Source organism: Streptomyces sp. NPDC046909 (genome assembly GCF_040644695.1).
GTDB lineage: Bacteria > Actinomycetota > Actinomycetes > Streptomycetales > Streptomycetaceae > Streptomyces.
Genome location: NZ_JBEYXC010000002.1, coordinates 113,738 through 203,967, shown reverse-complemented (window position 1 = coordinate 203,967; position 90,230 = coordinate 113,738). Strand labels below are relative to the sequence as shown.

Annotated in this window: 87 protein-coding genes and 1 pseudogene (1 of these 88 cut by a window edge); 52 read left to right on the top strand and 36 right to left on the bottom strand. The window is 71.3% G+C overall.

The window, feature by feature from the left end:
* Positions 1–235: 235 nt before the first annotated feature.
* Positions 236–1,270: a LacI family DNA-binding transcriptional regulator gene (locus ABZ928_RS05065; RefSeq protein ID WP_361515109.1), complete on the top strand. Its 1,035-nt coding sequence runs from the start codon at positions 236–238 to the stop codon at positions 1,268–1,270.
* A gap of 40 nt (positions 1,271–1,310) precedes the next feature.
* The gene (locus ABZ928_RS05060; RefSeq protein ID WP_361515108.1) at positions 1,311–2,489 is read left to right on the top strand and encodes a 4-hydroxybenzoate 3-monooxygenase; all 1,179 of its coding nucleotides are present in this window, start codon (positions 1,311–1,313) and stop codon (positions 2,487–2,489) included.
* 37 nt (positions 2,490–2,526) lie between these two features.
* On the opposite strand, the gene trxA is transcribed toward ABZ928_RS05060, so the two are convergent.
* Entirely contained in the window at positions 2,527–2,913 is a 387-nt protein-coding gene (gene trxA / locus ABZ928_RS05055) for a thioredoxin (protein ID WP_361515107.1), read from the bottom strand.
* Between the two features lie 121 nt (positions 2,914–3,034).
* Between trxA and ABZ928_RS05050 the strand changes: the two genes are divergently transcribed.
* Complete coding sequence (locus ABZ928_RS05050) at positions 3,035–4,462, top strand: NAD(P)/FAD-dependent oxidoreductase (RefSeq protein ID WP_361515106.1); 1,428 nt, start codon at positions 3,035–3,037, stop codon at positions 4,460–4,462.
* Here the strand turns inward: ABZ928_RS05050 and ABZ928_RS05045 are convergent.
* Both ABZ928_RS05045 and ABZ928_RS05040 read right to left on the bottom strand, forming a co-directional pair.
* Entirely contained in the window at positions 4,447–6,000 is a 1,554-nt protein-coding gene (locus tag ABZ928_RS05045) for an ABC-F family ATP-binding cassette domain-containing protein (protein ID WP_361515105.1), read from the bottom strand. The two genes, ABZ928_RS05050 and ABZ928_RS05045, sit on opposite strands and share 16 nt — an antisense overlap.
* A gap of 155 nt (positions 6,001–6,155) precedes the next feature.
* The gene (locus tag ABZ928_RS05040; RefSeq protein WP_361515104.1) at positions 6,156–6,800 is read right to left on the bottom strand and encodes a peptide deformylase; all 645 of its coding nucleotides are present in this window, start codon (positions 6,798–6,800) and stop codon (positions 6,156–6,158) included.
* 140 nt (positions 6,801–6,940) lie between these two features.
* On the opposite strand from ABZ928_RS05040, the gene ABZ928_RS05035 reads away from it, so the two are divergent.
* Positions 6,941–8,326, top strand: a complete 1,386-nt coding sequence (locus ABZ928_RS05035) for a PepSY domain-containing protein (protein ID WP_361515103.1) — start codon at positions 6,941–6,943, stop codon at positions 8,324–8,326.
* Positions 8,327–8,397: 71 nt separating this feature from the next.
* On the opposite strand, the gene ABZ928_RS05030 is transcribed toward ABZ928_RS05035, so the two are convergent.
* From ABZ928_RS05030 to ABZ928_RS05020, 3 genes are read right to left on the bottom strand one after another with little or no spacing between them, the layout of a single operon-like run.
* Positions 8,398–8,751: a tetratricopeptide repeat protein gene (locus ABZ928_RS05030; protein WP_361515102.1), complete on the bottom strand. Its 354-nt coding sequence runs from the start codon at positions 8,749–8,751 to the stop codon at positions 8,398–8,400.
* A 50-nt stretch (positions 8,752–8,801) separates the two neighbouring features.
* Positions 8,802–9,248 carry a MarR family transcriptional regulator gene (locus tag ABZ928_RS05025; protein WP_361515101.1) on the bottom strand — a complete coding sequence of 149 codons (447 nt, stop codon included), beginning with the start codon at positions 9,246–9,248 and terminating at the stop codon, positions 8,802–8,804.
* On the bottom strand, positions 9,245–9,736 hold the full coding sequence (locus tag ABZ928_RS05020; protein ID WP_361515100.1) for a MarR family transcriptional regulator: 492 nt from the start codon (positions 9,734–9,736) through the stop codon (positions 9,245–9,247). The genes ABZ928_RS05025 and ABZ928_RS05020 overlap by 4 nt, the downstream gene beginning before the upstream one ends.
* 144 nt (positions 9,737–9,880) lie before the next feature.
* Here ABZ928_RS05020 and ABZ928_RS05015 point away from each other — a divergent pair, with 144 nt between their 5' ends.
* The 3 genes from ABZ928_RS05015 to ABZ928_RS05005 all read left to right on the top strand — a co-directional run bounded on the left by ABZ928_RS05015 (position 9,881) and on the right by ABZ928_RS05005 (position 12,455).
* On the top strand, positions 9,881–10,846 hold the full coding sequence (locus tag ABZ928_RS05015; RefSeq protein WP_361515099.1) for a pirin family protein: 966 nt from the start codon (positions 9,881–9,883) through the stop codon (positions 10,844–10,846).
* Between the two features lie 99 nt (positions 10,847–10,945).
* Positions 10,946–11,659 (top strand): SDR family NAD(P)-dependent oxidoreductase, encoded by a 714-nt coding sequence (locus tag ABZ928_RS05010; protein ID WP_361515098.1) that lies wholly within the window; start codon positions 10,946–10,948, stop codon positions 11,657–11,659.
* Between the two features lie 73 nt (positions 11,660–11,732).
* Positions 11,733–12,455: a helix-turn-helix domain-containing protein gene (locus tag ABZ928_RS05005; protein WP_361515097.1), complete on the top strand. Its 723-nt coding sequence runs from the start codon at positions 11,733–11,735 to the stop codon at positions 12,453–12,455.
* 49 nt (positions 12,456–12,504) lie between these two features.
* Here the strand turns inward: ABZ928_RS05005 and ABZ928_RS05000 are convergent, their stop codons facing one another.
* The gene (locus tag ABZ928_RS05000) at positions 12,505–13,674 is read right to left on the bottom strand and encodes an FAD-dependent oxidoreductase (protein ID WP_361515096.1); all 1,170 of its coding nucleotides are present in this window, start codon (positions 13,672–13,674) and stop codon (positions 12,505–12,507) included.
* A 98-nt stretch (positions 13,675–13,772) separates the two neighbouring features.
* Between ABZ928_RS05000 and ABZ928_RS04995 the strand changes: the two genes are divergently transcribed.
* A complete protein-coding gene (locus tag ABZ928_RS04995) occupies positions 13,773–17,450 on the top strand; it encodes a family 78 glycoside hydrolase catalytic domain (RefSeq protein ID WP_361515095.1) in 3,678 nt (1,225 codons plus the stop codon).
* 48 nt (positions 17,451–17,498) lie between these two features.
* Here ABZ928_RS04995 and ABZ928_RS04990 read toward each other — a convergent pair whose 3' ends face one another.
* The gene (locus tag ABZ928_RS04990) at positions 17,499–18,707 is read right to left on the bottom strand and encodes a cytochrome P450 (protein WP_361515094.1); all 1,209 of its coding nucleotides are present in this window, start codon (positions 18,705–18,707) and stop codon (positions 17,499–17,501) included.
* A 284-nt stretch (positions 18,708–18,991) separates the two neighbouring features.
* On the opposite strand from ABZ928_RS04990, the gene ABZ928_RS04985 reads away from it, so the two are divergent.
* Both ABZ928_RS04985 and ABZ928_RS04980 read left to right on the top strand, forming a co-directional pair.
* Positions 18,992–20,380 (top strand): glycoside hydrolase family 43 protein, encoded by a 1,389-nt coding sequence (locus ABZ928_RS04985; RefSeq protein ID WP_361515093.1) that lies wholly within the window; start codon positions 18,992–18,994, stop codon positions 20,378–20,380.
* Between the two features lie 146 nt (positions 20,381–20,526).
* Positions 20,527–20,892, top strand: a complete 366-nt coding sequence (locus tag ABZ928_RS04980) for a cupin domain-containing protein (RefSeq protein WP_361515092.1) — start codon at positions 20,527–20,529, stop codon at positions 20,890–20,892.
* A 48-nt stretch (positions 20,893–20,940) separates the two neighbouring features.
* Here the strand turns inward: ABZ928_RS04980 and ABZ928_RS04975 are convergent, their stop codons facing one another.
* Genes ABZ928_RS04975 through ABZ928_RS04965 form a run of 3 tightly spaced genes read right to left on the bottom strand, consistent with a single transcriptional unit; the run spans position 20,941 to position 23,934 of the window.
* Entirely contained in the window at positions 20,941–21,711 is a 771-nt protein-coding gene (locus ABZ928_RS04975; protein WP_361515091.1) for a hypothetical protein, read from the bottom strand.
* 16 nt (positions 21,712–21,727) lie between these two features.
* Entirely contained in the window at positions 21,728–23,080 is a 1,353-nt protein-coding gene (locus tag ABZ928_RS04970; RefSeq protein ID WP_361515090.1) for a VWA domain-containing protein, read from the bottom strand.
* Positions 23,077–23,934, bottom strand: a complete 858-nt coding sequence (locus ABZ928_RS04965) for a MoxR family ATPase (RefSeq protein ID WP_361515089.1) — start codon at positions 23,932–23,934, stop codon at positions 23,077–23,079. Before ABZ928_RS04965 ends, ABZ928_RS04970 begins: the two co-directional genes overlap by 4 nt.
* A 159-nt stretch (positions 23,935–24,093) precedes the next feature.
* On the opposite strand from ABZ928_RS04965, the gene ABZ928_RS04960 reads away from it, so the two are divergent.
* Positions 24,094–24,648, top strand: coding sequence for a TetR/AcrR family transcriptional regulator (locus ABZ928_RS04960; RefSeq protein ID WP_361515088.1), 555 nt, complete (start codon positions 24,094–24,096; stop codon positions 24,646–24,648).
* A gap of 112 nt (positions 24,649–24,760) precedes the next feature.
* Here ABZ928_RS04960 and ABZ928_RS04955 read toward each other — a convergent pair whose 3' ends face one another.
* Positions 24,761–26,074: an FtsX-like permease family protein gene (locus ABZ928_RS04955; protein ID WP_361515087.1), complete on the bottom strand. Its 1,314-nt coding sequence runs from the start codon at positions 26,072–26,074 to the stop codon at positions 24,761–24,763.
* A 3-nt stretch (positions 26,075–26,077) separates the two neighbouring features.
* The gene (locus ABZ928_RS04950; RefSeq protein WP_361515086.1) at positions 26,078–26,863 is read right to left on the bottom strand and encodes an ABC transporter ATP-binding protein; all 786 of its coding nucleotides are present in this window, start codon (positions 26,861–26,863) and stop codon (positions 26,078–26,080) included.
* Positions 26,864–27,030: 167 nt separating this feature from the next.
* Here ABZ928_RS04950 and ABZ928_RS04945 point away from each other — a divergent pair, with 167 nt between their 5' ends.
* The 5 genes from ABZ928_RS04945 (at position 27,031) to ABZ928_RS04925 (ending at position 30,931) form a co-directional block, all read left to right on the top strand.
* Positions 27,031–27,711: an ABC transporter permease gene (locus ABZ928_RS04945; RefSeq protein WP_361515085.1), complete on the top strand. Its 681-nt coding sequence runs from the start codon at positions 27,031–27,033 to the stop codon at positions 27,709–27,711.
* Entirely contained in the window at positions 27,708–28,379 is a 672-nt protein-coding gene (locus tag ABZ928_RS04940) for an ABC transporter permease (RefSeq protein ID WP_361515084.1), read from the top strand. Before ABZ928_RS04945 ends, ABZ928_RS04940 begins: the two co-directional genes overlap by 4 nt.
* Positions 28,376–29,314 carry an ABC transporter substrate-binding protein gene (locus ABZ928_RS04935; protein ID WP_361515083.1) on the top strand — a complete coding sequence of 313 codons (939 nt, stop codon included), beginning with the start codon at positions 28,376–28,378 and terminating at the stop codon, positions 29,312–29,314. Before ABZ928_RS04940 ends, ABZ928_RS04935 begins: the two co-directional genes overlap by 4 nt.
* Before the next feature lie 31 nt (positions 29,315–29,345).
* Positions 29,346–29,918, top strand: a complete 573-nt coding sequence (locus tag ABZ928_RS04930) for a hypothetical protein (protein WP_361515082.1) — start codon at positions 29,346–29,348, stop codon at positions 29,916–29,918.
* Positions 29,919–30,043: 125 nt separating this feature from the next.
* On the top strand, positions 30,044–30,931 hold the full coding sequence (locus ABZ928_RS04925; RefSeq protein ID WP_361515081.1) for a hypothetical protein: 888 nt from the start codon (positions 30,044–30,046) through the stop codon (positions 30,929–30,931).
* A 1-nt stretch (position 30,932) separates the two neighbouring features.
* On the opposite strand, the gene ABZ928_RS04920 is transcribed toward ABZ928_RS04925, so the two are convergent.
* Positions 30,933–31,346 carry a DUF3224 domain-containing protein gene (locus ABZ928_RS04920; protein ID WP_361515080.1) on the bottom strand — a complete coding sequence of 138 codons (414 nt, stop codon included), beginning with the start codon at positions 31,344–31,346 and terminating at the stop codon, positions 30,933–30,935.
* A 117-nt stretch (positions 31,347–31,463) separates the two neighbouring features.
* Positions 31,464–32,618, bottom strand: coding sequence for a betaine/proline/choline family ABC transporter ATP-binding protein (locus ABZ928_RS04915; RefSeq protein WP_361515079.1), 1,155 nt, complete (start codon positions 32,616–32,618; stop codon positions 31,464–31,466).
* 218 nt (positions 32,619–32,836) lie between these two features.
* Here ABZ928_RS04915 and ABZ928_RS04910 point away from each other — a divergent pair, with 218 nt between their 5' ends.
* Entirely contained in the window at positions 32,837–35,893 is a 3,057-nt protein-coding gene (locus ABZ928_RS04910; protein ID WP_361515078.1) for a family 78 glycoside hydrolase catalytic domain, read from the top strand.
* On the opposite strand, the gene ABZ928_RS04905 is transcribed toward ABZ928_RS04910, so the two are convergent.
* The 6 genes from ABZ928_RS04905 to rhaI form a co-directional block, all read right to left on the bottom strand.
* Complete coding sequence (locus tag ABZ928_RS04905) at positions 35,866–36,534, bottom strand: LUD domain-containing protein (protein WP_361515077.1); 669 nt, start codon at positions 36,532–36,534, stop codon at positions 35,866–35,868. The genes ABZ928_RS04910 and ABZ928_RS04905 overlap by 28 nt on opposite strands.
* Positions 36,531–38,009, bottom strand: a complete 1,479-nt coding sequence (locus ABZ928_RS04900; protein ID WP_361515076.1) for a LutB/LldF family L-lactate oxidation iron-sulfur protein — start codon at positions 38,007–38,009, stop codon at positions 36,531–36,533. Before ABZ928_RS04900 ends, ABZ928_RS04905 begins: the two co-directional genes overlap by 4 nt.
* On the bottom strand, positions 38,006–38,761 hold the full coding sequence (locus ABZ928_RS04895) for a (Fe-S)-binding protein (protein WP_361515075.1): 756 nt from the start codon (positions 38,759–38,761) through the stop codon (positions 38,006–38,008). The genes ABZ928_RS04900 and ABZ928_RS04895 overlap by 4 nt, the downstream gene beginning before the upstream one ends.
* Positions 38,762–38,833: 72 nt before the next feature.
* Positions 38,834–40,282, bottom strand: coding sequence for a rhamnulokinase family protein (locus ABZ928_RS04890; RefSeq protein ID WP_361516125.1), 1,449 nt, complete (start codon positions 40,280–40,282; stop codon positions 38,834–38,836).
* 8 nt (positions 40,283–40,290) lie between these two features.
* A complete protein-coding gene (locus ABZ928_RS04885) occupies positions 40,291–42,330 on the bottom strand; it encodes a bifunctional aldolase/short-chain dehydrogenase (protein WP_361515074.1) in 2,040 nt (679 codons plus the stop codon).
* A gap of 118 nt (positions 42,331–42,448) precedes the next feature.
* Positions 42,449–43,609 carry an L-rhamnose isomerase gene (rhaI, locus tag ABZ928_RS04880; protein ID WP_361515073.1) on the bottom strand — a complete coding sequence of 387 codons (1,161 nt, stop codon included), beginning with the start codon at positions 43,607–43,609 and terminating at the stop codon, positions 42,449–42,451.
* A 272-nt stretch (positions 43,610–43,881) separates the two neighbouring features.
* Here rhaI and ABZ928_RS04875 point away from each other — a divergent pair, with 272 nt between their 5' ends.
* The 10 genes from ABZ928_RS04875 to sigJ all read left to right on the top strand — a co-directional run bounded on the left by ABZ928_RS04875 (position 43,882) and on the right by sigJ (position 54,597).
* The gene (locus tag ABZ928_RS04875) at positions 43,882–45,399 is read left to right on the top strand and encodes a sugar ABC transporter ATP-binding protein (protein WP_361515072.1); all 1,518 of its coding nucleotides are present in this window, start codon (positions 43,882–43,884) and stop codon (positions 45,397–45,399) included.
* Positions 45,396–46,436: an ABC transporter permease gene (locus ABZ928_RS04870; protein ID WP_361515071.1), complete on the top strand. Its 1,041-nt coding sequence runs from the start codon at positions 45,396–45,398 to the stop codon at positions 46,434–46,436. The genes ABZ928_RS04875 and ABZ928_RS04870 overlap by 4 nt, the downstream gene beginning before the upstream one ends.
* The gene (locus ABZ928_RS04865; RefSeq protein ID WP_361515070.1) at positions 46,429–47,403 is read left to right on the top strand and encodes an ABC transporter permease; all 975 of its coding nucleotides are present in this window, start codon (positions 46,429–46,431) and stop codon (positions 47,401–47,403) included. Before ABZ928_RS04870 ends, ABZ928_RS04865 begins: the two co-directional genes overlap by 8 nt.
* 95 nt (positions 47,404–47,498) lie before the next feature.
* Positions 47,499–48,578 carry a rhamnose ABC transporter substrate-binding protein gene (gene rhaS, locus ABZ928_RS04860; RefSeq protein ID WP_361515069.1) on the top strand — a complete coding sequence of 360 codons (1,080 nt, stop codon included), beginning with the start codon at positions 47,499–47,501 and terminating at the stop codon, positions 48,576–48,578.
* 17 nt (positions 48,579–48,595) lie between these two features.
* Positions 48,596–48,916, top strand: coding sequence for an L-rhamnose mutarotase (locus ABZ928_RS04855; RefSeq protein ID WP_361515068.1), 321 nt, complete (start codon positions 48,596–48,598; stop codon positions 48,914–48,916).
* Between the two features lie 32 nt (positions 48,917–48,948).
* Complete coding sequence (locus tag ABZ928_RS04850; RefSeq protein ID WP_361515067.1) at positions 48,949–50,361, top strand: BNR repeat-containing protein; 1,413 nt, start codon at positions 48,949–48,951, stop codon at positions 50,359–50,361.
* A gap of 82 nt (positions 50,362–50,443) precedes the next feature.
* Positions 50,444–51,469, top strand: coding sequence for a LacI family DNA-binding transcriptional regulator (locus tag ABZ928_RS04845; RefSeq protein ID WP_361515066.1), 1,026 nt, complete (start codon positions 50,444–50,446; stop codon positions 51,467–51,469).
* Positions 51,470–51,572: 103 nt separating this feature from the next.
* Positions 51,573–52,874 carry an alpha/beta fold hydrolase gene (locus tag ABZ928_RS04840; protein ID WP_361515065.1) on the top strand — a complete coding sequence of 434 codons (1,302 nt, stop codon included), beginning with the start codon at positions 51,573–51,575 and terminating at the stop codon, positions 52,872–52,874.
* Between the two features lie 40 nt (positions 52,875–52,914).
* The gene (locus tag ABZ928_RS04835) at positions 52,915–53,658 is read left to right on the top strand and encodes a PIG-L deacetylase family protein (protein WP_361515064.1); all 744 of its coding nucleotides are present in this window, start codon (positions 52,915–52,917) and stop codon (positions 53,656–53,658) included.
* Between the two features lie 45 nt (positions 53,659–53,703).
* A complete protein-coding gene (gene sigJ, locus ABZ928_RS04830) occupies positions 53,704–54,597 on the top strand; it encodes an RNA polymerase sigma factor SigJ (protein WP_361515063.1) in 894 nt (297 codons plus the stop codon).
* 1 nt (position 54,598) lies between these two features.
* On the opposite strand, the gene ABZ928_RS04825 is transcribed toward sigJ, so the two are convergent.
* A complete protein-coding gene (locus ABZ928_RS04825) occupies positions 54,599–54,799 on the bottom strand; it encodes a DUF5999 family protein (RefSeq protein ID WP_361515062.1) in 201 nt (66 codons plus the stop codon).
* Between the two features lie 147 nt (positions 54,800–54,946).
* On the opposite strand from ABZ928_RS04825, the gene ABZ928_RS04820 reads away from it, so the two are divergent.
* Positions 54,947–55,762: a pentapeptide repeat-containing protein gene (locus tag ABZ928_RS04820; protein ID WP_361515061.1), complete on the top strand. Its 816-nt coding sequence runs from the start codon at positions 54,947–54,949 to the stop codon at positions 55,760–55,762.
* Positions 55,763–55,774: 12 nt separating this feature from the next.
* Here the strand turns inward: ABZ928_RS04820 and ABZ928_RS04815 are convergent, their stop codons facing one another.
* The gene (locus ABZ928_RS04815) at positions 55,775–57,289 is read right to left on the bottom strand and encodes a cytochrome P450 (protein ID WP_361515060.1); all 1,515 of its coding nucleotides are present in this window, start codon (positions 57,287–57,289) and stop codon (positions 55,775–55,777) included.
* Positions 57,290–57,397: 108 nt separating this feature from the next.
* Between ABZ928_RS04815 and ABZ928_RS04810 the strand changes: the two genes are divergently transcribed.
* Both ABZ928_RS04810 and ABZ928_RS04805 read left to right on the top strand, forming a co-directional pair.
* Positions 57,398–58,006, top strand: a complete 609-nt coding sequence (locus ABZ928_RS04810; protein WP_361515059.1) for a TetR/AcrR family transcriptional regulator — start codon at positions 57,398–57,400, stop codon at positions 58,004–58,006.
* A gap of 119 nt (positions 58,007–58,125) precedes the next feature.
* Entirely contained in the window at positions 58,126–58,851 is a 726-nt protein-coding gene (locus tag ABZ928_RS04805; RefSeq protein ID WP_361516124.1) for a DUF2470 domain-containing protein, read from the top strand.
* On the opposite strand, the gene ABZ928_RS04800 is transcribed toward ABZ928_RS04805, so the two are convergent.
* Together ABZ928_RS04800 and ABZ928_RS04795 are read right to left on the bottom strand one after the other, a co-directional pair.
* Positions 58,819–60,042, bottom strand: coding sequence for a lactonase family protein (locus ABZ928_RS04800; RefSeq protein ID WP_361515058.1), 1,224 nt, complete (start codon positions 60,040–60,042; stop codon positions 58,819–58,821). The two genes, ABZ928_RS04805 and ABZ928_RS04800, sit on opposite strands and share 33 nt — an antisense overlap.
* A gap of 96 nt (positions 60,043–60,138) precedes the next feature.
* Positions 60,139–61,374 (bottom strand): aromatic acid exporter family protein, encoded by a 1,236-nt coding sequence (locus tag ABZ928_RS04795; protein WP_361515057.1) that lies wholly within the window; start codon positions 61,372–61,374, stop codon positions 60,139–60,141.
* Between the two features lie 117 nt (positions 61,375–61,491).
* On the opposite strand from ABZ928_RS04795, the gene ABZ928_RS04790 reads away from it, so the two are divergent.
* Complete coding sequence (locus ABZ928_RS04790; protein ID WP_361515056.1) at positions 61,492–62,094, top strand: TIGR03086 family metal-binding protein; 603 nt, start codon at positions 61,492–61,494, stop codon at positions 62,092–62,094.
* A 60-nt stretch (positions 62,095–62,154) separates the two neighbouring features.
* The gene (locus tag ABZ928_RS04785) at positions 62,155–63,438 is read left to right on the top strand and encodes an erythromycin esterase family protein (RefSeq protein ID WP_361515055.1); all 1,284 of its coding nucleotides are present in this window, start codon (positions 62,155–62,157) and stop codon (positions 63,436–63,438) included.
* Here the strand turns inward: ABZ928_RS04785 and ABZ928_RS04780 are convergent.
* Positions 63,402–63,977 (bottom strand): ABATE domain-containing protein, encoded by a 576-nt coding sequence (locus tag ABZ928_RS04780; protein WP_361515054.1) that lies wholly within the window; start codon positions 63,975–63,977, stop codon positions 63,402–63,404. The two genes, ABZ928_RS04785 and ABZ928_RS04780, sit on opposite strands and share 37 nt — an antisense overlap.
* A 106-nt stretch (positions 63,978–64,083) precedes the next feature.
* On the opposite strand from ABZ928_RS04780, the gene ABZ928_RS04775 reads away from it, so the two are divergent.
* Positions 64,084–65,076 carry a zinc-binding dehydrogenase gene (locus tag ABZ928_RS04775; protein ID WP_361515053.1) on the top strand — a complete coding sequence of 331 codons (993 nt, stop codon included), beginning with the start codon at positions 64,084–64,086 and terminating at the stop codon, positions 65,074–65,076.
* Between the two features lie 41 nt (positions 65,077–65,117).
* Here the strand turns inward: ABZ928_RS04775 and ABZ928_RS04770 are convergent, their stop codons facing one another.
* On the bottom strand, positions 65,118–65,612 hold the full coding sequence (locus tag ABZ928_RS04770) for an FBP domain-containing protein (RefSeq protein WP_361515052.1): 495 nt from the start codon (positions 65,610–65,612) through the stop codon (positions 65,118–65,120).
* Positions 65,613–65,717: 105 nt separating this feature from the next.
* Between ABZ928_RS04770 and ABZ928_RS04765 the strand changes: the two genes are divergently transcribed.
* The 4 genes from ABZ928_RS04765 to ABZ928_RS04750 all read left to right on the top strand — a co-directional run bounded on the left by ABZ928_RS04765 (position 65,718) and on the right by ABZ928_RS04750 (position 69,592).
* A complete protein-coding gene (locus tag ABZ928_RS04765; RefSeq protein ID WP_361515051.1) occupies positions 65,718–66,734 on the top strand; it encodes a DUF3626 domain-containing protein in 1,017 nt (338 codons plus the stop codon).
* Between the two features lie 200 nt (positions 66,735–66,934).
* Positions 66,935–67,894: an aminoglycoside phosphotransferase family protein gene (locus ABZ928_RS04760; protein ID WP_361515050.1), complete on the top strand. Its 960-nt coding sequence runs from the start codon at positions 66,935–66,937 to the stop codon at positions 67,892–67,894.
* A 110-nt stretch (positions 67,895–68,004) separates the two neighbouring features.
* Positions 68,005–69,297, top strand: a complete 1,293-nt coding sequence (locus ABZ928_RS04755; RefSeq protein WP_361515049.1) for an ROK family transcriptional regulator — start codon at positions 68,005–68,007, stop codon at positions 69,295–69,297.
* A 61-nt stretch (positions 69,298–69,358) separates the two neighbouring features.
* The gene (locus ABZ928_RS04750) at positions 69,359–69,592 is read left to right on the top strand and encodes a hypothetical protein (RefSeq protein WP_361515048.1); all 234 of its coding nucleotides are present in this window, start codon (positions 69,359–69,361) and stop codon (positions 69,590–69,592) included.
* Positions 69,593–69,622: 30 nt separating this feature from the next.
* Here the strand turns inward: ABZ928_RS04750 and ABZ928_RS04745 are convergent.
* Positions 69,623–70,092: pseudogene (locus tag ABZ928_RS04745) on the bottom strand (NAD-dependent epimerase/dehydratase family protein); the annotation flags it as partial.
* Positions 70,093–70,220: 128 nt separating this feature from the next.
* Between ABZ928_RS04745 and ABZ928_RS04740 the strand changes: the two are divergent.
* Entirely contained in the window at positions 70,221–70,502 is a 282-nt protein-coding gene (locus ABZ928_RS04740; RefSeq protein ID WP_361515047.1) for a helix-turn-helix transcriptional regulator, read from the top strand.
* The gene (locus ABZ928_RS04735; protein WP_361515046.1) at positions 70,499–72,082 is read left to right on the top strand and encodes a helix-turn-helix transcriptional regulator; all 1,584 of its coding nucleotides are present in this window, start codon (positions 70,499–70,501) and stop codon (positions 72,080–72,082) included. Before ABZ928_RS04740 ends, ABZ928_RS04735 begins: the two co-directional genes overlap by 4 nt.
* A gap of 51 nt (positions 72,083–72,133) precedes the next feature.
* Here ABZ928_RS04735 and ABZ928_RS04730 read toward each other — a convergent pair whose 3' ends face one another.
* The 3 genes from ABZ928_RS04730 to ABZ928_RS04720 form a co-directional block, all read right to left on the bottom strand.
* The gene (locus tag ABZ928_RS04730; RefSeq protein WP_361515045.1) at positions 72,134–73,090 is read right to left on the bottom strand and encodes an SDR family NAD(P)-dependent oxidoreductase; all 957 of its coding nucleotides are present in this window, start codon (positions 73,088–73,090) and stop codon (positions 72,134–72,136) included.
* A 313-nt stretch (positions 73,091–73,403) separates the two neighbouring features.
* Complete coding sequence (locus tag ABZ928_RS04725; RefSeq protein WP_361515044.1) at positions 73,404–74,078, bottom strand: HAD family hydrolase; 675 nt, start codon at positions 74,076–74,078, stop codon at positions 73,404–73,406.
* Between the two features lie 81 nt (positions 74,079–74,159).
* The gene (locus ABZ928_RS04720; protein ID WP_361515043.1) at positions 74,160–75,200 is read right to left on the bottom strand and encodes a PHP domain-containing protein; all 1,041 of its coding nucleotides are present in this window, start codon (positions 75,198–75,200) and stop codon (positions 74,160–74,162) included.
* Positions 75,201–75,276: 76 nt separating this feature from the next.
* On the opposite strand from ABZ928_RS04720, the gene ABZ928_RS04715 reads away from it, so the two are divergent.
* Together ABZ928_RS04715 and ABZ928_RS04710 are read left to right on the top strand one after the other, a co-directional pair.
* Positions 75,277–75,513, top strand: a complete 237-nt coding sequence (locus tag ABZ928_RS04715) for a hypothetical protein (RefSeq protein ID WP_289925100.1) — start codon at positions 75,277–75,279, stop codon at positions 75,511–75,513.
* 64 nt (positions 75,514–75,577) lie between these two features.
* The gene (locus ABZ928_RS04710; protein ID WP_361515042.1) at positions 75,578–76,351 is read left to right on the top strand and encodes a sulfite exporter TauE/SafE family protein; all 774 of its coding nucleotides are present in this window, start codon (positions 75,578–75,580) and stop codon (positions 76,349–76,351) included.
* Positions 76,352–76,353: 2 nt separating this feature from the next.
* Here ABZ928_RS04710 and ABZ928_RS04705 read toward each other — a convergent pair whose 3' ends face one another.
* A complete protein-coding gene (locus ABZ928_RS04705; protein ID WP_361515041.1) occupies positions 76,354–76,944 on the bottom strand; it encodes a VanZ family protein in 591 nt (196 codons plus the stop codon).
* A gap of 227 nt (positions 76,945–77,171) precedes the next feature.
* On the opposite strand from ABZ928_RS04705, the gene ABZ928_RS04700 reads away from it, so the two are divergent.
* From ABZ928_RS04700 to ABZ928_RS04675, 6 genes are read left to right on the top strand one after another with little or no spacing between them, the layout of a single operon-like run.
* The gene (locus ABZ928_RS04700) at positions 77,172–77,354 is read left to right on the top strand and encodes a hypothetical protein (RefSeq protein WP_361515040.1); all 183 of its coding nucleotides are present in this window, start codon (positions 77,172–77,174) and stop codon (positions 77,352–77,354) included.
* Entirely contained in the window at positions 77,351–77,803 is a 453-nt protein-coding gene (locus ABZ928_RS04695; RefSeq protein WP_361515039.1) for a monovalent cation/H+ antiporter complex subunit F, read from the top strand. Before ABZ928_RS04700 ends, ABZ928_RS04695 begins: the two co-directional genes overlap by 4 nt.
* Positions 77,796–78,056 (top strand): hydrogenase subunit MbhD domain-containing protein, encoded by a 261-nt coding sequence (locus tag ABZ928_RS04690; protein ID WP_361515038.1) that lies wholly within the window; start codon positions 77,796–77,798, stop codon positions 78,054–78,056. Before ABZ928_RS04695 ends, ABZ928_RS04690 begins: the two co-directional genes overlap by 8 nt.
* Entirely contained in the window at positions 78,053–78,793 is a 741-nt protein-coding gene (gene mbhE / locus ABZ928_RS04685; protein ID WP_361515037.1) for a hydrogen gas-evolving membrane-bound hydrogenase subunit E, read from the top strand. The genes ABZ928_RS04690 and mbhE overlap by 4 nt, the downstream gene beginning before the upstream one ends.
* Positions 78,790–79,140, top strand: coding sequence for a cation:proton antiporter subunit C (locus tag ABZ928_RS04680; RefSeq protein ID WP_361515036.1), 351 nt, complete (start codon positions 78,790–78,792; stop codon positions 79,138–79,140). Before mbhE ends, ABZ928_RS04680 begins: the two co-directional genes overlap by 4 nt.
* The gene (locus ABZ928_RS04675) at positions 79,140–80,903 is read left to right on the top strand and encodes a complex I subunit 5 family protein (protein ID WP_361515035.1); all 1,764 of its coding nucleotides are present in this window, start codon (positions 79,140–79,142) and stop codon (positions 80,901–80,903) included. Before ABZ928_RS04680 ends, ABZ928_RS04675 begins: the two co-directional genes overlap by 1 nt.
* Positions 80,904–80,921: 18 nt before the next feature.
* Here the strand turns inward: ABZ928_RS04675 and ABZ928_RS04670 are convergent, their stop codons facing one another.
* Positions 80,922–81,584 (bottom strand): DUF4230 domain-containing protein, encoded by a 663-nt coding sequence (locus tag ABZ928_RS04670; RefSeq protein WP_361515034.1) that lies wholly within the window; start codon positions 81,582–81,584, stop codon positions 80,922–80,924.
* A 144-nt stretch (positions 81,585–81,728) separates the two neighbouring features.
* Here ABZ928_RS04670 and ABZ928_RS04665 point away from each other — a divergent pair, with 144 nt between their 5' ends.
* Entirely contained in the window at positions 81,729–82,919 is a 1,191-nt protein-coding gene (locus ABZ928_RS04665; RefSeq protein WP_361515033.1) for a cytochrome P450, read from the top strand.
* A 27-nt stretch (positions 82,920–82,946) separates the two neighbouring features.
* Here the strand turns inward: ABZ928_RS04665 and otr(A) are convergent, their stop codons facing one another.
* Positions 82,947–84,803: a tetracycline resistance ribosomal protection protein Otr(A) gene (gene otr(A) / locus ABZ928_RS04660; RefSeq protein ID WP_361515032.1), complete on the bottom strand. Its 1,857-nt coding sequence runs from the start codon at positions 84,801–84,803 to the stop codon at positions 82,947–82,949.
* Between the two features lie 196 nt (positions 84,804–84,999).
* On the opposite strand from otr(A), the gene ABZ928_RS04655 reads away from it, so the two are divergent.
* Both ABZ928_RS04655 and tuf read left to right on the top strand, forming a co-directional pair.
* A complete protein-coding gene (locus tag ABZ928_RS04655) occupies positions 85,000–85,953 on the top strand; it encodes a ribose-phosphate pyrophosphokinase (protein ID WP_361515031.1) in 954 nt (317 codons plus the stop codon).
* Between the two features lie 60 nt (positions 85,954–86,013).
* Positions 86,014–87,207: an elongation factor Tu gene (tuf, locus tag ABZ928_RS04650; RefSeq protein ID WP_361515030.1), complete on the top strand. Its 1,194-nt coding sequence runs from the start codon at positions 86,014–86,016 to the stop codon at positions 87,205–87,207.
* A 30-nt stretch (positions 87,208–87,237) separates the two neighbouring features.
* Here tuf and ABZ928_RS04645 read toward each other — a convergent pair whose 3' ends face one another.
* Positions 87,238–87,618 carry an anti-sigma factor antagonist gene (locus ABZ928_RS04645; RefSeq protein ID WP_361515029.1) on the bottom strand — a complete coding sequence of 127 codons (381 nt, stop codon included), beginning with the start codon at positions 87,616–87,618 and terminating at the stop codon, positions 87,238–87,240.
* 206 nt (positions 87,619–87,824) lie between these two features.
* Entirely contained in the window at positions 87,825–88,262 is a 438-nt protein-coding gene (locus tag ABZ928_RS04640; protein WP_361515028.1) for a MarR family transcriptional regulator, read from the bottom strand.
* 103 nt (positions 88,263–88,365) lie between these two features.
* On the opposite strand from ABZ928_RS04640, the gene ABZ928_RS04635 reads away from it, so the two are divergent.
* The gene (locus ABZ928_RS04635) at positions 88,366–89,820 is read left to right on the top strand and encodes an aldehyde dehydrogenase family protein (protein WP_361515027.1); all 1,455 of its coding nucleotides are present in this window, start codon (positions 88,366–88,368) and stop codon (positions 89,818–89,820) included.
* A 57-nt stretch (positions 89,821–89,877) separates the two neighbouring features.
* On the top strand, positions 89,878–90,230 hold the start of the coding sequence (locus ABZ928_RS04630) for an NAD(P)-dependent alcohol dehydrogenase (RefSeq protein WP_361515026.1). 754 nt of this gene lie beyond the right edge of the window; the window shows 353 of its 1,107 coding nt (coding positions 1–353); its start codon is at positions 89,878–89,880; its stop codon lies beyond the right edge, outside the window.

Here is a 90,230-nt window from a genome sequence, read left to right as displayed (position 1 = left end):
AGACGTCGCCCCGCTTGCCGTGGCAGCCTCGACCTCGCCCGCGTGAGAGGCGTCGTCCCGGGCTGCGTGACAGACGTCGCCCCGCTGCCGTGACAGCCTCGGCCCCGCCCGTGTGAGAGGCGCTGGCCGGGCCGCCTGGCGCATACCGCCCCGCCCACGTCACAGGCCCTGCTCCGTCCGCCTGAGCGCCCCGCCGGGAGCCGTCTGCACAGGTTCTGCAAAGATGCGTCACGTCATGGTGCAGATACCGAAAACGCCCGCCCCCGTGTCGCCCGCACCGCGCTCCGTGCCCACGAGCGCCGATGTGGCCCGGCTGGCCGGCGTCTCGCGCGCGACCGTCTCCTACGTCCTCAACAACACCAGCGCCGTCCGGATCAGCGAGCCCACCCGCCGCCGCGTCCACGAGGCCGCCAAAGAGCTCGGGTACGTGCCGCACGCGGCCGCCCGCAGCCTGCGCGCCGGACACAGCCGCCTGGTCCTGATGCCCGCCCCGACCATCCCCGTCGGCCAGCTCTACGGCCAGTTCATCAACGAACTCCAGTGGGCGCTGAGCCGCCTCGACTACACCGTCGTCCAGCACGGCAGCGTCGGCCTCCACGGCGACGAGGCCGCCCGCGCCTGGGCCGAGCTGCGCCCGGTCGCCGTCCTCGTGCCCGGCGCCGGGCTCGGCCCCAAGGGCGTCGCCGTCCTCAAGCGCTCCGGCGCCCGAGCCGTCGTCACCCTCGGCCCCGAGTCCGTCGAGGGCGCCCACGCCCTGCTCATGGACCACGAGGCGGTCGGCCACTGCGCGGGCCGCCACCTGTACGAGCGCGGCCGGCGCCGGATCGGCGTCGTCGTCCCAGAGGAGGCGGGCCTGGAGGCCTTCTCCCTGCCCCGCCTCGCGGGCGTCCGGCGCGCCCTGGCCGACACCGACGCCGAGGTCACCCACCTGCCCCTCGCCTACACCGAGGAGGCCGCCGCCCGGCTCGCCGCCCGCTGGCGCGACCTCGGCCTCGACGCGGTGTTCGCGTACAACGACGAGTACGCGATGCTCCTGATGCGCGCCCTCCAGGACGCGGGCGTCGACGTACCCGGCGAGACCGCGCTGATCGGCGCCGACGACCTCATGCTCGGCCGGCTCCTGCGGCCCAGGCTCAGCACGGTCCACCTCGAACTGCCCTCCGGCCGTGACCTCGCCGAACTGGTCGACCGCGCGGTGCGCGACCCCGGCGCCGCGCCCGAGACGCACAAAGTGCTGGCAGCGACGGTGGTGCACCGCGAGTCCAGCTGAGAGGCTGATGCTCAGGTTGTCATCCAGGGGGAGGCGTGCCATGCGCACGACGGTCGGCATCATCGGCGGCGGCCCCGCCGGACTGCTCCTCGCCCGTCTGCTGCACCGCGCGGGCATCGACTGCGTGGTCCTGGAGGCCAGGACCAGGGAGTACGTCGAACAGCGCCAGCGCGCCGGAATGCTGGAGCAGGGCACGGTCGACGCCCTGCGGGAGTGCGGCGCGGCCGGACGCCTCGATGCGGAGGGCCTGGTCCACCAGGGCATCGAGCTGCGTTTCGACCGGGAACGCCACCACATCGACTTCCCCGTCCTCACCGGCGGCCGCACGGTCACGATCTACGCCCAGACCGAGATCGTGAAGGACCTCGTCGCCCTCCAACTCGCCGACGGACCACCGCTGTTGTTCGAGGCGGAGGCCCTCGCCATCGAGAAGCCGGAGACCGAGAGCCCCGTCGTCCGGTTCGTGCACGAGGGCCGCGAGCAGACCCTGAGCTGCGACTGGGTGGTGGGCTGCGACGGCTTCCACGGCATCGCCCGCGACACCGTCCCGGCCGAGGTCAGCCGGACGTACGCGCACGACTACCCGTACTCCTGGCTGGGGATCCTCGCCGATGTCGCCCCGTCCTGCGACGAGTTGATCTACGCCCGCGGCGAGCGCGGATTCGCCCTGCACAGCATGCGCTCACCGCATGTGTCCCGCCTGTACCTACAGGTCCCCAACGGCACCGACCCCGAGGACTGGCCCGACGACCGTATCTGGGACGAACTCGCCGCCCGCTTCGCCATCGACGCCGACTGGACCCTCGGCCGCGGCCCGATCACCGCCAAGTCGGTGACACCGATGCGCAGTTACGTCCACGAACCGATGCGCCACGGACGGCTCCTGCTGGCCGGCGACGCCGCCCACATCGTCCCGCCGACCGGCGCGAAAGGCCTCAACCTCGCCGTCTCCGACGTACGCGTCCTCGCCCGCGCCCTCACCGAACTGCACCGCACCGGATCCGGGCAACTCCTCGACCGCTACTCGCAGTCGTGCCTCGCGCGCGTCTGGCAGGCGACCCGCTTCTCGTACGACATGACGACGATGCTGCACACCCGGCCCGACGCGGACCCCTTCGAACACCGGCTGCAACTGGCGCGGTTGCGCCGGATCACCGCATCCCGGCACGCGGCGGCCGAACTGGCCGCGAACTACACGGGACTTCCCCTGGAGTGGTGAGCCCCGACCGGGATGCGATGCCGCGACCGCCCTGGAACTACTGGCCGTTCTGCTCGGAGTTGGCCTGCTGCTCGGCGACCGCCTTGCGGACCTCGTCCATGTCCAGCTTGCGGGCCTGACCGATGACATCCGTCAACGCGGCCTCGGGGAGCGCGCCGGGCTGCGCGAACACGGCCACCCGGTCACGGACGATCATCAGCGTCGGGATCGACTGGATCCCGAAGGCGGCCGCCAGCTCCGGCTGCGCCTCGGTGTCGACCTTTCCGAACACCAGGTCCGGGTTCTCCTCGGCGGCCTTGTCGTAGACGGGCGCGAACTGACGGCACGGCCCGCACCAGGACGCCCAGAAGTCGATCAGGACGAAATCGTTGTCCGTGACCGTCTGGTCGAAGTTCTCCTTGGTGAGCTCCACGGTCTTGCTCATGGCGTGAATCCCTCTTCCTGATGTCGGGGCGAAGCCGTCGGCACAAACGCGGCGGGCCGAGTAGGTATTCCGCGCGCGTACCCATGTGGCCTGAGCGCACACCACCCACCAGACTGACCCCATGACGGAAACGGAATCCATCGCGCACACCACCTACGACGTCGTGGTGCTCGGTGCCGGGCCCGTGGGGGAGAACGTCGCCGACCGCACCCGTGCGGCCGGCCTCTCCACCGCGGTCGTGGAGAGCGAACTGGTCGGCGGCGAGTGTTCGTACTGGGCGTGCATGCCCAGCAAAGCCCTCCTGCGCCCGGTCATCGCCCAGGCCGACGCCCGCCGCCTGCCCGGCCTCGCGCCCTCGGTACAGGGTCCCCTCGACGCGAGCGCGGTCCTCGCCCGCCGCGACGAGTACACCTCCCACTGGAAGGACGACGGCCAGGTCCGCTGGATCGAGGGCATCGGCGCCGACCTCTACCGCGGCCACGGCCGCCTCACCGGCCCCCGCACGGTCACCGTCGGCGACAAGGTCCTCACCGCCCGGCACGCCGTCGCCGTCTGCACCGGCACCCGCGCGGTCCTGCCCGACCTGCCCGGACTCGACGAGGTCAAGCCCTGGACCAGCAGGGAGGCCACCAGCGCGAAAGCCGCGCCCGGCCGCCTGATCGTGGTCGGCGGCGGGGTCGTCGCCACCGAGATGGCCACCGCCTGGCAGGCCCTCGGCTCGCGGGTCACCCTCCTGGTCCGCGGCAAGGGCCTGCTCAACCGCATGGAACCCTTCGCCGGCGAACTCGTCCACGAGGCGCTCACCGAGGCGGGCGCCGACGTCCGCACCGGCACCTCCGTCGAGTCGGTGACCCGCGAGAACGGCACCGTCGTGGTCGTCACCGGCACTGGCGACCGCATCGAGGCCGACGAGATCCTCTTCGCCACCGGCCGCGCCCCGCGCACCGACGACATCGGCCTCGACAGCATCGGCATCGACCCCGGCACCTGGCTGGAGGTCGACGACAGCCTCCGTGTCACCGGCAGCGACTGGCTCTACGCCGTCGGCGACGTCAACCACCGCGCCCTCCTCACCCACCAGGGCAAGTACCAGGCGAGGATCGCGGGCGCCGCCATCGCCGCCCGCGCCTCCGGAGTCCCCCTCCTGGAGACCGACCCCTGGGGCGCGCACGCCGCGACCGCCGACCACTCCGCCGTACCCCAGGTCGTCTTCACCGACCCGGAGGCCGCCGCCGTCGGCCTCTCCCTGGCGGAGGCCGAGCAGACCGGCCGCCGGGTCCGCGCCGTCGACTACGACCTCGCCAACGTCTCCGGCGCGGGCCTGTACGGCGACGGCTACCGGGGCCGCGCCCGCATGGTCGTCGACCTGGAGCGCGAGATCCTCCTCGGCGTCACGTTCGTCGGCCCCGGCGTCGGCGAGCTCATCCACTCCGCGACCATCGCCGTCGCCGGAGAGGTCCCGATCAGCAGGCTCTGGCACGCCGTGCCGTCCTATCCGACGATCAGCGAGGTGTGGCTGCGGCTCCTGGAGACCTACCGCGACAACTGAGCGGACTCCGCCAGCGGCAGCACCTGATCCGGGCGCAGCGCCTCCACGGCCTCGTCGTCATGGGTGACCATGACGATCGCGCCCGGATACATGCCCACCGCGGCCAGCACCTCGGCGCGGGAGGCCGGGTCCAGGTTGTTGGTCGGCTCGTCCAGGAGGAGGACGTTCGCGCCGGAGTGTACGAGACCCGCCAGGGCGAGGCGGGTCTTCTCGCCGCCGGACAGGACCTCGACCGGCTTGTGGAAGTCGTCTCCGGTGAACAGGAACAGGCCCAGTACACGGCGGAGTTCACCCTCCGTCAGATGCGGTACGGCCGAGGCCAGTTGGGCGCCCACGGTCGACTCCCGGTCCAGGGTGTCGTGTTCCTGCGCGAGGTAGCCCAGCCGCAGCCCGTGCCCGTGGACCACACGGCCGCCGGTCGGCGTCTCCCGCCCCGCCAGCAGTCGCAAGAGGGTCGTCTTTCCCGCCCCGTTGGGACCGAGCACGACCAGCCGGCGGCCCCGCTCGACGGCGAGATCGACGCTCCGAAGGACGCGGTGACCGCCGTACGACTTCGTCAGACCGATCGCGGCCAGCGGGATCCGGCCGCACGGTTCCGGCCTGGGCAGCCTGATCCTGGCCACCTTCTCGGCCCGCCGCACCGGTTCGAGGTCGCCGAGCAGCCGGTCGGCGCGCCGGGCCATGTTCTTCGCGGCCGTCGCCGTCGACGCCCGGGCGTGCATCCGGGCGGCCTGCGCGTGCAGGGATGCCGCCTTCCGTTCGGCGTTGGCCCGCTCCCGGGTCCGGCGCCGCTCGTCGGCCTCCCGCTGCGCGAGATACGCGGCCCAGCCGGTGTTGTGGATGTCGATCGTGGCGCGCTGCGGATCCAGGTGGAAGACCCGGTTGACGGCGTCGGCCAGCAGGGTCGTGTCATGGCTGATGAGGACGAGGCCCGAGCGCAGGGTCGCCAGGAAGGCGCGCAGCCAGCCGACCGAGTCCGCGTCCAGATGGTTCGTCGGCTCGTCCAGCAGCAGCGTGCCGTGGTCCGCGAACAGGATCCGGGCCAGTTCGACCCGGCGGCGCTGCCCGCCCGACAGCGCGCCGAGCGGCCGCTCCAGGAGCGCGGTCCCCAGACCCACCCCCGCCGCGATCCGGGCCGCCTCGGCCTCGGCGGCATACCCGCCACGGGCCTGGAACTGCGCCTCGGCCCGCACATAGGCGGTCATGGCGCGCTCCGACCCGTCGGCCATCGCCGTCTCGGCCCGGCGCAGGGCGTGCACCGCCCGGTCGAGGCCGCGCGCGGACAGGACGCGGTCGATGACGGTGACCGTCGGATCTCCCGCACGGGAGTCCTGCGGGAGATGCCCCACCTCGCCGGTGCGGGTCACGGTCCCGGCGGCGGGGTGCAGCGTGCCCGCCAGGATGCTCAACAGGGTGGTCTTTCCGGCCCCGTTGCGGCCCACCAGGCCGATGCGGTCGCCGGGGGAGACATGGAAGGAGAGGTCGGACAGCAGCAGACGCGCGCCGACGCGCACGTCGACACCACGAACGGTGATCATGGGAGAACGCTCCGAATCAAGCGAAAAGGACACACGGGTGGCGTGGGAACGGGTCCTGAGCTAAGAGATTCGGGGCGTAGACATACGGCCAAGGTAGTGGAGGCGCCGCGGCGGGCGCCTCCGAATTTTCGCGACGAGCAGCCTGACCGGATCGGCTAAGGCAGCTCGAAACCAAGGGACTTGGCGGCCTGCGCCGGCGTCGGCTGCGCCCACCGCTCGGCCATCGCCTGGTTCGACGACAGCGACCGCAACTCCGCCCGGTCGAGATAGAGCATCCCGTCGAGGTGGTCGGTCTCGTGCTGCACGATCCGCGCCGGCCACCCGGAGAACACCTCGTCCACCGCACGCCCGTGCTCGTCCTCGCCCGTCAGCCGCACCTCGGCATGCCGGGCCACCACGGCCTGCCAGCCCGGCACACTCAGACAGCCCTCGAAGAACGCGGCACGCGCGGCGCCGACGGGCTCGTACGACGGATTGACCAGTACCCGGAACGGCTGCGGGACCCGTCCCCGCGCCACCCGGATCTCCTCCGGGACCGGCGCCGGGTCCTCGATCACCGCGATCCGCAGCGGTACGCCGACCTGCGGTGCCGCGAGGCCCACGCCGGGTGCCGCGTGCATGGTGACGCGCAGCGCCTCGACGAACCGGGCCAGCAGCGCGGGGTCCAGCTGTCCCTCGAACCGCTCGGTGCCGCGCCGCAACACCGGGTCACCGGCGGCGACGATCGGCAGCGGACCGTCGGTGTGGAGCAGCCCTTCGACGAGCTCGGCAAGGGGCGGGTGGGGAGGGGGAGTTGCCATCGCGCCAGGATGCCACGGCCCCCCACACACCCCCGTGTGACGCAGGGCACAGAAATCTCCGGGAACTCGACCGCCACTTCCCCCGACTACTGGACCGGTACAGCCGAGAAAACGTCCCCTGCCTCCGGAGATAGCCGCCGATGACCTCCGCTCCCTCGACGACCACCGACGAGGCCCCGAAAGCCGCCGACCCGACGCCGAAACCCGGCACCTGGGCACCGCTGCGCCCGCTGGTGCTGCGCCTGCACTTCTACGCCGGACTGCTCGTCGCGCCGTTCCTGCTGGTGGCCGCCGTCACCGGACTCCTGTACGCCGGCTCCTTCCAGGCCGAGAAGATCATCTACGCCGACGAGTTGACCGTCTCGAAGGTCGGCGACACCGAACTGCCCATCTCCCAGCAGGTCGCCGCCGCCCGCGAGGCCCACCCCGAGGGCACCGTCTCGGCCGTACGGCCCGCCCCGGAGGACGACGCGACCACCCGCGTGCTGCTGTCCGGCGTCAAGGGCATCGACCCCGACCACACCCTCGCCGTGTTCGTCGACCCGTACACCGCGAAGGTGGAGGGCGCCCTCGAACAGTACGGCTCGACCGGCGCGCTGCCGCTGCGCACCTGGATCTCCGAGTTCCACCGCAATCTGCACCTCGGCGAGACCGGCCGGCTCTACAGCGAGCTCGCCGCGAGCTGGCTGTGGGTGATAGCCGGCGGCGGTCTGGTGCTGTGGTTCGCGCGCCGCCGGACCCAGCGCAAGGTGCGCGGCACGACCGGTCGGCGCCGCACGCTCGGCCTGCACGGCAGCGTCGGCGTCTGGGCGGCCGCCGGATTCATCTTCCTGTCGGCGACCGGACTGACCTGGTCGACGTACGCGGGCGCCAACATCGACGAACTGCGCACCCAGCTCGGCCAGTCCACCCCCTCCGTCACCTCGACCACGGGCGGCGACCACGCGGGCCACGGGGCCTCCGCCTCGGCCGGGGACGCCGAGCACGGCGTCGGCCTCGACAAGGTCCTCGCGGCGGCGCGGGCCGAGGGGCTCGGCGACCCCGTCGAGATCGTCCCGCCGGCCGACGAGACCTCGGCGTACGTCGTCAAGCAGGTCGGACGCAGCTTCCCCACGAAGCAGGGCGCGGTCGCCGTCGACCCGACGTCAGGGCAGGTCATCGACGTACTGCGGTTCGCCGACTACCCGGTCCTCGCCAAGCTGACCCGCTGGGGCATCGACCTGCACACCGGCATCCTGTTCGGGCTGGTCAACCAGATCGCCCTGATGCTCCTCGCGCTCTCCCTGATCCTGCTGATCGTGTGGGGCTACCGCATGTGGTGGCAGCGCGGCCGCGGCTCCGCCTTCGGCCGTCCGATCCCGCGCGGCGCCTGGCAGAAGGTGCCCCCGCAGATCCTGCTGCCGTGCGTGGTGGTCATCGCCGTCCTCGGCTACTTCGTCCCGCTGCTCGGCATTCCGCTGGCCGCGTTCCTCGTCGTGGACGTGGTGCTCGGGGAGATCGCCCACCGAAGGGCGAGCCGCGCCTGACCCGGACGGCACAGGGGCCCGGTTCCGTCATGGAACCGGGCCCCTGCCGTATCGCTCGTGTCGCTCGTCGTTCACCGCTCGTCGAAGTCGAAGTCCCCGGCGAGAGCGGAGGCCAGGCGCAGATGCGGTTCGGCCTCGTCCTGCCGGCCCTGCCGTTCCAGCGTGCGGCCCAGCATCAGACGGGCGTAGTGCTCCACCGGGTCGCGCTCCACGATGACGCGCAACTCGGTCTCCGCGCGCCGCAGCTGGGCCGAGTGGTAGTAGGAGCGGGCCAGCAGCAGCCGCGGTCCGGTCTGCTCCGGCACCTCCTCGACCAGCCCGCCCAGGACGCGCGCCGCGGCGGCGTAGTCCTTGGCGTCGAAGAACATCAGCGCGCGCTCCCAGCGCTCCGCCGGCGTTCCGTGGTCGTAGTACGTCGTCTCCACTGTCGACCTCCTTCGACGCGGTCAACGGAGCCGGTTGGTTCAATATTCCACTAACTGTTCAGGGCGGCGAGCTCGGCGTTCGCCCGCTCGGTGATCAGGGTCAGCACCCGTCCGGCGACGGCCAGATCCTCCTCGGGGATGTCGGCGTAGACCCGGGCGGTGAGGGGGGCGGTCGCGGCGGACGTCGTGTCGTACAGCTCCCGACCGGCGTCCGTGATCCGCACCTGGGACGGCTCCTGGGGGACCAGCAGCTGCGCGGCGATCAGCCCGTCGACGACGGAGCCGGCCTCCTCGGCGCCGATCTTCAGCGAGTCGACGACCCCGCCGACGATGAGGTCCCGCTCGACCGGCCCGTCGGCGACGGCGGCGAGGCGAAGGGTGACGGACTGCTGGAACGTCACGTCGTGACGGGCCAGCACCCGCTCCAGCACCGCCCGGGCCGCGTAGTGGGCCAGGGCTATGGTGCGCGGGTTCAGCAGGGGAGTGGTGGTGGTCATGACTGCTCCTTTTCGGACTCACTGTCGAGGGCGAGCGGATCGAGAGGTGCGTCGAGCAGGGTCGCGAGTTCGGCGCTGAACTCCCGGGTGCGCGGGCTGTCGAGCCCGCCGAGCGGCGCGAGGAGCTGCTCCAGCAGTCCCTGGACGACCTTGATGGCCCGCCGGGTGGTGTCGCGGCCCTCCTCGGTGAGGGCCAGCTGCACGGCACGCGGGTCGCGCGGGTCGCGGGTGCGCTCGATCAGGCCCGCGGACTCCAGGGAGCGCGCCAGCTTGGAGACGTAGAGCGGCTCAAGGCCGGTCTGGTCGGCGAGCCGCCGCTGGCTCGGGCGCTCGCCGTCGCGCTGCATGCCGTACAGGGACGCCACCAGCGAGTACTGCGCGTGCGTCAGCCCCAGCGGGGCCGTCGCGCGGTCCACCGCGGTCCGCCACTTCATCGACAGCCGCCACACCAGGAAGCCGGGTGTCGCCTTCTCGTAACCCTTGCTCATGGCGAATACAGTACATGGCTACTATGTCCATGGCTACTATTTTTCGGAAGGCTCCCTGGCGCTCCCCGGCACTCCCCGCAACTCCCCGGCACAGCCCGGATGACGGACTGACGGGACACCGCCCACGGGGCTAGGTTGGGCGTCATGAGCAATCTTGATCGCGACGCGGCTCCCGCCCTGTGCGGCGGCCGCGGCTTCGTGGTGGCGGAGCCCGTTCGTGAACTCCTCAGCCCCCGCACCGTCAAGCTCGGCGAGTCCACCGAGGTCCGTCGGCTGCTCCCCAACCTGGGGCGGCGCATGGTCGGAGCCTGGTGCTTCGTCGACCACTACGGCCCCGACGACATCGCCGACGAGCCCGGCATGCAGGTGCCGCCGCACCCGCACATGGGCCTTCAGACGGTGAGCTGGCTGCACGAGGGCGAGGTGCTGCACCGCGACTCGACCGGCAGCCTCCAGACGATCCGCCCGCGCGAGCTGGGCCTCATGACCTCCGGACGGGCCATCAGCCACTCCGAGGAGAGCCCCAAGTCGCACGCCCGCTTCCTGCACGGGGCCCAGCTGTGGGTCGCCCTCCCCGACAGTCACCGCCACACCGACCCGCGCTTCGAGCACCACGCCGAACTCCCGGTCGTCACGGCACCCGGCGTCAAGGCCACCCTGATCCTCGGCGCTCTCGACGGCGCGGCCTCGCCCGGTACGACGTACACCCCCATCGTCGGCGCCGACCTGAGCCTCGCCCGGGGCGCCGACGTACGCCTCCCGCTGGAGCCGGACTTCGAGTACGCCGTGCTGTCCATGTCCGGCGAGGCCCATGTGGACGGCGTCCCGGTCCTGCCGGGCTCCATGCTCTACCTCGGCTGCGGCCGCACCGAACTCCCGCTGCGCGCCGAGTCGGACGCCTCGCTGATGCTCCTGGGCGGTGAGCCGTTCGAGGAGGAGCTGATCATGTTCTGGAACTTCATCGGCCGCACCCAGCAGGAGATCGAACAGGCCCGCGAGGACTGGACGACGGGTTCCCGCTTCGGCGAGGTCAAGGGGTACGACGGTGCTCCACTGCCGGCTCCTGCGCTGCCGCCCGTCCCGCTGAAGCCGCGGGGCAGGGTGCGCTGACCGGCGCGATCAGAGGGTGAGGAGGGCCTTGGTCGCGTGGCACCCGGGGCCTCGTCCTCGCCTCCTTCTCCTCCTTCTCCGGAACGGAAGACGACCGACATGGCACTGATCCTGGTGACCGGAGCGTCCAGCGGGCTCGGGCGCCACACCGCGGACGCGCTGGCCGAGGACGGCCATGACGTGGTCGTCCATGTGCGCAACCGGGACCGTGTCGCCGATACGGCGGACACGGCCCGCTGGAAAGGCGTCATCACCGGGGACCTCGCCGAGCCGGACGAGATCCCCGAAGTGGCCCGGCAGGCCGCCGAGTTCGGCCGCTTCGACGCCGTGATCCACAACGCCGGCACCATGCACGTCCCGGACGCGGTCACCGTCAACACCCTCGCGCCGTACATGCTCACGGCCCTGATGGACAAGCCGGCCAGGCTCGTCCACCTCAGCAGCTCCATGCACCGCACCGGCACCACCGACCTGCGGGAACTGGCCACCGGGACCGCCTCCTACAGCGACAGCAAGCTGTGGGTCACCACCCTCGCGCTCGCCCTCGCGGCACGCTGGGAGGGAACCGTCAGCCACGCCGTCGACCCCGGCTGGGTCCCCACCCGCATGGGCGGCGCGGGCGCCCCGGACGATCTGACCGCCGGACATCGCACCCAGGAGTGGCTCGCCACCCACGACGACGTGACCCCGCGCACCGGCGGCTACTGGTACCACCGGCGGACACAGACGCCCCATCCCGCGTCCCGGGACCCGGAGTTCCAGGCCCGGCTGCTCCAGGCCCTGGAGAGGCGCACGGGCATCGCGCTCGACTGAGCGCCGCGCCGCCGGGCTCGGCGGGCTCGGCGGGGGAAATGGATAGGTTGATCCGATTGCTAGGGTGGCCGCCATGACCCCAGGCGCCCGGCCCTCCGACGGCACAGCCCAGCCCCCGCGCAGCGACACCGCCCAGCCCCTGCGCAGCGACGCCGAGCGCAACCGGGAGCGGATCATCGCCGCCGCGCGCACGGTGTTCGCCCGGGACGGACTCGGCGCGTCCATGGCCTCCGTGGCGCGTGAGGCGGGCGTCGGGATCGCGACCATGTTCCGGCGCTTCCCCACGAAGGAGGAACTGGTCGACGCCGTCTTCTTCGACCGCATGGACGCCTACGCCCGGACGGTCGCCGCCGCGCTCGACGACCCCGACCCCTGGCACGGGTTCGTCGGCTACATCGAGACCGCCTGCGCCATGCAGGCCGCCGACTTCGGCTTCGCCGACGTGCTCATCACGACCTTCCCCACCGCCAAGGCCATGGAGGAGCGGCGCAACGCGGCCTACGAGGGCATGGTCGAACTCATCGGCCGGGCGAAGGCGACCGGCCGGCTGCGCGAGGACTTCGACCCCTCGGACCTGGTGCTGCTGCACATGGCCAACGCCGGCGTCGTCAACGCCACCGGCGCCGCCGCCCCCGACGCCTGGCGACGCGTGGCCGCCCTGTTCATCCAGTCCTTCGCGGCCCCGGCCCGCGGCCCCCTGCCCGCCTCACCCGCGCACGAGGCCCTCTACAAGGCGATGCTCCGCGGCGCCCCGACGGGCGACAGCACGGCACCGACGCCGGACAAGAGCGACTGAGGCTCCCACCTCACCCTGAGGCGGGAGCGGTCCTTTCCTCGCGTGCGTGTCACAGAGGGAACCGCTCCGGCCGGAACTCCGCCAGCAGCTCGTCCCTCTCCCCGCGGACGATCTCGGAGGCGAGCAGCCGTCCGATCACCGGCCCCAACGTGATGCCGCTGTGGGAGACCGCCTCGTAGTAGCCCGGAACAGTCGGCACCGCCCCCACCGAGGGGAACCCGTCGGCCGGGATGGGCCGTTGGGACACCCGTGCCTCCATGACGGGGGAGTCGCCCAGCTCCGGGACGACGTGCCCCGCCAACTCCCGGAGCAGCTGCGCGAGTCGCGCCGGTTCCTCGCCGGTGTCGATGAGCGCGTCGATCTCACGGCTGTGGAGGACCATCGAACCGACCCCGTCGGGCCGCATCTCGATGCGAGGCGCGTGCATGGCCCGACCCACCGGGACCCGATCGCAGCCGATCCGGGCGACGACGCCGGGTTCCCGGCGCATCGGCAGCCGGCGCCCGACGAGCCCGGCGACCCCGGAGGCGCCGGGGCCCGCCGCGTTCACGACGGCGTCGACGTCGAGACGGCTCCCGTCGGACAGGGCGACCGTCCGGACGCTCCCGTCGCCCCCGGTGCCGATGTCCCGGACCGCGACGCCGGACCGGAGTTCGGCCCCGGCCGCCACCGCCAGGCCCACCAGCCGGTCCACGAGACGCCGACCGTGCACCCAGGCCTCGTCGGGGTAGAACACGACGGGTGCCTCGCCGGGAATCGTGAGCGCGGGTTCGAGGCGGCGGCGCACCTCGGCCCCGGTGTGCACCTCGACCCCGTAGCCCCAGTCGGCCAGCAGCTCGACCGTCTCCAGGAGCTTCGCCCGCGCCGCGGGACCGTCCGTCCAGCGCAGATGACCGCTGGGATGCCACCACGAGTCCGGCCCGATCGTGTCGGCGAGTTCGCGGTGCGCCGCCATCCCCGCGACGTTCAGATCGAAGTAGGACCTGCGCACCGTCTTGTTGCTGGCGTTGACCCACGAGAACGACCAGTTGGTCACGCCTTCCCCCGGCCGGGCCGCGTCGATCAGGACCACCCCGACGCCGCGCCGTGACAGGTTCCAGCCGACGGCGGCTCCCAGGACGCCCACTCCGATGACCGCGACACGCCCCGGCCGTTCCACGGACCCGATCCCCACGAGCGCCCCCTTCTCGTTGTCGACCGAACCATTGTGCTCCGGCACAAGCGGCCATAAGCTAACCGCTTGGAAGGGATTGAAACGTTTCAGTACGTTCGAGCCGCCCCCTCCGCCCTCTGTGCGTGAGCGAAAGGAACCGAGCCGTGGCCGAGGACAACAGAAGCGCGCTGAGTCGCAGACACATGCTCGCCATCATCACGGCGACCGCGGCAGGGGCCTCGCTCCCGCTCGCCGCAGCGCCCGACGCCGTGGCGGCGCCCGACGAGCGCCGCTCCGCTCCCGCCGGTCTCCAGGTCAACTCCCGGGTCGCCCCGCTGGGCACGGAGACCGCCCCGGCGTTCAGCTGGATCCCGCCCGTGGCACGGCAGACCGCGTACGAGATCCATGTCGGCACCGCCCCCGGCGCGGCGGACGTCTGGCGCAGCGGCAAGGTCACGAGCTCGAACAGCACCGGGGTGGCGTACGGGGGCGACGCGCTGCGGTCCGAGCGGGTGTACTACTGGCGGGTGCGGGCCTGGGACGAGGACGGCCGCCCCGGCCCCTGGAGCGAGCCCGCGACCTGGGAGACCGGGCTGCTCAAGGGCGAGAAGGACTGGGCGGGGGCGCGCTGGATCGGCGGCCGTGAGGCCCAGGACCACGACTGGACGGACCTGACCGCGACCGTCGTCTTCCGCGGCGGCGCCGACCCCACGACCGGGCTCTCCCTGCTGCTGCGCGCCGAACCCATCGGCAAGACCTGGGGCGAGGGCCTCAACTGGACCGTCAAGCAGGCGGGCGACACCTTGCAGTTGGTCATGCGGACCAGCCACTACGCCGGCAACACCTGGGTGGACGACGGCACTTCGGAGCCGAACTGGGGCGTCGACCACTACGACCCGCAGAGCGAGACCAACCCCACCACCTCCGGCACCCGCAACGTCCCGGTCGGCACGGTCTCCCTGCCCGCCACGGCCGGTCTGACGAAGGACACCTGGGCCACCCGCGACCACACACTGGAAGTCGCCGTCCGCGGCCTCACCGTCACCACCACCCTCAACGGCGTCGAGGTCGACAGCCGCACCCTCACCGGCGACCAGATCCGCCGCCACGGCAGCTTCGGCTTCGGCGCCTCCTCGGCCACTGTCCGCAGCGTGCGGGTCACCGGCATCGGCGCCCCCGACTTCGCCGCCGACCTCACCACCGGGGCCAACCCCTTCGAGAACGGCATCCCCACCCCCGGCGGCCTGACCTTCCCGCCCAAGAACCCGTACATCCCCGCCAAGAACACCGTGCTCCCCATCGCCAACCCGGCCCCGGTGCTGCGCCGCGCGTTCACCCTCCCCAGGGGCCGCCGAGTCGCCCGCGCCCGTCTGCACCTGAGCGCGGCGGGCAACGTCACCCTCACCGTCAACGGCGCCCCGATCACCGTCGACGGCAGACGCGCCGACGCGGGCCGCACCAACGTGCCCCGACTGCTCACCGACCAGAGCACCTACGACCGCACGATCCTGTACGACACCTTCGACGTCACCGCGCTGCTTGAGGCGGGCCGGGAGAACGTCGTCGCCGCCGAACTCGGGCGCGGCTGGTACGGGGTGACGACCCCTCAGGAGTGGTACTGGCAGCTCGCCCCCTACTCCGGCCAGCCCCGCCTGCGCGCGAAGCTCGTCGTGACCTACACCGACGGCTCGGCCACCACGCTCGTCACGGACCGGGACTGGCTCGCCGCCGACGGGCCCACCACCTTCGACTCCGTGTACTCAGGGGAGAAGTACGACGCCCGGCGCGCCGAGGAGTTGGGGGAGTGGCGCTCGACCGGCTACCGCGCGGGGCGGGCCTGGCGTCCGGCAACGGTGCTGATCCCGCCGGGCAGTTGCGTGAGCCCCACGCCGAAGTACCACGGCGCGCTGCCCGCCACGAGGATCCCCGACGGCTTCAAGGCGGCCTTTGTACGGGCGCACGAGGCCGAACCGGTGCTGGTCAGCCGGACGTTGCGCCCGGTCGCGCTCACCGAGACCGCGCCCGGCTCGGGCGTCTGGATCCTGGACTACGGCCAGATCCTGACGGGCCTCGTCCGTGTGACGCTCACCGATGTCCACCCCGACAAGGCGGGCCTCACCCTGCGGATCCGCGGCGGCAACCGGGTCAGCGGCGGTGACGGCACGGCCGCGAGCCCGTACTCGGTGGAGGAGGAGAACTTCCAGCACGACGCCGACCTCCAGACGCACTACTACACTCTCGGCGGCCGGTCCTCGCAGAGCTGGGAGCAGCAGTTCAGCCACTTCGGCTTCCGCTACCTGGAGGTCATGAACCTCGAAGCCGTCCTCGGCCGCACCCCCGACCTGACCCGGGACGCCGATGTGCTCACCGTCGGCGTCGCCCGCTCCGGCTTCGCCCGCACCGGCACCTTCAGCACCGACAACGCCCTGCTCAACCGCCTTCAGAGCAACCTGGAGTGGGCCGAGCGGAACAACCTGGTCCAGAAGCCCACCGACACCCCCTCCCGCGAGAAGAACGGCTGGACCGGCGACGCCATGGCCAGCTCCGAGTCGCAGTCGCTCACCTGGGACGTCAACGCCCTCTTCACCAACTGGCTGCGGCACTTCCCCGACAACCAGATCTCCACCGGCCAGCTCCCCATGATCGTCCCCGTCGCCAAGGGCGGCTACGGCTACGACCGCACCCCCGGCTGGAACGCCGCGTGGAAGGCCGTACCGGCCTGGGACTCCGCGTACTTCGTGATTCCGCGGGAGCTGTACACGTACTACGGCAACAGCACCCTGTTCGCCGAGCTCTACGACCATCAGGACACGCTCCTGACGCACTACGCGACCCTGTTCACCCCTGAGAACGACTACAAGTTCGAAGCCTCCCTCGGCGCCTACTCCGGCGCGGAGAGCCCCGGCAGCAACGCCGTCATCAGCCTCGCCTTCTACATCCACTTCTGCGACTACATGGACGAGGTGGGACGGATCCTCGGCCGCACCGAACGCGCCGCGCACTACGCGCAGTTGGCGCGCATCCTGCGCAAGGCGTTCATCGCCAACTACTGGGACGCGGAACAAGGCCACTTCACCCAGGGCAGCGTCTCCAGCGAGAACGCCATGGCCATCGCGTTCGACCTCGTGCCCGGCTCGGACCTGCCCCCGGACGACCCCCGGCACCTCGCCGGGGCGAAGACCATGGACGAGAACAAGAAGGTCCTCGCGCAGCTCCTCGCCGACCGGATCACCGCCGCCGACCACCACATCCAGAACGACATGTACGGCTCGCGCTACGAGTTCGGCATCCTCAGCGAATACGGCTGCACGGACGCCGCGTTGAAGGCCGTCACCCAGACCGGCACCCCCGGCTACGTGTACCAGATCGCCAAGGGCGCCACCTCGCTGTGGGAGCAGTGGACCGACCGGCTCTCGGTCAACCACCACTACCGCTCCAATGTGGCCACCTGGTTCTACCAGGGCCTGGCCGGCATCCGACCGACCTCGACCGCCTACGAGACGCTGCGCATCCGCCCGTACATCCCCGCGGCCGCGGTCAACAGCAGGGTCCCGAAGAACACCGAGGACACCGATCTGGCGCCCGTGCCGCTCGGTCGCGTGAGCGCCTCGATCGACACCGTGCGCGGCAGGGTCTCCTCGGAGTGGCGGCGCCGGGAGGACGGCCGGATCGACCTCGCGGTGACCGTCCCGCACAACACGGAGGCCGAGATCTGGGTTCCCACTCAGGGGAAGTCCGTCGTCGCGCCCAGGGGAGCCGCCTTTGTCCGGGACGACACGTCGGGAGGCGCGGAGTACGAGGTCTACCGGGTCCGGGCGGGGGCGTACCGCTTCAACCCCTGACCGGGCGACCGGCCCGCACCGGAGCCCGGCGCCTCGCGTCGGGCTCCGCTACCAGGTCACCGGCAGTTCGTAGACGCCGTACACCACCCCGTCGTCCTTGAACGGGATCTTCTCCAGGTCGACGGCCCGGCGCAGGGTCGGCACCCGGCGGAAGAGGGTGCCGTAGACGACCTGGAGTTCCAGGCGGGCCAGCGGCTGGCCCAGGCACTGGTGGATGCCGAAGCCGAAGGCCATGTGGCGGCGGGCGTCGCGGGAGATGTCGAGGCGGTCCGGGTCGGGGAAGCGGTCGGGCTGCCAGTTTCCCGTGGCGCCGGGGATGATGACACCGTCCCCGGCGCGGATGGTCTCGCCGCCGAGTTCGATGTCCGCGAGGGCCACCCGCCGCTGGCCGTTGTGGACCACCGTGAGATAGCGCAGCATCTCCTCGACGGTGCCCGCGAGGACCTTGGGGTCGTCGGTGTCCCGGACGAGCGCCAGCTGGTCGGGGTGTTCGAGGAGGGCGAGGACGCCGAGCGCGATCATGTTGGCCGTCGTCTCGTGCCCCGCGCCCAGCAGCAACAGGCCCAGCATCGCGGCGTCGAGGCGGCCGAGCTCGCCGTCCCGCGTCCGGGCGGCCAGGTCGGAGAGCATGTCGTCGCCCGGGGTGGCGAGTTTCGCCTGGAGCTGCTCGTCCAGGTAGCGCAGCAACTCCCCGCTCGCGGCCCGGGATTCCTCGACGGAGGCGTCCCGGCGGACGCCGACCTGGCTTCTGCTCTGGAAGAACTCGTGGTCGTCGTACGGGACTCCGAGCAGTTCGCAGATCACCAACGACGGGAGCGGCAGGGCCAGCGACTCGACCAGGTCGGCGGGGTTGGGGCCGTCGAGCATCGCGTCGATGAACGTGTCGGTCATCCGCTGCACGGCGGGGCGCATGGCCTCGATGCGCTTGATGGTGAACGGGCCCGTGACCATCCGCCGGATGCGCGCGTGTTCGGGGTCGTCCATGTTGAGGAAGGACGGCGGCATCTGCGAGTAGGCCTCCTGGAAGGCCGCGCTGAAGTGGGGGAAGCCCGGCCGCCGGGGATCGACGCTGAGCCGCGGATCGCCGTACAGCGCCCGCTGGTCCTCGTAGCGGGTGACGAGCCACGGTGTGCTGCCGTCCCACAACCGCACCCGGGAGACGGGCTGTTCGGCCTGGAGGCGCAGCATCTCCGGCGGGGGGTCGAACGGACACCCGGCGGCACGTGGCATCGGGTACGCGGGCACGGTCTCGGTCATCTCACTCCTCGGCGTGGGGGGAAGGGAGTCGCCGTCATGGAAGCCCGCGAAGCTGACAACTCCCAGCCATCGGGCTGACAGAAGACGGATCTGGCCGGATCGCGTGCCTGGAGCGGGGCGATCCCGCCACCGGCTCCGGCCGCTCGCTGCCGTCCCCTGTTCCCCACAGGAATCACCCAGCTCTGTCAGAACAATTGACGCGCCCCCGACACACTTCTACCTTCTGATCGATTCACCGAACCACGTTCGATATATCGGCAATCGGTGTCCCCTTGGAGAAGCGAATGAGCGCAAACCCCCACCTTTCGCGTCGGCGGTTCCTGGGCACGGCCGCGGCCGTCCCGCTGGCCGCGACCGGAGCGCTGGCCCTCGGTGCCGGCACCGCCCACGCCGCCGACTCGGCGTACGTGATGTGCTACTTCACCGAGTCCCCGGACATGCTGGCCGCCAACTACGGCCTGCACCTGGCCGTCAGCCTCGACGGCCTCCAGTGGACCCCGCTCAACCAGAACGACCCGGTCGCCACCCCGACCGCGGGCTCCACGGGTCTGCGCGACCCCTTCATCCTGCGCAAGCAGGACGGCACGTTCGTGGTGCTCGCCACCGACCTCAAGGGCACCGACTGGACGTACGTCAGCCAGTACATCCACGTCTGGGACTCCGCCGACCTGCGCACCTTCACCGGGTATCGGCGCATGAAGGTGCACAGCATGGACACCCACGCCTGGGCGCCCGAGGCGTACTGGGACGCGAGCCGCGGGCAGTACGGCGTGATCTACTCGGCCGTGAACTCCAGCGGCCACAACGTCATCATGGTGAACTACACCAGCGACTTCGTGACCGCCGGCGATCCCCAGGTCTTCTTCGACCCCGGCTACGACGTCATCGACGGCGACCTGGCCGTGGGCGTGAACGGGGTCAACTACCTCTACTTCAAGAAGAACTCGACCCTGGTCGGCGCCAAGTCCACCTCGCTCGACCCCGGCAGCTTCACCGAGTTCAGCACGGCCGTCTCGCACAACGGCACCGAGGCCCCGACACTCGTCAAGTCCCTGACGTCGAGCTCCACTTGGTACCTGTGGGGCGACACCTGGTCACCGAACGGCGTCTTCTACGCCTGGCAGACCAGCAGCCTCGCCGCCGGCACCTGGACGGCGCTGGACCAGAAGATCTACACCCAGCCGCTGAACTCCAAGCACTGCGGCATCCAGCCGATCACCTCGACCGAGTACAACAACCTGATCGCCAAGTGGGGCACCCCCGCCTGGAACCGGCTGAAGTCCTACAACTACCCGGCCCGCTACGTCCGCCACGCCAACTACGTCGGCCGGATCGACGAGTACGCCTTCGACCCGTACACCGACTCCCAGTGGAAGCTGGTGCCCGGCCTCGCGGACTCCTCGGGCGTCTCGTTCCAGTCGGTGAACTACCCGACCCGGTATCTGCGGCACTACAACTACGCGCTCCAGCTGGACGTGAACGACGGCACGTCGACGTTCGCCGCGGACGCCACCTTCTACCGGACCGCGGGCCTCGCGAACTCCTCCTGGTCGTCGTTCCGCTCGTACAACAACCCGACCCGCTACATCCGGCACTCGAACTACGTGCTGCGGATCGACCCGATCTCCACGAGCACCGAGCAGCAGGACGCCACGTTCTACGTCGGGTACTGAGTCGGTCACCGACACCCGAATGGCGCCCTCCGCTGGACAGGCGGACGATGGAGTGGTGGGGCTCGGCCCCCGCCGGTGCCGCGTGTCGCGGCCGGGAGACGGAGACCGGCCCGGCCGAGGCGTGCGGTACGGAAGGGAGAGCCGACATGCTGGAGATGAAGATCCTCGACAAACCCGACGAGCGGCGGGACTTCCCCAAGGGGCACCTGGAAGCCGTCCATCTCACCGGCCTCGACTTCGCCGTGGGCACTTTCGAGCCCGGCTGGCGCTGGTCCGAGTCGGTGGCGCCGATCGCGGGGACGAAGAGCTGCGAGGTGCACCACAACGGCTATGTCGTCCAGGGGCGCATGCATCTGCTGATGGATGACGGCGCGGAGGGCGAGCTCGGCCCCGGCGACGTCTTCGTGGTCTCTCCCGGGCATGACGCCTGGGTGGTGGGCGACGAGCAGTGCGTAGTCTACGACTTCGCGGGCGGTATGGCCAAGGACTACGCGAAGAAGGGCGACGGCTGAGGAAGGGCGACGACTGAGAGAGGGCGTGCCGTACTCGCGGCTCGCGGCTCAGGCCTCCGGAAGGCCTGGGCTCTGCCGGGCCTCGGCCCAGGCGCGCGGGCTCCGGTGGTGGTTCCGGTGCCCGGCGGCGAGTACGGCACGCAGCTCCGCGAGGTGTTCCGTGTCCGCCGGGAGGCGCAGCCGCGCGAGGAGGTCCGACGCGGCCGACGGTTCGAGGTCGCCGTAGACATCGCGGTAACCGCCGAGCAGGCCCTTGAAGAGCGCGGGGTGCAGGGCCGGGACGCGGGCGGCGAGGCCGTAGGCGGTCTCCTTTTCCGGCCAGGGGACCGGGCCCGAGCACTCCAGGACCCGGCGGGCCCGTCGGAGCAGCGGCTCCGGGGCGGGGTCCGTCAGCAGGTGGCCGTCATGGCCGAGGACTTCGGCGAAGGCGGTCGCCGAGGTGGCGCGGTCCTCGAACCAGTCGACCCAGAGCGAATACGTCACGGCGTCGGCCGTCTCGGGGGCCTCCAGTCGGCGCCGGTAGCCGTCCCAGAGCACGTCGGACGGCAGCGGGCCGCTCGGACCCCGGTCGGCGAGGCGGATCTCGCAGGTCACCCAGTAGTCGTCGAGGAGATCGAGCAGCCCGAACGCGAGCCTCAACTGACCCGCCGCGTCGAGGCTTTCGTCGGTGAAGACCTGTCCGGCCCAGGACTGGGCGACATCGTTGGCGGTGAGCCGCTTCTCGGGGGCGTCGGCATCGGCCCACGCGTCGTCGCCGACTTGTGTGACGCCGGCCTCCGCGAGCCAACGCCGGGCGTCCTCCCTGGCCTGCATGTCCATCCGCCCAGTATGGCGGTCAGATCGGCAGCAGCTGCCCCACCAGCTCGCCCAGCTGCCGGACGTTACGGCACTCGTGCATCTCGACCAGCTCGGCGTACTCCGGCGCGGCCGAGTCGCCGGTGCCCCACTGCGCGTGCTGCTCGGGATTCAACCAGTAGACGCGGCGGGCCCGTTCGGAGATCTGCCGGACGGCCGCGAGGTTCGGGTCGCTCATGTTCGTACGGGCGTCCCCGAGCACGAAGACGGTGGTGCGCGGGCCGACCGCGTCGCCGTACCGCTCCGCGAACTCGCCCAGCGCCATGCCGTAGTCGCTGCTGCCGTGATAGCCGGTGAGCGCCGCCTCCGACTGGATCCGGGCGCCGAGTCCCGCCGCGTCGGCCGCGCCGTGCTCAAGGAGGCCGGTCACCTCGTCGATGCGGTTGACGAAGGCGAACACCCGCACCTTGCTGAACTGGTCGTGCAGGGCCTGCACCAGCAGCATCGTGAAGTCCGAGAAACCGGAGACCGAGCCCGACACATCGCACAGCAGGACCAGTTCGGGGCGCGCGGGACGACGTCTGCGCAGCACCGGCTTCATCGGCACCCCGCCCGTCGACAGCGAGCCGCGCAGGGTCCGCCGCAGATCGATCGTGCCCCGGGACGCCCGGCGCCGACGGGCCGCAAGGCGCGTGGCCAGCTTGCGGGCCAGCGGCTGGACCGTCCTGCGCAGTTCGGCCAGTTGGTCCCTCCCGGCGAACAGGAAGTCGACCCGGTCGGCCGTGGGCCGCACCGCCCGCCGCGCGAGCTCGTCCCGGTCGCGCCGCTCGGCCACCCGCCGCCGCGCCTCCGTCGCGGCGAGCGCCCGGAAGACCGCGATACGGCGCCGGATCTCGTCGTCCAGCAACCGGTCCGCGAACCCCGAACTCCCCTCCCGCGCCCGGACATCGGCGCGCACACGCGCGAGCAGCGTCTGCGGACGGATCCGTTCGAGCGCCTGGTACGACGACCAGCCCTGCGACGCGGGGGAGGAGCCGTATCCGCCGAAGCCGTCGACGGCCTCCCGCGCCAACCGGGCCATCATGGCCTCGTCGCCCGCGGCGAGGGCCGCCGCGAGCCGGTCGCGCAGATCGTCCCGGCTCGCTGGGCCGGACCCGGGCGCGCCGATCCCGCTCGGGAAGTACAGGTCGAAGACCGGGTCGAACACCGGCCGTTGGGCCGTGCCGTGCAGCAGCGTCGCCGCCAGCCCCTCGCGCAGCAGCTCCCGGTCCATGAGGCCGAGCTCCTCCATCGCGCGGGCCGCGTCCACTGTCTCGCCGGTGCCGACGCGGATGCCGTGGGCGCGCAGGGCGGCGACGAGAGACGTGAGCCGCTCGGCGACCGGCGTGCTCACAGGGCGTCCAGGTCGAGTTTCGCGGCGGCCTTCTGGATGTCGTCCTGGTGCTTGAGGAGAACGCCCAGGGTGTCGCGTACGACGGTCTCGTCGAGCGTGCCGGCGCCGAGCGCCAGGAGGGTGTGGGCCCAGTCGATGGTCTCCGCGACCGAGGGCACCTTGCGCAGGTCCATCGCGCGCAGCGCGCCCACCACCCGGACCACCGACTCGGCCAGCGCCGCGTCGAGGCCCGGCACCTTCAGCCGTACGATCCGACGCTCCAACTCCTCCTCGGGGAAGCCGATGTGGAGGAACAGACAGCGGCGGCGCAGCGCCTCGGACAGCTCGCGGCTGGCGTTGGAGGTGAGGACGACGAAGGGACGGCGGGTCGCGGTGATCGTGCCCAGCTCGGGGACCGTGACCTGGAAGTCGCTCAGCACCTCCAGGAGCAGCCCCTCGACCTCGACGTCCGCCTTGTCGGTCTCGTCGATCAGCAGGACCTTCGGGTCGTCGCCGCGGATCGCCGTCAGCAGCGGGCGGGTGAGCAGGAACTCCTCGCTGAAGATGTCGGTGCGGGTCTCGTCCCACGTCTCGTCGCGGCCCGCGCTGATCCGCAGGAGCTGCTTGGCGTGGTTCCACTCGTACAGGGCGCGGGACTCGTCCACACCCTCGTAGCACTGCAACCGCACCAGCTCCGCCCCCGCCACCTGGGCGACGGCCTTGGCGAGCTCCGTCTTGCCGACCCCGGCCGGGCCTTCCACCAGGAGCGGCTTGCCGAGGCGGTCGGCGAGGAAGACGGTCGTGGCGACCGAGGGCGAGGCGAGGTAACCGGTCTCGGCGAGGCGTGCGGAGACGTCGTCGACGGAAGTGAACAACGGGGCCTCCAGGTCGGCGTCGAGGTCAGGGCGGGCGCGTGCGGACAGTCCACCTATCTAAGCGCTTGTTCAGGGGTCGTGTCACCCCCGGATCCGGTGACCTCCCCGCGGGCAAACCGATCGGTTTGCCCCGCCGCGGGGGCGAGGTAGCCTCGCCGTATGACCACCACCAGGGACCGTCTCCTCGACGCCGCGACCGAGCTCTTCTACCGCGACGGCGTCCACATCGGCGTCGAGGCGCTGTGCCGGACGGCCGGAGTCTCGAAGCGGTCGATGTACCAGCTCTTCAGCAGCAAGGACGAGGTGCTCGCGGTCGCCCTGGAGCGGCGCGCCCCCGACTACGCGAACGCGTTCTTCCCCGCCTCGCAGGACGCCGGCAGCGCGCGCGAGCGCATCCTGTACGTCTTCGAGCGGCTGGAGAAGCTCTCGGCCGAGCCCGAGTACCACGGGTGCCCCTATCTGGCCGTACAGGTCGAACTGAAGGACCCCGAACACCCGGCGAGCGAGGTCGCCCGGGTGGTGAAGGGGCGGCTGACCGAGGGGTTCCGTGCGCTGGCCGAGGAGGGCGGCGCCCGTGACCCGCAGCTGCTCGCGCGTCAGCTGACGCTGGTCTTCGACGGGGCGAGCGCCCGCGCCGGCGCCCGGGTGGAGACGCTGGACGGGCTGGTCACGCCGACGGTGTCGGCACTGCTGGACGCGGCGGGCGTGGCGTAGCGACCGGGTGCGACGGAGGGGCGGCCGCCGAAGCAGCCGCCCCTCATCGCGCTCGCCCTGTTCAAGCGCCCTCCCTGTTCACGCGCCCTATTCGGTCAGGCGGCCTTCCCGCTCACGCGGCCAGCCCCACCGCCTCCGTCGCCGGAGTGCGCAGCACCTTCCGGGCCGTCGCCAGACTCGTCCCCAGCGTCACCGCCGAGGCGACCGCCACCACCGCGAGCCAGATGCCGAAGGCCTGCCCCGGCAGCACCGCATCGGTGCGGACGACGGTGAACGGGACGATCCCCGCCAGTGCGGCGACCGTGCCGAAGAAGACACCGGTGGCCGTCAGGACCAGCGTCTCGACCCCCACCACACCGAGCACCTGACCCGGCGTCGCCCCCGCCAGCCGCTGCTGACCGAACTCCCGGGCGCGGTAAGTGGTCGCCGCGTACAGCGAGTTGACCAGCATCACGCAGACGAACACCACGATGATCCCGACGACCGTGAGGTTCAGCGTCTCCAGGTTCTTGGCGTCCACGGACTTCACCAGCCCCGACGCCTCGACCGCGTCGCTCTCCACCGACTGCATGGTGAGCGTCGCCGTGGCCACCGCCGTGAACAGGATCAGCGACATCAGGATCCCGGCGAGATGCCCGGCCCGCTCCCGCAGATTGCGCACGGCGAGCCAGCCCGCCGCCCCCGACAGCCGCAGCCGGTCAAGGACGCCCTCCAGCAGCCGCGGCGCCGACAGCGCGAGCCCCACCGACAGCAGGATCGCCCCGTATGCCGACGGCGCCATCAACGCCTCGTCCGTGGACGAGAAGAGGAAGGTCGAGGAGGCCGAGACCACGCCGGCCACGAGAGCGCCGTACGTGAGGAACCTCCGTGCCCGGCCGTGCCGTTGCCGCTGCCCGCGCGTCACCCGCCGGACGGCGAGGAAGGCCGCGCCCGCCGCCGCGAGCAGGGTGATGTCGACGCCCGTCATCAGCGCGACCGGACCGAACGAGTAGTCGACCGAACCCGCCACCTGGCCGCTGTCCTGGAACATGTCCAGCAGCGCCCGCCCGCCGAGCATCGCCGGGCCGATCGCCAGCACGGCGCCCACCAGGGCGACCGCCACCGCCTCACCGACCACCATCCGCTTGAGCTGCGCCGGGGTCGCCCCCGAGCAGCGCAGCAGCTCCAGCTCGGCGGACCGCTGCCGGACGTTCACCGTGAGCGTGGAGGCGACGGCGAAGAACACCAGCAGGGAGCCGTAGCCGCCCACCACGCTCGCCGCCGTCGTCAGCGTGTTCGCGCTGACCGAGTCGACACCGCCCTGCGCCGCCGTGTCGTGCATCGAGTTGAACGTCATGATGACCGCCGCGCCCAGGAAGGCGGACAGCAGCGTCGCGAGGAACCGTCCGGGACGCTGCCGGATCGACCGCATGGCCAGTACGAACATGGCTCACACCCCCACCGTCACGTCGTCGCCCAGGTGTGCGAGCCGTTCGGCGACCGCGTCCGGCGTGGGGCCGTCCATGCGCCCGGCCAGCCGGCCGTCGGCGAGGAACAGCACCGAGTCGGCGTACGAGGCGGCGACCGGGTCGTGCGTCACCATCACCACGGTCCGCCCGTGCACCCGCACCGCCTGCTGGAGCAGCCGCAGCACATCCCGCGCGCTGCGAGTGTCCAGGGCGCCCGTCGGCTCGTCCGCGAAGATCACCTGCGGCTCGCTCACCAGCGCCCGGGCGATCGCGACCCGCTGGCGCTGACCACCGGACAGCTGGTCCGGACGATGCCCGAGCCGGTCACCGAGACCGACCTGGGCGAGGATCTCCCGGGCCCGCCTCCGGTCGACGCGCCGCCGGGCGAGCTTGAGCGGCAGGACCGTGTTCTGCGCGACGGTGAGCGTCTCCAGCAGGTTGTACTGCTGGAACACGAACCCGATCCGGCCCCGCCGGAACCTCGTCAGCTCGGCCTCGGTGCCACCCGTCAGCTCGGTGCCGTCCACGACCACGATCCCGTGATCGGGCCGGTCGAGACCGGCCGCGCACTGCAACAACGTGGACTTGCCGGAACCCGAGGGCCCCATCACCGCGGTGAACGTGCCCCGCCCCAGGCTGAGGGTGACCCCGTCCAGGGCGGTCACGGCACTGTCCTCGCTGCCGTACGTCTTGCTGACCTTGACCAGGCGCAGCGCCTCGGCGGCGGGTCCCTTGTCGTGCGTACGTCCCGAGCGTGTGCGAAACATCGCCTTCACCTCTCCGTCCGGCACTCCCTGTGCCCTGACAGAGAAATTACGGAGCCGAAGGGCCGCGCACATGGGGCGCAGAACCCGTATCCGGGGGTGTACCCAGCACCACCCCGTACGGGTCACCCCAACGAGCCGACCCCCGGGCCCGCCGGTGCAATGGAGGGGTGACCGCGCCCCCGGACGACTGCCTCGCGCGCAACGAGTGGATCTGCGGCGAGTATCTGAGCACCCGTCGGCAGATCCTGATCGACGCGGTCGTCCAGCACCTGCAACTCACCGCCGTCTCGGTCCTCATCGGCCTCGTCATCGCCCTGCCGCTCGCCGTACTGGCCCGCCGCTGGGGCTGGGCCTCGGGACCCGTCCTCGCCGTCACCACGATCCTCTACACGATCCCGTCCCTGGCGATGTTCTCCCTGCTCCTGCCCCTGTACGGACTCTCGGCGGGCCTGGTCGTCGCCGGACTCGTCCTCTACTCGCTCACCCTCCTCGTACGGAACATCCTCGCCGGGCTGCGCGCCGTCCCCGAGGAGACCCGGCAGGCCGCCCGCGGCATGGGCTACGGCCCGATCCGCCTCCTGCTCACCGTCGAACTGCCCCTCGCCCTGCCCGCCGCGATGGCCGGACTGCGCATCGCCATGGTCTCCGCCGTGTCGCTGGTGACGGTGGGCGCGATCGTCGGCTTCGGCGGGCTCGGGAACCTCATCTACGCGGGCATGAACACCTATTTCAAGGCACAGGTCCTGACGGCCTCCGTGCTGTGCGTGGTGATCGCCGTGGCGGCCGACGTCCTGCTCCTGGGCGTGCAGTGGCTGATCACCCCGTGGACGAGGGCGGCCCGCGGATGAACACCCTCACCGACGCCTGGGACTGGCTCACCGACTCCGCCCACTGGGCCGGCGACGACGGCATCTGGCACCGCCTGCTCCAGCACCTCGTCCTGACCGTCGTCTGCCTCGTCCTCAGCTGTCTGATCGCCCTCCCGATCGCCCTGGTCCTCGGCCATCTCGGCAAGGGCGGCGCCCTGGCGGTCAACATCTCCAACATCGGCCGTGCGGTACCGACCTTCGCCGTCCTGGTCCTGCTGCTCCTGACGCCGATCGGCGACTGGGGCGAGGGCCCCACGGTCGTCGCCCTGGTCCTGTTCGCCATCCCGCCCCTGCTCACCAACGCCTATGTGGGGATGCGCGAGGTGGACCGGAGCGTGGTCCAGGTGGCCCGGGGGATGGGCATGACGGGACGGCAGATGCTGTTTCACGTGGAACTGCCCCTTTCGCTCCCGATGGTCCTGAACGGCGTCCGTATCGCCGCCGTCCAACTGGTCGCGACCGCCACCATCGCCGCGCTCGCGGGCGGCGGAGGACTGGGCCGGATCATCACGGCCGGCTTCAACCTCGCCAGTACGCCCCAGGTGGTGGCCGGAGCGGTCCTCGTGGCCGTCTTCGCGCTGATCGTGGAGGGCGTCTTCGAACTCGCCGAACGGCTGGCACCCCGGTGGGCTCGGGGGACCCGATGAGGCGGCGCCTGGGGGTGGGGATCCTCGTCCTGCTGCTCACCGGCTGCTCCACGGGCCCGTCCCTGGAGACCCAGGGCGCGGTCACCGCCGTACCCGGCGACAGCCACCACCTGACCATCGGATCCGCCGGTTTCACCGAGAGCGACCTGCTCGCCCAGATGTACGCCCTGCTGCTGAACCAGTCCGGATACAAGACCTCGCTGCTCACGGTCGCCAACCGCGAGCTCTACGAACCCGCCCTGGAATCCGGCCAGATCGACGTCGTCCCCGAGTACGCCGCCACCTTCGCCGACTGGCTCAACGCCAAGACCAACGGCGCCGACGCGGCCCCGGTCGGCTCACCCGACCTCGACGCCACCATGACGGCCCTGCGCCGACTGGCCGGCCCGCGCGGACTCACCGTCCTCGACCCGGGCAAGGCCGTCGACCAGAACGCCTTCGCGGTGACCACGTCGTACGCCCGTGCACACCACCTGAAGACCTTGAGCGACCTCGGCGCCTCCGGTCTGAAGGTACGGCTCGCCGCGGGTGACGAGTGCGTCCAACGCCCTTACTGCGAACCCGGGTTGAAGAAGACCTACGGCATCGACATCACCGGCGTCGACCCCAAGGGCGTCGGCACGACCCAGGCCAAGCGGGCCGTGCAGAGCGGCCAGGACCAGCTGGTGCTCACCACCACGACCGACGCCACCCTGAGCGACTTCGGGCTGGTACTCCTGGCCGACGACAAGCATCTCCAGAACGCCGACTACATCGTCCCGGTCGTCAACCGCTCCCGCGCGGGCAGCGAGGGCGTCACCAAGGCACTGGGCGAACTCAACCGCGTCCTGACGACGGCCGACCTCGCGTCCATGAACCAACAGGTCGACAGCTGGCGGCGGTTGGCGAAGGACGTGGCCCGGACGTATCTGGAGGACAAGGGCCTGCTGAAGTGAATTGTCAGTGGGGCCTCGTAGATTGCCGGCCATGGGAATCTATCTGGTCGACGTCGACGCCCAGGACTGGCGTGGTGAGCACGAGGGCGGGTACGGCGCTATCGCGGCGGGACTCGACGAGGCGCTGAGCGGACGCGGTCTGCCTCCGTACGAAGGCCCGGTCGAGAAGAGCGGGGAGCCGGAGTTCGGGGAGAAGCTCAGCCCCTCCATGGACGGTTTCGTCGCACTGTGCCGTGCGCACCTCACCCGCGAGGAGGAAGAGCTGCTGTGCGGCTGGTCGGTGCTGGTGCCGGTCCCGCTCGACGAGCCGGTGGAACTGCCGGTCGGCTCCGCCTACACCGACCTCACCGTGGTGGCGGGCGCACCCCGAGTACTCGCCCTCGCCCAGCGACTGGCCTCCGCGATCGGGCTGCCGCCCATGCTGCCCGTGGCGACCACGAGCCTCGGGCTGACCAACTGGTTCCTGGACGGCGCGGCGAAGGAGACGGCCGCCGCCCGCCCCGGAGCCTGGGCCGACGACCTCGACGCGGCCTTCTACGTGGCCCTCTACCTCCGCGCCGCCGAGCACTCCCTCCGCCGTGGCTGCCCCATCGTCTACAGCTGACGTGACGGCTCCGTGACGTCGGTGACCGTACTGGTGCGGTGGGGAGGCTTCCCGGGGAACGGCGGCGCCGGTACACCCAGTTCATGGGGGACAACGGGGGAAACCGTCACCCTTGGTGGCGAGGAATGCTCGAGGCACTCGACGGCGCGGACATCGAACTGCGGCCCGAGGGACTCGTGGACGTGGTGCCGGCCGGATTCGACACCGCCTACGTACGGTTCGGGGACCTGTACCCCGACCAGCAACTCCAACTGCAACTGCTCTACGGCGGCTCACAGCGCGCCTTCGAACAGCGGACGCGGGTGTCCGCGCGGATCACCGTCCTGCGGGTGCTCGGCAACGCGCTGACCGACCCGCGCCTGGGCGACCAGAAGCCCAACGAGCACCTGGCGGAGTATCTCGACCAGGAGATCGCCGACCTGCGGGAGCGCCTCGCCCAGGACAGCGCGACGGCCGTCAGCCGGGGCCTCAACATCGGACTCGGCCTGGGCTCGGCCGTCAGCCTGGTCCTGCTCGCCGTACCGCTCCTGTGGGGCGTGGGCCTGCTCCAGGCGCTCGGCGTGACGCTGAACTGCACCAACCGCTGGAGCCTGCTCGGCGCCTTCGTCTGCGGCGGCGTCGGCGCGTTCGGCGCGGTGCTCAGCGTCCTCGTACGGCTGCGCGGCAGCGCGGACCAGCTGGCCCGCCGACGCACCGACGGCCGCGAGGGCGTGGTCGTACCCGGCCAGATGGCCCGCAGCATGCGCCACGAGGGCGTCTACCGCGTCTTCGTCGGCTGGGTCCTCGCCCTCGCCGTCTACTTCCTCCTCAGCGGCGGCATAGTCCCCGTCTTCCAGGTCCCCGCCACGGCCACCGACATCTGCCCCACCCCGACCACCCCCGGCTCACCCACCAAGGGCACCGACTTCTGGGGCTTCTGGTGCGCCATCGGCTTCCTCGCCGGCTTCAACGAACGCTGGGCCTTCGGCATCCTCGGCCGCGACTCGACCCGCCGCCCGAGCAAAACTCCATGACCTAGGCATCCAACTCGTACTCGAACCACACCCGATGCGTGCCTTCCGCGTCGACAGCCATCCCGCCGGATCCGGTGATCCCGGCCAGCGCGCCTGTACCACTGCCCGGGACGACCACGAAGAACTCGTTCTGTCTGTCCTCACCCGAGGTCGCCGCGGAGTGCACGAAGTTGAACGCCCCCGACCGCCCGTTCAACGATCCCGCGAAGGACTCCATCGCGACATAGGTCCCGACCCCGGAGGCCTGATCGAACGCGGCGGTGAACAGCGTCTCCGATCGCCCGACGACCTCCCCCTCATACTGCTTCTCCATCGTGGCGACCCCAACGGGCAGAGCCGTCTCGATCGCCGGCGCCGGCGCCGGCACGGGCGCGGGAGTGAAGCCCGCGACTTTGAACGTTCCCGAAGCTCTCATACCGCGAGCGTAGGCCGCACCACTGACAACGGCCCTTGGTGGAGCGCCCTGAAGGGGCGCGGGGAACTGCGCGACCAGCCCCCACGCACCCACCTCAACCGCTCACCCCGCGGAGCGCTACGCGTCGGCGACCGAAGAGAACCGCACCTCCCCCCGCCCCACCCCCAACGCATCCGCGTCCACCGACCGCCGCAACGCCTCATGCAGCTTCGCCGGAGTCAGCACCCCCAGGAACCGCGCCCCGTCCAGCACCGCCACCCACCCGGCGTCATGCTGCAACATCACCCCGAACGCCTGCTTGAGCGGCGCCCCCACCGGCACCCACGCGTTCATCCGGTGAGCGCGCTCACCGACCGTGCCACCCGCGCCCAGATCGTCCACCCCGACCCAGCCGTGCAGTTCACCCCGGTCGTCCAGGACGACGGCCCAGCGCGCCCCCTCCGCCCCCAGCCGCTCCGCCGCGGTCACCGCCGACTCGTCGAGGCGGGCCAGCGGCGGCTGCTCCAGGTCGTCGACCTCGACGTCGGTCACCGACAGCCGCTTCAGCCCCCGGTCGGCGCCCACGAACTCGGCCACGTACGGCGTGGCCGGCGACCCCAGCACCGTCCCCGGTGTGTCGAACTGCTCGATGCGTCCCTGCCCGTACACGGCGATGCGGTCGCCGAGCCGCACCGCCTCCTCGATGTCGTGCGTGACCAGCAGCACCGTCTTGCGCACGGCGGCCTGCATCCGCAGGAACTCGTCCTGCAACTGCTCCCGCACCACGGGGTCGACCGCGCCGAACGGCTCGTCCATCAGCAGCACCGGCGGATCGGCGGCCAACGCCCGCGCCACGCCGACCCGCTGCCGCTGTCCGCCGGACAACTGGTCGGGGTAGCGGGGTCCGTACCGCTTCGGATCGAGGCCGACGAGATCGAGCAGCTCGGCGGCGCGCGCCCGGGCCTTGGCCCGTTTCCAGCCGATCAGCGCCGGTACGGTCGCCGTGTTGTCGAGGATCGTGCGGTGCGGGAAGAGCCCGACCTGCTGGATGACGTACCCGATCCGGCGCCGCAGCCGCACCGGGTCGACGCCGGCGATGTCGTCGCCGTTGACGAGGATCCGCCCGGAGGTCGGCTCGATCAGCCGGTTGACCATCATCATGGTCGTCGTCTTGCCGCAGCCGGAGGGGCCCACGAGGGTGACGAGTTCGCCCTCGGACACCTCGAAACTGAGGTCGTCCACGGCCGTCGTACCGTCCGGATACCGCTTGCTGACCTGCTCGAACCGGATCATGACCTCACGCTAACGGCGTGTGTCGCGCAGCGCCCTTCAGCGGGGTCCCACCGGCTGGTGAAGGGCGTGCTCCACTTTTGAACGGTTTCAATCAAAGGATGAGAACTCTCCCGGGAACTCTCCCTGTCACGGCTGTGGACAGGCCTGCCGATCGCCACTAGCTTCAACCGCCGACGGGCTGAATCGATACAACTCCGAGCAGCCGAAGGGACTACGGCATGACCGACGGAGTCGACAGCACGAACGGCAGGACAGTGCGCCGCAGAACGGTTCTCGGGACGGCGCTGAGTGCCGTGCCGATGGCCATGACGGGCGGCAGTGGCGGCGCGGGATCCGCCGCTGCCGCCCCCGCCCCCGACCGCGCCGCCGTCGAGGGCCTCACGGTCGAGCACCGCACGAACCCCCTCGGCGTGGACGCGGAACGCCCCCGGTTCGGCTGGCGCACGGCGTCCTCGACCCGGGGGCGGCGGCAGACGGCGTACCGGATCCTGGTGGCCTCCTCGCCCGAGCGGCTGGCCCAGGGTCGCGCGGATGTGTGGGACAGCGGCCGCGTCGCCTCGGCGGACTCCGTGGCGGTGCCCTACGACGGTGACGGACTGCGCCCCTCGACCCGCTACCACTGGACCGTGCGGGTCTGGGACGAACACGGCCGCGCCCTCCCCGGCACCCCGACCGCCTTCTTCGAGACCGGCCTGCTCAGCACCGACGGCGTCACCGGCTGGGACGGCGCCCGGTGGATCACCATGACGGGCAAGGCACCGAACAGCGCCGGTTCCCCGCTCCTGCGCGGCCAGTCGGCACTCCGGGCCGGACGGGTCCGCGAGGCCAGGCTCTACATCTCCGCGCTCGGTGTGTACGACGCCTACGTCAACGGCCGCCGCGTCGAGGTGTCGCAGGGCAGGGGCACCACCCTCGAACTGCTCACCCCGGGCTGGACGAACTACGACGCCCGCGTCAGCTACATGGCCTACGACGTCACCGAACTCGTCGCGGGGCAGCGGCAGGTCACGCTCGCCGCGGTGCTGGGCAACGGCTGGTACAACGGCCGTGTTTCCGAGAACAGTTCGTACTGGTCCGAGGGCGGCAACCGCCTCGCCCTCAAGGCCCGACTCCTCATCCGCTACGCCGACGGCTCCACCCAGTCCGTCGTGACCGCACCCGGCGACGGCTGGAAGGCCACCGACACCGGCCCCTACCGCGCCGACGACATCTACGACGGCCAGACCTACGACGCCCGCCAGGAGATACCGGGCTGGACGGCGAACGGCTTCGACGCCTCCGCCTGGTCCGGGGTCGAGGAGCACGACTTCACCACGAGGTTCCCGGACTCCCGACTGGTCGCCTACCCGGGCGAGACCGCCCGGCTGATGCCCGAGTGGGACCGCGAGCCGCAGTCGATCACCGTGCACGACGCCGCGTTCCGCGAGAGCCGCGCGGCCACCCTCCCCGTCACCCTCCACCCCGGCGAGACCGCCGTGATCGACCTCGGCCAGAACCTGGTCGGCGTCCCCCGCTACACCCTCCGCGGCCCCGAAGGCGCCCAAGTCGCCTTCAAACCAGGGGAGATGCTCAACGACACCAGCGAGGGCGCCGACGGCCCGGAGGGCTCCGTCTACCGGGCCAACCTCCGCACGGCCAAGGCCACCAGCACCTACATCCTCAGGGGCGACCCGCACGGCGAGACCCACCAGGACTCCCTGACCTTCTACGGCTTCCGCCACGTCTCCGTCACCACCACCGACACCGTCACCCTGACCGCGTTCACCGGCCGCGTGGCCACCTCCGCGATCCACGACATCGGCACCGTCACCACCGACGACGCCGACATCAACCAGCTGATCAGCAACGTCCGTTGGGGGCAGCGCGGCAACTACCTGTGGGTGCCCACCGACTGCCCGCAGCGCGACGAACGCTGTGGCTGGACCGGCGACACCCAGCTCTTCTCGGGCGCCGGGCTTTATAACGCCGACGCGGTCAATTTCCTCAGCCACTTCCAGGAAACCCTGATCGACTCACAGCGCATCTACGGCGCGGACGGCGCCCAGTTCACCTGGATCGCCCCCGGCGCCCGCTACAACCAGCCCATCCCGGCGAGCGGGTGGGCCGACTGCGGAGTGGTCGTGCCGTGGACGGTGTGGCAGATGTCCGGCGACACCACCGTCATCGACCGGAGCTGGACGGCGATGACCGAGTACCTCGACTGGATCCACAAGCGCACCGGCGACACCTACGCCGGACAGGGCGCCGTCTTCGGCGACTGGCTGGCCTTCCAGGACACCAGCACCCAGCTGATGAGCGACGTCTACTACGGCTACAGCGCCCACCTCATGGCGGACATGGCCCGGGCCACCGGCCGCGCCGCCGAGGCCCGCACGTACGACGAGCTCTTCTCCCACATCAAGCGCGCCTTCGTCACCAAGTACCTCAGCACCACCAACGGCACCCTCACCCTGCGCTCCAGCCTGGGCGACCCGCCCCCGACCCCCGGCGACAGCCCGCGCAGGACCGAGGACGACAGCCAGACCGCCCTCCTGTGGGTCCTCAAACTCGGCTTCCACGACACCGAGGCCCAGCGCCGCCAACTCGTCGCGCTGCTCGCCGAGAACATCGGCAACGACGCCGCCTACAAGGCCGCCCACCCCGACAGCACCCGCGTGCACTACGCCGAGAACACCCTCGCCGTCGGCTTCCTCGGTGTGAACGTCCTCGCCCCGGTGCTCACCGACGCGGGCCGCGCCGACCTGGCGTACGCGCTGCTCCACCAGGACGCGATGCCGTCCTGGCTGTACTCGGTGAAGAACGGCGCGACGACGATCTGGGAGCGCTGGAACTCGTACTCGAAGGAGGACGGCTTCGGGCCGGTCGCGATGAACTCGTTCAACCACTACTCCTACGGCGCGATCATGGAGTGGATGTACGAGAGCATGGCCGGCATCGCCAAGGACCCCGCCCACCCGGGCTTCAAGCACTTCTTCCTCGCCCCGCACCTCGACCCGACCGGGCGGATCACCCGGGTGTCCGGCGCGCACCGGTCGCCGTACGGCGAGATCGTCAGCGCGTGGAGCGCGCGGGACGGTGAACTGGCCTACCGGGCCACGGTCCCCGCCAACAGCACCGCGACCCTGCGCATCCCCACCGGCGACCCCGACACCGTCCGTGAGGGCCGGACGCCCCTGTCACGCGTCGAGGGCGTGGACTTCCTGGGCTTCGCGGACGGCATCGCCACCTACCGACTCCCCTCCGGACGCTACGAGTTGACCTCCACGCTCGCCTGATCCGCCACCAGCACGACCTCCAGGGTGCGCGGACCGTGCACCCCCTCGACCCGGTCCAGCTCGATGTCACTGGTCGCCGAAGGACCGGAGATCCACGTCAACGGGCGGGCCGGGTCGAGGCGTTCGAGGGCCTGCGGCACGGAGGAGACGACCTGGTCCGGAACGCGTACGACACAGATGTGGTGGTCGGGGACGAGGGTGATACGGCGGCGGCCCTGGTCGGGGGAGCCGTCGAGGACGATGGTGCCGGTCTCGGCGACGGCCACCGCGCACGCGGTGACCACACTGTCGACGCGGTCCAGCTCGTGCGGGGTGCTCTCGGCCCGGTCCGGGACCTGGCCGGCCTCGGCCTCCGCGAGCCACGACGGCTCCAGACCCGGCGGCACGAGGACCGTCTTCGAGCCCCGGGCGGCCAGCATCCCGGCGATGGTCACGGCCAGGTCGCCGACGGTGCAGCGGTGCACGATCGCCCGGTAGTCGGCGAGGTTCTCGGCGAGCAGATCGACGGTCTGCTCGACACTCCGGCCCCCGTGCTCGCGCAGATAGTCCCGCGCGACGGCCTGCTCGTACGGCGTGGTGTCCGGCGGTACGTCCGCCAGCGCGCGCCGCACCCGCCCCAGAATCCGTTCCCTGCTGCTCACTTGGCCCCGTCCTTCCCGCCGTTCGTCCGCTGCCACCAGTCCCGGAACGGCTCCGCCGGCACCGCCGGCAGCTCCCGGGTACCGCTCCACGCCTTGCCGGGTCCTGGCAGCGTGCGCGGGTGGAGGCGACGGGTGCGCGAGGCGAGCCGCTGGCCGGTGCGCAGGGCGCCGGGGTGGGCGAAGGCCCAGCGCGCCGCGCGCATCGCCGCCCGCTCGGCCGCGTGCCCCTTGGCCGGCTTCAGCACGACCTTGTTGCCCTCGCGGATCACCGGACCGCCCTCCACGACCCGCTCCCGCAGATGCACCAGCACCTCGGGGATGTCGATGGCGACCGGACACACCTCGTAGCAGGCCCCGCAGAGCGAGGACGCGTACGGCAGCGAGGCGTCGATCTCGCTCGCGGTGCCCCGGAGTTGGGGGCTGAGGATGGCGCCGATCGGGCCGGGGTACACCGAGCCGTAGGCATGCCCGCCGGCCCGCTCGTACACCGGGCAGACGTTGAGACAGGCCGAGCACCGGATGCAGCGCAGAGCCTGCCGCCCGACCTCGTCCGCGAGGGTGTCGGTGCGGCCGTTGTCGATCAGCACGAGGTGGAAGGTCCGCGGCCCGTCCTCGTCGGTCGTGCCGGTCCACATCGACGTGTACGGGTTCATGCGCTCGGCGGTCGACGAGCGGGGAAGCGTCTGGAGGAAGACCTCCAGGTCCTGCCAGGTCGGCAGGATCTTCTCGATGCCGACGACCGAGATCAGCGTCTCGGGCAGCGTCAGACACATCCGCCCGTTGCCCTCGGACTCCACGACCACCAGCGTGCCCGTCTCGGCGATCATGAAGTTGGCGCCGGAGACACCGACCTTGGCGCGCAGGAACTTCTCCCGCAGGTGCAGCCGCGCGGCCTCGGCGAGCTCGGCGGGCGTGTCGGTGAGGCCCTCGGGGGCCGGACGCCCCCACTCGCTCATCTCCCGCTCGAAGATGTCCCGGATCTCGCCCCGGTTGCGGTGGATCGCCGGGACGAGGATGTGCGAGGGCCGGTCCTTGCCCAACTGCACGATGAGCTCAGCGAGATCGGTCTCGTAGGCGCGGATGCCCGCCTCCTCCAGCGCCTCGTTGAGCCCGATCTCCTGCGTGGCCATCGACTTGACCTTGACGACCTCCGACTCCCCGGTCATCTTGACCAGTTGGGTCACGATCTCGTTGGCCTCGTCGGCATCGGCGGCCCAGTGCACGGTGCCGCCCGCCGCCGTCACCGACTCCTCCAACTGCACGAGATACCGGTCGAGATGACGGAGCGTGTGGTCCTTGATCCGCTTGCCCGCCTCGCGCAGCGCAGCCCAGTCGGAGACCTCGGTGACGGCCTTCTCCCGCTTGGCGCGGATCGTGTGCGTCGCGTGCCGCAGATTCCCGCGCAGGGTCTCGTTGTTGACGGCCTCGTGCGCGGCCTCGGGAAAGGCCGGCATCCCTACGAACGTCCCGCTCATACGGCCGGTTCCTCCTCCGTGCTCGCCAGGATCTCCGCGATGTGCACCGGCCGCATGCCGGTGCTGAGCCGGGCCATGGTCCCCCCGATGTGCATGAGGCAGGAGTTGTCGGCCGCGCACAGCACCTCGGCCCCGGTCGACTCGGCGTTGCGCACCTTGTCCGCACCCATCGCCGCCGAGACATCGGAGTTCTTCAGCGCGAAGGTGCCGCCGAACCCGCAGCACTCCTCCGCTCCCGGCAGCTCCACCAGCTCAAGCCCCTTCACGGCCTGCAACAGCCGCCGGGGCCGCTCCCCGAGCCCCAGCCCGCGCAACCCGTGACAGGTCGGGTGGTAGGTCACCTTGTGCGGGTAGTAGGCCCCCACGTCGGTGACCCCGAGGACGTCCACCAGGAACTCGGTCAGCTCGTACGTCTTCGGCACCACGGGAGCCAGGGTGGCCGCGAGCGAGTCCCCGCGCCCCTCGGCCCGGGCCCGCTCACCCATCCGCGGATACAGCTCCCGCACCATCGCCCCGCACGACCCGGACGGCGTGACGATCGCCTCGTACTCCCCGAAGACATCGGAGAAATGCCGGGCCAGCGGTTCCGCCTCATGGCGGTAGCCGGTGTTGTAGTGCGCCTGCCCGCAGCAGGTCTGGGCCATCGGGAAGTCGACCTCGACGCCCAGCCTGGTCAGCAGTTTCACCACGGCGCGCCCGGTGTCCGGATAGAGCGTGTCGTTGACACAGGTCAGGAACAGGGCGACACGCATCGCGGCTCCTTGTGATCGATCATCGGATGAGTGCAGGGTAGTGCGGACTCGCGGCCGGGGGGAGACCCCCGCTCACCGTGTGGCGAGCCGGGCCTCCGCCGCGCGCCACGGCGCCGTGTCCCCCTGGGGCTCGTACCGGGTCAACGGCTGGGTACGGGTGAGCAGTCGGCGTCCGTCCGCGAGGTCGCCGACGAGCCCGTGGGCCCGCGCCTGGACCAGCACGTTCCCCAGGGCCGCGGCCTCCGTCGGACCCGCCACCACCGGCAGCCCGCAGGCGTCGGCGGTCAGCTGGCACAGCAGCGCGTTACGGGTGCCGCCGCCGACGACGTGCACGACGTCGACCTCCTGCCCCGCGAGCCGCCGCGCGTCGGCGACGGCCTTGCGGTGGGCGAGCGCCAGCGAGTCGAGGATGCAGCGCGTGATCTCGCCGGGCGTCTCCGGTACCGGCTGCCCCGAGGCCCGGCAGGCCTCGGCGATCCGCTCCGGCATGCGCCCCGGCGCGAGAAACACCGGGTCGGAGGCTTCCACCACCGACCGCAGCGCCGGCGCCTTCGCCGCGTCGAGGAGCAGCGCCCCCAACTCCGGCTCACCCCAGGCCCGTACACACTCCTGGAGCAGCCACAGCCCCATGATGTTGCGCAGATACCGGACCGTACCGTCGAGCCCCAGCTCATTGGTGAAGTTGGCGGCCCGGCTCTCCTCGGTCAGCACCGGCGTGTCCAGCTCAAGCCCCGCCAGCGACCAGGTGCCGGTGCAGATGTACGCGAACCGCTCCCCGGCCGCGGCCGGCACGGCGGCCACCGCGGACGCGGTGTCGTGCGACCCGACCGTCGTCACCGGAACGGGCCCGCGCAGCCCGGTCTCCTCCAGCACCTCGGGCCGCAGCGCCCCCGCCGGATCACCGGGCTGCCGCAGCGGTGCGAACAGCCCCAGGTCGATCCCCAGCCGGGAGGCGATGTCGTACGACCACGCGCGCGTCCGGGGATCGATCAGCTGGGTCGTCGAGGCGTTGGTGAGCTCGGTGCCCTGCTCGCCGGTGAGCCAGTAGGTCAGCAGATCAGGGATGAGCAACAGCCGCTGAGCGGCGGCGAGTTGCTCCTTCGCGGCGGTCAACTGGTAGAGGGTGTTGAAGGGCGCGTACTGCAACCCCGTGGCGGCGTACAGCTCCTCCGCCGGGACAGTCGCCCACACCTTCTCCGCCACGCCCTCGGTCCGGGAGTCCCGGTAGTGCACCGGATTGCCGAGCAGCGCCCCGTCGGCGTCCAGGAGACCGTAGTCCACGGCCCAGCTGTCGATGCCGACCGAGTCGAGTCCTCCACCGCAGTGGGCACCGGCCGTCTTCAGCCCGTCCAACACCCCGGCGTACAGCGAGAGAACGTCCCACCGCAGCCCCTCCGGCACCCGCACCGGCCGGTTCACGAACCGGTGCGCCTCGGCCAGCTCCAGGCTGTCGGGGCCGACGCGGCCGACCATGACACGTCCGCTGGACGCGCCGAGGTCGACCGCGGCGTACGACTTCACGAGCGCGCTCACCGCAGGAAGGCGGCCGCGACGCCGGCGTCGACGGGGACATGCAGGCCGGTGGTGTGGGTCAACTCCCCACCGGTCAGCGCGAAGACGGCGTTGGCGACGTGCTCGGGCAGCACCTCGCGCTTGAGGATGGTCCGCTGCGCGTAGAACTCGCCCAGCTTCTCCTCCTCCACGCCGTACACGGCGGCCCGCTGGGCACCCCAGCCGGCGGCGAAGATCCCGGAGCCGCGCACCACGCCGTCCGGGTTGACCCCGTTGACGCGGATGCCGTGCTCACCCAACTCGGCGGCCAGCAGCCGCACTTGGTGGGCCTGGTCGGCCTTGGTGGCGGAGTAGGCGATGTTGTTGGGCCCGGCGAAGACGGCGTTCTTGGAGGCGATGTAGACGATGTCGCCGCCCAGCCCCTGCGCGATCATCACCCGGGCGGCCTCGCGCGACACCAGGAACGACCCGCGGGCCATGATGTCGTGCTGAAGGTCCCAGTCCTTGGCGGAGGTCTCGAGCAGCGGCTTGGAGATGGAGATCCCGGCGTTGTTGACGACGAGGTCCACCCCGCCGAAGGCGAGCGCGGCGGCCTTGAACGCCTCCGCGATCTGCTCCTCGGAGGTCACGTCCACGGTCACGGCGACGGCCTTGTCGGGCCCACCGAGCTCCTCGGCGACGGCGGAGGCGTTGTCACCGTTGAGGTCCGCGACCACGACACACGCGCCCTCGGCGACCAGCCGGTGCGCGATGGCCTTGCCGATCCCGCTGCCCGCACCCGTCACCAGCGCCACCCGGGTCGCGAGCGGCTTCGGCTTCGGCATCCGCTGAAGCTTGGCCTCCTCCAGCGCCCAGTACTCGATCCGGAACTTCTCGGACTCCTCGATGGGCGCGTACGTGGAGACGGCCTCCGCGCCCCGCATCACGTTGATCGCGTTGACGTAGAACTCGCCGGCCACCCGGGCGGTCTGCTTGTCCTTGCCGAAGGAGAACATGCCCACGCCGGGGATCAGCACGATCGCCGGGTCCGCGCCGCGCATCGCGGGGGAGTCGGGCAGGGCGTGCCGCTGGTAGTAGGCGGCGTACTCCTCGCGGTACGCGGCGTGCAGCTCCTTGAGCCGTGCGACGGCCTCCTCCAGCGGGGCGGTCGGCGGCAGGTCGAGGACGAGCGGGGCGACCTTGGTCCGCAGGAAGTGGTCCGGGCAGGAGGTACCGAGCGCGGCGAGCCGCGGATGCTCGGCGGACGCCAGGAAGTCCAGCACCACGTCGGAGTCATTGAAGTGCCCGACCTGCGGCCGGTCCTGCGAGGCGATGGCCCGTACATGGGGAGCCAGCGCGGCGGCCCGCTCGCGCCGCTCGCCCTCCTCCAGCGCTTCGTACCCCTCGATCACCGGCCCGAAGGGCTCGGCCTTGCCGCGCTCGGCGAGGAAGGCCTCGGCGGTCCGGATGATGTGCAGCGAGTTCCGCTCGCACTCCTCCGCGGTCGCACCCCACGCCGTGATCCCGTGCCCGCCCAGGACGACGCCGATCGCCTGCGGGTTGGCCTCCTTGATCGCGGCGATGTCCAGCCCCAGCTGGAACCCGGGCCGTCGCCACGGCACCCAGGCCACGGTGTCGCCGAAGCACTCGGCGGTCAGCTTCTCGCCGTCGGCGGCACAGGCGAGCGCGATCCCGGAGTCGGGGTGCAGATGATCGACGTGGGCGGCGTCGACGAGGCCGTGCATCGCGGTGTCGATGGAGGGGGCCGCCCCGCCCTTGCCGTGCAGGCAGTAGTCGAACGCGGCGACCATCTCGTCCTCGCGCTCGACACCCGGATAGACCTCGACGAGCGCCCGCAGCCGATCCAGCCGCAGCACGGCCAGCCCCGCTTCGGTCAGCGTTCCGAGATCCCCACCGGACCCCTTGACCCACATCAGCTCGACATCACCCCCGGTGACAGGGTCACTGTCGATACCTTTCGCGGACGCGTTGCCACCGGCGTAGTTGGTGTTACGGGGGTCGGCACCGAGCCGATGAGACCGGGCGAGGAGGGCAGCAGCTTCGGGATGTGTAGCCATGAACTTTCAGTCCTTGTTTTGAATGAGGGTGGGGGACACGCCCTGAAGGGGCGCGGGGAACTGCGCGACCAGCCACATACGGCCCGCAGTCCGCGTCAGACAACAACCAGGCAGACGCTTACGCCCCCCACCCGGCCTGCTGTCCACCAACCCGCTCAGCCACGATCTTCTCGGCCCACCCGGACCGCCGGTAAGCAGCGATCGGGTCGGCGTCCAACCCCATCTCCCCCCGCACCTCACGAAGCAGCGGCCGCACATCCGTGTTGTACGCATCCATGATCACGGCGTTCGCCTCAAGGACATCCCCCGAAGCCTGCGCGGCGGACAGCGCATCCCGGTCAACAAGCAACGCCTTCGCCGTCGCCTCCTGCACATTCATCACCGACCGGATGATCGCCGGAATCTTCGCCTCGATGTTGTGGCACTGGTCGAGCATGAACGCGACCTCGGGAGTGAACCCACCCCCACGCACCACCTCGTACATGATCCGGAACAACTGGAACGGATCGGCCGCACCGACCATGAGGTCGTCGTCCGCATAGAACCGCGAGTTGAAGTCGAAACCACCGAGCTTCCCCTCCCGCAGCAGCGTGGCGACGATGAACTCGATGTTGGTCCCGGGCGCATGGTGGCCCGTGTCGACCACGACCTGCGCCTTCTCCCCGAGCTTGAGGCAGTGCGCGTACGCCGTCCCCCAGTCCGGCACGTCCGTCGAGTAGAAGGCCGGCTCGAAGAACTTGTACTCCAGCAGCATCCGCTGCCCGTCGCCCAGCCGCTCGTACACCTCGGCGAGGCCCTCGGCGAGCCGGTCCTGGCGGGCCCGGATGTCGTCCTGACCGGGATAGTTCGTGCCGTCGGCGAACCACAGCTTGAGGTCCTGGGACCCGGTCGCGTCCATGATGTCGACGCATTCGAGCAGGTGATCGACGGCCTTACGGCGGATCGCCGCGGCCGGGTGACAGATGCTGCCCAGCTTGTAGTCGTCGTCCTGGAAGGTGTTGGAGTTGATCGCGCCGAGCTTCACCCCGCGCTCCTCGGCGTGCTTCGCGAGCGAGGCGTAGTCCTCGACCTTGTCCCACGGGATGTGCAGGGCCACGGTCGGCGCGACCCCGGTGAACGCGTGGACCTGCGCGGCGTCGTCGAGCTTCTCCCGGGGATCGCGCGGGACACCCTGTTGCGCGAACACCTTGAAGCGCGTTCCCGAGTTCCCGTACGCCCACGACGGCGTTTCGACTGCCTGTGTCTTGAGCGCGGCCTTCACCGCGGCGAGCTCGGTCACTGAGGGCTCCTGTGACGTCGGGTCCGAAGGGTTTCCGAACAGCTTCACTGTGAAACGATTCAAGACGCGAAAGTATGAGCCGCTCGGTGGGGTGTCAAGCCCTACGACCAAGGCTGTTGCTCGTGACCCGGCTGTGACCTATGAGTCTCGAAATTTTTTCGACACGAACCCATTGACGTGACATGGGCGCCATGCCTAACGTCCCGGCAACCAAGTTGAAACCTTTCACGACGCCGTGAGGGCAGTCCCCGGGCGTCGTCGAGGAGCCCCTCATGACCCACCCGTCCGAAACGGGTCCATCCCCGGTGCTGGCACTCAAGGACATCTCGAAGTCCTTCGGCGCCGTGCGCGCCCTGCGGGACGTGTCCCTGGAGCTGTTCCCCGGCGAAGTGCACGCCCTCGCCGGCGAGAACGGCGCGGGCAAGTCGACCCTCATCAAGACCCTCGCGGGGGTGCACCGACCGGACGCCGGTCAGGTGCTGCTCGACGGCGCGCCCGTCGTCTTCCACGGCCCCGGCGACGCCCGCGACGCCGGTATCGCCGTGATCTACCAGGAGCCCACGCTCTTCCCCGACCTCTCGATCGCCGAGAACATCTTCATGGGACGTCAGCCCCGGAAGGCCCTCGGCCGTATCGACCACAAGGCCACCCACGCGGCCACCGCCGCCCTGATGCAGCGCCTCGGCGTCGAACTCGACCCCGACCGCCCGGCGCGCGGACTGTCCATCGCGGACCAGCAGATCGTCGAGATCGCCAAGGCGCTCTCCTTCGAGGCCCGCGTCCTGATCATGGACGAGCCGACCGCCGCCCTGACCGGCAGCGAGGTCGCCCGGCTCTTCGGAGTCGTGCGCACCCTGCGCGAACAGGGCGCGGCCGTCCTCTTCATCTCCCACCGCCTGGAGGAGATCTTCCAGATCTGCCAGCGGGTCACCACCCTCCGCGACGGCGCCTGGATCTCCAGCGAGCCCATCGACGGCATGACCGAGGACGACCTGGTCCGCCGTATGGTCGGCCGCGACCTCGACGAGCTCTACCCCAAGCAGGACGTCGAGGCGGGCGAGGTGGCACTCAGTGTCCGCCGGCTGACCCGCGAGGGCGTCTTCACCGACGTCTCCTTCGACGTCCGGCGCGGCGAGATCGTCGGCCTCGCCGGACTCGTCGGCGCCGGCCGCACCGAGGTCGCCCGGGCCGTCTTCGGCATCGACCGCTGGGACGCGGGCGAGGTCGAGCTCGACGGCAAGAAGCTCACCAACGGAGCCCCGTCGGTCGCGATGTCCTCCGGACTGGCCCTCGTCCCCGAGGACCGGCGCGCCCAGGGCCTCGTGATGGACATGTCCATCGAGCGGAACATCGGCCTCACCGGACTCCGTACGACCGTCAAGGCCGGACTGATGGACCGGGGTGCCGAGCGCAGCCGGTCCCTCGACTGGGCCGTCAAGCTCCAGGTCAAGTACGCCCGCATCGCCGACACGGTCAACACCCTGTCCGGCGGCAACCAGCAGAAGGTCGTCCTCGCCAAGTGGCTGGCCACCGGCCCCAAGGTGCTGATCGTCGACGAGCCCACCCGCGGCATCGACGTCGGCACCAAGGCCGAGGTGCACCGGCTGCTCAGCGAACTCGCCGCCGACGGCGTGGCCGTACTGATGATCTCCTCCGACCTGCCCGAGATCCTCGGCATGGCCGACCGCGTGCTCGTGATGCACGAGGGCCGGCTCACCGCCGAGATCCCGCGCTCCGAAGCCACCGAGGAAACCGTGATGGCAGCAGCCACGGGGAGGGCGGCCGCATGACGGTGACCGCACCCAACCCCGCTTCGACCACCGAGGTGCCCAAGTCCAGCGGCACCCGGCTCGTCGACCGCGTCTTCAAGATGCGTGAACTCGCCATCCTGGTCGTCTTCCTGGTGATGATCGTCATCACCCAGGCAGGCAACAGCGAGTTCCTGTCCGAACAGGGCATCAAGGACCTGCTGCTCAACGCGACGATCCTGGTGCTGGTCGCCACCGGGCAGTCCCTGGTCGTGATCACGCGGAACGTCGACCTGTCGGTCGGCTCCACCCTCGGGATCAGCGCCTTCGCCGCCGGCAACTACCTCCAGGGCGGCGGGAACTCGGTCGTCGCGATCGCCCTCGCCGTCCTCATGGGCATCGGGTTCGGCCTGCTGAACGGCCTGCTGGTCAGCCTCGGCCAGGTGCCCGCCCTCGTCGTCACCCTCGGCACGCTCTACATCATCCGCGGCATCGACTCCATCTGGGTCGGCTCCCGGCAGATCACCGCGGCGGGCCTCCCGGACGGGTTCATCGACTTCGGCTCAGGCGGCATCTCCGCGGTCCCGTACCTGGCGCTGATCGCGCTCGCGGTGCTGGTTGCCACGGCGTACTACCTCAAGCACTTCGGCAGCGGCCGCGAGCTCTACGCCCTCGGCTCCAATCCCGAGGCCGCCCGCCTCGCCGGCATCCCGGTCCGCAAGCGGATCCTGACGGCGTACACCTTCTGCGGCGCCCTCGCCGGACTCGCCGGTGCCATGTACCTGGCCCGGTTCGGCAACGTCGACTCCGGGACCGGCAACGGCTACGAACTCACCGTCGTCAGCGCGGTCGTCGTCGGTGGTGTCGTCTTCACCGGCGGCTCCGGCAGCGTCTACGGCGCGGCCCTCGGCGCACTGCTGCTGACCTCCATCAACAGCGTGCTGCCCGCCCTCGGCGTCAGCTCCGTGTGGGTGCTCGCCATCAACGGCATCCTGCTCATCCTCGCCATCGCGGTCGACCGGGTCGTCGCGCTGCGCGTGGCCTCGGCCCTGAAGAAGAGGAACGCCCGCCATGCCTGAGTCACTCACCCGGGCGATCCGCTGGGACACGATCGTCGGAGCGCTGCTGATCGTTGTGCTCCTGCTGTCCTTCGGGACGGTCGACGGCTTCGGAAACGCTCTCAACCTGTCCTTCCTGATCGGGAACACCCTTCCGATCGCGTTGATCGCCCTCCCGATGACCCTTCTGGTCGTCTCTGGCGAGATCGATCTCTCGGTCGCCTCCACCGCCGGTCTCTCCGGAGCCGTAATGGGCGCCTTGTGGAACCAGGGCATGACGATCGAGACGATCATTCCGATCTGTCTCCTGCTCGGTGTGATCTGCGGACTGATCAACGGTCTGCTCGTCACCCGGCTCGGACTGCCCTCCCTCGCCGTCACCATCGGTACCCTCGCCGCCTACCGGGGCATCGCACAGATCGTGCTGGGCTCCGACGCGGTGACCGACTTCCCGACCCAGTACCTGGACTTCGCGGCGGGGCGGATCGGCGACACGTTCATCCCGTACGCCTTCCTGCCCTTCCTGGCGCTCCTCGCGATCGCCGTGATCGCGCTGCACGCCACCCCGTTCGGACGGTCGGTCTTCGCGACCGGCGCGAGCGAGGAGGCCGCGCGGTTCGCCGGCATCCGGGTCAAGCGGCAGAAGCTGATCCTGTTCACGGTGACCGGCCTGATGGCCTCCCTCACCGGCATCTTCTGGGCCCTGCACTACGCGTCCGCTCGGTATGACAACGCGACCGGGCTCGAACTGTCCGTCATCGCTGCGGTGCTGCTCGGCGGTATCGACTTCGACGGCGGCAAGGGCACGCTGGGCGGTGCCATCGCCGGGGTGTTCCTGCTGGGGGCGTTGCAGAACGTGATGAGCCTCCAGGACGTGTCGGCGCAGTCACAGATCGTCGTCACGGGAGTTCTGCTGGTGCTGTCCGTGCTCGCGCCGCGAGTGGCTCGGCAGATTTCCATCGCGAGGGCGCAAAGGCTCACGTCTTAGCGCCGTTTGAAGCTGCGGGCGCGCTGTGGCTGGTCGCGCAGTTCCCCGCGCCCCTAGGTACCTCCACTCGTCCTTCTTTCAAAGGAATCCCCGCCATGCGTAAGTCATCGCTCCGCCGTGCCTGCGCGGCCCTCGCCGCCGGAACCTCCCTCGCCCTGGCCCTCACCGCCTGCGGCGGCACCACCAAGAAGGACGTGGCCGACGAGGGCGCCTCCGCGGCCTCCACCGCCAAGGCCGACCCGAACGCGGCCACCAAGAAGGGCCTGACCGTCGGCTTCCTGCCCAAGCAGGTCAACAACCCCTACTTCACCTCCGCCGACAAGGGCGGCGAGGCGGCCCTGAAGGAGCTGGGCTCCAGCTACAAGGAGGTCGGCCCCTCCAACGCCACCGACACCGCGGGGCAGGTGTCGTACGTCAACACGCTCACCCAGCAGCAGGTCGACGCGATGGCCATCTCCGCGCAGGACCCGGGCGCCCTGTGCACCGCGACCAAGCAGGCCATGAAGAACGACATCAAGGTCGTCACCTACGACTCCGACACCAAGGCCGACTGCCGCAACGCCTTCGTCTCGCAGGCCTCCGCCGAGGACCTCGGCCGCACCGAGGTGCAGCTGCTCGCCGAGCAGATCGGCTACAAGGGCGAGATCGCGATCCTGTCCGCCGCCCAGACGGCGACGAACCAGAACACCTGGATCGACTTCATGAAGGACGAGCTCAAGGACCCGAAGTACAAGGACATCAAGCTCGTCAAGACCGCCTACGGCAACGACGACGCCCAGCAGTCCTTCCAGCAGACCCAGGGCCTGCTCCAGGAGTACCCGAACCTGAAGGGGATCATCTCCCCGACCACCGTCGGCATCAAGGCCGCCGCCCAGTACCTGTCGGGCTCCAAGTACAAGGGCAAGGTCAAGCTGACCGGCCTCGGCACCCCCAACGACATGCGCAAGTACGTCAAGAACGGCACCGTCGACGCGTTCGAGCTGTGGGACCCGGCGAAGCTCGGCGCGCTGGCCGCGCAGACGGCCGTCGCCCTGGTCTCCGGGCAGATCACCGGCGCCGAGGGTGAGACCTTCAAGGCCGGCGGCACCACGTACACCATCGGCAAGGACGGCGTGATCAACCTCGGCAAGCCGACCGTGTTCGACGCCAAGAACATCGACCAGTTCAACTTCTGAGTCTGGAGCGGTACTTCATGCAGCGCGTCTGTTTCCTGCTCAAGGTCCGTCAGGACAAGCTCGACGAGTACCGCGAACGACACGCCGCCGTGTGGCCCGAGATGCTCGAAGCGCTCGCGGCCACCGGCTGGCACAACTACTCGCTCTTCCTCGGAGAAGACGGCCTGCTGGTCGGCTACTTGGAGACCGAGGACTTCCAGGCCGCACTCGACGGCATGGAGGCGACCGACGTCAACGCCCGCTGGCAGAAGGAGATGGCGCCGTTCTTCGAGTCGCTGGACGGCGCCCGCCCCGACGAGGCCATGAAACCGCTCACCGAAGTGTTCCACCTCGCCTGACGTCCCCATCAGGTCCATCAGGAGCCGCCTCAATGAAGAGACGTACCGTCCTCGCCTCGGCGATACTGGCCGCCGTGGCAACACCGGGCATCGCGCGGGCCGCCGATCCCGGCCCCTCCGTCACCCAGACGGGCAGCACCACCCTCGACAGCCAGGCCGTCTTCTTCGTCTCCTACGACGGCCTGGTCAACAACAACTCGTTCCAGAAGAACGGCCTGTTGACCTACAAGGGCTACCAGTACGCCGTCTGGTACACCGCCGACAAGAACGCCGTCGTCGGCCGCCGCGTCCTCGGCGGCAGCACCTGGTCCACCGTCCAGGTCGGTCACACCCTCAAGGCCAGTGACTCGCACAACGTCATCTCCATGGGCGTCTCCAAGGTCGACGGCCGTCTGCACCTCAACATGGACTCCCACAGCGACGGCTTCACCTACGTCAAGTCGGTGGCCGGGCTCATGGACAACCCGTCGGGGCTGAGTTGGACTGCGAGCCGCTTCGGCGCCCCGCAGTCCACGCTGGACGGACTGGCCCTCACCTCCCAGTTCACCTACCCCCAGTTCATCTCCACCCCCGAGGGCAAGCTCCAGCTCAGCTACCGGGTCGCCGTCTCCGGCAACGGCCGCAACGCCCTTGCCGAGTACGACGGTTCGACGTGGACCGCGCTGGGCGAGTGGTCCAGTTCCACCGGTACCTACACCAGCACGCACGGCTCCTCGACCGCCCGCAACATGTATCTGCACGGCATCGACTACGACAAGAACGGCCGGCTGCACTCCTTCTTCACCTGGCGTGAGCAGAACGGCGCCGTGATGTGCTCGTCCGGCGGCATCACCAACCACGACACCGGCTACGTCTACTCCGACGACCGCGGCCGCACCTGGCGCAACAACGCCGGCACCGTCGTCGGCACCACCGGCAGTTCCGACACGGTCGCCGTCACCGACAGCGGACTGGTGATCGACTCGCTGAACCCGGACCACTCCCTGATGAACCAGGAGAGCCAGTTCACCGACTCGTCCGGCCTCCCGCACGCGATCATCAGCTACGTCCCCGGCCGCTTCGGCCAGTGCACGACGAACTACGTCACCGACCGCACCGCCAACGGCCGCGCCTTCCACGTCCGCAAGAACTCCTCCGGCACCTGGCAGAAGACGGAGATCCCGGTCGCCCTCAACTCCAGCCAGCGCACCAAGCTGGTCCTGGACAAGTACGACAACGCGTACGCGATCTTCCCGTTCGGCCGGATCGCGGGCGCCTCCAAGTCGTCCGGATACACCGACTGGACCCTGCTGTACGACGGCAGCGGGCTGAACGCCTTCGGTGAGGTCGTGATCGACGAGACGCGCGTCGCGCAGGACAACGTGCTGTCGGTGCTGTACCAGGAGAAGTCCAGCGGTACGACCCCCTCGGCCCTGCACGTCGTCGACTTCGCGCTTCCCGCCTGACCGAAGTCGCCTTACCCGGGCGGCGTGCCGGTAATGTGAAGGCCGGCCCGCCGCCCCTTGTTCACCTGGAGGTTCCTGCCCGATGGCCCAGTCGGTGGGTATCAAGGACGTCGCCCGCGCCGCCGGAGTCTCCGTGGGCACGGTGTCGAACGTGATCAACCGCCCGGACTCCGTCGCCACCGAGACCCGCGCCCGGGTCCTGTCGGCGATCGACCGGCTCGGCTACGTCCGCAGCGAGTCCGCGCGCCAGCTGCGCGCCGGCCGCTCCCGGATCATGGGGCTGCTCGTCCTCGACATGGGCAACCCGTTCTTCGTGGACGTCGCGCGCGGCGCCGAGCGGGCCGCCCGGGACGCCGGGCTCGGTGTGATGGTCTGCAACAGCGCGCAGAGCCCCGGCGAGGAGGCCGAGTACCTCTCCCTCTTCGCCGAGCAGCGGGTCCGGGGCGTCCTGCTCACCCCCGCCGACGCGACCGGCCGCAACATCGAGTCGTTCCGGCGGCACGGCATCCCCTTCGTCCTCGTCGACCGGGTCGCCGAGGGCACCACGGAGTGCTCGGTCTCCGTCGACGACGTCGCGGGCGGCGCCCTGGCGGTACGGCACCTCATCGACGCCGGACACCGCAACATCGCGTACGTCAGCGGCCCGCCCGGCTTCAACCAGGTCCGCGACCGCCGCACCGGCGCCCTCAACGCCCTCACCGAGGCGGGCCTCGCCCCCGACGTGCTGCGCGAACTGCCCACCGAGCGCCTCGACGTGGCCGCGGGCCGCGACGCCGGCGCCCGCCTCCTGGGCCTCGCCGACCGCCCCACCGCCGTCTTCTGCGCCAACGACCTCCTCGCGCTCGGCGTGCTCCAGGCCATGTACGCGGCCGGGATAAACGTCCCCGACGACCTCGCCATCGTCGGCTACGACGACATCGAGTTCGCCGCCGCCGCGGCCGTCCCCCTCACCTCGGTCCGCCAGCCCGCCGTCACCATGGGCGCTCTGGCCGCCGAGCTGCTGCTGGAGGAGACGGAGGCGGAGACCGCGCCCAGGCGGCACGAGCACCGGCGGGTCGTGCTCCAGCCGGAACTGGTCGTACGCCGCTCCAGCCTCTCCGCCCGCTGATTCGTCGTTCAGTCCGATTTCATGATCCCGGGGATCGGATATCGGACGGACTTGTGCTGAACTGGGACGCGCTCGTAAACATCCGTCCGTCCCGGGAGCCCTGTTGACCGCGACCTACCGCCAGCCCGGCGTCGTCCTCACCGACCGCCGCTTCACCGTGCCCCTCGACCACGCCGACCCCTCGGGGGAGACGATCGAGCTCTACGCCCGTGAGGTGGTCGCCAGTGACAAGGCGCGGCAGCCCCTGCCGTGGCTGGTCTACCTCCAGGGCGGCCCCGGCTTCGGGGCGAACCGTTTCGTCGGCAAACCCGCCTGGCTCGGCCGCGCCCTCAAGGAGTACCGCGTCCTGCTCCTGGACCAGCGCGGCACCGGCCACTCCACGCCCGCCAACCGGCAGACCCTCCCGCTGCGCGGCGGTCCCGCCGAACAGGCCGACTACCTCACCCACTTCCGCTCCGACTCGATCGTCCGTGACTGCGAGACGATCCGTGCCCAGGTCACCGGCGGCGCCCCCTGGACCGTCCTCGGCCAGAGCTTCGGCGGCTTCTGCGCGGTCAACTACCTCTCCAGCGCCCCCGAGGGCCTCACCGCCGCAGTGATCACCGGCGGCCTGCCCTCCCTGCACGCGCACGCCGACGACGTCTACCGCGCCGCCTACCCGCGCATCGAGCGCAAGGTCGCCGCGCACTACGCCCGCTACCCGCAGGACGTCGAGCGGGCCCGCCGGATCGCCGACCACCTCCTCCACCACGAGGTCGTCCTCCCGAACGGCTACCGCCTCACCGTCGAGGCCTTCCAGTCCCTCGGCATCCTCCTCGGCGGCGGCGAGGGCAGCCACCGACTCCACTTCCTCCTCGAAGAGGCCTTCGTCCGCACCCCGCAGGGCCCGGCCCTCTCCGACGCCTTCCAGGAAGAGGTCCAGGGCCTCCTGTCGTACGCCGGCCACCCGCTCTACGCCCTCGTCCACGAGGCCATCTACGGCCAGGACAACCGCCCCACCGCCTGGTCGGCCGAGCGCGTCCGCTCCGAGTTCCCCCAGTTCGACGCGGCGAAGTCCCTCGCGGGCGAGGGCCCGGTCCTCTTCACCGGCGAGTCGATCCACCCCTGGATGTTCGACACCGACCCGGCCCTGCGCCCCCTGCGCGAAACCGCCGAACACCTCGCCACCCGCACCGACTGGACCCCGCTCTACGACAGCGCCCGCCTCGCCGCCAACGAGGTCCCCGTCGCCGCGGCCGTCTACCACGACGACATGTATGTCGACACCACCCACTCCCTGGAGACCGCGCGTGCCATCCGGGGCCTCCGCACCTGGGTCACCGACGAGTTCGAGCACGACGGCGTACGGGCGGGCGGCCCGCGGGTACTGGACCGCCTGCTGGCGTTGACGCGCGACGAGGCGTAATCCCGGTGGCGATGTCGGCGCCGCGGACTAATGTGCGGGCATGACAGAGCCGATGATCACTCAGCTCCACCCCATGCCCGAGGACTGGCAGCGCGCCCTCGCGGTCGTGGCCCATCCGGACGACCTGGAGTACGGCTGCTCGGCCGCGATCGCCGCCTGGACGGACGGCGGCCGCGAGGTCGCCTACGTCCTGGCGTCCCGAGGCGAGGCCGGTATCGACACCCTGGAGCCGTCGAAGTGCGGCCCGCTGCGCGAGCAGGAGCAGCGGGCCAGCGCGGCCGTCGTGGGCGTGTCGACCGTCGAGTTCCTCGACCACAAGGACGGCGTCATCGAGTACGGCCTCGGCCTGCGCCGCGACATCGCCGCCGCGATCCGCCGGCACCGCCCGGAGCTGGTCATCACCCTCAACCACCGCGACACCTGGGGCGGCGTCGCCTGGAACACCCCGGACCATGTGGCGGTGGGCCGGGCCACCCTGGACGCGGCCGCCGACGCGGGGAACCGGTGGATCTTCCCGGAGCTGGTGGAAGCCGGCCTGGAGCCCTGGAACGGCGTCCGCTGGGTGGCCGTGGCGGGTTCCGGCACACCCACGCACGCGGCGGACGCGTCGGCCGGACTGGAGCGCGCGGTGCGCTCACTGCTCGAACACCGCACCTACATCGAGGCGTTGACCGCCGAGGACCCGGAGACGTACGCCCGTGGATTCCTGACCGGCAACGCCACCGCGACGGGGGAGCGGTTCGGCGGGAAGCCGGCCGTGGCCTTCGAAGTCTTCGGCAGATGACGATCACAGATAACGATCACAGGTAACGATCTCTTGGGGGAGCAGATGAGCGGCACGGACGTCCTGGCGGACCGCTTCGAGGAGCACCGGGGGCATCTGAAGGCGGTGGCCTACCGGATGCTCGGTTCGCTCGCCGAGGCGGAGGACGCCGTCCAGGAGACTTGGCTGAAGCTGGAGCGCACGGACGCGGAGGAGATCCGGAACCTGGGTGGCTGGCTGACCACGGTGGTGGGGCGGGTCTGCCTCGACATGCTCCGCTCCCGGACCTCGCGCCGCGAGGACCCGCTGGACGACACATACGTGCCCGACCCGGTGATCACTCCGCTGTCCCGGATCGACCCGGAGCAGGAGGTGCTTCAGGCCGACTCGGTCGGTCTCGCCCTGCTGGTGGTCCTTGAGACCCTGGAGCCCGCCGAGCGGCTGGCGTTCGTGCTGCACGACATGTTCGCGGTGCCCTTCGACGACATCGCGGAGATCGTGGAGCGGACCCCGGCGACGACCCGGCAACTGGCCAGCCGCGCCCGGCGCCGGGTGAAGGGCGCCACCCCGTCGGCCGAGCCGGACCTGGGCAGGCAGCGGAAGGTCGTCGACGCCTTCATGAGCGCCGCCCACCACGGCGACTTCGAGGCGCTCCTCACGGTCCTGCACCCGGAGGTCGCGCTGCGGGTCGACTCCGGTGCGCTGGTCGGGGGTGCGGCGGCGTCGAAGCTGGTGCGCGGGGCGCGGGCGGTGGCCGAACAGGCCCTGCTGTTCCGCCAGTTCGTGCCGCTCGCGCAGTACGTGCTGGTCAACGGCGCGGTCGGGGTGCTCAACGCCTCCGAGGGACAGGCCCTTTCGGTCATGGGCATCACCGTCGTGGACGGCCGCATCACCGAACTGCACATCCTGGCCGACCCGGAGCGGCTCGCCGCTCTCGACCTGCCGGACCTGGCGGGCTGAGTCAGGCCGCGATCACCAGCGTGCCGACCGGACGGAGCGGGCTCACCACCCGCCCGTCCGGGAGGAGTTCACCGGTGTCGTCGAAGACGATGGTGCCGTTGCACAGCAGATGCCAGCCCTGTTCGGGGTGGGACGACACGATGATCGCGGCGTGGTGGTCCGTGCTGTCGGCGGTGGGGCACGCGGGCTGGTGGCTGCACATGGTGTCTCTCCACGGTCTTGGGCGGGGTTTGCTCCTGGTTCCGTCGGCCTGCGTCTCAGTGGTAGCCGACTTTGTTTTCTCTTGTATGTGGAGACCCACACAGGGCGAGAAATTCATCGGTGAGCTTCGTTCCGTATCCTGGACACCATGCAAGATCACATAGCCCTGCGCGGCGACTGCGCGAACTGCTTCGGGCTGTGCTGCGTCGCGCTGCCCTTCGCCGCCTCGGCGGACTTCGCCGTGGACAAGCCGGCGGGCAAGCCGTGCGCGAACCTCCGGGACGACCACCGCTGCGGCATCCACGCCCGGCTGCGGGACAAGGGCTTCACCGGCTGCACGGTCTACGACTGCTTCGGCGCCGGGCAGAAGGTCTCCCAGGTCACCTTCGGCGGCCAGGACTGGCGCACCGGTCCGCGTGAGCACGCCCGCCGCATGTTCGACGTCTTCCCGGTGGTACGGCAGCTCCACGAACTGCTCTGGTACCTCACCGAGGCCCTCACCCTGCCCGCCGCCCGCCCGGTCCACGCGGACCTGCGCCGCATGCTGGAGCGGACGCAGGAACTCACGCTGGGGACAGCGGAGGAACTGGCCGCCCTGGACGTGCCCCGACACCGTCAGGAGGTCAACGTGCTCCTGCTCAGGACCAGCGAACTGGTCCGCGCGGGCACCCGCGGCAAGAAGAAGGACCGCCGCGGCGCCGACCTGATGGGCGCCGGCCTCAAAGGCGCCGACCTCCGCGGTGCGAACCTCCGCGGCGCCTATCTGATCGCCGCCGACCTCACGGGCGCCGACCTCCGGGACGCCGACCTGATCGGCGCCGACCTGCGCGACACCGACCTCACGGACGCCGACCTGACCGGCGCGTTCTTCCTGACCCAGCCGCAGCTGAACGCGGCGCGGGGCAGCGCGGGCACGAGGCTGCCGGGGGTGCTGACACGACCGGGACACTGGACAGGCCCCTGAGGGCGCGTCGGCTCAGTCACCCGCCCCATGCACCGGGCACCGCAGCTCCGCGCCCGCCGCGTCCCCGTCCGCCGTCGGCGCCACCGTCACTGGCACGCTCCGCCGCTCCAACCGCAGCCGCAGCCCCTCCGGCATCAGTGTCAGCCGCTCGGTCACCTTGAGCCGGTAGTCCGGGTCGGCCCCCAGCTCGTAGCGCCGTAGCAGCAGGCCCAGGACAAGCGTCGCCTCGTGCAGGGCGAACTGGCGGCCGATGCAGGCCCGCGCGCCCGTCCCCCACGGCTTGAAGGTGTGCGGGGCACGTGTGCGGACGGCCCGGGGGTCGAAGCGGTCGGGGTCGAAGCGTTCGGCGTCCGCGCCCCAGACCGAGGGATCGCGGTGCAGCATGGGCGTGAGGACCAGGGTCCACGCACCCCGTCGCATCGGATGCTCCCCGGCCAGCACGGTGTCCTCGCGGGCCTCCCGGGCGAAGGCGGGCGCCGTCGGCCACAGCCGCAGGGACTCGTCCAGGACCCGGCGGACATAACGGAGTTTCGCCACCTGGTCGTACCCGGGCACCTCCGTGTCGCCCCACACCCGGTCCACCTCGGCACGCGCGCGTGCGGCGACGTCCGGGTGCCGGGAGAGGTAGTGCAGGGCGAAGGAGAGCGCCCCCGAGGTGGTCTCGTGACCGGCGACCAGGAAGGTGATCACCTGGCGCCGGACGTTCTCGGCCGAGAGCCGTTCCCCGGTCTCCGGGTGGGCCGTCTCCAGCATCCGGTCGAGCAGGTCGCCGTTCCCGCCGCTCGTGCCCTGACGCTCCCGGACCAGATCGTCGACCGTACGGTTCAGATAGGCGATGTCGGCCTCGTTGCGCCGCGCCGCCTCCCGCAACAGCCCCGCCCAGGGCGCGGTGTTGAGCCGCTGCGCGTAGGTGAGCGTGCCGACCATCGCCGACACGAACGGATGCGGCCGGTCCCGTTCGAAGGAACCGAAGTCGTGCCCGAACCCGGTCCGCGCGATCGTCTCCAGCGTCAGCTTGGTCATGTCCCCGGGCACGTCCACCGCGCGGCCCGCCGCGAGCTCCCGGTCCCAGTGGTCCGTGAGCCGCTCGGCGACGGCCAGCATCATCGGGTGGTAGCCCTCCATCGCCTCCCGGCTGAAGCCCGGCGCCAGCACGTCGTGCGCCAGCTGCCAGTTCGGCTCGTGGTTGTACGCGGTGAACAGCCCGTCCCCGGCGACCGGCCGCAGATTGGCGATCCCGAGCCCCACGTGCTTCGCGAAGCGTGTCTCGTCGGCGAGGTCCGCCGCGAGGTCCGCGCCCCCCACGAACACGAACTCCCGGTTGAAGATCTTGCGCCGGTAGATGGGCCCCAGCAGGGCGGCGTACTTGAGGGAGTCCTGGAGCGGGGTGCGCCTGTTCGCGCCGAGCACGTCCCCGATCAGCGGGATCCGGCGCGGCGGATGCGGGATGCGGCGCAGTTCGGGCCAGCCCTGCTCGGCGCCGCGGAACCCCTTCGGCAGTCCCGTTCCGGCCGTGGTGTCCGTCATACCGCCATCTCCCTTGATCCACCCGCGGGTTGAGCGTGTTGTACGTGGGTTCAATAGCGGGTTCAAGTCTGGTCCCGCTGTTGAACCCACGTCAAGTAAAGTGCGGACATGGCCGCCAAGCAGGGCGAACGCACACGCCGTCGGCTCAGCACCGAGGAGCGCCGCGAGCAGCTCCTCGCGGTCGGCGCGCGGCTGTTCTCGGAGAGTCCGTACGACGACGTGTGGATCGAGCGCGTCGCCGAGATCGCCGGGGTCTCGCGCGGGCTGCTCTACCACTACTTCCCGACCAAGCGGGACTTCTTCGCGGCGGTCGTCGAGCGGGAGAGCGGGCGGATGCTGCGGATGACCGCGGCCGTGCCGGGCGTCCCGGCGCGGGAACAATTGTCCGCCGGGCTCGACACGTTCCTCGGCTACGTCGAGTCGCACGCGCACGGATACCGCGCCTTCCACCGGGCCGACGCCGCGGGGGACCAGACCGTGCGCAAGGTCTATCAGCGGGCGCTGGCGGCGCAGGAGCGGCAGATCCTCGCGGCGCTGGCCGCGGACCCGGAGTTCGGTGCCGTCTTCGAGGCGCGCGCCGATGTCGTGCTGGCCGTGCGCGGCTGGCTGGCCTTCACCACCGCCGTCTGCCTGGAGTGGCTGCGGGGTTCCGAACTCACCAAGGAGCAGGTGCGCGACCTGTGCGCACGCGCCCTTCTGGGAGTCATCGCGCCTTGAGCGCCGCTCGTGCGCGCCGAAAGGGAACCGTAAAGGCCCGGGGCGCTGGTTGGCGTACGCCGGGATCTTCGATAGGTTAGGCAAGGCTTACCTAAGGAGGTTCTGGGATGGGTGCTGGGATGGATGACGGCCAAGGCTGGACGGCGGCGCCTGCCGCGGCGGAGCGGGCGCGCTCGATGCTCGCCACCGCGTGGTCCTGCGCGGTGACCGCGGACGGCGGGCGCGAGGAGTACGTCGGCGCGCACACCGTCACCGAGGACGGCCGGGTGCTGCTGGAGGTGCCCGAGGACAGCGCCCTGCTCACGGCGGCGATCTGCGCGCCCCGCGGAGAGCCGTCCGCCGTGCTGGAGTTCGCGGACGTCTCGCCCGTCCCGGTGCGCAACCGGATCCGCGCCCGCCTCTGGCTGGCCGGCTGGTTCGCCCCCGAGGACGGGAAACTGGCGTTCAAGGCGACCCGCGTGGTGCTGCGCCAGCCCTCCGGCGCGGTCGTCATCGACCTCGACGAGTTCGCCGGCGCCGCCCCCGACCCGCTGGCCACGGCCGAGGCACGGCTGCTGACCCACCTCGCCGACTGCCACGCCGACGCCGTCGAACGGCTCACCCGGCTCGTCGAGCCCGACAGCCTCCACGGCGCCGTCAAAGTGCAGCCCCTCGCCGTCGACCGGCACGGACTGACCCTGCGCATCGAACGCACCCGCGCCCACGGCGACGTACGCCTGCCCTTCCACCGGCCCGCCGACGACGTCGCCCAGCTCACCGAGCGGATGCACGTCCTGCTCACCCAGGCCGGCTCCGCCTCCTGCCCGCGCGCCCTACAGCGGCAGCGCACAGACGGCGACGGGTGACGCGAACGGCTCGCCCGCGAGCCGCAGTCTCCCGCTGTCCGGGTCCACATGGAACACGCACACCGAGCTGGACCGCTGGTTCGCCGTGAACAGCAGCCTCCCGTCCGGCGACAAGGCGATCTGCCGCGGGAAGTCACCCGGGATCGGCACGGTGTCGAGCAGCCTCAACCGGGCGCCGTCCGCCTCGACCCCGTACCGCGTGAGGCTGTTGTCGCCCCGGTTGGCGAGATAGGCGTACGACCCGTCCGGCGTCACCAGGAGCTGCGCCGGGTAGCTGGTGCCGGGACCCGTTCCCGTGGACTGCGCCGCGCCGACGGTGAGGCGGCCGGTCCGCGCGTCGTACGCGCAGACGGCGACCGTGTTGTCGGCCTCGTTGGCCAGATAGGCGTACCGGCCACCGGGGTGGAAGGTCAGATGGCGCGGTCCCGCGCCCGGCCGGGTCCGCGCCCGCGCGACCTCGGTGAGCCGTCCGCTCCGCTCGTCGAGCCGGTAGCTGTACACGGTGTCCGTGCCCAGGTCGACGGCGAGCACATGACCGCCGTCCGGACTCGTGACGACCTGATGGGCGTGCGGGCCCTCCTGGCCCGGACCCGGGTCCGGCGAGGAGTGCACCACGAGGTCGGCGCGCCCGCCGATCGCCCCCGAGGCGTCCAGCGGATGCACGGCCACGCTGCCCGAGGCGTAGTTGGCGCTGAACAGCCACCGCCCGCCCGGATGCACCGACACATGACAGGGCGCACCGCCACCGGTGCTCCGGCTCCCCAGCACGGTGCGGTCGGACAGCCGTACGGCGGTCACGGCGCCCTGCGACCGCTCGTTCACCGCGTAGAGCGTGTGGCCGTCCGGATGCAGGGCGAGATACGAGGGGTCGTCGACGCCCTTGAGAGTCCCGCCCTCGCTCACCTTGCCCGACTCCGGGTCGTACGTGGCGAAGCCGATGCCGGAGCCGCCGTTCTCGGCGGAGGTGTAGGTGCCGAGGTGGAGGGGGCGGGGGCCGGTGGGGGTGGAGGTGGGTGAGGTGCTGGGGGTGCTCGGTTCGGGCGCCCGGGCCGCCGGTGGCTCCGAGGTCGTAGGAGGCGCTGAAGGCGCTGACGTCGTCGGGTCTGGCGACTCACCGCAGCCCGCCGCCGCGGCCGCCGTCCCCGCGAGGGCGCCGACGAAACGCCGCCTGCTCCAGTCGCCCCTGCCCATGCACGCACCTCGGGTGATCGGTTGCCTCGGCCGCCACCACCTTGACGTGGACCACCCCTCAGGTGCAAACGCCGGTGCCCCTCGGCGGTGACCACGTCACCTGGAGCGACCGGCGAACGCGGGACGGTTCCTGCGGAGCGTCTCCCGCAGCCGGTTCAGCCGTGGCATGCGCTCGCGCTGCTCGCGGGACGTGCGGTCCAGTTCCTCCAGCAGGCGGCGCGAGCGGTGCTCGGTGTCGAGCTCGTCGAGGATGCGGTTGACCTCGGTCACCACGGCGCCGTACAGCTGCCACTGGCCGGCGTCGCGCTGGACCTCCTCAAGGAGCAGCTGGGCGAGCTTGTCGCGGGTGGCCGTGGCCTGGCGGAGCTGGGAGGCGAGCCGTTCCTCTGCGGACTCGGCGCTCACCGTGACGTCGGTGGTGACCAGGACCGCGAAACTGACCACGGCGTCGGCGATCTCCGACAGCAGCCGCTCCACGGCGGCCCCCGACTGCGGCGCGAACAGCGGCTCGGGGTCGCGTTCCTTGGCGAGGTCGGTGAGCGTGCGCGCGAGCACCCGCAGGACGACCGTGCAGATCTCCAGGGTGTCAAGGCCGGTGCGCAGCACCACCCGGTGCAGCAGCCCCTCGCGCACGCGCGGGTTGAGCCGCAGACTGTCCTCGGCCTGCTTGAGGGCCGCGTCCACCTCCACGATGTCGTGGTCCAGGCGCCGCGCCTCGTGCAGCCGCTCGGTGGCGCGCTCGACGGGCGTGCGCCCCGCCGCCTCCTCGCCCATGAGCAGCATCAACTGCCGTACCCGGCGGGCCAGTCCCTCGATCGACTCGCCCGCCTCGTCCACCCACACCGGCGGCGCGAACAGCAGGTTGAAGGCGAGCCCCACGACCGCGCCGATCAGCGTCTCCACCACCCGCGCCCAGGCGTAGTCCCCGACCGCGGTGACCCCGAGGACCAGCATCGCGCTGATCGCGACCTCGGGCACGTACTCGTCGACCCTGACCAGATGCCCCACCCCCAGCGAGGCCAGGATCAGCAGCGCCAGGCTCCACCAGGTCAGACCGACCAGCAGACTGAACGCGATGGCCACGAGGACCCCGGCCACCACGGAGTTCACCCGGCGGATGCCGTTGGTGAGCGTGGCGTAGAGGGTGACCTGGACGACCAGCAGCGCGGTCAGGGGCGCGGTGAGCGGGGCCGCCTCGGGACTCAGGCGGAGCGCGATGACGTACGCGATCGTCGCCGCGGCCGCCGACCGCAGCGTCTGTACGACCACAGGGTCCCTGCGTCGCTTCACGAAGCGCACGAGGGACGCCGTCCACTCACGTACATCTCGCATCCTCAGGCTGTCCCTTTTCCACAGTTCCACAGTTCCACGCATTGCGGACGGTAACTGTCCGCAACGACGCCTAGATTGTTCGCACAAAGCGGTCGACGGCAAGAGGGGGGAACAGTGATGGCGGACACCCGAGAGTTCCAGGTGCTCACCGAGGCGCACGGCTACCTGCGCGAGGTGGTCGCGGCGGTCCCGGCAGGGGCGTGGGGAGCGCCGACGCCGTGCACCGAGTGGACGGCCCGGCAGGTCCTCAACCACGCGCGGATCGACCAGCAGGGCTACGGCCTCGCGATCACCGGCGGACGGCCCGACTCCGACCCCTTCGCACCGGCCGACGCGCTCGCTCCGGACCCGGTGGCGGAGCTGGACGCGGCGCTGGGCCTGGTGGCGGGGGCGTACGCCGCTCTGCCCGCCGGCGCGGACGAGGTGCCCACGCCGCTGGGCCCGCTGCCCCGGCGGCTGGCCGCCGCCGCGGCCGCGATGGACGCCGCCGTGCACGCCTGGGACATCGCGGTGGCGACGGGACAGGACCGGCCGCTGACCGAGGAACTCGCGGAGGACATCTGGCCGCTCGCGGAGCGGCTCGTGGATCATCTCCGGGACTCCTACGGGGTGTTCGCCCCTGCCCGGAAGACACCGGACGACTCCGGCCGCGCCGACGCGCTCCTCGCCTTCCTCGGCCGCGACCCGCACTGGCACCCGGGGGTTTCCCGCACCCCCTGACGGAGGACAGCCGGATGGCCCCCGCCGGGCCCGGCGGGAAAACCTCGGACGATGAAGAGGATGGGAACACTCCTGACCCTGCTCATCGCCCTGGCGGCCGCCACCCTGGCCGCCGCGACCCCCACCCCCACCACGGTGGTCGCCGCCCTCGACCGCGCGGCCCACCCCCTGCGCACCGTCGAACCCGGCGGCGACACCCGCGACCTCCGCGCCCTCGACCCGATGATCGGCGACGCCCGAGTCGTCGGCCTGGGCGAGGCCACCCACAGCTCCCACGAGTTCTTCGCCCTCAAGGACCGCGTCTTCCGCCACCTCGTCGAGGAGAAGGGCTTCCGCACCTTCGCCCTGGAAGCGCCCTGGAGCACGGGACTGCGCCTCGACGACTACGTCCTCCACGGCAAGGGCGACCTCCGGCGCATCCTGCGCGAGGAGTTCCAGCGCGACTACCAGTGGTGGAACAACAGCGACTACCTACGGCTCCTGGAGTGGATGCGCGCCTACAACCTCCGCCACCCCGCCGACCCCGTCCGCTTCCTGGGCGACGACATCGCCTGGACCGGCCCGGAGCTGTACGACGCCGTGACGGCCGCGGTGGACCCGGAGCTGCGCGCGCGACTCACCGGCCTCTACGCCGGGCTGCGGCCCACCGTCGCGACCGGTACGTACATCGAGCAGTACCTGGCGAAGCCGTATGCGGAGCGCAGGAAGCTGGCCGAACGCGCCGACGAGGCCCTGGAGTTGGTCGCGAGGGCGGGAGCCGACGACCTGACCCTGCGCAACGCGACGGCGATCGACCAGACGGCCCGGCAGTACGCCTTCGACGTCGAGGACCCGGCCCAACTCGCCGCGGCCATGCGGTACCGCGACGCCACGATGGCCGCCGACGTGGTGTGGTGGCAGGAGCACACCGGGACCAAGGTGCTGCTGTCCGCGCACAACAACCACATCGGCTACGTCCCCGACGACCCGGCCCACTACCCGAAGGTGCAGGGCGCCTTCCTCCGCGACACCCTCGGCGCCGGGTACCTGAACATCGGCCTGACCTTCGACCGCGGCTCCTTCAACGCCACCGGCCAGGACGACGAGACCGTACGCCGCTGGACGCTCGGCCCCGCGGGTCCGGGCAGCAACGAGCGGACCCTCGACCGGGTGCGTCACCGTGACTACGTACTCGACATGAGGTCCGCCGGATCACCGGCCCGGGAGTGGCTGCTCGGGGCGCGGCCCACCCGCAGCATCGGCACGGCGTACCCGGACGGCCCGTACGACACGGCGCTCGCCCGCAGTTACGACGTCCTGGTCCATCTTCACCGGGTCGAAGCGGCCCGGCTGCGGGACCGGTAGCCGGCGATCTTCGCGAGGTTGCCGCAGCGCTCCATCGAGCACCAACGGCGGCGCCTGGCCTGGGAGTCGTCGAGGAAGAGGAGTGAACAGTCCGGGTTCCCGCACTCCTTGACCCGTTCGATCAGCGACCCGCCCGCCAGCAGTACGGCGTCCCGGGCCACCGTCGCCAGGGCGGCCCGCGCCGGCTGCCGGGCCGACCAGCGCACCTCGCCCAGCTGTGGCGCCAGATCCGGCTTGGCTGCCGCCTCGTTGACCAGCTCGACATCGGCCGGCTCGGGTTCCTGTCCGGCCATCGCGGTCCGGACGACACGGTTGACGGCCTCGCGCAGGACGCGGGCGTCGGCCAGGTCCCGCGCGGTCACCCGCACCGGCTCCTCGCCCACGGCCAGCTCCGCCTCCGTCAGCCAGCGGGCCAGCGCGGCGGGGTCCGGCAGCCGCTCCTTGGGCGTGGCGTGCCGCTTGCCGAGCGTGGCCACGAAGTCCAGACAGGGGCGGCCGCCGACGAACGGGAAGGAGAGCTCGGGGTCGGTGCTGGTCATGGGGACGAGCTTACCCGTCGCCCCTATCGCTTGACACCACTTGAACCGGTGTCGCAGAGTGACACCGGTTCAAGTGGTGTCAGTCACGACGGAAAGCGGGTGGATCATGCGCGCGGTGCGGATCGAGGAGTTCGGCGGGCCCGAGGTGCTGGTGGAGACCGAGGTGCCGGATCCGGTGGCGGGGCCGGGGGAGGTGCTCGTACGGATCGCGGCGGCCGGTGTGAACCGTGCGGACGCCCTGCTGCGGGCGGGCGTCTACCACAACGCCGGGCGGCCCCCGCTGATCCCGGGCGCCGAGGCGGCCGGTGTCGTCGCCGCGGTGGGGGAGGGGGTGAGCGAGTTCAGCGTCGGACAGCGGGTGGTCGCGCTGGACGGGGTGAAGTCACCCGGTTTTTATGCCGAGTCGGCGGCCGTGCCGGTGACGCAGGTGGTCGCCCTGCCCGACGGTGTGGAGCTGACCGAGGCGGCGACGCTGCCCATCGCCTGGCTCTCCGCCTGGTACTGCGTACGGCATCTCGCCCGGGTCACCAAGGAGGACACCGTGGTGGTGAAGGCCGCCGCGAGCGGGGTCGGCACCGCGGCCGTGCAGATCGCGGCGGAGGCCGGGGCCCGGGTCATCGCGCTCGCCGGGTCGGCGGAGAAGGCCGCCTGGGCGGGGGAGTTCGGCGCCCACGTCACGGTCGACACCTCCGCGTACCCCGAGGACGCGGAGGTGGAGGAGGTGCTGCGGCTGACCGACGGGCGGGGCGCGGAGGTCGTCCTCGACACCGTCGGCGGCGCCGCCTTCCCGCGGAGCCTGCGCCAGGTCGGACACGGCGGCCGGGTCGTGGCGCTCGCCAACGTCGCCCTCGCGCCCAGCACCATCGACACCCGCGACTTCTACCCCAAGAACGTGTCGATCCTCGGCTTCCAGCTCACCAACCGCCAGCGCCACGGCTGGGACCCCCGCCCCGACCTGCGCGAACTGGCCGAGCGGGTCGCAGCGGGCACCTATCGCGTGCCCGTCGAGACGGTCCTGCCCCTGGCGCAGGCGCGCGCCGCCCATGAGCGACTGGGGCGGCGCGAGAACCGAGGCAAGATCGTGCTGACGGTGGACTGATCGGGCCCCGCTCATCACGGACCGGATCGACCGGATCAGGTTCAGGAGTGGAGCTTGTCGATGAAGGCCGACAGATTGCCCGTCGTCCGGGCGATCTGCTCCTCCACCGTCAGGCTCTCCTCGATCCGCAGCGTGCTCTGCGGGACCTTCTTGCCCCGGACGTACAGCGAACACGCCAGGTCGGTGCACATGTACAGACCGACCGAATTCCCCTCCCGCCCGGCCGCGCCGGCCTTGCGCGCGGTCATCAGCGAGACGCCGCCGCCCGGGTGGGTCGTCAGACAGAGCGAACACATGCTGCGGTGCAGAAAGCCCCGATACCCGGACGTCAGCCGCAGCGTCAGTCCGACGAGCCGCCCGCCCCGCTCGGTGACCAGATAGCTGCGATCGGGCGCCCCGGGATCCCGCCACCCGAGGAAGTCCAGGTCCTCCCACGGGCGTTCGTCGAGATCCCGCGGCAGGGAGACCCGCTTGGCCTCCCCCTTCGAACAGTTCACGAAGGAGTCGCGGATGTCGTGCTCGGTGAGGGATCGCATGGGGGAGGCTCCTGTGGACGTCGGCGCATTTTCCGAAAGGTGAGGGCGAAAAAACTAGTGGCCCTAGGTTTCCCTAGGATAGACGGCCTTGACGCGGAGGGGCGAGTGAATTTCGAGAACGTCGTCGAGTCGGCGCGGGCGCGGGCGGCGCTGCGCCATGTGGCGGCGCTGTCGGCGGGCCCGGCCGTCGACCCGGAGGTCCGCATCACGCTGAACTTCCACCCGGACCGGCTGACCGGTGGACTCCCGATCCTGGAGGCGCTGGCGCGCGACGGCACGTACCACTCCCAGTTCGTGACCGGCACCAGCAACGGCGGCCTCACCGCACACCCCGGCGGTGACCGCTGGCGTTGGGAGAGCCGCATCTTCGGCGGCGCCTACGACGACGCGGCCGCCCACGACCGCCCCGTCTACGGCGCCCTCGACTTCCGCCGCCAGGCGGTGGGCGCCGCCCCACGCTTCGGCTCCTCGCACTTCCGGCTGACGTCCGAGGTCCTGCGCCGGGCTACCTTCTGCTACCCCGACAGCGCCGCCGAGCCCACCCACTTCGGCGTCGCCGCCGGCATGTCCCTGATCGCCCTCGCCGAGGCGGACGAGCAGGACGCCCTCAACGACTACATCGAGGCACAGATCCACGGCGGCGTCTCCCTCGCCCGGGACGTGGAGGCGCTCGTCCTGGACGCCTGCTACCGCGGCACCCCCGTCGAGGCCCGGGCACGGACACTGCCCTGCCCCGTCGCATGGCACCCCGGCTACCGGCTCACCGTGGCGCGGTTGCGGCACCACGCGGACTACCGGGGGCGGGAGTACGCCGAGCTGGGCGCCCGCATCGCCGAGGACGGCCGGGTCGACCCGAGGATCATCGGCGACGCCGCGCGCACGGGGCGGTACGAACTCCAGGACCTGAAGATGGTCTGGCACACGCTCGCCCGGTTCGGGGCGCCGGAGGGCGCGGGTACGGCGTGCTCCGCGGCCGGTTTCCCGGGCGGCCCGGGCCGCGGTGGCGCGGCTCGCGCGGAGGGCCAGGGTGGGGTCTCCTCGACCGTGTCCCTCACCGGGGCGGCCGTCAGTTCCTCGAACCGTTCCACACCGCCGGGTGCCCGCCGGGACACCGAGACCTGATGGCGCGACCGGTGACGGATCGCGGATGGCGCCGGGGGTGCGGGAGGGGTTCCGTACCCTGTACCGGAAGCACACGGCCGACGCCGACGCGACGGCCGCCGAGTAGTGGCTCGACGAGCTGATCGCGGACGGGCGTTATGTCGAGGACGTGTACGCGGCGGGCTGACCGCAGTCTTGCGAACGAGAAGGGTGGGCGCACGGTGGGGGACTCCTGGGCACGGGCCCGACGCATCCTGGAGGAGGCGGGCCTGCCGGCCGAACACCTCGCCCATCTCCGCCCGTTGACGGGCGGCACCTACAACACCGTCGAGGAGCTCGTCCTCACCGACGGCAGCCGCTATGTGCTGAAGGTGCCGCCGGACGAGAGCGTCCCCGGGCTGAGCCATGAGCGCCAACTCCTTGTCGCCGAGGCCGAGTTCTACCGTGGGGCCGCCGAGGCGGACGTACCGGCGCCCCGGGTCGTGGTCCTCGGCCGGGACCTGCTGATGACCGCCGTCCCCGGTGATGCCTGGGACGGACAGCTCGCCGCCGCCGAACAGCAGGTCCTGAGTGAGGAGTTGGGCCGCCAGGTCGCCCGGCTCCACCGCGTGACCGGCCCCGCCTTCGGCTACCCGTCCGGCGCCCTCGGCCCGCTCGCCGCCGACTGGCGGACCGCGTTCACCGGAATGCTCGACGCGGTCCTCGACGACGCCCGCCGTTACGGCGCCCAACTGCCGTGCTCCGCCGACGAGGTGGCCGATGCCCTCCGGCCCGCCCATGGCGCGCTGGACGAGATCACCGTCCCGAGCCTCGTCCACTTCGACCTGTGGCCCGGCAACATCCTCGTGGAGCGCGTGGACGGAGAGACCCGCATCGGCGGCCTCATCGACGGCGAGCGGATGTTCTGGGGCGACCCGATCGCCGACTTCGTCTCCCTCCGGCTCCTCGGTGACATCCAGGACGACGAGGCGTTCCTGGCCGGTTACCGGGAAGCGGGCGGCCACGCCGAGTTCGACGTCCCGGCTCGACTCCGCTACGCCCTCTACCGCGCCTACCTCTACCTGATCATGCTCACCGAGACGGTCCCGAGGGAGATGGGCGAGGAGGACTGCCGGTGGCGACAGGAAGCGGTGGTACCGGAACTGGCGGCCGCGCTGGCCGAGATCGCGGAGCTTTCCTGACCTCTATGAGGGTCTCATAGTTCACATCGTGAATTAAGGGTCGTCGGAAGTGCTCCCGCACCGGTATGTTGCAGGTCGGACAGTGGCGGACAGTGTTCGAGGGGAGCGACATGGCGGGGCGGAACGGGCGCACGGTACGCGATCTGAGGCGGGCCAACCGGACGGCCGTGCTGCAACGGCTCTACTTCGACGGCCCCCTCAGCCGCTTCGAACTCGGCCCGGCCACCGGCCTGAGCTCCGGCTCCGTCAGCAATGTCGTCGCCGACCTCGTCGCCGACGGCCTGCTGGAGGAGGCCGGCAGCGTCGACTCCGACGGCGGCCGCCCCCGCACCCTGCTGCGCGTCGCCCCCGGCAGCGGCCACATGATCGGCGTCGACGTCGGCGAGACCCGGGTGCGCGTCGAGCTGTTCGACCTCACCCTCACCGAACTCGCCCGCGCCGAACGCCCGTTGACCCGGCAGGGCTACGACGTCGACGTCATCGTCGGCCACATCCGCGACGGCGTCGCCGAAGTCCTCACCACCGCCGGCATCGCCCCCGAGAAGCTCCTCGGCGTCGGCATCGGCGTCCCCGGAATCATCGAGCACACCGCGGACCGCGGCGCCGTCGTCCACGGCCAGACCATCGGCTGGGACGCCGTCCCGCTGGAGGCACTGCTCCGGTCGACCTCTCAACTCCCCGGTGACGTCCGTTACTTCATCGACAACGGTGCCAAGACCCTCGGCCAGGCCGAGATGTGGTTCGGCGGCGGCCGCGGCGCGCACAACGCGGTCGTCGTCCTGTTCGGCTCCGGCGTCGGCGCCTGCCTGGTCACCCCCGAGGTGGACCACGGCCGGGCGGTCGAGTGGGGGCATCTGACCGTACGGGTCAGGGGGCGCCGCTGCCGATGCGGTGCGCTGGGCTGCCTGGAGGCCTACGCGGGCGCCGAGTCACTGCTCGACCGCTGGCGCGAGGAGGGCGGACGCCCGCCCGAGGGCACCGACGAGGAGACCGCGCTCACCGCGATGCTCGCCGCCGCGTACCCCGCCGACGACGGCACGCCCCCCGACCCGGTCGCCCTCGCCGTCCTCGAAGAGACCGCCGAGTACCTGGGCGCGGGCCTGTCCGACCTGATCAACCTCTTCCAGCCCGAGCGCATCCTCATCGGTGGCTGGGCCGGACTCCAGCTCGGCGCCCGCTTCCTGCCCGCCGTACGCCGCCACGCCGCCTCCTACGCCCTGCGCCACCCGGCCGAGAAGGTCACCATCGACCTCGGCCGGCTCGGACCCGACGCGGTCACCGTCGGCGCCGCGATCCTCCCCCTCGCCGACTTCTTCGCCCGCGGCGGCCGCCGCCCCGAGCCCGCCCCCGAGGGACCGCACCCGGCCTGGCGCACCGCGCTGGAGGAGCGCGCCCCGCACTGAGGTTTCGCCCGTGACGGCAGAGGTACTCGCGTGTCGCCCGGACCACGCGAAGGGAGGAGCCGTGGCCGACCGACACCGCAAGGGCCCCGACGGCGAACCCGTACCGCGGGACATGCCGGACCAGGTAGCGGGCGCGGGCGAGGACCCCTGGGACGCCGACCCCGAAACGGCGGACGACGAGTCCCCTGACACGGACGTCCCCGACACCGACGAGGCGGGCGCGGGCCGCCAGGGCACACCGCGCTCGGCGAACGTCCATCCCGAACACCCGGTACCCGAAGAGCCTTCCGGCTGAGCGCGTCCGGGGGGTCGGAGTAGACCTTGTTGCGTCGTCCGTGTGCAGGGCCTGGACGCGCAGCCCGGGGATGTCCGGCAGGAAGGGCAGCAGTTCCGGGCGGGCCAGCGGGCCGGGCAGGAAACGGCCGCCGAAGACACGGCGTTGCTCGCTCGCCGACTCCCGTTTGAACAGGAACGCCGGCCGCATCCGCACCACGCGTACATCGGGGTGGTCGCGCTCGAAGGTGTCCAGGGCGCGCTCCAGATAGGCCTTCTCCCGGCAGTACGTGGCGTCCGGCCAGCCGTGCGTGGGCCACGACTCGTCCACGGCCCCCTCCTTCGGCCCCGGCGAGTACGCGCCGACCGACGAGGCGTGCACCAGCGCCGGCACCCCGGCCGCGGCCACCGCCTCGAAGACCCGGATCATGCGTCGGCTGGAACGCCCAGGCCAGATGCACCACGGCGCACGACACTCGTGCCGACATTTCCGGTGCCACCCGTGACGATGATCCTGCTCACCTTCGGCTCCTCTCGGGCGGGCCCGCGACGGACCGAACGAGTACCCCGACGGGGGAGGAGACAACTCCGTATTGCGTGCGCAGCATGGCTCATGCGACACACGCATGAGGCCGGGTAGGGTTGGCGGGGTGGGACTGTCCTTGGGAGAACGTGTGAGGTCTTCGGTCGCCGCGTTGATGCACGCGACGGGTGAGTCGCAGGCGGACATCGCCGTCGCGCTGGGCGTGAGCCAGGCACAGGTGAGCCGCCGTCAGTCCGGCAGCGCCGCGTGGAGTCTGGCCGACTGCGACGCGCTCGCCGCGCACTTCGGCATCGACGTGCTCGACCTGCTGGCCGGACCGACCCGGGCGTGCGAGACCCTGCCCGTACGGCGGCGCAGGACCGGTGGACCGACGGCGGTGACCCGATGACGGAGTTCGAGGCGATCGACGCGCTCCTCGCGGGCGCCCGCGAGGAAGTGCCGCTGCCGCCGGTCGACGTGCGGCGCGGGCTGCGCGAGGGGCTCAACCTCTCCCGCGCCCAGGTGGCTCAGGCCCTCGGGGTGAGCCCGTCCACCGTCGGCGGATGGGAGACGGGGCGGGACCCGAGCGGCGAGGTGCGCGAGAAGTACGCGTACTTCCTGGAGGGGGCGCAGGCGAAACTCGCGGCGCGGTCGGAGGAAGCGGCGGAGGCGGTAGAGGCCGAGACGCCGGGCGCCGACGACGTCGTAGAAGCGCAGACCGGTACCGATGGCGATACCGGTTCCGATACCGCTGCCGACGACACCGAAGAGTCCGACGAGGTCGAGGCCCTGTCGTCCCCCCAGCCCTGCGTGCTGTGCGGCATGCCCGCCCGGCATCAGGTGGCGGGTTTCCCCCAGCATCTGGATCCCGCCGACTGCGGTACGGCGGCGTCGGCGGAGCCCACTCCTTCTCCCGCCCCCGTCGAGGACCGCGAGCCGGCCAAGCCGGCCCCCGCTCAGCGCGACCGCGCCGGGAAGCCCGTACGGGTCGTCCCCGTTGGCCGTCGTATGCAGACCGCCTCGGAGGAGACCGATCTGATCGGCGCCGCCGTGGCCGCCGCGCTGGAGAAGCACGCCGGGGATCTGGAGGCGGCGACCGCGGCGCTGATCAAGCGGGCCATCCCGGACGCCATGGCGCTGCTGGACCAGACCCGCAAGGGCGGCCGGTACGACGTCGTCGCGCACCCCTGGATCCCGGAGGTCCTGCGCAAGCAGACCGCCCGCGGCGCCGACCGGATCTGGGAGGCCCGTCCGAAGTGGGCGCGCACCGAACTCCCGCCCGGCGCCCACGAGGTGACGGCCCTCGACATCAACGGCGCGTATCTGTCGGCGCTCAAGACGCATCTGCCGATCGGCCAGTTGGAGCACTCCACCGGCTTCGACCACGACCGGCGTCGCGCCGGCGTCCATCTGATCACCCCGCCGCACTGGGACCACGAGGACCATCTGCCCAACCCGATCGGCAACCGCGACGAGCCCGGCCCGCTCTGGGTCACCGAGCCCACGCTGCGGCTGCTGCTGCGTCTGTCGGGGCCGAAGTACGGGCTGTGCGACCCGCCGGAGATCCATGAGTCGTTCACCTCGGGCGCGACCGAGAGCCTCCTGGAGAAGTTCCGGGTCGCGCTGAAGGACGCCCGCGACCGGGCGATCGCCGAGGACGACGAGGTGACGCTGGAGTACGTGAAGGCGATGTACTCCAAGTTCGTCTCCACGATGGGGGAGTCCAACTACAACCGGGAGCTCTACCGTCCCGACTGGATGCACCTCATCCGCTCCCAGGCCTTCGCCAACCTCTGGATGAAGGCCTACAAGGCGCACGACGAGGGCCTCCTGGTCGTCCGCGCCATGGGCACCGACGAGCTGCACGTCGTCGGCGACTGGCGCCGCGTCTTCCCGGAGGGCCGCGGGGTCTCCGAGGTGAAGCTCAAGGACACCTACACCGTGGGCGAGGACCTCGACCCCGCGGCCGCCGGGGACTCGGACGACTGAACTCCGGTTCCGGACGAATAAACTCCGGTTCGGGACGGATGAACTCCGGCTCTAAGCGAACGCGTTCACGCCCGTCAGGTCCGCCGACAGCTCCCACAGGCGGGCCGCCTGCCCGGGGTCGGTCGCCCAGTCCTTGACGCCGGCGGTCTCGCCCTCCACGGCCGGTTCGGCGATGTCGCAGTCCTCCAGGTAGACCCCGCCGAGGCCGTCGAGCTGGGGTGAGGTCGCCGCCCAGGTCTGGGTGGCCGCGCCCTGGGGCGGGGTCTTGAAGCCCTCGGGGTTGAGGACGGTGCCGTTCTCGTCGATCCAGCCGCGCTCGATCATCTCCGCCCTGGGGATGTGCCGTTGGAGCGGGGTGAGGATGCCGCCGGGGTGCAGCGAGAAGGCCCGTACGCCGTGCTCGCGGCCGAGCCGGTCGAGGTGGACGGCGAACAGGACGTTCGCGGTCTTGGCCTGGCCGTAGGCCTGCCACTTGTCGTAGCCCTCGGTCCACTGGACGTCGTCCCAGCGCATGCCCGAGAAGTGATGCGCGCGCGAGGAGACCGACACGACCCGGGCGCCGCCCGGGACGATCGCCGGCCACAGGCGGTTGACCAGCGCGAAGTGACCGAGGTGGTTGGTGGCGAACTGCGCCTCCCAGCCGGGCCCGACCCGGGTCTCCGGGCACGCCATGATCCCGGCGTTGTCGATCATGAAGTCGATGGTGCGGCCGGAGGCGAGGAACCGCTCCGCGAAGCCGCGCACGCTGTCCAGGTCGCCGAGGTCCAGCTCGTCCACCTCGACGCCGTCGATGCCCGCGACGGCCTCCCGGGCGGCCGCGGGGCGGCGGGCCGGTACGACGACCCGGGCGCCCGCCTTCGTGAGCGCACGGGTGGTCTCCAGGCCGAGCCCCGAGTAGCCGCCGGTGACGATCGCCAGCTTCCCGGTCAGGTCGAGGCCGGCGAGGACGTCGTCGGCGGTGCTGCGGGCGTCGAAGCCCGATCCGATCTTGTGCTGTGCAGTGCTCATGCCGGGAACGCTACGAATTGGAGTGCTCTCCAAGTCAAGCGCCTTTCCGGAGCGCGGCCCGGACGGGAGAAAGTCCCGACCGGACAGAAGGAAGCCCCGACCGGACGGGGGAATCACGGTCGGGGCGGTCAAGGTGTGGGCGCGGATGGCGGTCGCCTCTCGGCGAAAGGCTCCACAGGGCTTCAGCCGAACGATCGTCCCTGTGGGCAAAAGGTGAGGCCCGGGGACACTGTCCCATCCACACCCACGCGTTGTTCAACGGGCAACCACCCCTGGCTGTTCCCCGCTCTGTCGCGTTATGACGTGATCTGCGTCACCGCTCGAACGGGAGCCACGCGAACGGGCTGTCCGCGAGCTTCGCCAGCAGCTCAGCGGGGTCGTCGTAGACCGCCTCCGCGCCCGCCTGCTCCAGGTCCGCCCGCGGAATGCCGCCGCACAGCACGCCCACACAGCGCACCCCGGCCCGGCTGCCCGCCTTCATGTCCCACACGGTGTCGCCGACGAACACCGCCCGCCCGGCCGGCACCCCCGCCAGCTCCAGGGCGTGCGCCACGGGCTCCGGCGCGGGCTTGCCCTCGCTGACGTCGTCGGCGCTCGCGGTGGCCGTGATCGCGTCGTCCGCGCCGATCGCCCGGCGCAGCGCGGACAGCTCCGCCCCGCCCGCCGAGGTCGCCAGCACCACCGCCCAGCCCTCGTGGTCCAGGCGCCGCAGCAGCCGGCCGGCGTCCCGCAGCGGGGGCAGCCGGTCGAAGTACTGCCCGTAGAGGGCCTTGTGCGCGGCGCTCAGCTCGGCCGCCTGCTCCTCGGCCCGGGCCTTGCCGAGCAGATGGGCGACCAGATCGTCGGAGCCGAGCCCCACGGCCCGGTGGACGGCGTGCATCGGCACCCGATGGCCGGCCTGCCGCAGCGCCTCCCACCACGTCACGACATGAAGGTGATTGGTGTCGACCAGGGTTCCGTCGACGTCGAACACGGCCGCCCGTTCCATAGGCTCGTCCTCCTCGCCCAGCACACCGACTCACCCCCGCTGACTCGCACCCCACACCTCGCGCAGCGCACGAGTACCACGTCAGGGGCGTGCCACTCCGGACGGCGTCCGGCCCTCCCGGGTCCAGGCCAGCAGCTCTTCCAGCGACCAGGTCGTCACCACGCGCTCGGTGGGCACCTCGCACTCCTCCGCCCGGGCACAGCCGAGGATCTGCCAGTCGAGCTGCCCCGGCGCGTGCGCGTCGGTGTCGATCGAGAACAGCGTGCCCGCCGCCACGGCCCGCCGCAGCAGCCGCCGGGGCGGGTCGAGGCGCTCGGGCCGGCTGTTGATCTCCACGGCCGTGCCCGACTCGGCGCACGCGGCGAACACCTCGTCGGCGTCGAACTCCGACTCGGGCCGCCCCCGCCCGGTGACCAGACGTCCGGTGCAGTGCCCGAGGACGTCCGCGTGCGGATTGCCGACGGCGGCCACCATGCGGCGGGTCATCGAACGGGCGTCCATGCGCAGCTTGGAGTGCACGGAGACGACCACGACGTCGAGCCGCTCCAGGAGCTCCTCCTCCTGGTCGAGCGAGCCGTCGTCGAGGATGTCGCACTCGATGCCGGTGAGCAGCCGGAACGGCGCCCAGGTCGCGTTGAGCTCCGCCACCACGTCCAGCTGCTCGCGCAGCCGCTCGGGGGAGAGGCCGCGGGCCACCGTGAGGCGCGGGGAGTGGTCGGTGAGGACCGTCCACTCGTGGCCGAGCTCCGCCGCGGTCCGGCCCATCTCCTCGATCGGGCTGCCGCCGTCCGACCAGTCGGAGTGCACATGGCAGTCCCCGCGCAGCAGCGCCCGCAGCCGCTCGCCGCCCTGGGCGGTCGGCCCCTCGGGCGCTTCGCGCTCCAGCTTCTCCAGATAGCCCGGCACCTGCCCGGCGAGCGCCTCGCGCACCACGTTCGCCGTCTTGGGGCCGACCCCCTTCAGCGCCTCCAGGGTCCCGGCGTCCGCCCGCTCTCGAACCTCCCCCTCGGGCAGCGCCGCCAGCACCCGGGACGCCGTGCGGAAGGCGCGTACCCGGTACGTCGGCGCGAGGGACCGCTCCAGCAGGAAGGCGATCCGGTCCAGGGCCTCGACGGGATCCATCGCCACCTCCTCCCATCTGCCGCATGCCCCGGCTCGCGAGGTTCGCGGCCGGGCGATCCGCTCTACGCTCTATTGCATGACCGAAATCGCGAGCCCGCACATCTCCAATCCGCGGATCATGGTGCTCGGGGTACAGCCGGGTACCCCGCCGTTCCGGATCGTGGAGATCGACGGGGAAGTGGTCGGTGAGGCGAAGGCCGTCACCGATGTGCTGGAGGCCGCCGCCGCGTGGGGCATCACGGTCCACGACCTGGACGACCCGGACGTGGTCCGCTGGGTGGGCGGCGACAAGTTCACCTGGCACCGCCACTAGGACCCGACCGCCGGTGCGGGATCCTTCGGGCGGTGCCGAACTGTTCGGTTCCTAGGCTTCCGGCATGGAAGCTTCAGGGGAGATGCTCGCCGTCCTCGCCGCGGGCCTGGGGGCCGGTACGGTCAACGCCGCCGTGGGTACCGGGACGCTGATCAGCTTTCCGGTGCTGCTCGCCACGGGCCTGTCACCGGTCACCGCCACGGTCTCCAACGCGCTCGGTCTCGTCCCCGGCTCGATCAGCGGGGCCATCGGCTACCGGCGGGAACTCGCCGGCCAGCGCCGCCGCATCCTGAAATGGAGCGCGGGCGCCCTGTGCGGCGGCCTCACCGGCGCCACGCTCCTGCTGGCGCTGCCGTCCTCAGCGTTCGAGGCGATCGTGCCCGTCCTGGTGGGCCTCGCCCTCGTCCTGGTCGCCCTCCAGCCCCTGATCAGCCGCAGACTGCAAGCGCGCCGCACCCGTACCGGCAAGCCCGCCGCGCGCGCCGACGGCGGCCCGCCGCTCCTGGTCGGCCTGACCCTCGCGAGCGTCTACGGCGGCTACTTCTCCGCCGCCCAGGGCACGATCTACGTGTCCCTGATGGGCCTGCGCCTCGATGACGGACTGCAACGCCTCAACGCCGTCAAGAACGTCCTCGTCGCCGTCGTCAACAGCGTCGCCGCGCTCTTCTTCCTCGTCGCCGCCGACTTCGACTGGACGGCCGTCGCCCTGCTCGCGGTCGGCTCCGCCGTCGGCGGGCAGATCGGCGCCGCGGCCGGGCGACGGCTGCACCCGGCCGTGCTGCGCACGCTCATCGTGGTGGTGGGCACGGCGGCCCTCGTCCAGCTGTCCGTGCGCTGACCTCAGCGGTGCACCGCCCGGCTCAGCCGCCGGCCGAGCAGCACATAGCCGATCAGCGCGCCCGTGGTGTTGAGGATGACGTCGTCGATGTCGAAGGCCCGGCCGGTCACCAGCGCACCCTGCGCGAACTCCACGAGCAGCATCACGACCGCCGTCAGCAGCAGCACACGAAGAACCCCGCGTGTCCGCGGGGCCAGTACGGGGACCAGGATCCCGAAGGGGACTCCCAGCACGATGTTGCCGCCGATCTGCTTGACGGCGTCCCGCAGTTCGGGCTGGTCGAGATAGGCCTTGAGGGAGCGGCCCGGATGCAGATTGGTGTGCGTCAGCGCCTCCGACGCGGGTGACGGCTCCAGCGTCAGGCGGGCCAGCACCACGGCGAACGCCACCATGAAGGCGAACGCCGCCACCATCCCCACGAGACGGCGGACGAAGGCGAGCGGGCCCCTCCGCGTCTTCTCCGGCTTCTCCGGTTCGGGCGCGGACTTCGCGGTCTTCGTGGACTTCGCGTGCTTCGTGGGCTCCGCGGGCTTCGCGGGCTTGGGGTTACGCAGGCGGAACGCGGAACGCGGACGTAAGGCTGCACGGGCCATGCGGTCCTCCAGTCTTCAACTTCCCTGCGTCGTAAGGCGATTACCCGCGAACCGCCCGAGAATGCGGCCCCGCCCCGACACCGTCCCGGTTTCTCTTCGTACGGGCGGGGCACTCCGGGACCGGACCCGAGCGCGCCGCCACCCTCCGCCGTCGCGGCGGTGTTTGGATGGCGCGAAAGCCGCACCAGGGGTCATTCCGGTGGCGGCGGGGCCCGAGGAGGTGGCGCATGAACCCGCGTACGACGCTGCTCACCGCGGCCGAGGCCCTGGCCTGGTGGGCCGCGCTCGCCGCACTGTGGCTCGTGTTCATCAGCACGGTCGACACCCTGGAACTCGTCGTCGGGGCGGCGTCCGCGGCGGTGGGGGCGGTCGCGGCCACGGCCGCGCGGCGGGTGGTGGCGGCACGGTGAACGGCTGGATCCTCGCCGCGACCGTCGCGCTCGGCGCCGGAATCGGCGCGACCCTGTGGGGCGTCGCCACCGGACCGCTGCGCCGCCGCGTCGTGGCCCAGAACCTCTCCACCGCCCTGGCCTGCCCGGCCCTCCTCCTGCTCGCCCACGGCTACGGCCGTCCGTCCTACGTCGATCTCGCCCTGGTTCTCGCCCTGCTCGGCCCCGTCGGCACCCTGGTCTTCGCGCGGCTCCTCGCCGCCGAACTCGCCGAGGACCCGCCCCGCGCCTGGGGCGCCACCTGGGCGGTCGCCGGCTTCGGCGCCGCGGTCGTGCTGGTGCTGTGCGCGGCCGAGGGGCCGAGCCGGGCCATGGTGAAGCTGCTGGTCACCGGGGCGCTGCTGATCGGTGGGAACATCGTCGCCTCCCGCGCGCTGTCCGGCGGATTCCGCGGGGTGCGCCGTGGCTGACGCGGTGATCGTCGTCGTCCTGCTGCTGGTCGCGGCGGCCGCCACCACGGCCGTGCTGGTCCGCGACCCCGTGCGCCAGGCCCTGGTACTGGCCGTCCTCGGTGTCGTCCTGGCCGTCCTGTTCACCGTGCTCCAGGCCCCCGACGTCGGACTGTCCCAGCTCGCGGTGGGCTCCGCGCTGACCCCGCTGCTGCTTCTGCTCGCCGTGCACAAGGTCAAGCGGCGGGCGCGCCGGAAGGGACGCGGCGAGTGAACCGGCGCACCCGGCTGTGGCTCGTGGCGTCGGGCGGCGCGGGCCTCGCCGCCCTGCTCGTCGCCGCCTGTCTCGACCTGCCCCGCTTCGGCGGCGACCGGCACCCCTACGGCGACCGGGCCGTGGCGACCTCGCTGGCCCGCCGCACCGCGAACACCATCTCCTCCGTCAACTTCGACCAGCGCGCCTTCGACACCCTCGGCGAGATGACCATCCTGTTCGCGGCCGTCCTCGGCTGCGTGGTCCTGCTCCGCCAGACCCGCGACGAACACCGCGCCCGCCCCGCACCCGAGCCCGTCGCCCTCCCCGTCCGCCGCTACGCCCTCGCCGTCCTGCCCGTCGCCCTGCTCACCGGCCTCTACGTCATCGCCCACGGCCAGCTCAGCCCCGGCGGCGGCTTCCAGGGCGGCGTCGTCGCCGCGACCTCCCTGCACCTGCTCTACCTGGGCGCCGACTACCGCGCCCTGGAACGCATCCGCCCGGTCGGCCTCTACGAGGTCGGCGACGCCCTCGCCGTCTCCGCCTACCTCGTCACCGGCATCGCCGGCCTGATCGGCGGCACCGCCTTCCTCGCCAACACCCTGCTGCCGTACGGCACGTTCAACACGCTGTCCTCCGGCGGCACCGTCCCGCTGCTCAACGCGGCCGTCGGCATGGAGGTCGCCTGCGCGGTCGTGGTGCTGCTCGCCCGCTTCCTGGACCAGGCCGTCGAGATCGAGGAAGGAGAGAGCACGTGAGGGACGTCCTGCCGTACCTCGTCGCCGTCTGGATCTTCCTGGCCGGCTGCTACGGCCTCGCCACCAGCCGCAATCTCATCCACGCCGTCGGCTGTCTGTCCGTGTGCCAGTCCGCCACCTACGTCCTGCTGCTGGCCGTCGGCTACCGCGACGACGCGACCGCGCCCGTCTTCTCCGACGTGAAACCGGGCTCCCGGCCGGTCGTCGACCCCGTCGTGCAGGCGCTGGCCCTCACCGACGTCGTGGTCGGCGCCACCGTCACCGCCCTGCTGCTCGCGCTGGTCGTGCAGATCTCCAAGCGGCACGGCACGGTCGACCCCGACGAACTCTCGGAGCTGCGCGGCTGATGAACGACCTGCTGCCGCTCCTCGTCGCCGTCCCCCTCCTCGGCGCCGCCCTGCTGGTCGCCGGGGGCCGCCGGGTGCCCCGGGTCGTCGCCGAGTCCGTGGGCTGCGCAGTCTCCGCGGGGACGGCCGCCCTGGCGATCACGCTGCTGCTCGACTCCTCGCCGCCCATGGTCGAGTGGGCCGGCGGCTGGGTGCCCGTGAACGGCCAGAGCGTCGGCATCGTCCTCATCGGAGACGGCCCCGGCCTCGGCATGGCCGCCCTCGCCTCGCTGCTGACGCTCGCCGCCCTGGCGTACTCCTGGCACTACTTCGACGAACCGCCCCGCCGTCACGCCGGCTCCTTCCCGGCGCTGATGCTGCTCTTCCAGGGCGGGATGTGCGGGTTCGCGATCGCGGGCGACCTGTTCAACGCGTTCGTGTGGTTCGAGCTGATGAGCGTCGTCGCCTACGCCCTCACCGGCACCCGGGTCGAGGAGGCCAAGGCGGTGCAGGGCGCCCTGACCTTCGCCGTCGTCACCTCGCTCGGCGCGTACGCCCTGCTCATGGGCATCGGGCTGCTGTACGCCCGCACCGGCGAACTCGCGATGACGGAGATCGGGCGCGGACTCGACGCGCACGGACCGCCCGACGCGCTCGTCCTGGCCGCCTTCGTCCTGGTCCTGACCGGGCTGCTGGTCAAGGCCGCCGCCGTGCCCTTCCACTTCTGGCTGCCGGACGCGCACGCCGTCGCCCCGACCCCGGTGTGCATGCTGCTGTCGGGGGTCATGGTCGAACTCGGCACGTACGGCGTCTGGCGTGTGTACGGCACGGTGTTCGCCGGGCCCGGTGGTGTCCCGGCCGCCGACCTGACCCGGCTGCTCGTGGTGCTCGGTGTGCTGACGGCCGTGATCGGCGCGGTCATGTGCTGGTACCAGCGGCACATCAAACGGCTGCTCGCCTACTCGACCGTCGCCCACACCGGCCTGTTCCTCATCGGCGTCGGCGTCCTGAAACCCGAGGCCGACGACGGTGTCGCCCTCTACCTGCTGGGCCACGCCGGAGTGAAGGCCGCCCTGTTCGCCTGCGCCGGCATCCTCCTCGACCGCTGCGGCAGCGTCGACGAACACGCCCTGCACGGCAAGGGGCGCCGACTGCGGGGCGTCGCCCTGCTGTTCACCCTCGGCGCGCTCGGTCTCGCCGGGCTGCCGCCCTTCGGCACGGCCCTCGGCAAGGCGGTCACCGAGGAGGCCGCGGGCGGTCCGCTCACCCTGCTGTACGTCCTCGCGAGCGCGGTCACCGCCGGGGCGGTGCTGCGGGTCGCCGCCCGGGTGTTCCTCGGGCTCGGACCCAAGCCGGAGAACACGGGCGCGTACGAGACGACCGGCGCCGGGGAACGGCCCGAGACCGGACAGCGGTTGCGCCGCGTCCCCGACACCATGACGGCGGTCCCGGCGGTGCTGCTCGCCGGGGCGCTCGCGGTCGGGGTGGCGCCCGGCTTCGCCGACGTGGTCGCGCACGCGGTCAACGAAGCCGGGTCCGGGGGAGCAGTCGTCTCCTCCGTGCACTGGACCCCGATCGGCGTCCTGCTCGGACTCGCCTCGACGGCGCTGGCCGTGGGCCTCGCCGCCGTGGCGGTCACCCGCCCGAAACTGCTCGCCGCACCGGCCTGGGCGCTGCCGCTGCGCCGGCTCCAGTCCGGGCACATCGGGGACTACGTGGCCTGGCTGCTGGTGGGCACCGCGCTGCTCGGCGCCCTGGCCCTGCCGGGGATCCTCACCCTCTGATCAAGTCCTGCTCCCCGGTCAGGCCTTGTAGGAGACGCTCACCTCCTTGAAGCCCAGGGAGCGCAGCAGGCCTTCGAGCATGTCCGTGGTGTTGGTCTCGGCGCGCTTGACCAGCCCGCTGTCGGTCGCCGCCTCGCCGATGTGCTTCACCGCCAGCTTCTGCACGGCCTGTTCGCCGTTCGGGTTGTCGGAGAACAGATCGCCGAGGCGGTCGAGCAGCCCGCGCTGCTTGGACACCGCGTAGGAGCGGTCGGCGTCCAGCGCGGGCTTGCCGAGCTGGGCGTGCGGCAGGACGAGCGAGGCGGACGTACGGTCCTCGTTGACCGTCACGTCGTTCTTGCCGAGCTTGCCGAGGTCGACATACGCGTCGACGGTGCCCGCCCCGACGTACAGGGTGCGGGTGCCGCGGATCGCGTCGGGCAGGTACTTGGCGTCCTTCTCCAGGTCCACCACGACCTGGAAGTTGCCGGAGGCGGCGTCGTAACGGCTGATGTCCTGGATGGACTGGAGCAGTGCGGGACCGGAGCGGTCGTTGGTCTCGGTGCCGAACAGGTCCTTGAGGCCCGGGAGCACACTCAGCCGGATACCGGCGAAGAAGACGACGAGCACGATCACTACCGCGCTCACCAACTTCGCCCAGCCGGGCATGCGCTTCGACACGCGCCTGATGGGAGTCGTCATGCGACGGCCCTCCTTCCTTGTTCAACCGAATGCCCCTCAAAACCGTTGGCAGACCGAGGCGTTGGCCGATTGCCACCGCTGACGGAAGCGCGGGCGGCGCATTAGCGTGGAAGGCCGACCGAACGGGCGCTTCTGGAGAACCGGATGAGTGCAGAGAGCACGTCCCCGCCGCTTCGCCCCATGCATCGCATCGACCTCCCCGAGCACGGGCCGCCTCGCCTCGGCACCCTCGCCACCGGTACCCCGGTGTGGATCGTGACCCGGTACGCCGAGGTGCGGCAGGTGCTCATGGACCCCCGGTTCAACCGGAGTTCGCTGCACGCCCCGAACGCCCCGCCGCTGCTGGTCGTACCGAACCTGCTGGACGACCCCAACGGGCTGCTCAACCAGGACGGCCCCGCGCACCAGTTGCTGCGCGGCACCGTGCAGCGGGCGTTCACCCCGCGGGCCATCGCGCGCTGGCGGCCCTGGGTGGCGTCGGTCGTCGCGTCCCTGCTCGACGACTTCGCCGCGCGGCCGCAACCGGCCGACATCGTCGAGGGGTTCACGCGGCCGCTGCCCGTCTCCGTGATCTGCCGGCTCATGGGGCTCGACCACGTCGACCGCGAACGGATCCGGCACTGGGCCGATCACGCCCTGTCCGGGGGCGCGCACACGGCCGATGAAGTCGTCGCGGCGATGACGGAGTTCGGGATGTTCGCCGCCGGGCTGATCGCCGAGCGGCGCAAGGAGCCGGGCGACGACCTGGTCAGCGGTCTCGTGGCGGCCGGGGACCAGCTGGGGATCGAGGAACGGCGGCTGATCACCCTGGTCTGCGGGCTGGTCGTGGCCGGGCACGAGACCACCATGTCCTCGCTCGGCAACTCCGTCGTCTACCTCCTCACCGACGGACGGGACGGCTGGCCGTTGCTCGCCCGCGACGAGGAGGCGGCGGCGGTCGCGGCCGAGCAGCTGCTGCGCACGGTCCCGCTCAGCGAGGGCAAGGTGCTGCCGGGACTGATCCGGCGAGCCGTCGAGGACGTCGAGGTCGGCGGGGTGCTGATCCCCGCGGGCAGCGTCGTCGCCCTCCAGACCAACGCGGCGGGCCGCGACCCCGATGTCTTCCCGACGGGCCCGCCCGACCTCTCCGCGCCCCTGAACTCGCCCAGCATCACCTTCGGCGCCGGACCCCATCACTGCCTCGGCGCCTGGCTGGCCCGACTGGAACTCGAACTTGCCCTGCACCACCTCGCCGCCCGCTTCCCGCACCTACGGGCCGAGTTCACCCCCGAGACGATCGAGTGGCGGGTCGGGCAGATGACGCGCAGCCCACTGCATCTGCCCGTGTCCTGGTGACAGCCGCGACGACCGTGGCAACTCCTCTCAGTGGGGCCGCAGTTCGCGGTCCCCGGAGAGGAGCGACCACCACACCCCCTCCCCGTGCGTCAGCCCCGGCAGCCCCAGTTCGGCCTCGCGCACCCGACGGGCGGGCAGCTCACCCGTGATCACCCATGCCGTGTCACCGCCCGTCGTGCCGGTGAACTCGGCTCCCAAAGAGGCGAGGTGGGCGCTCACCGGGGCCAGTGCGTCGAGCGGGACCTCCGTCTCGAAGGCGTGGTACGGCTCGTACAGCCGGGTCCGGGCCCGTTCCAGCGCGCGGCGCAGCACGATCGGGGTGAGGCCGCGGAAGTGGGCGGCCGTGCTGAGCGGCGCGACGAAGCCGGACCGCACCAGGGTGACCCGGTAGTCCGTCACGGCCGCGCCGCACAGCCCGGTCCGCATGCTCCGGTGGACCGTCTCCTCGATCGCCTGGTGGAAGGCCCGGGGGAGCGCGCCGAGTTCGGTCTCGTAGGCGAACACCCCGCCGGAGCCGCGCGGCCCCGGCTCCACCCGCAGCCCGATCGTCGCCCAGTAGCGGGTGCGGTCGTGCCACGGGTTCTCGTCGTGGGCCTCGCCGGTCCCGCGCGGCCGCTCCAGATACCGGACCCGCCCGGGGGCGAACTCCGCCTCGACGCCGAAGTCCTGGGCCAGCGTCGCCGCGAGCACCTCCAGCTGGACCTCGCCGTACAGGAGCAGCGCGGTGCTGCCCGTGGCGGTGGGGCGGGCGTGGATCAGCGGGTCCTGGTCGGCGAGGGTGAAGAGGGCGGCGCGCAGTCGGGCCGAGTGCTTCGGGTGACGGGCGCTGACTTCGGTCTCCAGGGTCGGGGGTGCGAAGTGCGGGGCGTGGTCGGTGAGTTCGCCGAGGCGGTCGCCGACGCGGATGCCCGTGACGCCCGTGAGCGCCGCGATGTTCCCGGCGGTGAGGGTCCGGTCCCCGCCGATCACATCGAGGCGGGTGACCCGGCCGGAGACCTCGCGGGTCCGGCCGTCGGCGTCGCGCCGCAGGAACGTGAGCCGCTGACGCTCCGTCACCTCACCGTCGTACAGGCGCAGATACGCCGTGCGCTCGCCGCCGGGTCCGGGCCGGACCGCGAACACCGTGCCGTGCGGGACGGTGCCGCCGGTCGCCGGTGCGGGTGGGATCAGCCGGACCACGCTCTCGACGAGGTCGCGGACGCCCTGGCCGCCGAGGGCCGATCCGAAGAGGACGGGGTGGAACGAGCCGTCGGCGGTGCGGGCGGCGAGGGCCTTGCGCAGGTCGTCCGGGGTGGGAGCGGGGCCGTCCACGACCGCCGCCAGGATGTCCGGGTCGACGTCGGCGAGGGGTTCGGCCAGCGTCCCGGGCGGCAGGGAGGTCACGCGGGCCTGCGCTGTACCGATGCCGTGGACCGCGGTGAGCGGGGCGACGTACGGGGTGAGCCTGCGGCGGATGTCGGTGAGCAACTCCTCCGTGCGGGCGCCGGCGCGGTCGACCTTGTTGACGAAGACGAGCGTGGGCAGCCGCAGTCGGCGCAGGGTGCGCATCAGGACGCGGGTCTGCGCCTGGACGCCCTCGACGGCGGACAGCACCAGGATCGCGCCGTCCAGGACCTCCAGGGCGCGCTCGACCTCGGCGATGAAGTCGGAGTGCCCGGGGGTGTCGATGAGGTTGATCCGGGTGTCGCCGACCGTGAAGGCGGCGACCGCCGAGCGGATGGTGATACCGCGCTGCCGCTCGATCGCCCCGTCGTCCGTGCGGGTGTCACCGGCGTCGACGCTGCCGAGCCGGTCGATCGCGCCGTGGTCGAACAGCAGCCGCTCGGTGAGGCTGGTCTTACCGGCGTCGACGTGGGCCAGAATTCCGATGTTCAGGGTGTGCATGCTGAGTCGAGTCCTCGAGAACCGTGGGCCTGTGGAAGGGCTGGGGGATTCCGAGGAGTCGGCGCATGCGGGTGGTCCTGACGTGAGGGAATACGGTCGCCGTCATGATGACGGGTACCGGGTGCGGCGCCGCAACCGAATTACGCGGTCAGTAGCATGAGGCCCCAGCCCGAGATGATCATCCGAGGAGCGGATCGTGCGAGACATCGCCGTGTTCAGCGGTAGTGCCCACCCCGAGCTGGCGGCGGAGGTCTGCGCGCATCTCGGCGTACCCCTCAGCCCGACCCGGGTCAGCCGGTTCGCCAACGACTGTCTGGAGGTGCAGCTCCAGGCCAACTGCCGGGAACGGGACGTCTTCCTCATCCAGCCGCTGGTCAAGCCGGTCCAGGAGCACCTCGTGGAGCTGCTGCTGATGTGCGACGCGGCCCGGGGCGCCTCGGCCCGGCGGATCAGTGTCGTCATGCCGCACTATTCCTACGCCCGCTCCGACAAGAAGGACGCCCCCCGGATCTCCCTCGGCGGCCGGCTCGTCGCCGACCTGATGGTGTCAGCCGGTGCCAGCCGCGTCCTGGCCATGACCCTGCACTCGCCGCAGGTGCACGGCTTCTTCTCGGTGCCCGTCGACCATCTGCACGCGCTGCGCGAACTCGCCGCGCACTTCCAGCAGTACGACCTCTCCAGCACCACCGTCGTCTCGCCGGACCTCGGCAACGCCAAGGAGGCCGCCGCGTTCGCCCGGCTCATCGGCGCGCAGGTGGCCGCCGGGGCCAAGCAGCGGTTCGCCGACGACCGGGTCAGCATCAGCGATGTCATCGGTGAGGTCACCGACCGGGATGTCATCGTGCTGGACGACGAGATCGCCAAGGGCAGCACGGTCCTCGAACTCCTGGACCGGCTCAGGGAGTTGAAGCCGCGCTCGATCCGGGTCGCCTGTACCCACGGGCTGTTCGCGGCGGGGGCGCTCAAGCGGATCGGGGAGCAGCCCGACGTGCTGGAGATCGTGTGCACCAACACCGTGCCGGTGCCCGAGGAGGAGCGCACCGACAAGCTGCGGATCCTGTCCATCGCCCCCGCGCTCGCCGAGGCCGTGCGCCGCATTCACAACGGTGAGTCCGTCAGCGCCCTGTTCGACGCGCCAAGGAGCGAATAGACATGAGGGGTAGCCGGGCCGGGCAAGGCCCGGCATCACTCAGGTGACCTGGAGGCCCCAGTGGCGAAGGCGAAGTTCGAGCGGACCAAGCCGCATGTGAACATCGGCACCATCGGTCACATCGACCACGGGAAGACGACGCTCACCGCGGCCATCACCAAGGTGCTGCACGACAGGTATCCCGACCTGAACCCGTTCACGCCCTTCGACCAGATCGACAAGGCACCCGAGGAACGGCAGCGCGGCATCACCATCTCCATCGCCCATGTCGAGTACCAGACCGAGCACCGGCACTACGCGCACGTCGACTGCCCGGGCCACGCCGACTACATCAAGAACATGATCACCGGCGCGGCCCAGATGGACGGCGCGATCCTGGTCGTCGCCGCCACCGACGGACCGATGCCGCAGACCAAGGAGCACGTCCTGCTCGCCCGGCAGGTCGGGGTGCCGTACATCGTCGTCGCGCTCAACAAGACCGACATGGTCGACGACGAGGAGATCCTGGAGCTCGTCGAGCTGGAGGTGCGCGAGCTGCTCACCGAGTACGAGTTCCCGGGCGACGACGTCCCGGTCGTACAGGTCTCCGCGCTCAAGGCGCTGGAGGGCGACGCGCAGTGGACCCAGTCGGTGCTCGATCTGCTGGAGGCGGTCGACACGGCGGTGCCGGAGCCGCAGCGGGACGTGGACAAGCCGTTCCTGATGCCGATCGAGGACGTCTTCACGATCACCGGGCGCGGCACGGTCGTCACCGGCCGGATCGAGCGCGGGGTGCTGCATGTGAACAAGGAGGTCGAGATCATCGGCATCCACGAGACCAAGACGAAGACGACCGTCACGGGCATCGAGATGTTCCGCAAGCTCCTCGACGAGGGCCGGGCCGGGGAGAACGTCGGTCTGCTGCTGCGCGGCATCAAGCGGGAGGACGTCGAGCGCGGACAGGTCGTCATCCAGCCGGGCTCGGTCACCCCGCACAAGGAGTTCGAGGCGCGGGCGTACATCCTGTCCAAGGACGAGGGCGGCCGGCACACGCCGTTCTTCGACAACTACCGCCCGCAGTTCTACTTCCGCACGACCGACGTGACCGGTGTGGTGACGCTGCCCAAGGGCACCGAGATGGTCATGCCGGGCGACAACACGACGATGCTCGTGCAGCTGATCCAGCCCATCGCGATGGAGGAGGGGCTGAAGTTCGCCATCCGCGAGGGCGGGCGGACCGTGGGTGCCGGTCAGGTCACCAAGATCGTCAAATAGGGGGCTTCCGTCGTCCTCTGCCGGGGAGCCTCAGAGCGAGCCGGACGTGGCCTCGGACTGTCCCAGGGCCGCGTCCAGCGTCGCGTGCGCGGGCAGCAGCCGGTGCAGGCCGGTGACCCGCATGATGCGCAGGGTCAGGGCGTGATCGCAGACCAGGCGTAACTGTCCGTCGTGGTCGAGCACCCGGCTGCGGGCGCGGTACAGCAGACGCAGTCCGGAGCAGTCGAAGAACTCGACCTGCCCGAGGTCGATCACCACCCGGGAGCCGGTGCGCCCGGTGACCCGGTCCAGATACGGGACGATCTCCAGCGCCGCCGCGATGTCGATCTCGCCGCGGAACTCCAGCACTGTGTGTCCCCGGTCCTGGTGGATGCGCAGATGCCGACTGAGGGGTGCAGGTTCCTGCTGCACGACGACATCGCCTCCCACCGGCTCCTCAGGTATGGGGTTGCAGGTCACCGGGGGCCGGGGTGACGTCGTGCAGCGAGCGTACGAGGCGCAGCCGTGTCACCGGGCCCGGAGTGAGAGCAAATCCTTTCCCCGCCCTGCAAGTTACCCTCGATGGAGTGAATTTGAGCATGTTCGATTGACATATGTCTGTGAATTGCGACCTAGCCCTACGACAGGGCCTGCCAGGCGCGGGAGAGGGCCTGGCGGAACTGCTCGGTCTGGTGGGCGGTGAGATCGCGGACCATCCGCTCCTCCAGCGCGCGCACCGAGTCCTCGCACTGCGCGAGCAGCTCGCGCCCCGCGTCGGTCAGCAGGATCAGCAGCTCCCGGCGGTTGCGCGGATTCCGCTCCCGGCGCACCAGGCCGCGGTTCTCCAGTGACCGTACGAGGTCGGCGATGGACTGGGCCGTGACGAACGAGTCGCGGGCGAGCTGCGCCGCCGAGAGTCCGTCGTGCCGCTCCAGGACGGTCAGGGCCGTGTACTGCAACGCCGTGATCCCGGACGGCTTGACCAGCTCGTCCAGGTGGGAACGGACCACGAGCTCCACTTGTTTGACCATGTAGAGCAGTGACGGGGGCGCCTTGGTCGCCTGGGTGTCGAGCATGAGTTCAGCCTAGAGCATTGACAGGAATCCTGTCTGTAATGAGACTGCGGACCAACAGGAATCCTGTTTGTTGAACACTTGGCAATGAGGCTGAGGAGTGGCGATGACCACCTTCGAGATCGAACCCGGTCGGCTGTTCATCGGGGGGCGGTGGCGCGAGGCCGCCGACGGAGCCCGCACCGAGGTGGTCGACCCGTCCCGGGGCGCGGTCGTCACCACCGTCGCGGAGGCCGGCGCCACCGATGTGGACGCGGCCGTGCGCGCCGCGCGGGAGGCCTACGACGAGGGTTCCTGGTCCGGGCTGAGCGGCCGGGAGCGCGGCCGCGTCCTGCACCGCGTCGCGCAGCTGATACGCGAGAACGCGGACGACATCGCCCGTCTGGAGAGCCTCGACGTCGGCAAGCCGATCACCCTGGCGCACGCCGTGGACGTGACCAACGCGGCCAACGACTACGAGCACTTCGCCGCCCTCGCCCACACCCTCCACGGGGCCAACCGCGACACCCCCCTCAACGCCCTCGCCTACACCCGGCGCGAGCCGCTCGGCGTGGTCGCCGCCATCACGCCCTTCAACTTCCCGCTGATCCTGGCCGGTTCGAAGATCGCCCCGGCGCTCGCCGCGGGCAACACGGTCGTCCACAAGCCGGCCGACGAGACCCCGCTCAGCGCGCTCTACATGGCCAAGCTGTTCCAGGAGGCGGGCGTCCCCGACGGCGTGGTCAACGTCGTCACCGGCGCGGGCCCGGTCGCCGGCGAGGCGCTGCTGCGGCACAGCGGCGTCGACAAGATCGCCTTCACCGGCTCCACCGCGGTCGGCCGGCACGCCGCGAGCGTCGCGGGCGAGGCCCTCAAGCCGGTCACCATGGAACTGGGCGGCAACGCGGCCCATGTCGTCTTCGAGGACGCCGACCTGGAGAAGGCGGTCGGCGCGATCATCAAGGCCTTCGTCTTCAACTCCGGCCAGTTCTGCATGGGCGGCCCGCGCCTGCTGGTGGCCCGCTCCGTCTACAGCACCCTGCTCGGCATCCTGGAGCAGGCCGTGCCCGGCGTCCCGCTCGGCGACCCGCGCCGCCCGGAGACCGTCATCGGACCGATGGCGGGGGAGAAGCACCTCAAGAAGGTCGAGGAGTACGTCGAGCTGGCCCGCAAGGAGGGCGGCCGCATCGTCACCGGCGGGGAGCGCCTCGACCTCGACGGCGGCTACTACTACAAGCCCACCGTCATCGCCGACCTGCCCAACGACTCCCGGGTGATCCAGGAGGAGATCTTCGGACCGGTCCTCACCGTGCAGCCCTTCGACTCCGAGGACGAGGCGATCCGGCTCGCCAACTCCACGCCCTACGGCCTGGCTTCGGGCGTCCAGACCACCAACCTCGCCCGCGCCCACCGCATCGCCGACCGGCTCCAGGCGGGCATCGTCTGGGTCAACGACTGGGCGATGCTCGACCCCGCGGTGCCCTTCGGGGGCGTCAAGGACTCCGGGTTCGGGCGGGAGTACGGGCCGGAGGCGCTCGCCGCGTACACGAAGACCAAGTCCGTCGTCGTCTCGCTCGACTGAACCCACCGGACCGCACCAGCCCGGCCGAACGCGCTCGAGATCAAAGGGAGTTCCCCCATGCCCATCCCCACCCGCGCCGCCGTCGTCGAGTCCGGCGGAGCACCGTTCACCCTGGCCGACGTCCAGCTCGACGAGCCCGGCCCGTACGAGGCCGTCGTACGGATGGTCGCCACCGGTCTGTGCCACACCGACCTCGGTGTGGCGAGCGGCGGGCTGTCCTTCCCGCTGCCCGGGGTCCTCGGCCACGAAGGCGCCGGGGTCGTCGAGGCGGTCGGTCCGGCCGTCACCGGTGTCGCACCGGGCGACCATGTCGTGCTGTCGTTCACGTCCTGCGGGGCGTGCGGCAACTGCAACGGCGGCCACCCGGCGTACTGCGCGACCTGGCTGCCGCTGAACCTCATCGGCGGCCG

What these genes read in the sequence shown, in the direction of transcription:
- ABZ928_RS05065 (WP_361515109.1), top strand. Translation starts at nt 236, where the DNA reads ATGGTGCAGATACCGAAAACGCCCGCCCCCGTGTCGCCCGCACCGCGC.
- ABZ928_RS05060 (WP_361515108.1), top strand. Translation starts at nt 1,311, where the DNA reads ATGCGCACGACGGTCGGCATCATCGGCGGCGGCCCCGCCGGACTGCTC.
- trxA (WP_361515107.1), bottom strand. Translation starts at nt 2,913, where the DNA reads ATGAGCAAGACCGTGGAGCTCACCAAGGAGAACTTCGACCAGACGGTC.
- ABZ928_RS05050 (WP_361515106.1), top strand. Translation starts at nt 3,035, where the DNA reads ATGACGGAAACGGAATCCATCGCGCACACCACCTACGACGTCGTGGTG.
- ABZ928_RS05045 (WP_361515105.1), bottom strand. Translation starts at nt 6,000, where the DNA reads ATGATCACCGTTCGTGGTGTCGACGTGCGCGTCGGCGCGCGTCTGCTG.
- ABZ928_RS05040 (WP_361515104.1), bottom strand. Translation starts at nt 6,800, where the DNA reads ATGGCAACTCCCCCTCCCCACCCGCCCCTTGCCGAGCTCGTCGAAGGG.
- ABZ928_RS05035 (WP_361515103.1), top strand. Translation starts at nt 6,941, where the DNA reads ATGACCTCCGCTCCCTCGACGACCACCGACGAGGCCCCGAAAGCCGCC.
- ABZ928_RS05025 (WP_361515101.1), bottom strand. Translation starts at nt 9,248, where the DNA reads ATGACCACCACCACTCCCCTGCTGAACCCGCGCACCATAGCCCTGGCC.
- ABZ928_RS05020 (WP_361515100.1), bottom strand. Translation starts at nt 9,736, where the DNA reads ATGAGCAAGGGTTACGAGAAGGCGACACCCGGCTTCCTGGTGTGGCGG.
- ABZ928_RS05015 (WP_361515099.1), top strand. Translation starts at nt 9,881, where the DNA reads ATGAGCAATCTTGATCGCGACGCGGCTCCCGCCCTGTGCGGCGGCCGC.
- ABZ928_RS05010 (WP_361515098.1), top strand. Translation starts at nt 10,946, where the DNA reads ATGGCACTGATCCTGGTGACCGGAGCGTCCAGCGGGCTCGGGCGCCAC.
- ABZ928_RS05005 (WP_361515097.1), top strand. Translation starts at nt 11,733, where the DNA reads ATGACCCCAGGCGCCCGGCCCTCCGACGGCACAGCCCAGCCCCCGCGC.
- ABZ928_RS04990 (WP_361515094.1), bottom strand. Translation starts at nt 18,707, where the DNA reads ATGACCGAGACCGTGCCCGCGTACCCGATGCCACGTGCCGCCGGGTGT.
- ABZ928_RS04985 (WP_361515093.1), top strand. Translation starts at nt 18,992, where the DNA reads ATGAGCGCAAACCCCCACCTTTCGCGTCGGCGGTTCCTGGGCACGGCC.
- ABZ928_RS04980 (WP_361515092.1), top strand. Translation starts at nt 20,527, where the DNA reads ATGCTGGAGATGAAGATCCTCGACAAACCCGACGAGCGGCGGGACTTC.
- ABZ928_RS04975 (WP_361515091.1), bottom strand. Translation starts at nt 21,711, where the DNA reads ATGGACATGCAGGCCAGGGAGGACGCCCGGCGTTGGCTCGCGGAGGCC.
- ABZ928_RS04960 (WP_361515088.1), top strand. Translation starts at nt 24,094, where the DNA reads ATGACCACCACCAGGGACCGTCTCCTCGACGCCGCGACCGAGCTCTTC.
- ABZ928_RS04955 (WP_361515087.1), bottom strand. Translation starts at nt 26,074, where the DNA reads ATGTTCGTACTGGCCATGCGGTCGATCCGGCAGCGTCCCGGACGGTTC.
- ABZ928_RS04950 (WP_361515086.1), bottom strand. Translation starts at nt 26,863, where the DNA reads ATGTTTCGCACACGCTCGGGACGTACGCACGACAAGGGACCCGCCGCC.
- ABZ928_RS04940 (WP_361515084.1), top strand. Translation starts at nt 27,708, where the DNA reads ATGAACACCCTCACCGACGCCTGGGACTGGCTCACCGACTCCGCCCAC.
- ABZ928_RS04935 (WP_361515083.1), top strand. Translation starts at nt 28,376, where the DNA reads ATGAGGCGGCGCCTGGGGGTGGGGATCCTCGTCCTGCTGCTCACCGGC.
- ABZ928_RS04930 (WP_361515082.1), top strand. Translation starts at nt 29,346, where the DNA reads ATGGGAATCTATCTGGTCGACGTCGACGCCCAGGACTGGCGTGGTGAG.
- ABZ928_RS04925 (WP_361515081.1), top strand. Translation starts at nt 30,044, where the DNA reads ATGCTCGAGGCACTCGACGGCGCGGACATCGAACTGCGGCCCGAGGGA.
- ABZ928_RS04920 (WP_361515080.1), bottom strand. Translation starts at nt 31,346, where the DNA reads ATGAGAGCTTCGGGAACGTTCAAAGTCGCGGGCTTCACTCCCGCGCCC.
- ABZ928_RS04915 (WP_361515079.1), bottom strand. Translation starts at nt 32,618, where the DNA reads ATGATCCGGTTCGAGCAGGTCAGCAAGCGGTATCCGGACGGTACGACG.
- ABZ928_RS04910 (WP_361515078.1), top strand. Translation starts at nt 32,837, where the DNA reads ATGACCGACGGAGTCGACAGCACGAACGGCAGGACAGTGCGCCGCAGA.
- ABZ928_RS04900 (WP_361515076.1), bottom strand. Translation starts at nt 38,009, where the DNA reads ATGAGCGGGACGTTCGTAGGGATGCCGGCCTTTCCCGAGGCCGCGCAC.
- ABZ928_RS04895 (WP_361515075.1), bottom strand. Translation starts at nt 38,761, where the DNA reads ATGCGTGTCGCCCTGTTCCTGACCTGTGTCAACGACACGCTCTATCCG.
- ABZ928_RS04885 (WP_361515074.1), bottom strand. Translation starts at nt 42,330, where the DNA reads ATGGCTACACATCCCGAAGCTGCTGCCCTCCTCGCCCGGTCTCATCGG.
- ABZ928_RS04875 (WP_361515072.1), top strand. Translation starts at nt 43,882, where the DNA reads ATGACCCACCCGTCCGAAACGGGTCCATCCCCGGTGCTGGCACTCAAG.
- ABZ928_RS04870 (WP_361515071.1), top strand. Translation starts at nt 45,396, where the DNA reads ATGACGGTGACCGCACCCAACCCCGCTTCGACCACCGAGGTGCCCAAG.
- ABZ928_RS04865 (WP_361515070.1), top strand. Translation starts at nt 46,429, where the DNA reads ATGCCTGAGTCACTCACCCGGGCGATCCGCTGGGACACGATCGTCGGA.
- rhaS (WP_361515069.1), top strand. Translation starts at nt 47,499, where the DNA reads ATGCGTAAGTCATCGCTCCGCCGTGCCTGCGCGGCCCTCGCCGCCGGA.
- ABZ928_RS04855 (WP_361515068.1), top strand. Translation starts at nt 48,596, where the DNA reads ATGCAGCGCGTCTGTTTCCTGCTCAAGGTCCGTCAGGACAAGCTCGAC.
- ABZ928_RS04850 (WP_361515067.1), top strand. Translation starts at nt 48,949, where the DNA reads ATGAAGAGACGTACCGTCCTCGCCTCGGCGATACTGGCCGCCGTGGCA.
- ABZ928_RS04845 (WP_361515066.1), top strand. Translation starts at nt 50,444, where the DNA reads ATGGCCCAGTCGGTGGGTATCAAGGACGTCGCCCGCGCCGCCGGAGTC.
- ABZ928_RS04835 (WP_361515064.1), top strand. Translation starts at nt 52,915, where the DNA reads ATGACAGAGCCGATGATCACTCAGCTCCACCCCATGCCCGAGGACTGG.
- sigJ (WP_361515063.1), top strand. Translation starts at nt 53,704, where the DNA reads ATGAGCGGCACGGACGTCCTGGCGGACCGCTTCGAGGAGCACCGGGGG.
- ABZ928_RS04825 (WP_361515062.1), bottom strand. Translation starts at nt 54,799, where the DNA reads ATGTGCAGCCACCAGCCCGCGTGCCCCACCGCCGACAGCACGGACCAC.
- ABZ928_RS04820 (WP_361515061.1), top strand. Translation starts at nt 54,947, where the DNA reads ATGCAAGATCACATAGCCCTGCGCGGCGACTGCGCGAACTGCTTCGGG.
- ABZ928_RS04815 (WP_361515060.1), bottom strand. Translation starts at nt 57,289, where the DNA reads ATGACGGACACCACGGCCGGAACGGGACTGCCGAAGGGGTTCCGCGGC.
- ABZ928_RS04810 (WP_361515059.1), top strand. Translation starts at nt 57,398, where the DNA reads ATGGCCGCCAAGCAGGGCGAACGCACACGCCGTCGGCTCAGCACCGAG.
- ABZ928_RS04805 (WP_361516124.1), top strand. Translation starts at nt 58,126, where the DNA reads ATGGATGACGGCCAAGGCTGGACGGCGGCGCCTGCCGCGGCGGAGCGG.
- ABZ928_RS04800 (WP_361515058.1), bottom strand. Translation starts at nt 60,042, where the DNA reads ATGGGCAGGGGCGACTGGAGCAGGCGGCGTTTCGTCGGCGCCCTCGCG.
- ABZ928_RS04795 (WP_361515057.1), bottom strand. Translation starts at nt 61,374, where the DNA reads ATGCGAGATGTACGTGAGTGGACGGCGTCCCTCGTGCGCTTCGTGAAG.
- ABZ928_RS04790 (WP_361515056.1), top strand. Translation starts at nt 61,492, where the DNA reads ATGGCGGACACCCGAGAGTTCCAGGTGCTCACCGAGGCGCACGGCTAC.
- ABZ928_RS04785 (WP_361515055.1), top strand. Translation starts at nt 62,155, where the DNA reads ATGGGAACACTCCTGACCCTGCTCATCGCCCTGGCGGCCGCCACCCTG.
- ABZ928_RS04780 (WP_361515054.1), bottom strand. Translation starts at nt 63,977, where the DNA reads ATGACCAGCACCGACCCCGAGCTCTCCTTCCCGTTCGTCGGCGGCCGC.
- ABZ928_RS04775 (WP_361515053.1), top strand. Translation starts at nt 64,084, where the DNA reads ATGCGCGCGGTGCGGATCGAGGAGTTCGGCGGGCCCGAGGTGCTGGTG.
- ABZ928_RS04770 (WP_361515052.1), bottom strand. Translation starts at nt 65,612, where the DNA reads ATGCGATCCCTCACCGAGCACGACATCCGCGACTCCTTCGTGAACTGT.
- ABZ928_RS04755 (WP_361515049.1), top strand. Translation starts at nt 68,005, where the DNA reads ATGGCGGGGCGGAACGGGCGCACGGTACGCGATCTGAGGCGGGCCAAC.
- ABZ928_RS04735 (WP_361515046.1), top strand. Translation starts at nt 70,499, where the DNA reads ATGACGGAGTTCGAGGCGATCGACGCGCTCCTCGCGGGCGCCCGCGAG.
- ABZ928_RS04730 (WP_361515045.1), bottom strand. Translation starts at nt 73,090, where the DNA reads ATGAGCACTGCACAGCACAAGATCGGATCGGGCTTCGACGCCCGCAGC.
- ABZ928_RS04725 (WP_361515044.1), bottom strand. Translation starts at nt 74,078, where the DNA reads ATGGAACGGGCGGCCGTGTTCGACGTCGACGGAACCCTGGTCGACACC.
- ABZ928_RS04720 (WP_361515043.1), bottom strand. Translation starts at nt 75,200, where the DNA reads ATGGATCCCGTCGAGGCCCTGGACCGGATCGCCTTCCTGCTGGAGCGG.
- ABZ928_RS04715 (WP_289925100.1), top strand. Translation starts at nt 75,277, where the DNA reads ATGACCGAAATCGCGAGCCCGCACATCTCCAATCCGCGGATCATGGTG.
- ABZ928_RS04710 (WP_361515042.1), top strand. Translation starts at nt 75,578, where the DNA reads ATGGAAGCTTCAGGGGAGATGCTCGCCGTCCTCGCCGCGGGCCTGGGG.
- ABZ928_RS04705 (WP_361515041.1), bottom strand. Translation starts at nt 76,944, where the DNA reads ATGGCCCGTGCAGCCTTACGTCCGCGTTCCGCGTTCCGCCTGCGTAAC.
- ABZ928_RS04700 (WP_361515040.1), top strand. Translation starts at nt 77,172, where the DNA reads ATGAACCCGCGTACGACGCTGCTCACCGCGGCCGAGGCCCTGGCCTGG.
- ABZ928_RS04675 (WP_361515035.1), top strand. Translation starts at nt 79,140, where the DNA reads ATGAACGACCTGCTGCCGCTCCTCGTCGCCGTCCCCCTCCTCGGCGCC.
- ABZ928_RS04670 (WP_361515034.1), bottom strand. Translation starts at nt 81,584, where the DNA reads ATGACGACTCCCATCAGGCGCGTGTCGAAGCGCATGCCCGGCTGGGCG.
- ABZ928_RS04665 (WP_361515033.1), top strand. Translation starts at nt 81,729, where the DNA reads ATGAGTGCAGAGAGCACGTCCCCGCCGCTTCGCCCCATGCATCGCATC.
- ABZ928_RS04640 (WP_361515028.1), bottom strand. Translation starts at nt 88,262, where the DNA reads ATGCTCGACACCCAGGCGACCAAGGCGCCCCCGTCACTGCTCTACATG.
- ABZ928_RS04635 (WP_361515027.1), top strand. Translation starts at nt 88,366, where the DNA reads ATGACCACCTTCGAGATCGAACCCGGTCGGCTGTTCATCGGGGGGCGG.